Genomic DNA, 82,305 nt, shown 5'->3' on the forward strand with positions numbered 1-82,305 from the left:
ACCTGGACGTGTGAGTGCGGTGCTGTGCATGACCGTGATGTGAATGCGGCACGCAACATTCTGGCCGTCGGGCTGACGGTGTCTGTCTGTGGAGCTGGCGTAAGACCTCAACGGAGCATTCCGGGCGGGCAGTCGGCGATGAAGCAGAAACCCCTACAGCGCGAGCCGTAGGAATCCCCCTCCTTCAGGAAGGGGAGGAAGTCAAGGATGGATGGGCAGCCGTTGACACCGCTGCCCGTGCCGTTGAAACGCAGTCGTCGGGCCATGATCACGTCCTTCCAGTGGGGGACTGATCTCCCAAGCTTCCCGGAGGCCGGCGTCTTCTGGCGGGGGTCCCGTCGACCTGCATCAGCAACATTGCGCAACCTCGCCGGGTAGTCAAGCAACTTCACGCAACTTCCATGGTGGCCATCAACTCCATGCCCCTAGCGTCCTGTTCATGCCTACGACAGAACTGCGGGACGTCGACCCGCACGCGGCGGTGGAGTTTTTGAGGGCGGCGCTCTTTGAGGTCGGGATGGTCTTCCCCTCCCTCGGCGTCGACTTCGCGAACCCCAATCTGAAACTCGTCGAGCTGGGGCGCGTCCGCGCCGACGTAGCCGAACGACTGGCAGAAGCACTTCGGCGAGGGGGCCGTGATTAATGGCAACGAGGGAAGGGGACGGCACCCTGGTCGTCGACACGAAGACGGACAAGATCGGCTACGTGATGGGGCACGCTGGCCCCTACATCCAGCTCCGACCCCCCGGCGGCGGACGCGAGTGGGACGCGGACCCCGACGCCATCCGGCAGGCCACGGACACCGAAGTGCTGCGCGCCCGCGTGACCGAGGTGAACCGGGCGGAGCACCTCGGATGACCGCGCCCGCCACCGAGCTCTTGCCTCCGTCGGCCGAGTGCGCGCTTCCCGCCCAGTCCGACTACACGGAGCCTCACGGCGAGTGCCGCCGGACCGAGGACTTCCGCTGCCCCACGCCCACTCCCACGGCATCTGGCTCGTCCGCCGCTGCGGCTGCCCACGCCTATCACCGCAAGGGGCCCGAGTCCGCCGGTACGACCGGGGCAGCTCCTCCAGGTGCTCGCTGACATGGTGCCTCGACATCAGCCCACCCCCGAGCCCCGTCCCGTCGAAGGACCACAGAGCTCTGGCGGGGCGGGTCTCCAGCCCTCGCCCCAGCTACCTCACCCTGCACAGCTTGAGCGGGGGCGGGTTACCAGCACGGCACGACACCTCCCAGAAGGGGAATGTTCATGACCGTCATGCTCGACAGCCCTTCCAGCACCCGCACCAGGGATCCGAAGGAGCTGCTCAACGGCGTTGAGCCGCACATCAGGCACCTGACCGTCAACATCCTGGACGGCGGCATGAGCCTGTGGGACCGCGAGGTCGCCCTGCTGCTGCGTGACCACACGATGGTCCGCGACATGGCCGAACGCATCCTCGGCAACGCCGTGATGTACACCATCGGCTGCATGGAGCACCCCGAGGTCCACCTGGGCGTCGGCAAACTCGTCGACATCGGCGTTCACCAGCTCATCCTCGACACGCCGGTGTGGTGGGCCCTCTGTGACGTGTACAACGAGGGCCGTTACAAGCACCACGCTCCGTTCATCGAGCGTCGCCGCGACGGCCTGTGCATACGAACGGCGGACTTCCTGAAGTCCATCGGCTTCGGCGTCGACGAGGAGCTGTGGGCGATCGACGGCACGGACTGCTCGCCGTGCGACAACAAGGTCCCCGACAGCCACTGAGCGGTCCTACCCTGGCCGCTGTCCTCGGTCCCTCGAAGGACAGGGGCCAGCCCTTTCGAAGAGGAATCGCCTTGCCCGCACAACACGACATCGCCGCCGAGACCGAGCTGTGGGACACCTTCGCTGTGTCCGCCTTCAAGGACGACGCGGAGCCGACCTTCTGCTGGACCCAGTACGCCGGTCACGGACCCGGCCCAGAACTACTCCGCGACCCTGGCTCCGTCTTGGAGATCGGCTGTGGCACCGGCCGCGCCCTCGCCTACCTCGCTCAGAGCGGCGTCGCCGCTCGGGGCGTTGACCTGTCTTCCGTCATGGTCAGGAGGACCACCGCGAAGTGGGCCGGCACCGGCGTGGAGTTCGTGTGTTCAGAGGTCCTGGAGTATCTGAGCGGGCACGAGGAGGTGTACGACGCGATCTACTCGATCTTCGGAGCCGTCTGGTTCACCGACCCGAGCCGCCTCTTCCCTCTTGTCCGCCAGCGGCTCAAGCCGGGGGGCGTCTTCGTCTTCTCGCAGCCTCCTGCCATCCCCGGCGCTTACGGGCCGCAGGGCATGTACAAAGGCGGCTTTGCGGGCAAAGCCATGTTCACCTACCGCTACAGCTACCGTCCGGCCGTGTGGGAGCGCATGCTCACCCGAGCCGGCTTCGCTACGGCCAACGCGCAGATCCTCGACGCGCCGCAGCCTGGGCATATCGGCACGCTCCTGGTCCAGGCGGTCACCCGATGACGGTGTTTCCCAGCCTCGAAGGGAGGGCCCTACTGTGTGCCGAGGGCGCCCCGACAGCGACGGCGACGGCGTCGACACCGGGCGGGGTTGCCTGCATGCGGGGGTGGGCTCCTCCCACCAGGAGGAGCCCACCCCATGGGATGTGCGATGGGCTATTCCGTGCGCAGGCCCGCTGGGCGCATCATGCGCAGCAGTGGCGGCAGGCTGAGCAGCGTGACCATGGCGACCACGGCGGCGCCCACGCCGGTCATGGTGAGCACGCTTGCCCAGTCCATGGCCACCGGTATCCGGGTCATCTGCAGGAGCACCGTGCCGAGGACGACACCCACCGCCGTGGCCAGTACGAGGCCGAGTCCGACCGGGAGGGCCGTCTGCCACAGCACCGACAGGCTCAGCGTGCGGCGCCGGGTGCCGACGGCGACCAGCGCGGAGAGCAGCTTCCTGCGTTCGCGCAGCTGCTCCAGCTGGGAGACCAGCAGACTCGCCCCGATCAGTGCCAGCACGAAGGCGGAGCCGACGAACAGGCCGGTGCGGATGGAGGTGTACTTGGCGTTCTCCTGGGTCGCCGACCAGCCGAAGACCTGCGCCAGGGGGTCGATACGGGCGGCGACGTTGCGTACGTACTCCCGCGAGTCCGGCACCGAGGGGTCCAGCCGCAGGTAGACACCGTCCAAGGAGACCGCGGGCGCGGCCTTGTGGGGCAGGGCGGCGGGGGTGACCAGCAGACTGGTGTAGTCCTGCAGCGAGTCCTTGCGCGCGTCCACCTGCCGAAGGTTCGCCGGAACGGTCCAGGGCACCTCGAGGCTGCGGTCCTCGCCGTCGTACGACGGGTCGATGTAGAGCTGCCGACCGGGCTTCGCCAGGGCGATCTCGGCTGCGTTGCTGGGGTCCGAGTAGCCGCTCCGCGTTCGCTTGATGAACACGTCACCGTCCTTGCAGGAGGGCAATGTGGCGAGTTCGCGCAGGGCGGCGCAACTGCCCACGGTCAGGCTGCTGTTGCTTTCCGGGTTCCGACGTGAGTCCCCGTACTCGGCGCGGGCCAGGACCACCGCGGCCCGGACACCCTCGGCGTCGGTGAATGCGCGCTCGATGCCGGAAGGCGGCTTGGGGCCGCTGAAGTTGACCTGCATCTGAACCCGGCCGGGGTCCTCGCCGGTGTTCTTGGTGTACTGGCTCTGCGTTCCCGTGAAGAGCATCTGCAGCGCGATGGCCCCGGCCACCGCCACGGCGATGCCGTTGACCATACGGGCCGCGGTGCCGCTGCTCAGCTGCAGCCGTCGTGCGGCCAGCTGCCAGGACAGCGGGCCCTTGCCGAGCCGGACGACGATCGCCTCCACGACCCAGGGCAGCAGGGCGGTGATGCCGATCAGCAGCATCAGGACGCCGCCGATGACGAGGTACTGGTTGAAGTTTCCGTTCTTGCTGCCTTGACCGATCATCGGGTAGAGCATCGCGAGGCCGGCCAGAGGCGGCAGCAGCCGCCACCACAGCCGACGGCGGCGCTGCTTGGCCGCGCGCACGACACCGAGGGGTTCGACGACCACGCCGCGCATCGCGAGCAGCGTGACCAGCACCGCGGCGACCGGCACCGCCATCGCGACCAGCGCGGCGAGCGCGGGAGAGGGGTCGAGATAGCTGGGCCAGACGCTCATGCCCAGCAACTCGCCGGTGCCCAGCTTCTGGCGGCCGAGCAGGAAGAAGACGGTGCCGACGGCCAGGCCGAGCAGGGCTCCGGCCAGCGCCTCGCCCGCCGCGATCCGCCGGGTCATCGCACGGTCGGAGCCGACCAGGCGCAGCGCGGCGAGGCGGCGGTCGCGGCGTTCGCCGCCGAAGCGGACGGCGGCGGCGATGAACACGGCGACCGGTGTCAGCAGCACCACGATCACGACCAGGACCATGAGCAGGAGCACCGGGTCGGTCTTGTCGGTCGGCGTGTTCGGTTTGCCGTACTCGGTCAGCCGTGTCGCCAGGGAGGTCACCGAGAGCTTCAATCCCGAGGCGCCCGCGTAGTAAGCCAGTTCGTGCGAGCCGATCAGCCCGCTCTCGCCGATCGTGCCGGTGATCTTGTACGGCAGGCGCTCCCGCAGCAGTTTCGCGTCGTCCGAGTTCAGCAGGTCCTTGAGCGCGGGGGAGACCACCATCTCGCCCTTGCCCGGGAAGCGGTCGACCCCCGGAGGCAGCGGCGCCCGTCTGCCCTCGGGTTCGACGAACCGGCCGCGGATGTCGTCGTCGTGCCAGGTGGTGTCGGCGTCGGCGATCAGGAGGGTGTTGTCGGCCTTGGGCGGGTCCGTCTGGGCGTACACGTTGGCGTAGCGGGCGTCCTCCACCTTGTTGCGGGAGGCGATCACGTTGGGCATCGCGGTGCACAACAGGAGCAGGGCCACGCCGAGGCCGACGCCGACCGCGGTCAGCGTCATGCGGATCCAGCCCTCGCGTCCGCCGGTGACAGCGAAGCGGGCTCCCATGGCCAGGTCCCTGGACCACTGATGCGGACTCATATGGCGCGCTCCATGTCGCGGGACTTGCCGTCGCGAACGACGATCTCGCGGTCGGAGTAGGCGGCCACGCGTGTCTCGTGGGTGACGAGAACGACGGCGGCGTTGGTGGAGCGGACCGCGCCGGTGAGCAGTTCCATCACGCGTTCGCCGTTGTAGGAGTCGAGCGCGCCGGTCGGTTCGTCGGCGAACAGTACCCGGGGGCTGGTGACCAGCGCGCGGGCCACGGCGACGCGCTGGCCCTGGCCGCCGGAGACCTCGCCGGGCCGCTTGCCCTTCAGGTCGTCGACCTCCAGGCGTTCCATCCAGCCGAGCGCTGCCCGCTCGGCTTCCTTGCGGGAGGTGCCGTTGAGTCTGAGCGGCAGGGCGACGTTCTCCACGCAGGTCAGTTCCGGCACGAGCTGGCCGAACTGGAACACGAAGCCGAACTCGGAGCGGCGCAGTGCGCTGCGCTGGGCGTCGCTCATCGTCGTCACCTCGCGCCCGTTGTAGGTGATCGATCCGGAGTCCGGCGGCAGGATGCCCGCCAGGCAGTGCAGCAGCGTCGACTTGCCGGAGCCGGAGGGGCCCATGATGGCGACGATCTCGCCCGGGTGGATGGAGAACTCGGCACCGTCGAGGGCGTGGGTGTGCCCGTAGGTCTTGCGCAGGTTCTGTGCGGTGAGCAGGGAACCAGAGGGAGAAGGTGTCATCGGGCTACGGCCTCACGGAGTTTGTCGAGTCGGGCGGCGGTCAGCTCCAGCCAGCGCAGGTCCGCCTCCAGGTGGAAGAGGGCGTGGTCGCAGATCAACTGGTCCGTCAGATCGCCCTTGCGCTTACGGTCGGTCAGGATGCGCATGCTGCGCAGGTGCTCGGAGCGCTGGGTGTCCAGGATGTCGGTGGCGTTCCGGTGGGTGAGCAGTGCGAGGACGACTTTGGTGTAGAGGGCCGACTGGAGGTACTCCTCCGGCTTCTGCGGGGTCGCGAGCCACTGCTCTACGTCGGTGATGCCGGCGTCGGTGATCGCGTAGCGCTTGCGTTCCGGGCCGCCGCCGGCCTCGATCCCGTCGACCTCGACGAGACCGTGCTTCAGCAGCCGGGACATCGTCGAGTAGACCTGGCCGTAGTGCAGCGGCCGGTCGTGACCGAACGTCTCGTCGAAGGCCCGCTTGAGGTCGTAACCGTGTCGCGGGCCGGACTCCAGGAGCCCCAAAAGGGTGTGACCAATGGACATGAGCACACTATACACATCGCGTATACGCCGCATGTATACGCCGCATGTATACGCCGCATGTATACGTCGCGTGTATAGCTCGTGGCGGGTCGTGCGGCTGTGCAGGTGAGGGAGGGGGAGCCCCCGCTGCTCACGACTCTGAAACGGGCCGATCCCGAACCGCCCCAGCCGTGACGTGGTGCAGCGGGCGGGGCGGCCACGACCCACCAGGCGGCGCGGCGCCCGGCGACCGCGTGCGGATCGTCCAGGCCGTAGGCGATCAAGGCGGCGTCGCCGGTCCGGTCGTCGCCGTCGCCGGAGTCGTCATGATCGGTTCCCCTTCGGCCTCACAGCCGCCCCCGCGTGTGGGCGGCACGGGTCGCATCTGGGCCCAGGGCCGCTGACTGCGCAGACGGCGCGGCGCCGTCCTCCGTAGCTCGTCCGGCAGCCGGTCCGCGGGGTTCGCCCTGCGTGGGCACCGAGCGGCCCGCCAGGTGCTGCCGGATGGCGCCCGCACCCCGAGGTACCCAAACCGGTACCACTGCAGGTACCTTGGGAACATGCCCGCACTCAACGTGGAATTCAGCCCGGAGGAGATGGCGCGACTGCGCGAGCGGGCCACCCTCGCCGGCAAGAGCCTCAAGCAGCACGTGCACGACGTCACCGTCCAGGAAGCCGACCGGCTCGCCTTCGTCGGAGGCGCCGCCGCCGAAGCCGAACGCATCCTGCCCGGCGTCACCGACCGTTTCCCCGCCGGCCTGCGATGAGCCCCATCATCCGTGTCGACGCCGGCTGGGTCCTGCAGATCCAGTCCGCGCTCGCCCCGCTCAACATCCCCATCGCCGACTGGGGCGCCCTCGGCCTCATGGCCGACCGCCACAAATTCGAACGCGAACGCGGCGTCCTCTACTACGAGCAGGTGTCGGCCCGCGCGGCCACCTTCCTGCACACCGCCCTGCTGCTGCGCCCCTTCGCCGACTACAACCTCGTCATCGGTTGGGGCTGCACCCACCAGTACATGAGCGTCTCCGGCCAGCCGGTCCAGGCCAAGGACGAAGACCTCTTCGAGCTCGCCGGAGCAGTGCGCACCCAGGAAGCAGACCTGCGGGACGTCGCTCAGCACCTCGAATCCTGGACAGCCGCCTGAGCTTGGCCTTCGAGGGTTCGCAGGCCGGGTGACCGGCTGCCGGCCGGTCCGCCCCGTATCGATTCACTGACGGGCTTCCCCCGTGGGTGCGGCTCACCAGTGTCAGGAGCAGGACGCGCCGGGTACCCGTCGGGGCGCGGTGGAGGGTGTGTTGGAGAATCCATCCCGTCTCTGCCAATCCGGCGGGACGGAGATGATGCTGCCGGTGAGGGCGGCTTCGACCCGGGCAGCCTGTTCACGGCAGGTGGTCGCGTCGCGACGTGACACCCGTGCGGGCCGTATGCCCGGCGGCGGGGGACAGACCGGCCCGCGCCGTGCCGAGCGATGCGGACACCTTGGAGACTGGCGGACAGCGGACTCGCCTGTCCCGACAGGAAGAGGACCCCGCCCGGAGCGGTGGAACCCGGCGCCGGTCTCTCGGCCGGCCCGCCCCGGCCACCGACAACGAAGCGGACCCCCGACCCCGTCGGCGGCCCACCACGAAAGACCGAGGCTAGAACCTGGACGAGTTGATCACCGGCGCCGGCCAGGTGCCGCATGCGATCCGCAACGACTCGCCTCTGTCCACCGGTCGGTCGGTGCCCTCAGCAGTAGTCCAGCAGGTCGTAGACATTGTCCCAACCCCATTGGTCGAGGTAGACCTCACTGACGTAGACGTTGCGGTTGCCGCTGTCGTCGTCCGTCAGAAGCCAGTAGCTGCTCCTGCGCCCGTTGCCGGTGTAGGAGACGCCCTCCTGGATGCAGTAGAAGTAGTTCGACCCCGCATAGAGCCATCCTGCGTGAGTGGAGTCGTAGTAGTCGGGGGTCCAGTGGGTCCACTGATTGACGACGGTGTTGAGGTACACCTTGGGGTACGCGGCGGCGTTAACCGACCCTGCGGAAGCCTTCGTCACAGCGGCAGACTTCACGCTGCTGCCCGTGTCCGCCGCTTGCCCTACTCCGGCACTGGCGATGACCAGTCCAGTGGAGAGAAGGGCCGTCAAACAGCGGCCAAGCATACGAGTTCGCATCTGGATTTCTCCCGGCGTCGAGGAGCGATGTCCGATGCCTGGGAAAGTACCGCCGGGAGAGGTCCGCCTTGTCCTGACACCCGTCAGGGTTGCCCGCGGTCCACCCGTGAACGGCGTCGCCCAGTGGTGGGGCCCGTGTGATGTCGTGGCCAACCTGCCGATCCGGCTCCACCTGGCAGGCGAACCCGGCAGGAACACGATCGTGACGCGCAGGCCTCCGACTCGCACAGCCCCGCCCCCTCCGTCGATCCATCCCGTCGACGAGGGCACATCAACCGGACGTCGGCGACCCTCGACGGCCTGCTCCGGTGCTGGGAGCCGGGCGCAGCCTTGGGCAGGGCCGCGCGCAGCGCCGGCGTGAGGACGTGCCGGGTCTCGGACGGGGTGAGGGCGGCGGGCGTGGGAAGGGGGTTGAGGTAGCGGGTGTAGATGACGCCGCCGAGGATCGTCACCACGGCCGTGGCGCGGGCGGTCGCGTCCCGGCCGCCGAGAAATTCAACAAGCCGGGCCAGCAACTCGCGTTCCAGGTACTCGCGGATCACCTCGGCGGCCTCGTCGCCCTGGGCGGTGAGCTGGAGGAAGTCGGCGTCCTCCCACAGCCCCGTCACCGCGTCGATCAGGCGGTCGGGGAGGGTCGCCGGGTCGCCGCCGAGGACCTCGTCCACCGCGAGCGCATTGGCGCACTGGAACTGCATCACGTCCGCGAACAGGCCCTTCTTCGAGCCGAAGTGGTAGGCGATCAGCGCCGGGTCGACCCCGGCCGCCGAGGCCACCGCACGCACCGTGGTGCGCCGGTAACCGTGCTCCAGGAAGAGCGCGCGGGCCGCCGTGACGATCGACTCGCGGGTCGGCGGGTTGCCACGGGGGCGGCCTCGGGTGCGGGCGGGGGCAGGGGCGGCGTTATTCATCAGCGTTGAGCCTGCGTTTCGTGATCGGCACAGTCAAGGGCGTTCCGGAAACCACACGAGGGGATGACCCGACATCATGCGTATCGCAGTCTTCGGCGCCAACGGACCGACCGGCCGCCACCTGACCGACCAGGCACTCGCCGCCGGCCACGAGGTCGTCGCCGTGACGCGCCGCCCCGGCTCCCTCCTCACCGAGCGGCCCGGTCTCGCCGTTGCCGTCGCCGACGCCACCGATCCGACGGCTGTGGACGCCGCGATCGCCGGGACGGACGCCGTCCTGTCCGCGCTGGGCGCACGCTTCAGCAAGGAGACCATCAGTACGTACTCGGCGAGCGCCACGGCCATCACCGCGGCCATGACACGCCACGGCGTCAAGCGGCTGCTCGCCATCAGCTCCAGCATCGCCGACCCGAACTGGCGCCCCACCGGCGCGCACTTCTTCAACCACGTGCTCGACCCCCTGGTGAACCGACGCCTGGGCCGCACCCTTCACGAGGACATGCGCCGCATGGAGGCCGTGATCCGCCAGACGGACCTCGACTGGACCCTCGTCCGGCCTTCGGGCCTCTTCGAACACCCCGCCGTCACGGACTACCACACCGCCGAGACCAGCGCCGACGGCGTCTTCACCGCCCGTGCCGACCTCGCCGCGAGCATGCTGCGCGAGCTGGAGGAACGGCGCTACGTCCGGATGGCCATGGGCGTCATCACCACGGCTGCGAAGCCGAACATCGCCAAGCTGATCTGGCAAGAGGGCGTGAAGAAGAAGTGAGCCGGGCGACCGTCGAACTCCCGTCCGCCACACGGACCTTCCTCACTCGCCCCCTCACGGCCACCTTCACCACCCTCCGCCCCGACGGCACCCCGCACGTCACCCCGGTCCGCTTCACCTTCGACGCGGCCACCGGCCTGGTCCGGGTGACCACCAGGGCGGGAGCCCGCAAGGCCCGGAACGTGGCGGCTGCCGGCCCGGCGGCCCGCATCGCGCTCTGCCAGGCGGACGGCATCCGCTGGGTCACCCTCGAAGGCCGGGCCACCGTCACCGACGATCCCGCACGCCTTGCCGAGGCGGTCCGCCGCTACACCGACCGCTACCGCGCGGCCCCGCCCGCCCCGCTGGACCTGGTCGTCATCGAGATCGCCGTCGACCGCGTCCTGAGCCTGAACCTCTCAATCCCTCTCCTGAAAGCGAAGTGACAACGCGATGCCCACCCTCTCCGTCCTCGACTCCACCCTCCACTACCGCGAGTCCGGCGATCCCGACGGGCTGCCGTTCGTCTTCCTCCACGGCAACCCCACCTCCTCCCACCTGTGGCGGAACGTCCTGCCGGGAGTGGCCGCACCCGGCCGCCGCCTGCTGGCCCCCGACCTCATCGGCATGGGCGACTCCGGCAAACCCGACCTCGCCTACTCCTTCGACGACCACGCCCGCTACCTCGACGCCTGGTTCGACGCCCTGGGCCTTGCCGAAGCCGTCCTCGTCGGCCACGACTGGGGCGGCGCGCTCGCCTTCGACCGAGCCGCACGTCTCCCGGGCCGCGTCCGAGGTCTCGCCTTCACCGAGGCGATCATCAAGCCGCTGGTCGGCGACGAGTTCCCGGCGGCAGGGCGGGAGTTGTTCACCCTCCTGCGCACCCCCGGGGTGGGCGAGGAGTTGATCCTGGAGAAGTCACTGTTCATCGAAGGACTCCCGGACACGCTCGCCACCCCACTCGACCCAGCCGACCTGGAGGCCTACCGCCGCCCCTTCCCGACCCCGCGGAGCCGCCGCCCGGTGCTGGCGTGGACGCGCATGATGCCGCTGGACGACGAACCCGCCGACGTCGTGGCCCGCGTCGAGCACTACGACGCCTGGCTGGCCTCCAGCCCCGAAGTCCCCAAACTGCTCGTCGCGTTCGAGCCGGGACCGGGCGCGATGACCGACCAAGGTGCCGTGACCTGGTGCGAGAACAACATCGCGGGCCTGGAGGTCTCCCACCACGGCCCGGCCGGCCACCACTCCCCGGAGGACCGCCCCGAGGAACTGGCCGCGTCGATCGACGCCTGGGCCGACCGCCACGGGCTGGCACACCGGTAAGCACCCTCGACCACGACGCTGCCGACCCTCGCGAGATCGGAGGGGCTGTCGCCGCCGGGTGTACGCACCGCGATCGAAGGCATAGACCAGCAGGGCGACTTCTTCGCGCGCCCGGGCATCCACTGTCCTCCGGACAGTTCCCGGACCGGCCGGGCTGCAGGAACGCGGGGATGGCCCTGAGGGAGTAGCCGATGGTGGTGCGCCGGCCGGGCGGAGGCCCTCGCGGCGAGCATCCTGGTGCCCGCACATCACGGGGGACTGGGAGGGGCCCACGAGGGCGGGCGCGCGCAGGTGGACCAGTTCGGAAAGTCCCCGACCTTCGCGTCCCTGTTTCTCGGGTGCGAGTGCGGTGCGAGGTCGGTCGAAGGGGCTCTTCGTGCGGTGCAACGCCGGTTTTGTTGACGCTGACTGGTGCAACAGGGCGTGTGGTGGAGCCAGTTGGCCAGTGGGACGGCGCCGACCGAGACGAGGTCGGCCGTGCCTGGTCGATGTCCTTGGCGGGGGTGGGCAGATCGGCTCAGCTGCACAAGATCGGTCGCGGTCTCATCGGTCTCCCCGGGTACGGCGGCCGAAACGGGAGGCACCCCGCCGGAGCGCACCTTCCGCGGCCAACGGCTCCCTCGGTCCCGACCCGGACGTTCGGGCAGCCCCGACACCAGATGCGATCCTGCACGCATGAACCAACTCGGCGACGCACACCTGCGTACCTTGACGCTGCGCTTCACCGCCCTCCTCGCGTCCGACCCCCAGGACCAACTTGCCTGGCTGGGCGAGCGTGAGCTGGAGACGAAGGACGTCATTGAAGAGATGCGGCTCCTCTGCCACATCTGCGAAGGACTCGCCGAGCGCGGAACGTTCGAGCTCACGGATCTGCCCGATATCCGGGCCATCGACAGTCGCCTCGGCGAGATCGATGCCACCAGCCGCGCCGGCCTCTGGAACCACGCCCTGGCCACAGATCGGGCGTGGGACGACATCCGTTCTCTCACCCGGCAGTTCCTCCTCGCGAGGCTGGGCGACTGGCGTCAGCCACTACCACGCCCCGTACGCCCGCACACAGGCGACCACTGAGCACATCCATGCCGCCTGTGCGCCCCTGACGAAGTCGGCGCCGCACACCCGGATCCCCGGGAACGCCGTAGCGACGTTCGGATCAGTGCCGGCAGGTACGCCGTCGCATACCGCCTGCCAGGCCTCCGCAGCCACCCGCGGGGCGACACTCCAGTAGAGCGCGCATTCTCGGACCGGCGTTCACCAAGCAGGGCGTTGTCGGCCAAGTACGGGTGGGCGGGCGGACGGGTGGCGATGGCGCTGGAGCCGGTGTGGCCGGCGCCGCGCAAGCAGACCATCCACAGGAGAAGCCGCCCAAGCTCTGGTCGATGCGTTACAGCCAGGGCGAAACGCCCTACTGTCGTCGACATGACGGAGCCTGTTCCGGAAACGCACACACACGAGAACGCCCCGGGCGCGGCACGCCTGATCGCTCTGTCCGACGGCATATACGCCATCGCGATGACACTGCTCGTCATCAACGTGGCGGTCCCGGCGCATGTGGACGATGACGCATTCCACAAGGCCCTGAGCGATGCGCTGCCCAGCCTCGGCGCCTTCGCACTCAGCTTCACCCTCATCGCCGGATTCTGGCGTGACCACCGCCGCATCCTCACCGCTCTGCCCATCGAGACGGCCGTGGTTACCCGCCTGATCCTCCTCGGTCTCGGCCTGGTCGCGCTGCTGCCCTTCCCCACTGGACTCCTGGCCGAGTACGCCTCTCAGCCCGAAGCCGTCGCCCTCTACGCAGGTGCCATGGCGGCGATCCATGCGGTGCACGCAATCCTGCTGCTGCTCACGCAACACCAAGTGCACCCCTCACCCGCATCATCCGCCGCTGTGGCCCGCCGCCGCTTCACCGCCCAACTCGGTTCCAGCGTTCTGGTCTTTGGCCTCTCCGTTCCCTTGGCTTTCGTCAACACCGAAGCAGCCATGTGGTTCTGGCTCACGCTCATCCCTGCCCACTGCGTCCTTGGCCACCAGCGGCGTCGACTTCCGCACGAGTGAGCCCCCGGTCGGGCTCAATCCGTCGCAGCGGGCCCGCCAGGTGGAGTCATTTCGCACCTATAAAACCGGGTCCCCCAGGCACCGGGTGAAGTCAGAACTGACCTGCAAGTGGCGTCGACCGTCACCTACGAAGCCACGAAGACGCCTGCGGGCGATCGGCGCCGCCCCCTGACTACGCACCCTTCCGGCCCGGCTCCGCTACGAGCCGCCTTCCATCACGAAGCGCAGGTACCGTTCCGCGGAACGTGGGACCGCGGCCGCCCCGTCGGCGCTGACCACACGCCCCCAGAACGCCCCGTAGATGCGCTCGAAGGCGAAAGGTTCGACCAGCGCAAGCGCGCGGCGAATGGTGCTCGGTCGTTCCGGAATGAAGTTGGGGATGCTGTACATGAAGCTGACCCACCGCCGGTCCATCACCACCTTGACTTCCTCCCCCGGCTGAAGCCGGGGGTATCCACGAAGAAACGCCACGATGAACTCACCACTTGACGACGCCGACATCAACAGCCGACCCTGCTGGACCTCTTCCCGAGACCCTCCCCGACGAGACAATCCGCTGAGGCAGTTCACCCACTGATACCGGCGTCGACGCAACGCCAACGCCCGCCCCGCTGGGGGCGAACGCCTCGTCGCGCACCTGCAGCCTGGCCGACCCGGCGAACCTAATCCGTAGTCAGGGGCGTCCTGATGAAGCGCAAGCTTTTGGATGTTCGAGTAGAGGGCCGTGACGCCTCCGGCGAACCGGGTCAGCTGAGACCTCCGCATAGAGCGGCGGGCGGTCCCCCTATTCGTGGTGACCGCTGCGTGGGCGCCGGGCGTATGCCCTTTAGCACGCCGGCCAGACTCAGGCCTAGTCATAGAGCGGCGGCGTCCGGCGTCTCCGTGGCGGTCACCACTGGATTTCACCCAGAGGTGTTGATGCCCGCTGGCGCTGGACGGACGTTTGACGTCCCTCCCGGCACGCGAAGCCTCCCGAAAGATCGGCGCCGTCCAGCGCCGCCGGGCGTCAACACCCACCGGAAGATCACTCGTTGGTGTTGGTGGTGCGAGCCCGCTCCACGGTGACCTCTCGTGAAGCCCGAGCCGTCCGAGCTCCCGCAGAGACCGAGGCCCGTGGGACGAGCTGGTGCCGCGAACAGCTACTGAGGTGGCGGACCAGCCACAGGGCTGAGTCCTGGGATTAGGTCGCTGCGTGGCCCGCATGAGCTCGTGACCAGCAGGAACAACACTGCGGAGGGGAAAGACTTGATCTACTGCGGCATCGACTGGGCGGAACGCACGCACGACGTCGCTCTGGTCGACGACAGCGGCCAATTACTGGCCAAGCGACACATCACCGACGACACGGCCGGCTACAAGATCTTGCTGGACCTGCTCGCCGAATTCGGCGGCACCGAGGAAAACCCGATCCCGGTCGCGATCGAGACCTCCCGCGGCCTGCTCGTCGCCGTGCTGCGGACCGGAAAGCGGCAGGTCTTCGCCATCAACCCGATGGCCGCCGCCCGCTACCGCGACCGGCACAGCGTCTCCCGCAAGAAGTCCGACCCCGGAGACGCCCTGGTCCTGGCCAACATCCTGCGCACCGACATGCACGCCCACCGGCCGCTTCCTCAGGACAGCGACTTGGCCCGCGCCCTCACCGTGCTCGCCAGGACTCAGCAGGACACCACGTGGAACCGGCAGCAGGTCTCCAACCAGCTCCGCTCCCTGCTGCGCGAGTACTACCCGTCCGCGCTGGCCGCCTTCGAGCCCTGGAAGAACGGTCTGTGCCGCCGGGAGGCGCATGAACTCCTCAAGGCGGCTCCGACACCGACGCGTGCCTCGCGGCTGACACGCACGCAGCTGCAGGCCGCACTCAAGCACGCCGGCCGCCAACGCGGCATCGAAGCCGAGGCCGAACGGCTCCGAGAGATCTTCCGTGCCGGCTGGGCCCACCAGCCATCGACGGTGGAGGACGCGCTCGGCAAACAGATGCTCGCGCTCCTGGTCCAACTGGAGGCCGCCTGCACCGCAGCCGACAATCTGGCCGAGGCGGTGGAGGAAGCTTTCCCTCAGCACCCGGACGCTGAGATCATCCTCAGCTTCCCCGGCCTCGGCGTCCAGCTCGGCGCCCGGGTGCTGGCCGAGATCGGAGACGACCGCCAACGCTTCGCGGACGCCCGCGGGTTGAAGACCTACGCGGGCGCCTCACCCATCACCCGGGCCTCCGGCAAGAAGTCGAACGTCACTCGACGGTGGGTGAAGAACGACCGCCTGAACCATGCCGGCTACCTCTGGGCCTTCTCCGCCATCACCGCCTCACCCGGCGCCAAGGCCCACTACCGGCGCCGCCGCGACGACCACGGGGACTGGCACGCGGCCGCCCAGCGCAACCTCTTCAACCGCATGATCGGCCAGCTCTACCACTGCCTCCAGCACGGCCGCCGCTTCGACGAGGCTGTGGCCTTTCCCGCCCCAGCCTCTGCGGTCGCGCAGGTGGCCTGAACGCGGAATCCTCATACGAGTCCGGCGGCCTGCCGAAGCTTCGCCTGACCAGCAACGGTGATCAGGCCCTCCGGCAGCATCGCCACCACACTCGCGTGTTCCGCGAACACAGCCCTGCACTGCTCACGCTCAGGGTGATCGCTGTCGCTGCCGAACCACAGCACCATGGCCTCGTTGCCGGCCTCGATCGGCTCGGAGAACTCAGCGACCGCGATCAGACGATCCAGCAGTCCGGATCGCTCAGGAACCTGCGGGTCGCCTGCGAGACGAAGCAGAAAGGGCAGTACTTCCGGCATGGCCGCGTTCATCTCGGCGATGTTGTTGAACATAGTGTTGGTGAGCACTCGCTGGGCCTCGGACGCGGCGGCCTGATCGACAAGGGCATGCAGCAACACCGGGATCGCGGCGGGACATCCGGGAAACTCGGACCAGCGGACCTCCTCACACCCGTGGAGGGCAGGATGCCTACGGTCGGCATCAGCTGCCTGCGGGTACTCGTGGAGAAACCGAGCGATCGCCGCATCCCTGGCGGCCACATCCATCCCGCACACCTGTCCGTCCCCCGTCCCACCGCCATGAGCCCCGCGTCAACCGTACTCTTGCGCGACCGGAGATCCGCACGCAAGCCAAGAAGCGAGCCATCAGTGTTCGATTCCCCAGGCACCACACCAGCTCGGCTTGACGAGTTAGGCGCCTGAGGTGTCTATGCGGTCACAGCACACTAGCCATCCATGTAGATGCGCCAGGTTCCGTCGTCGAGGTGCACTACGGCCGGGTCCTCGGGCAGGGCGCCCCAGCCGGACCAGTTCCCGGTTCCGACGAACTTGTACGGCCCGCCCACTGTCGTGGCTGTCGCGTGCCCGATGTACTTGGTTGTCCCGTTCTTGGTGAACGCGTGGTACATGCCGCTGTATCGCACGACGAACGTGTCGATGTGGCTCGTGCCGGCGAAGTCGCCGGACAGAGCGGTGGCCCCGCTCCACGAGGTGCGATTTCGGTGCGGGTCAGCAGGGAGCAACGCTCGCAGCAGCGTGGTCGCGTAGAGGGGCGACAGACGCAGCTGGGCGGGGATGCGCCAGTTCTTCAGGTGAGCGAAGGCGTGTTCGCAGGCTGCGCGGACAGACGCGATCAGCTTGTCGATCTGTCTCTCCGCCGGCGTGAGCGGCTCGGTGCGGGTGGCCTTGTAACCGGTGATGGCCACCGGGTTGTCCATATTGTCGTCCGGGCCGGTGAAACCGAGGCCGCCGATGGCAGGGAGCCTGCGGAGGTCGACGGCGACCCGGACGCGGGTGATGCGGCCGTCCTCGATGTGCCGCGGGCCGGCGGTGAGGGGGAGGGCGTGTCGGCCCCGCGGGGGCGTTGTCCTGCCCTCCCAAGCAGGTTCCGTCCTCCACCGGGGCAGTGCGCGCTTGCCCTGACGCCGAGGCCCCGCTCAGCGCCGTTCTCCGACGTACGGGGTGTGCAGGCGGGTTCGGCCACATGCGCCGGCTCGGCTGACCGGGCTTCTTTCGGCAGTCGGGGGCCTTGCGTTGTCTCGTGGCTCGGCTCGCATCGTTGGCCGTGTAATCGACGGGTTGCCCGGCAGTCAGCAGGCCTGGGCGGCCAGGTGCGCCGTCGGCTGTGCACGCGATGCATGTCGCCTGAAGTCGTGGTTTTTCCGGGGGCTGTGCGTGGACCGATGTCGACGTGTGGTGCGCGGGAGCGTCAGCGTCCCTGTGTGTCCCAGTTCGCGAGCACGGCGTCGGCCGCGGCGTGCAGGTGCCGTGCTGATGTGCCGTCACATACCTGCGTCGAAATACCGAGCAGGAAGCCGTGGATCATTGATGTGAGGCCGTCCACGTCGGTGTCTTCGGCGAGTTCTCCTGAGGCGATGCCGCGTGCGACGCACGCCCTGATGCGTGCTCGGTCCGCTGCGCGGCGCGCCGCTACGACCTTTCGCGCTCCGTCCTCGCCTGTTCCCGGTGCCCGGACCGTCCCCGAGAGGGCGACGAGGCATCCGCGAGGGTGGGATGTGTCGGTCTGCATGGTGATCGACCCGTGGAGGAGCCGGGCGATGGCCTCGCGGGGGCTTTCCGCCTCGTCGGCCACGACATCGGTGACGCTGCCCGGTCCGGCGATGTAGTGCTCAACGGCCTTCTCGAACAGTCCCTCCTTCGAGCCGAAGGCGCCGTAGAGGCTCGCGGAGGACAGTCCTGTGGTCTCGCGGAGCTGGGCCAGCGAAGTCGCTTCGTAGCCCTGTTCCCAGAACAGCAGCATCGCGGCCTCCAGGACGGCCTCCATGTCGAAGATGCGGGGACGGCCGACAGGGGACACGGCGAACCTCCTCCATTGCGGACTGACTGATCCAGTTTGACACCTGTAAGCGCGTCTATCAATATCGGATCAGTCAATCCATAACTAGTGGAGGAGTCCGACCGATGACCACAACGTGCCCCACGCCGGTCCGCGAGCGAGCGCACGAGGCGTTTCCCGTTGCGGCACTGGTGGTGATGGCGTGTACCGGATTCATCGTGATCATGACCGAGACGCTGCCGGCGGGGCTGCTCCCGCAGCTCGCGGCGGGACTCGATGTCTCCGAAGGCGGCGCCGGCCAGCTCGTGAGCGCCTACGCGATCGGAACGGTCCTCGCGGCGATACCCGCGATCACGCTGACGCGCGGGACACGGCGCAAGCCGCTCCTCCTTGCGGGCCTGCTCGGGTTCCTTGTCGCGAACGCCGTCACCGCGGTATCGCCTTCGTTCACCCTCGCTCTTGTCGCCCGGTTCGTCGCGGGAGCCTTCTCCGGGCTGCTGTGGGGCATGCTCGCCGGATACGCCCGGCGTATCGTCGCACCTGAGCACGCCGGGCGTGCCCTTGCCATCGCCATGACCGGAACCCCGGTCGCACTCGGCGTCGGAACACCACTTGGCGCCTGGCTGGGCTCGACGGTCGGCTGGCGCTGGTCCTTCGCCGCGATGTCACTGCTCAGCGTCATCGTCATGGTCGTCGCGAAGTTCCTCGTGCCCGACGCCCCGGGACAGTCGGCGCAGACACGCGCTCCGCTCAGCCGAGTGCTGGGCATTCCCGGCGTGGCGACCATCCTCGCCGTCGTATTCGTCTGGATGCTCGCGCACAACCTGCTCTACACCTACATCGCTTCCTATCTGCGGCAGATGCGTCTCACCCTGCGGCCCGACGTCACGCTTCTCGTCTTCGGCATCGCCGCGCTCGGAGGTATCTGGATCACCGGCGTGTTCATCGACCGCGCACTTCGCAGGCTCACCCTGGCGAGTGTGATCCTGTTCATCGTCGCCGGCGGGTTCCTTGCCGCCGCACAGCAGTCCACAGCGCTCGTGCTGTTCGCGATCGTCCTGTGGGGCCTCGCGTTCGGCGGCTCGGCGACGCAGCTGCAGACGGCCCTGGGGGAGGCCGCGGGCGAGAACGCCGATGCGGCGAACGCGATGCTGACGACATCCTTCAACATGGCGATCTTCGCGGGTGGTGCTGCGGGGGCTGTGGTCGTCGATGGCGTGGGCGCACCGGTTCTTCCGGCCGGGATGATCGCTCTCACGCTCATGGCGCTCGTCATGGTCGGATTCGGCCGACGCGCGGCATTCCCCGCAGGGCGTTGATCGAGAACTGCCGCAGAGGTCAGTCGACGGGGTCTTCGGTCCATACGAGCGTCCCGGGAAAATCCGGGTCCCTGTCGGTTACTTCCCACTCCTCATCGCCCGGCAGTATCGCGATCCAAGGAGGCGGCGAGGCCAGCAGGTTCCCGACGATGTCCAGGGCACTGGTGAAGGAGCACCAGCGTGGATCACGTTCCCAGGCGAAGCCCTGCTGGATGTCCCACTCGCCGATACGGCCTGTCCTGATGTCGACCAGGAGCTGGATGACGCTCAACATCGCGAACGGCACGAGGAAGGGCTTGTCTCCTTCTGCCAGGTTTGAGTCATCAGGCGCCGCGTACTTCAACCAGGCCGCACGCTCCCTGAGGATGTCCTCGACGCCCAGGAGCGTGAACCCGGGCGGGAGGATCACGGTCAGGCCTGACCCGTTGTGACGTAGCAGTGAGCGTTCGACATCATCCGGCAGCTGTCCTCCGAGAGACTCGTACAAGGCATCCAGGTCTGCGCGCGTACACGGAGCCGGCAATGGGTCTTCCTCCGGCGCATGCCGGGCTATCCAGCGCTCGATGTTGCCCCACGACTCCTCGACACTCACGTGCCCTCCTCCACCCGGCCGGAGGTCAAGGATCCCAACTCATCAACGGCGGGGACACCCAACGGAGTTGAAAGATGGTGTCCCGTCGAACTGGCCACGAGCGCCTGCCACCGCTGTTGTCCAGAACAGGACCTTGGGGTCGTCGGCTTCGCGCCTCCTGCTTCGACAGGCCCTGCACGTACGCGGAACCGTGTCTTCCACCATGACGGGTGTGGTGTGATCATCCGATGCTCGGTTTCCTCCTCCGTCTTCTGCCGTTCTGGGTGCGCGAGCCCCTGCTGATCGTGATCGGCTCCGTTCTTGGCGTACGCATCATGTATCTCGCCGTCCACGATCGCGATGGGGTCGCGGCCGGTCTCGGCGTGGTGTTCCTCGTGTTCACTGCCGTGCGCGTCTACACGGTGGTCCGGGCTCTGCGCGCACGCCGGAACCCGAGTCCGGCAGCCTCCGCAGACGGGCCGGGGGCCGATGCTGCCGTCCAGCCCCAGCCCCAGCCCCAGCCCCAGGCGCAGGCGCAGGCTCAGGCAGGAACGGGGCCCCGTCCCGGCCCGGCTGCCCCGGAGAAGGAGCCCAACGTATGGGGCCAGGCCGTGGCGGCGCTGGCGGTGTTCGGGGCAATCGCCGTCGCGCTGTGGGCGGCCCCCCGCCTGATGCCGACCGAGAACACCGCCTTGCAGCAGCCCGCCTCGTGTGCGGACGGGTCGCACGAGAAACTGCCGAAGGCCTACAAGCAGACGCCCCATCCGGTGACCGGTGAAGAGCTGTGCAAGGCGCTCAACCGGCCCGACCTGGCCGACCTCCTGGGAACACCTGGAGAGGCGGCGACCACTGCTTCCGGCACCAGCGGCACCGCTCCTCTGACCGATGGGAAGGTCGCCCAGCCGGAGGCGCAGATCGCCTTCGACACGTACACCGTGAATGTCTCGGCCACTTACAACGAGCTGTCGACCGACCAGTACGTCAAGCTGATGGAGTTCGGGAATGAGACGGACATCAAGACGCTCAGGGTTCTCGGCCGGCCCGCGGTCTTCTCCTCGGATCACACCATGAAGATCGAGATCGATTTCGGGAGCGGCGGATCCGGCGGACCAGTGGAGCAAGGCCCTCTGGCCAGGACGTTGACCGTGGCCCTGGACCGTGATGACCGGGGCGGCTACTGCGACATCACCGTGTGGAGCACGTCCGGAGCCCTCCCGGACGACAGCGTTCTGCTCGACGTCGCTGAAAAGGTGCTACCGAGGATCTCCGCACTGCCCGTCTGATGACAGCGGCTGTGGGGCGCGGCCGGCCCGTAGCCGCGTCCATCGGTCGAGAACCGTGCTCGATCACAGCCAGGCGGTGGCCGGCCAGATGGCCACGGCCGTAGTGGCGATGAGCCCGACGTTGAGTGTGATCCGGCGGTCCTCGCCGGTCAGGTGGACGGCGATAGCACCGATCTGCAGGAGCACGAACCCGATGGTCGCGGCCAGTGCCAGCCACGCCGCGATGCCGGTCAGGGGCGGCAGGATCAGCCCGGTCGCGCCGAGTACTTCGACCGTCCCCAGCGCCCTGACGGCGGGCAGGGGTATGCGATCGACCCAGGCCATCATCGGGCGGAGTTGATCTCGGCTACGGAAAATCTTTAGCGCGCCTGCGTAGAGGTAGAAGAGGGCGAGCGGTCCGGCGACGATCCAGTACGCGATGTTCATGAGTCCCGTTCGTGGTCACCGGTCGCAGGTGACCCGTCGATTGCCAGGGCAACCCCTGGAGAAGGCCAGAGTTGTCGTCTGAGCGAGCCGGAGGGTGAGAGGTGGGAGCGACCCGGCTGCGCCGGTCAGGTGGGGGACGGCCGGGCGGGACCATCACGATCGTGCCCGTGGTGGCGTCGTAGCCCTTGTCCCCGACGGTGAAGCGCACCGTGCCGCAGACGATGGAGAAGCCCTCGTCGTGCCGTGCATGGCGGTGCTGCGGTGGGGGGTGCGCGGGGCGAGGACGGGCTCGGTGATGGCGAGGCGGTGCCCTCTATGGCTGCCGTCTTCGAGGGCGCGCCTGCGCGTGGGGCCCAAGAGGATCATCTCGCCGTCGTCGGGACCGATCACCGATATGGCTGGATCACCCTGGGGCGCACTGGTCTTCGCTTCTTCGGCCATGCTCCAAGTCCACCGCCCGAGCGCTGCGGGTGTCCAAGACCCCTTCCGTAACGCCGATACCGCTTGGGTATCGTTGCAGCGTGGAGCTACGTACCTTGCGCTACTTCGTGGCCGTCGCCGAGGAACTCCACTTCGGGAGGGCCGCCACGCGACTGCACATGAGTCAGCCGCCGCTGAGCCGGGCGATCCAACAGCTGGAGACCGAGATCGGTGCCCTGCTGTTCGCCCGCTCGTCCGCCGGTGTCACGCTCACCCCGGTGGGCGTAGTGCTGCTCGATGAGGCGCGGGCCCTGCTCGACCAGGCCGACCGCGTCCGCGCACGCGTGAGCGCGGCGGCCGGCGCCGCGACCATCACCGTCGGCATCCTGGGCGACAGTACTGACCCGGGAGTGACCAGGCTGGCCGCCGCTTATCGTCGAAGCCACCCCGGTGTCGACATCCGCATCCGCGACACCGACCTGACCGATCCGACGTGCGGGCTGCGCGCCGGACTGGTCGACGTCGCCCTGACGCGGGCGCCGTTCGACGAGACCGCCCTGACGGTACGTGAGCTGCGTTCCGATCCGGTGGGCGTGGTCCTGCGCGCCGATGATCCGCTGGCCTGCCGCGACCGGCTGTGCCTGGCCGACCTGGGTGAGCGCCACTGGTTCCAGTTCCCGCAGGGAACCGACCCGGTCTGGCAGTCGTACTGGAACGGCGGCGAGCCGCGCGAGGGCCCCATTGTGCGCGTCGTCCAGGAATGTCTGCAGGCCGTGCTGTGGAACGGCACGGTCGGCCTGGCCCCGCTCGGGCACGATCTGTCCGCAGAGCTGGCCGTGGTGCCGCTGATCGACATGGCGCCCAGCCGTGTGGTGGGGGCGTGGAATGCGGGTGACACCAACCCGTTGATCCGATCGTTCATCGAGCTCGCGACAGCCGCGTACCGCCACTGAGTACCTGGTGAAGGGTGCTGCCGCAGCTTGTGAACAAGGCGAATGCGGCGGCCCTTGGGACCGCCTCCCGAAGTAGTACTTCTGCTGCCCGTTCTCGTGTTCAGAGCCGGCGGCCTGCGCCCCCGATGTCCGTCCTCGTGTCCCGGAGAACAAGTGAAGCTGCCGATCACCATCCACCAAGCACGTCTGGGATCCACGGAGTTCAAAGTGATCCGGCCGGCCCGCCCTCTGGCCCGCGCCGTGCTCGTCGACCACGACCGGCACCTGAACGCCTACCTCGATCAGGACGCGGCTCAGCGCATCGGTGGGCTGTGGGAGCTCGCTGCCTCCTCACGGAACGCTCTGGTCCACCTGCCCATGCGAGGCAACCCGGCCCCTGCCCGCGACCTGCCCGAAGACGGCACTCGTCAGCTTGACCTCGTGTTGCTGCACCACTCGCTGCAGTTCTCGCCGTCGCGCTGGAAGGACGTACGCGGGCGCCTGGGCCCGGGGCGTCCGCAGACCGTGACGCTGCCCGGCGCAGGCCGCACCGACGCAGGCGTCGTGGACCCCGAGGCCCGCCACTACCGCGAGAACCGAGACCTGTTCCACCAGCATCTGCACGCCGAGACCCTGTTCATGACGGGCAGCGCGAAGGTCTTCAGGGAAACCGCCCGGCATTTCTTCGATGTCGCCCGAAACGGTCCTGGCTATGTCCCCGTGCATCCGAGTTACCCGTACTTCTGCACGGAGCTCCACTCCAACGACGGCATTCTCGGCGACGCCCGCGAGGTCCACATCGAGTACTGCGAGCAGTGGACCTCCTGACTCAACAGGCAGGACCTCACTGGCCACGCACGACATGGGGGCCGACATTCCCGGCTCGCAGCGGGCCGCGTGCCATACCACCGCCGTCTACCAGGCCCTCGGTTTGTAACCGACGTTGCGACTGTGCGCGACCAGCAGCGAGGCGATCGTGACGTGCAGATCCCTGAGCCGGGCCTCGCCGCCGGTGAGGGAGGTGACGCCTCCCGTCGGCGCAGCATCCGGTGGAGGTATTCCAGTACGCAGAACACGTACGCCTTCCCGTCCACCGTGTCCGGTTCCCAGTGCGGCGCACTCAGCGCGAGGCGCCGCCACGAGCCCACCGGCAGGGACGTGTCGATCTCGTCGGGCACCACCGCCTCGATGCGCCCCCACATTCGCCTCGATGTCTCCACCTGCGGCGGGGCGATCTCGTCCGTGTCGGAAGGACGGCCCGGGGTGTCTGGGGCCCGGGCCGTCCGTCGGGCTATCGCGCTGCGAGCGGTGTGACGGCGATCCGGTCGATGACCGGTGTGTATGGGGATCGTTGGTCGAACTGGTTGTAGGTGTCGCCGTTGAAGTCGGGCAGCTCCTGGGACGTGAAGGTGAGCCGGTTCTTGCCCTTCTTCAGCGTGACCGGGACGGTCAGCTCCCAGAAGTTGTTGAAGTGGAACGTCGTCGGGAACAGCACCCTGCGCGCCGGCCCGCCGTTGACCGAGAGGTCGGCGTGGCGGGCGATGGGGTCGGGGTTGTAGTGGGTGGCGGGTGCCTGTTCGCCGTTGGAGTAGCGGATGGTCAGTGCGTGCCGGCCGGACCGCCCGGCGACGACGTCGAGGGCGAGTGCGTTGGCCGGGCCGTCGCCGATGTCGGTGACCGACTTTCCGCCGGTGGCGAAGGTGTAGGCGTCGGTCACCTTGGCGGCACCTGTCAGGGTGCCGTCCTCGGCCTGGTAGGTCTTGGTTGTCAGGCTGCCGCTGGAGGGGGCGACTCTCAACCGGTCCAGGACGAGGCCGGGTGAGGCGCCGGTGACGGTGATCTTGTTGATGCCGCCGGAGAGGAAGACACGGACCCGGTCCGTGCCCTTCCTGGCGCCACCGATCCTGGGCACGTCGAGCTGCTCGCCGTTGAGGGACAGGTTCGCCCGGCCGCCGCCGAAGTGGTCGACGGACACGGTCGCCTCACCGTCGGCGGACGCGTGCACCCAGAAGGTGGCGGAGTCCTTCTTACCGAGGGGGACGGTGCCGGGACCGGAGGCACCGGAGCGGGTGTAGCGGGGCTGGGTTCCGGCGAGGGTGGCGTACTCGGCCTCGTAGATCGCGGGCGCGGTCACGTGCTTGTCGCGCAACGACAGGTCGATCTTGTCGATGATGGCGTCGCCCCGGGTGAGACCGAGGTCCGCGTCCTTGGCGGCGAGCGTGATGCGGTGTGTGCCGGCGGTGAGCTTCACCGTGGTGTCGGTGTGGCCCCAGACCACCCATTTGTATCCGAGCGGCAGCCGCAACTCCTGTGGGCGCTTGCCGTCGACGCGCAGGAAGACATTGGTGGGCCCTTGCTCCTTCACCAGGTCATAGAGGTTGTAGGAGTTGGCGAAGACACTCAGGTCGTATGTACCGTCCTGCGGTACGTCCACGTCGAAGGCGAGCACTCCGTCGGAGCCGGTGCGCAGTCCGCCGACGTTGTAGGTGCCCGAGGTCGCGAACTTGCCGACATCGGAGGGCGAGCCCTCAGGGCCGTTCTTGGAGTAACCGCCGCCGGAGTAGGTCGCGTTCTCGGCCTCGTACGTCTGGCGCCAGCCGACCGAGGGCTTGGCCGGTGAGCCGCCGTTGCCGCCGGGGGAGAGGATGACCTGGTAGGCCGACATCTCGTTCATGCCCGTCATCGGCAGGGTGATGGTGCCGTCCGCGCCGACGGCGAGTTCCCGGTCCGCCAGCCGCAGAGGCTGGGCCGAGTCGCCGACCTGTCCGGTCCAGGGGATCTCCTGGACGCTGGCGTGCACGGTCGTGCCGAACAGGTGGCGATCGATGTTCTTGAAGACGACGTCCGCGTCCCCGTTCTTGCCGCCGAACAGTGCTCGGGACTGCTTCTTGCTCTGGTCGAGGGTGGCGACGCCCTGGAGGGTGTACTGCTGGTTGGGGTGCGGAGCGCTCACCTCGACGGTGTGGCCGGACATCTGGCCATAGGCGTTGAACAGCCACCACTGGCCGTTGCCCTTGTTGGCCTCGACCGCAGAGTCGTTGAGGTTGCCGTCGATGTTCCAGTACGCCAGGTCGGCGTCGATCTTGGACTCCTCGATGGCGGAGACCCACTGGACGACCTGACCGGGCACGGAGAGGTGGTAGTTGTGGCCGTACTCGTTGACGTTGATCGGCAGCGGGCTGATGCCGACGTCCTTCTCCATCTGCCGGTACTTGGCCACGTTCGTGCGGACCGCGGCGGGTGAGGACAGTTCGTGCCAGGTCATCACGTCCGGGACGACGTCATTGGCCTTGGCGTACTCCAGGAAGCCCTTGACCTGGTCGTAGAGGACGCTGGTGTTGGGGCCGGCGATACGGGCGTGCGGGTCGAGGCCCTTGATGAGGTGGTAGACCTCTTTCCAGGCCGCGAAGTAGTGCTGCGGATCGTTCAGCCACGAGACCCTGTTGTAGCTCCACTCCCCGGTGCCGAACATGTTCCCTTCGGGCTCGTTGAAGGGCACGTAGACCACGTTGTCCTGGTACGCGTCGTCCATGGTCAGGACCTGCTGGACCTGCTTCTTTATCTTCTTCTCGAAGTCGGCGAGCCGCGCTGGGCCGTCCGCTCCCGGCCACTGGTAGGGGAAGCCGCGGTAGATGTCGGTCATGTAGATGTAGACGTCTTTGCCGCCGGAGTCCACGAACGAGGGCAGGATCTCCAGGGCGTCCGCCCCCGGGTGCTGAGGGCCGTCCTGCGCCTTCGTGGAGACCGTGCGGACGTGCATGCCTTCGAGGATGTTGTGGCTGGGCGCCCCGTCGCCGTACACGCCGTACAGCGAGCCGGAGGCACCGCCGTGGAAGGCACCGGTGTCGGTGGCGAGGTCGATGGTGAGCTGTTCTGGTTCCGCCGCGCGGGCCGTGCCGGCGACGGGCAGGGCGAGCAGGGCAGCGAGCAGGGCCGTCGTGATGGTGCCGGCTGCCGTCCTTCTTCTTCGTCTCACTGGGGTCTCCATGGTGTCCGTGCGGGGTGGCGGAGAGGCAGGGAAATACGTCGAACCGGTTCGATTCGTGCAGGGCTCTGGGTGCCTATGGGCGGTGAAGGGCTCGCGGGGGACGCGTCAGAGTGGCTCGGTGCTCTGTCGAACCGGTTCGGGGAAGCTAGCACCGAGCAAAAGAGGGCGGCAATACCGTGGACCGGTCTTCCGGCTCGGGGGAAAAGTTCGGTTCCAGGCGTTGACACCCGATCGCGAACGCTCCTAACTTCACTTCACGCGAACCGGTTCGACAGCCGGCCCGCCAACGAACCGGTTCGACGAAGGAGCCCCGTGAACATCGGCGAGATCGCACGGCGGGCCGGTGTCTCGCGGAGCACCGTGTCCGTCGCGCTGAGCGGCAAGCGCCCGGTGTCGGACGAGACCCGCCGGAAGATCCAGCAGGTCATCGATGAACTGGGCTACCGGCCCAACGCCAGTGCACGCGCCCTGGCCAACGGCCGGACCAGCACCATCGGCCTGGTCTTCCCGCCCGCCGGCAACCACTACACCGGCATGCAGCTCGACTTCATCGGCAGCGTCACGGAGGCCGCCGCGGCCTACGACTACGACGTCCTGCTCTCACCGAGCGGCGTGGACAGCGACCGTTCCTTCCAGCGACTGCTGGGTGAGCGCCGGGTCGACGGAGCGATCCTCATGGAGATCAGGCTGCAGGACGACCGGGCCGATCACCTTGCCGCACTGGACTTCCCCTCGGTGGCCATCGGCCGCACCGCCCGCCCGGAAGGGACCTGGTGGGTCGGCCTGGACCACACCGCGCTGGCAGCGGCCTGCGTCCACCACCTCGCCGACCTGGGCCACCGCCGGCTGGCCTTCGTCAACCGGCCCGAGCCGCTGATGCGAGCCGGGTACGAATCCGCCCACCGAGGGCTGGACGGATTCACCAAGGCCGCGGCGGAGCGCGGACTCACCGCCAGGACGTACTGCTGCGGCGACGACGCCCCCTCAGGCCAGGCATGTCTTGAGCGGATACTCCACGACGACCCGGGCACCACGGCCCTGGTCACACTGAACGAGGCCGCGCTCGGCGGCCTCTACCGCGGGCTGGCCCAAGCCGGCCGCCATGTGCCGCGCGACTTCTCGGTCACCGGAGTCGTCGCCGGCCGGTGGGCGGAGACAGTCACCCCGCAGCTCACGGCGGCGGACGTACCCGCGGCGGAGATGGGCCGGCTCGCCGTCGACCTGCTCATCGAGCGCCTCGACCACCCCGAGGCCACCCCACGCCATCACCTGCTCGCGCCCCCGATCTCGCTGCGGTCCAGCACCGGACCGGCCGGCCCCCACTCCTAGTCACACCTCTCCCTCTCCACCGGCCCCGCAGGCGGGACCGCCCCTCATACGGCACCCCCTTGCCCGAAAACACAGAGGAACCGCCATGAACAGACCCACCACGCGGCGTCTCACCGCCGCGGCCCTGACCCTCGCCGCCGTCGCCACCGGCACCACCGCATGCTCCTCCGGCTCGGGTGGCACCTCTGCCGAGACGCCGGGCAGCGGTACCTACACCGTCTGGGACCCGTATCCGCAGTTCGCCAAAGGGTCGGCCTGGGCGAAGCTGCTGGACGGGTGCGGCAGCAAGGCGGGTGTGAAGGTCAAGCGGACGGCCTTCGACACCAGCGACCTGACGAACAAGACACTGCTCGCGGCGCAGCAGGACAACTCGCCGGACGTGCTGATCGTCGACAACCCCGTCGTCTCCACCCTGGCCGAGGCGGGCGTCCTCACCACCACCGACGACAACAAACTGGACACCTCCAAGGTGGACCCCAACCTCCTCGCGGCCGGCCAGTCGGACGGAAAGACGTACGGCACACCGATCGGCGCCAACACCCTCGCCCTCTACTACAACAAGGCGGTGCTGAAGGAAGCCGGGGTGGACATCGCCTCCGTCAAGGACTGGCCGACGCTGACGGCAGCGCTGGACAAGACGACGAAGGCCGGCAAGAAGGGCATCACGTTCTCGGCGATCGGCACCGAGGAGGGCAGCTTCCAGTTCCTGCCCTGGTTCTGGGGCTCGGAAGCGAAACTGACCGCGCTCGACTCCTCGCAGGCTGTTGCGGCGCTGTCGCTGTGGAAGGGCTGGCTGGACAAGGGCTACGCCCCCAACTCGGTCATCAACAACACCCAGACCACCAGCTGGCAGGAGTTCGCGAGCGGTGACTACGCCTTCGCCGAGAACGGCACCTGGCAACTGGCCAACGCGCAGAAGGCCGGCTTCGACTACGGAGTCCTGCCCATCCCGGCCTCCGCAGGGGACACGGCGTCGGCGCCGACCGGCGGAGAGTTCGTCACCGTCCCCGTCCAGGGCGACACCGGCCGCTACACCACCTCCCAGAAACTGATCTCCTGCCTGACCAGCGGAAGAAACCTCCTCGCCACCGACACGACGCTCTCCTATGTCGCCCCCACGGGCGAGATCCAGGACGAACAGGTCGCGGCCAACGCCGAGTTGACGCCCTGGGTCCAGGCAGTCAAGGCGGCCAAGGGGCGGACCAGTGACGACCTGGGCACCAAGTACCCGAAGATCTCCGAGCAGTTGTGGAAAGCGGTCCAGTCCGCGCTGAGCGGGGCCCAGTCACCGAAGGACGCGCTCACGGCCGCCCAGTCTGCCGTCAAGTAGCCGGCACGGAAGGCCCGTTGATGAACCGCACCACACACGTGCCCGACCGGCCGCCGGCGCGCGAAGGGAAGGAGGCGGCCTCCACCGCCCCGGCCCCGGACCGCGCCGCGGCACGGCACCACCCCGCCTCACCGCAGTGGGCCGCCTGGGCCTTCCTCACCCCGGTCACCCTCTACCTCGCCCTGTTCTACGCCTATCCGCTCTACCGCAACCTCGATCTGAGCCTGCGCAACTACACCGTCCGCTCCTTCGTCCAGGGCGACGCCCCCTTCACCGGACTCGCCAACTACCGCACCGTCTTCGACGATCCGACCTTCGCACCCGCGCTCCTGCACACCGCGGTGTTCACCGCCGTCTGCCTGGCCTTCCAGTACGCCATCGGACTGGCCCTCGCGGTCTTCTTCAACCAGCACTTCCGGCTCTCCGCCACCTTGCGGGCCCTGTTCCTCATACCGTGGCTGCTGCCGCTCATCGTGTCGGCCTCCACCTGGTCGTGGATGCTCAACAGCGACTCCGGCATCGTGAACACCGCCCTGCGCATCGTCGGCATCGGCCCGGTCAACTGGCTGACCTCACCGGACTGGTCACTGCCGTCCGTGATCATCGCGAACATCTGGATCGGCGTCCCCTTCAACCTGGTCGTGCTCTACAGCGGCCTCCAGTCCATCCCCACCAGCCTCCACGAGGCCGCCGCCCTCGACGGGGCGAACGCCTGGCAGCGCTTTTGGCGGATCACCTTCCCGCTGCTGCGCCCGGTGTCCGCGATCACCCTTCTCCTCGGGCTCGTCTACACGCTCAAGGTGTTCGACATCATCTGGATCATGACCAAGGGCGGTCCGGCGGACTCCTCCACCACCTTCGCCACCTGGTCCTACCAACTCGGCTTCGGCAACCTGCTGCCCGCCTTCGGCCCCGGAGCGGCCGTCGGCAACCTGCTCGTCATCGCGGCCCTGGTCTTCGGCCTGGTCTACCTGCGGGTCGAGCGAAAGCAGAGGACGTCATGAACCGCCTCACGCGTACGGGGTGGAGGACCGGCCTGGGCCTCCTGCTGACCGCGGTCATGCTCTTCCCGGTCTACTGGATGCTCAACGTCTCCTTCACCCGCGACCAGGACATGCGCAAGTCACCCCCCGACCTGTTCCCGGTACACGGCACCCTGGACGGCTACCGCGCCGTGTTCGACCAGCAACTGCCCTACCTCACCACCAGCCTCGTCATCGGCCTGGGCACGGTCGCGCTGACCGTGGCACTGGCCGCGCCCGCCGGCTACGCGCTGGCCAAACTGCGCCCACGCGGCGGCGGCGTGTTCGGGTTCGTGCTGCTGGTCGCCCAGATGATCCCCGGCATCATCATGGCGATGGGCTTCTACGCCATCTACCTCAGCCTCGGCCTGCTCCAGTCCGTCCCCGGTCTGATCGTCGCCGACTCGACACTGGCCGTGCCCTTCGCCGTACTGATCTTCACCGCCTTCATGTCCGGAATCCCCGGCGAACTGCTCCAGGCCGCGAAGACCGACGGCGCCGGGACCCTGCGGACCTTCTGGTCGATCGTGCTGCCGATGAGCCGCAACGCGATCGTCACGGTGTCACTGTTCGCGTTCCTGTGGTCCTGGTCCGACTTCGTCTTCGCCAGCACCCTCGCCGCCGGCGGCACGCACCAGCCGATCACCCTCGGCATCTACCAGTACATCGGCAACAACAACCAGGAGTGGAACGCCATCATGGCCACCGCCGTCGTGGCCTCGCTGCCCGCCGCGGTCATCCTGGTCCTGGCCCAGAGGTACGTCGCCGCCGGTGTGACGGCCGGCGCCGTCAAGGACTGATCCGCCGCCGCCTCCTGACGGACCGTGGACGACCCCCGCTGAAGAAACGAGTAACGCCGCATGACCGCCCCCCGACCCGGCCCCACCTTCTCCCTCCACGACATTCCGTTCAGCACCCGCGGATCCTGGTTCGGAATCTCCCCGGTGCTGGCGGAGAAGACGTACTCCGATGACCTCCACCTGGTCTCGCACCAGAACGGCATGCACGCCACCCTGCGCCTGGTACCCCTCGATCCCGCAACGGGGGAGCGCGCGGCGACCCGGTTCACGGCGACACCGAGCCTCCTCAGCTGGACCCATGAAGGCGGTCGGATCGACCTGGCCTACGAGTCACCGCACACCGTACGCATCCACGGCCAAGGATCAGGCGGCCTGCGCATCCTGGCCGCGGCGCGGACTCTGACGCCGTTCACGGGCACGTACTTCTTTCGCGACCCGGTCGATGGGTCACACGTGTTCACCTCGTACGAGACCGGACGCCGCTACCGGATCACCGTGCTGTCGGGCACCGCGGGTGAGAGCTCCGGCAGCCAGACACTGGGCCGTGCCGACCGCGGTCTCACGATCAGCGCCGGGCCCGGCGGGATCTGGGAGGCCGCCGTCGAGGAACTCGACAGCGCACGCCGCCCCTACACCACCCAGGCGACGTTCGAGGACGTCGTGACCGCCGCGGAGCGTGACTTCGCCGACTTCGTCGATGCGGTGGCCCCTTGGCGCTCCTCCCGCACCCCGGCCGCCGAACTCGCCGCATACGTCCTGTGGTCGGCCACCGTCGCCCCGGCGGGACTGGTCGCCCGGCCCGCGGTGCTGATGTCCAAGCACTGGATGGACAAGGTGTGGAGCTGGGACCACTGCTTCAACGCCCTCGCGCTGGCCCCCGGAGCGCCCGCCCTGGCATGGGACCAGTTCTCGCTGCCGTTCGACCACCAGGACGAGAGCGGTGCACTGCCCGACTCGGTCACCCATTCCGAGGTGCTCTACAACTTCGTCAAGCCCCCCATCCACGGCTGGGCACTCGGCCACCTGCGCAGACGGCTGTCCGAACCCCTCGACCACAACCAACTCACCGAGATCTACCAGAGATTGGAGCGCTGGACGGTCTTCTGGCTCACCGCCCGCCGCGCGTCGGGCACGGTACTGCCCCACTACCAGCACGGCAACGACAGCGGCTGGGACAACGCCACCACCTTCGACCCCGAGCGGGTGGTCGTCACCGCCGACCTGGCCGCGTTCCTCGTCCTGCAACTGCGCGAACTCGCCGCCCTGGCCGAGGAACTCGGACGCACCCAGGACGCCCACGACTGGACGCGCACCGCCAAGGCGATCCAGACGGCGACGCTCGACGACCTGTGGACGGGGGAGCGGTTCGTGGCCCGCGGAGTCGACAGCGGCGACACCTGGAGCAGTTCCAGCCTGCTCGACCTGATGCCGATCGCCCTGGGCGAGCACCTGCCCGAGAGCGTCAGCAAGGTGCTCGCCGAGCGGATCGAGACCCACCTGACCCCCTACGGACTGGCCACCGAGCTTCCCACCTCACCGCACTACCTCGCCGACGGCTACTGGCGCGGCCCGATCTGGGCGCCCGCCACCGTACTGATCGAGGACGGCCTGCGCCGCGCCGGCCACCAGCGCCTGGCGGACGAGATCAGCGCCCGCTTCCGCACCCTGTGTGAGACGCACGGCTTCGCGGAGAACTTCGACGCCCTGACCGGCAGCGGCCTGCGCGACCGCGCCTACACCTGGACCGCCGGCAGCTACCTTCTGCTCGCCGAGGCCCACGCACTGCGGCGCGACGAGTGAAGACCTCCCCCCGGCCCTGGGTACTCCTTGCGCACCGGGGCATTGAGCCGGCCCGGCGGCCGGAGGCGAAGGCCATAGTGAGGACCACCACCAGCGGGACGACCACCGTGATGTCTCCACACACGGTTGGGGGGGGGGCCGCCATGCTCTTACGCCTGGCGTCATCGTTGCACCGACCGGAAGCCGGCACGCAACTGCGGCGCGACCGCGGCATTGTCGTGCCCCGGGGCGAACAACCCGGAGGGCCACCGGTGAGAGCAGGAGCGCCGTCGTGTGCCTGCTCGTTCCGCTCGTGCCCGTCGAGAGTGGACAGAAGCCGGACAGCGCCGGGCCTTTGAGCTGTCCGGTGAGCCATCCGTGTGGTCCCGGCCGGTGTCCCGTAGATTCCCGGCGAGGGGTCTGTCCAGGGTTCTCGAAATGGGGGGCACCAATGACCGTGGAGTCGATACCGGTGAAGACAGCGCCGAACGCGCTGGTATGGCAGGGCGACGAACTGGTCTCCGGATGCGGTCGGCGCTGGGGCCGCGACGGGGTGGAGCGGAAAAGGGACCTCGCGTGGAGCTTTCCCTTCGACGCCGGGATCACCTCGGCCTCAGGGCCGTACTCCGCGGTGTACCAGGAGCGCGGCACCGAGGGGGTGTTGCTCGAACGGGAACGGATCGTGCGAGAGCTGATCCGCAGCGACTACCAGGCGGAGAACTACGACTACCCGCTCGTGCTCGGCGCGTTGAGCGACGGGCGCGAGGTCGTCGTGCACTGCCCCGACGAGTACAACATGCTTGAGATCGAGGACGCGGCGAGCGGCGAGCGGCTGACCGCCGGCGGGCGTGAGCCGCGGGACGTCTTCCACTCCAGGCTCAGCTTGAGCCCAGGCGGCCGGTACCTGCTCTCGGTCGGATGGTTCTGGCATCCCGCCGGGACCGCCATGGTCTACGACACGGCACTCGCCCTGACAGACCCCGGCACCTTGGACGGCGAGGGTCTGCTGCCGGCAGAGGCGGTCATGAACGGCGAGGTGACGGCGGGCTGCTGGCTGGACGGCGATCGGCTGGTGCTGGCGACGGGGGACGAAGGGGGGAGTGGCGGAGCGGAGTTCCCGCTTCCGTCTCGCCACCTCGGTGTGTGGTCGGTGTCCCAGGCACGGTGGCTCCACCGCAGCCCGATCGCCGATGCCGAGCCGGGTGTCCTCCTGCTGCCCCGTGGCGAGCACGTGATCTCTCTGCTGGGCCACCCGCGCCTGCTCGACACGGCTACCGGGCGCCTCGTCGCGGAATGGCCCGAGGTCGGCGTATCGGTCAAGTCCACATGCTTCGGCGTCACCCACGTGCCCTCTCCCGTGGCCGCCCTCCACCCCGACGGCACCCGGCTGGCCCTCGCGCAGGCGGAAAGCATCGCCCTCATCACGCTGCCGTGATCCAGCTCGCCGCACGAAGCGTGATCGTGCGCACCGAATCCCGGAGGCGCCCATTCGCTGCGCGATCTCGACGGAGCCTGCTGTCGCGGCCGACTCCGAGTGAGCTTCTTGGCGCATTGGTAGACGAGGCGGAAGCGGGCGGTGCGGTACTGGATGGCTGCCTTGCCCGTGCGGGTCCGCCACGGGGAGCCCGCGGGGCGGCGCAGATGGACATCGTCATGCGTGCGATTCCGCACGCGTGAAGTCGTCTGTCGCGCCCCGTGGGGCGGGCACGCCACCCCATCAGCGGTCGGGCCTCCCGGCCGACCAGCAGGGGCACGGTCTGACATCAGAAGTCAGTGCTTCCGGCGGCGATAGGGCTCGCCTGCTGGCGGCTACGGAACCGAGCATTCCCCGACTCCGCAGGTCCCATCAGGTGGCGAACACTTGGGAGTCGTCGGCGAACGCCTTGAACTCCAGGGCGTTGCCGGCCGGGTCGAGGAGGAACATCGTCCACTGCTCGCCGGGTTCGCCAGCGAAGCGCACGTAGGGCTCGATGACGAAGGCGGTGTCCGCGGCGCGCAGCCGGTCGGCAAGCCGGTGGAAGGCGTCGATGTTCAGGATCAGCCCGAAGTGCGGTACGGGCACGTCGTGGCCGTCGACCGGGTTGTGTATCTGGTCGGTGCGGGCCGGGGCGAGGTGGGTGACGAACTGGTGGCCGTGCAGATTCCAGTCCACCCAGGTGTCGGCGCTACGGCCCTGCTCCAGGCCGAGCGTCTCGCCGTAGAAGCGTCGGGCGGCGGCCAGGTCGTCGACCGGGACGGCGAGGTGGAAGCGAGGGATGAGGGAGACGGGACCGGTCATGGGACGGGGGTTCCTTCCGTGCGGCGTGGAGTGCCTGGCGCTTACCAGTTCGGGCGGGTGGGGGAAATGACCAGGTCGTTGACGGTGACGTCGGCCGACTGGTCGAGGGCTTCCTGGCCGCGGGCGGCGAGGGCCCTGGCACTGACCGCGCCGATACCGGAGGAGGCGCCGGTGATGACGACGACCTTGTCCTGAAGGTGGTTCATGGGGGCCTCCCGATGAGATGGCTCGGCAGTTGAGGCCCTTGTAGGGGCAGCACGGACGGTAGTGATGAGGCTGCGGGGGTGTCAGCGCTTGCGACGCTTGACGGCGTAGGCGTACTGGTCCGGCCAGGTCGGCTCGGCGCCGAGCGCGAGCGCGGCATGCTGAGGCCAGTAGGGGGTGCGCAGGAGTTCACGGCCGAGGAAGACGGCGTCGGCCTGCCCGCTGGTGAGGATGTCCTCGGCTTGCCGCGGCTCGGTGATGATGCCGACGGCAGCGGTGGGGATGCCGGCCTGGTTGCGGGCCTGGTCCGCGAAGGGCACTTGGTAGTCCGGTCCGGCGACGATCTTCGCGTCGTGGACCATGCCGCCGGTGGACACGTCCAGCAGGTCGACGCCGTGGGCCTGCAACTCCTTGGCGAGGCGGACGGTGTCCTCCCCGGTCCAGCCCTCACGCTCGTCTTCCGCGTTCTCGGTCAGCCAGTCGGTGGCCGAGGTGCGGAAGAACACCGGCAGGTCCTCGGGCCACACCGCGCGGACGGCGTCGACGACCTCCAGGGCGAAGCGGAGGCGGTTCTCGAAGCTGCCGCCGTAGGCGTCGGTGCGGTGGTTGGACGCAGGGGAGAGGAAGGAGTTGATCAGGTAGCCATGGGCGCCGTGTACCTCGACGACCTGGAACCCGGCGGCCAGCGCGCGCCGCGCGGAGTCCGCGAAGTCGCCTACGAGCTGCTGGATCTCCTCCACGGTCAGCTCGTGCGGAACTGCCAGTCCGTCGTACGGGATTGCGCTGGGAGCGACGGGCTGCCAGCCGCCCTCGGTCTCGGGAAGGTACCGGTCGGACAGCCAGGGCTTGTCCACCGACGCCTTGCGACCCGCGTGCGCGAGCTGGATGGCCGGGATGGCGCCGTGCCCCTTGATGGCTGCGGTGATGCGGGTGAACGCCTCCTGCTGGCGGTCGTTCCACAGGCCCAGGTCCCAGGGGCTGATGCGCCCGTCGGGCCGGACGCCGGTGGCCTCGGCCATGACCAGACGGGCGCCGCCGGCGGCGCGGGAGGCCAGGTGGGTGAGGTGGAAGTCGGTCGGTGCACCGATGTCCGGGCCCTCGGGAGCGGCGGAGTACATGCACATCGGGGACATCCACACCCGGTTGGGTATCTCAAGGGAACGCAGGGTGAGGGGGGTGAAAAGGGAAGTCATGCGGAGGGTGCCTCTTTTGTGGTCGGTGATCGATGACACCGGACGGGGCGGCTGCCTCCGGTATCAGGCGACGATGCTGTGGAGGCCTGCGAGGGCGGGGGCGTAGGCCGCTTCGAGGAGCGTGGTGGCGTCCTGGGCGGCGGTGCCCTCGACGGGCTGGACGTGCAGCGTCGAGCGGTAGCCGCGGACCGGCAGCGGTGCCTCGACGATCTCGTAGCTCAGTTTCCGGTCGGCGTCGTCCAGCGCCACGAGCCGTTCCCTGTAGATGCTGCCGTCCACCCCGGTGAGGAGGCGGACCGCACCGGGGTGAGCCCGCCCCCGCCCTTGACGATCTCGCTCGCCCGGATGGCCGGGTGCCAGTCGGGCAGGCCGTTGAATCGCCGGACGGCTGCCCATGTCTCGTCCGCGGAGCTGGTGAAGACCGAACTCCAGTACGCCTGTGCCATCAGGCGGGCAGCCGGGTGTCGATGACGAAGTTGGTCTCGATGAGCTGACCGGGGAAGAACAGCGACGCGACGCCGATGGTGCTGCTGGTGGGGCGGTGGTCGCCGAAGTAGGCCAGATTGGCGGCCGCCATCGCGTTGTTGTACTTCGGCAGGTCGACGATGTACTGGGTCTCGGAGACGACCTGGTTGCGGGTGGCGCCGAAGTGGGCGAGGACCTTCTCGAAGTTGGCGAAGACCTGCTCGCTCTGGGCGCCGAAGTCACCCGGGTACAGGAAGTTGCCCTCGTCGTCGTGGGAGAGCTGGCCCGAGACGTAGATCGTGTGGTCGACCTTGATGGCCTGGGCGAAGCCGAACTCGCGCTCGCCCGAGACGCCGTGACTGTAGGAATCGATCGCAGTCAAGGTGGTGATCCTTCTCTGGTGGGGATGCGGGGGCGGGCAGGAGCTCCGGGCTCAGGTGGTGAGGCGGGCGACCGCGTCTGCGACGGGGGTGTCGCCGGAGGTCAGCTCGACGATGACGCGGCTCAGACGCGGCTCGTGCAGGGCGGCGTCGATGAACGCGGCGACATCGTCGCGGTGTACGTCGCCGTACTCGACGGCGGGCCCGGCGGTGACCTGCCCGGTACCCGGTCCGTCCAGCAGCGTGCCGGGGCGGACGATCAGCCAGTTCAGGCCGGTGCGGGTGAGATGGACGTCGGCACTCTTCTTGACCTTGACGTAGTGCTCAAAGCCCTCACTGTGCTCGCCGCCGCGCAGGGCGTCGGGGAACACGGAGACGAGGACGAAGCGCGCGACTCCGGCGGCCTCGGCCGCAGCGGCTGCCTTCTCCAGGCCTTTGCCGTCGATGAGTGTGGTCTTGTCCATGCCGGTTCCGTGGGCGCCGGCCGAGAACACCACTGCGTCGTGCCCGGCGAGCTTGCCCGCGAGCTCGTCGACAGAGTCGGTGATCAGGTCGCCGGTCACCGGAGTCGCACCGATCGCGCGGATCGTGTCGGCCTGGGCCGGGCTGCGGTGCATGCCGCTCACCTCGTCACCGCGCTCGGACAGCAGGCCGGCGAGCCTCCTGCCGACACCTCCGGCGGCACCGATCTGGAACACCTTCATGGACATCGCCTCTCTCCTGGCCGGACGACCGACCACTCCACTTGTCTCAATGTTGACATTACGACAACGATGGAATGTTAACATCGAGACATGGAGACGAGTCAACCCGCAGGAGACCGCACGGTGGCCCCCGCCCGCCGCCGCGGACTGGCCGACGAGGTCGCCGACCGGATCCGGGAGGCGATCTTCAGCGGTGCATACGCCCCCGGGGCACCCCTGCGAGAGGTCGAACTCTCCGGCGCACTGCAGGTCAGCAGAGGGCCGGTGCGGGAGGCTCTGCGGGTACTGGAGCGCGAGGGGCTCGTGCACTGCGCCTGGCACCGCGGCACCGTGGTCACCACGCTGTCCGCCGAGGATGTCGCCGAGCTCGACAGCCTGCGCGGCGCGCTGGAAGACCTGGCCGTCCAGCAGGTCATCGCGCACGCCTCCGAGGAGGACCTCGCCGCCATCGAGAAGGCGGCCGGCCTGATGGACCGCACGACAGACCCGCACGCCATGGTCCGCCTGGACATCGCCTTCCACGACGCCGTGTTCGCCGCCACCGGCCACCAGCGCCTCGCCGCGGCCTGGGAGACCATCCGCTGCCAGGTCCACCTGTTCCTGCTGACCCGCATCGGCCTCAGCACCCAGGGCTACCTCGGCTGCATCCCCCAGGAACACCACGCACTGGCCGCCGCCCTGCGCGCCCGCGACCCCCAGGCCGCACTCCCCCTCTTCGCCGCCCACCGCCGCCACGCGGTGGACGTCCTCACCAACACGTCCAACCCCGCCTGACGACCGGCCCGCCACCATCCGGTACACCGGCCCGACATGGGTGAAGCCTGCTCTTCATCGCCCTTGGCCGGCGGTCATGGGCAGGGTGGAGTCGGGCATCGGAACTCTCGGAACGGGTGGGCTACCCGTCGAGGAATCGGTGGCGGTCGGCCGGCGAGGTGAAGAGCTGGCCATCACGGACCTGGCGCCATTCGCCCGCTCCATCGACTTCGTGGCCGACGAGGAACAGACCTTGGACGCGGTATCCGTCGTCGGAAGTCGGAATTCGCGCGATCTCCTTGATCCGATCGTTGAACTGCCCCTGTTCAGGCGGAGGGAGCGCCGGTGAGGACCTCGACCTGGCCGGTGTCGAGCGAGTAGTAGGCGCTGACCACGGCCAGGTCGCCCTTCTTCACCATCGGCGCGAGGTCCCTGTTGGACCTCAGGTCGGCAGCGGTCTGCTTGACGTGGACGCGGATCATCGTGTCGACCGGGTCGGCCGCCTTCGCCTTGACGGTCGCTTCGTACGCCGGCTTCAGTGCGTCGGAGATCGCCTGCAGGTTGCCGGGCAGCTTCTTGCCGTCGCGCATGGCTTCGTACGCCGCCTTGATGGCGCCGCAGCGCTGATGTCCCAGGACGACGATCAGCGGGGTCCCCGAGGTCATGGGCCCGTACTCGACGGAGCCGATGACCACCGGTCCGACCACTTGGCCCCCGGTGCGCAGGACGAACAGGTCGCCGAGCCCGGTGTCGAAGAGGAGCTCCGGCGGGACCCGGGAGTCGATGCAGGACAGGATGACCCCGTAAGGATCCTGCTCCTCGGCGACGAACTCGCGGCGCGCGGGGTCCCGGTCGGGGTGCTGCAAGGTGCCCTTAACCCAGCGCTTGTTGCCGTCCAGCAGTCGCGCGAAGGCCGAGTGAGGCGAGTCGGGCCGGGCGGTCGCGGTGGGCGAGGCGCTCCCAGCCGCCGCCGCGGCTGCGGTCGTCTGCTTGCCCGGACTCTCCGACTTCGACGAACAACCGGCGATCAGTGCCACCGTTGCCGCCGCCCCTCCGGTGAGTATGGCTCGGCGATGCTGTTGCCCAGTGCTGCTCAAAGTCATTGCTCTTCCTGTCAGGTGCGGATCTCGGCCCGGCATTTCCTGGGGTGGTGAAACGCGCTCGCCCAGTGGCCGTGGCCTGGCTTGTTCCACCAGGTGAAGCGGGTGATCCCACTGTGGGTGATGGCCGTCAAGCACACGTACAACGCTGATCAAGCGGAGATGAAGTAACAGTGCAAGAACGCGCGGTGGCCTCATGTGGCGCTGAGTCACCGCGTGGTCTCGCGATGCACGAGCCCGCTCCGCGGCCTGCCCTGATCGCGTGGCCACGCGCGCCGGCCGTGTCGGAATGCGGCAGTCGGCAGCGCGCGCCGGCTGGAAGACGCTGCGCGACCGAGGAGACGAGCCGGTGGTTCTTCGTCAGCCGTCCAGCGAACCGCCCGGCTGCGCGGTGCCCCTGTCTCAGCAGTTCGGGACAGTGCTGCACGCCGAGGTGGGCCCTTCGGTCCGGGACCGGGAGGCCGGCGGTGAGGCTCCACCCCGGTGCGGGTGCGGGTGCGGGCCGTGGGCGAGAGCGCGGCGGGTGCGGGACTGCCGTCAACACCTGGGATGGGTGCGTCGGCGGTCGCTGTTCACGGGGGCGGGGTCAGATGCCGGTGTTCGGCTTGAAGGAGGGGATGGGGTTTCCGAGGCTGGAGTTCGCGTTCTTCCACGTCCGGTCCGGGGAGGTCTGGAAGTGTGTGTCCTTGTCCTGGAGGGGGAGGTTGGCGCCGTCCATCAGGCCCGCGGGGATCCAGTTGCTGTCCCACAGCGCGCCGTAGTCCGTGCGGTTGCTCGACTTGAGCTTCTCCGGACCGACGAGGGCAGGCTGGTTCCAGACGCCCTTGACGGCCTCCGCCTGTTCGCCGGTCCTGGCGAAGCGGAAGGCGTGCGTCGCCTGAGCGTCCAGGTGATAGACGATCTTGGCGCGGTTGCCCGAGCGCTCGATCTGGTTGAACGCCTTGCTGCTGTATCCGCGGTGTGCGGAGGCGGATACGTACGGCGGCGCTTCCTGTCCGCGTTTCTGCCAGACCACGACGTTCTCCCAAGGAAGGGCTGGTGGCCGGGGGCAATCGCGTGGCCCGAGTGTTCGGCAGCCGTCCGCAGGCACATGGCCTCGCCCAGGGCGACAAGATCAGCACACTTGCGTTCGGTCCCGACGGCAACGGCCTGGCGGCAGGTGACCAGACGGGCCGGGTGGCCCTGTGGGACGGCGACGTACGCCACCGGGCGAGTGCGACGGCCGTGGGCGGGCATCGGCCTGCGGTGGGAGTCAGCCGGCCTGGAGCAGGGCGTGCAGTTCGGCGGTGTCGATGATGTGGGCCCGTGCGGGGAAGACCTTGTGGAGCAGAACGTCGTGGACTTCGGTGTCCGGGTCGGCGACGCCGTCGGACAGGACGTAGAGCTGGTAGTCGCGGTCGGCCGCGTCGATGACGGTGGACAGGACGACGCCGCTGGTACTGATGCCGCAGACGACCACCGTGGTGATGCCGCGCTGACGCAGCTGCCGGTCGAGGTCGGTGGTGGACATGCCTCCGTAGCGGACCTTGCGCACGGTGATGTCGCCGTCCCGGGGAGCCAGACGCTCGTGGAGGGCGGTGCCAGGGTCCTCGTGGTGCAGGACGCGGTGTCGGGCCAGCGGGGCGAAGGACTTGTTGACGGACGGGATCGCGTCCCAGTCGGCCTCGGTGAAGCCGACGCGTACGTAGGCGATGGTGCCGCCGTGGGCGCGAACGTCGGCGATGGCTCCTTCCACGCGGCTGAGCAGAGCGTCGCGGTCCCCGCCTTCGGGCAGCGAGGCCAGGATCGCGGGCTGGTAGTCCATGACGAGAAGTGCGGTGTGCGTGGGGTCGAGTGCGGGGGCAGTGCTCACAGGAGTGTTCTCCTTGCTGGTGGTATGGGCCTGGCCGACGCGGACACGCACCGCCAGACCGGCTGGAGCGCGCGGCGTGCGGGCTTCGGTGGCGAGGTGCGGTGTCTCATGAGCGGGTGCGGGACAGGTCCGGCTCGTGCTGCGACGTCTGGTCGTGTCGGGGGAGCAGGAGCGGGGTGGTCAGGATGAGCAGTCCCGCGACCGTGAGTGCGGTGCGTGGGCTGGTGACGTCGGCCAGCAGCCCGGCGAGCGCGGTGAGGAGGGCGATGGCCGCCTGCTGGCCGATGGACCAGGCCGACAGGGTTCGGGTGACGAGATGCATGGGGGTGTGTTCGAGCCGGTAGGTGGCGAGCACCGGGGTGTACAGGCTCATGTTGACAATGATCGCCAGCTCGATGGCGATCACGGTGACGAGGCCGACGATGCCGGGACGCACGAAGGCCAGGCCGATCAGCCAGATCGCGCGCAGGGTGCCGACGGTCCGGAAGACCCATTGCCGGCCGTAGCGGGCCACGACGCGGCCGGCCAGCCGGGAGCCGATGAGTCCGCCGAGGCAGGGGGCGGCGAAGGCGAGGCCGTACTGCCAGGGTGGGAAACCGAGTTGGCGAAGGAGGAGCACGGCCAGCAGTGGCTCGGTGGCCATGACCAGACCGGCGACAAGCAGCTGGTTGAGGTAGAGCGCGCGCAAGCCGGGATGGCCCATGATGTGGCGCCAGCCGTCCAGCAGCGCGCCCGCCCGGGCCGGGCTTTTGCCTTCTGTGCGCGGTGCTTCTTCTCGGCCGCGGATGGCGGTGATGCACAGCGCGGAGAGGAGGTAGCTGAGGGCATCGGCCACCACGGTGATGACCGGCCCGAACAGACCGATCGCGGCCCCGCCAAGCGGTGGTCCGACCGCGATGGAGCTCCAGTTCGTTGACTCGAATCGCGCGTTGGCCACGAGCAGGTCCTCCGACCGGACCAGGGCCTTGAGGTAGGCGCCGCTGGCCGCGTTGAACGCGATCTTCGCGGCGGCGACCACGGCCGAGCTCACGAGCAGCTGGACGAAACTGAGCCGCCCGAGGGCGTAGGCGAGTGGGATCGTCGCGATGACCGCGAAGCGGGTCAGGTCCATCGCGATCATGACCGGGCGCTTGCGCCTAAACTCCAGCCAGGGGGCGAGTGGCAGGGCGATCAGCGCACCGACCGCGGGCCCCACCGCGGACAGCGCGGACACCTGGGCGGGACTGGCGTGCAACGCCAGCACGGCGATCAGCGGCAAGGCACCGAACCCCAGCCCGGACCCATAGGCACTCACCGCATAGGCCGTCCACAGCCAGCCGAACCCACGGCCCAACGGTCTCCTGCCCACCATGCGCAGCGCTCCCACCCGAACAAACCGACGTTGACCTGTGAGAGCTAAGCGAGCAGCACAACGGCAGGTCAAACAACCGCCCTCCCCGTTGCCCACAACCATCTGTTGTTCACTAAGGTGGATCGGCGTGGATCTCGAAGCAGTACGTACGTTCGTCGCCGTGGCGGAAGCGGGCCAGTTCCAGAAAGCCGCCGCCGACCTGTCGATCACCCAGCAGGCTGTCTCCAAGCGCATCGCCGCGCTGGAGCGCAGCCTCGGCGTGCGCCTGTTCACTCGCGCCCCCCGCGGTGCGGAACTCACCATCGACGGACAGGCGTTCCTGCTCCACGCGCGTGAACTGCTGCGCGTCGCCGAGCGCGCGGTCGCGTCCGTCCGCCCCGGCCGCCGTCCGCTGCGCGTCGACGTGATCGCTTCACGCGGCGCACAGGCGGGCCTGATGCGCGGCTTCCACCGCGCCTACCCAGAGATCGACCTCGACGTCGTGATGCTCTTCGAGATCGAGACGGCCCTCGCCGCCATCCGCTCCGGCGCGATCGATGCCTCCTTCCGCGCCGTCGCCGCACCCGGCCGGCCCCTTCCCGAGGACATCATGTCCGTCCGGGTGCTCGACGAGCCGCTCCAACTCCTCACCGGCCCCGCCCACGCGCTGGCCGGCGCCCGGTCGGTGACCGTCGCCCAACTCGCCGGACACCGGATCTGGATGCCCGGCATCGTCCCCGGTACCGAGTGGGCCGCCTACTACGACGACCTCGTCGCCGAGTTCGGCCTCACCATCGAGGCGACCGGCCCCAACTTCGGCTCCGACGCACTCCTGGACACCATCGCCGACACCCCGGCCCTGGCCACTTTCATGGGCGGGCAGACACGTCTGATCTGGCCCGCCGGCCACGGCCTGCGCCGCATCCCGGTGACCGATCCGACACCCGTCTACCCGCACTCGCTCCTGTGGCACCGCGACAACCCCCACCCAGCGCTGGCCACCCTCCGCGCCCACCTCGCCGCCACAACGGCCGGCCACGACGCGACCGGAACCTGGTCACCGGGCTGGGTGATTCCACCCCGATGACCGAGCCGGCGTGAGGCCGTCGGGGCCGGCACACGAGGTGTGCCCTTGCAGGCCGGGCGTCTGAGGTAGCGGCAGGGACCCGGGGCCGTGTGCTCAGCCCCGGGTCCCACCCGACCGACCCGCCGTCTCCGCCGGAGAGCGTCAACCGCTGTGGGCGTACGGACTCCTCTCCCCGCCCGCGCACAGGCGGACGTCCCCGGCCGTGAGGTCACATCATCGGTCAGCGCGCACCTGTAGACAGGTGCTCACCGGGTGCTCGCCGGTCGCGCGTCGCAGGTGACGTCCGTGGCCGGCAGACGGCCGGTGGCGAGGTAGGAGTTGACCGTGGCGTCCACGCACGAGGAGCCGTAGACGCCGTACACCGCGTGCTGGTCGGCGCCGCGCAGCGTGACCAGGCGGGAGGAGGGCCACATCCGGCGCACCGCTGTGGCGCCGTCGTAGGTGGTGCGCGGGTCACCTGTGGCGTTGACGAGCAGCGCAGGGAGGTTGTCCCTGATGGTGGTCGGGCGTTCGCGAGGCGCGTCCCAGAAAGCGCACGGGTTGAGGTTGTACGTGACGGGGCCGAACAACCCGTCGCGCACACGTGCCCGCTGGACATCGCGCCAGTAGACCTCCACATCTCCCGGGGCGGCGACGTCGCCGCACAGGATCGCGCTCTGCACGCTGCCGTAGTGGGAGTCGGTGCCGGTCAGCTCGAAGTCAAGGACCTCGGCGAGCCAGGGGGAGGGGGTGACGTGCTGCCCCTGCGCCGCGCGCAGCAGGTCCTGGACCCCCTGCGCGAAGTCCCCGTAGGCGGTGTCGTTGTCCTGTGAGAGGCCGTTGAACACGATGAGGGGAACGATGTGCTCGTCCACCCGGTGCTCTCCCAGCCGCAGGGGTGTACGGGCGGCGTCCTGGACGCGGTCCACGGTCGCCAGCACCGCCCCGCGGGTGCGGCCCAGGCCGTAGGCCGCGTCACGGGCGGCGGCCCACGAGGCCCAGTCCTTCAGCGCGTGACGGTTGGCCTTCTCGCTGCCCCGCAGCAGCCGGGGACCGTACCGGTCCGGGTCGATGACACCGTCCAGGACGACCCGGTCGGTGCGGCCGGGGAACATCGTGGTGTAGACCTCGCCCAGGTAACTGCCGTACGAGTACCCCAGGTAGGAGATCCGCCGCTCACCGAGCGCGGCGCGGATGACGTCCAGGTCGCGCGCGGTGTTCCGGGTGGTGACGTACGGCAGCACGTCACCGGCGTGCTGACGGCAGCGCTGGGCGAGATCCTGGGAGAAGGCAGCCATGCGGTCGAACCCGGCTCGGTCGACGCCCGCGCTCCGAAACGCGGAGCCGGTCGGCCAGTGGCAGTCCAGCGGGGTGCTCCGGCCGACGAAGCGGGGATCCACCCCCACCACGTCGTAGCGTGCGGCGACGTCCTTCATCGACTCACGGACCCACGGCGGGTCACCGAGTGTCTGCCCGCCGGGGCCGCCGCCGTTGAGCAGCAGCGGGCCGACGCGGTGGGCGGTGTCGGTGGCGCGGACCCGGGAGATCGCGACGGTGATCGTACGGCCGTCGGGGTCGCTGTAGTCCAACGGCACGCTCACGTCGGCGCATTGGGCACCCGCCTGCTCAAGCTCCTTGCCGGTCGCGTCGTTCGGGCCGAGCACGCAGCTCTTCCAGTCGAGGCGCTGGTGGTGGTAGGAAGTAAGGGGGTCGGAGGCCGCCTGGGCCGGGAGGGCCGTGGCGGGCAGCGCGGTGAGAGCGAGAGCGGCGGCGGCCAGGCCCAGCACGGCCTTTCTCGCCGTCCTCGAAGCGTCCCGCGGCGAGTGGACGGTGCGGATCACTGATGGTTCCCTTCTGTCGTTTTCATCGCTTTTGAAGGCCGGTCTTCGCAGAAGGCGGTCTGGACGACGTCGAGGAAGTCCTCTTCGGCCTCCAGCGTGGCCGGAACCTCGTTGAGCGCTACGGCGACGCTCCGCCCGCCGGGGCCCACAGCACTCAGCGCCCGATGGCCGCCCGGCACGGTCCCCGCATGACCCCACCACAGGCCGCCGCAGCGCAGCGGGGACGAAATCAGGCCGAGCCCGTAGCGGGCACCGGGCCAGAGCCGGTCGGGGTCGGCGGCCACCGTCCGCCGCATCTCGGCGAGTTGGCCTGAAGGCAGCAGACGGCCGCCGAGCAGCGCGGTGATGAACCGCGTCAGGTCGGCGGGTGTGGAGACCAGCGCGCCGCCGACCCCGCCGAAGGTCGTGTTCCAGGCCGTGCCGTCGGTGAGACGGCCGTCCTCGGCGGTGAAGTAACTGCGCGAGTGCGGTCCGCGGATGCGGATCTCATCCCCGGGCCAGTACGTGTCGCGCAGCCCGAGGGGCCGGATCACACGGCGGGTGATCTCCTCCTCCGGGGAGTGGCCGGTGACCTTGTGGATGAACAGGCCCGCGAGGAGGTAGTTGGTGGTGGCGTAGTGCCAGGAACCACTCGGGCGCGGCAGATCCAGGGCGCGGGCGACGAGCTCGCGCGGCTCGAAGTGGCGGTACCGGACGCGATCGGGGTTCTCCCACTCGGGGGCGTCGAGGTAGTCGGGCAACCCGCTGGTGTGCCGCAGCAGCTGCCCTACGGTGATCCGGCGGCCGTCGTAGCCGTTGTGCCGGATCAGACCGGGAAGGTAGCGGTCGACGGGAGCATCGAGCGCGATCCGGTGCTCGGCGACGAGTTGGAGCACCACGGTCGCGGTGAACGTCTTCGTGATGCTGCCCGCACGCAAGCGGTCGCTCGCGTTCATGGGACGGCCCGTGCTCCGGTCGGCCGTTCCGGCCGCCTCGGCCCAACTCCCGCAGTGCGCGCCTGCGGTGGCGTCGGTGATCAGGACCGCGGCACCGGTGATCCGGTCGCGATCGGTGAGCGTACGCAGTGCCTGACGCAGGTCGCCGTGCGGTCCGCAGCCGGCGTGCTGCCGGGCAGCGGACGGCTGTGCGGCAGCCGGAGCGACGGGCACGAGGAGGGCCGCCAACAGGGCCGCCACGCCAGTGCGTCTGCCCACCGTCGAGGTGATGAAGGAGGGTGACATGGGCCACGACTCTAGGCAGACGCCACCACGAGGTCACTCGGGCTGGCCACCTCTTCGCAGGTGGGGGCAGCCACAGTGCGGAACATGCGGCATCCCCCCGTGGCGATGCCGGTGAGTTCCGAGACCCGGGATCACTCACGCGACCACGGAGTGGGGAACTGCTAGAAACTCGTTGGCGAACAGGCCGGTCAAGCGGGCGGATCGACCATGGAGCAGACATCGCCGGCCTCGTCGACGAACGGGTCGCAGTCGGGTCCGGTCCTGTCCTCTCCTGTCCTCTCCTGTCTTCGTAGTACTCCAGCCGTAGAGCGTGATTTTGCCGTGGGGTCGGCCGACGGAGCCTCGGCATCCTTACTGATCGTTTCAGAATGGGATCTTGGTCTGACGTCTCGACTGAGATGCTGCTCAGCGGGCGATGGAACGGGTTGCCCTGCCCGCGCGTTGGCTCGACAGGACTTTGAGGGGAGAACCTTGTCGAGTTTGAGCTTCCCGTCGGCGCGGGCGGTTGGACGCGGGGCGGCCTGGTACCGCGGGGACTGCCATGTCCACTCCGTCCACTCGGACGGGGAACTCACCCCCGAGGAGTTGGCCGTTCGGGCGCGCACCGCCAGGCTCGACTTCATCGCGACGACGGAGCACAACTCAGCCGCGGCCCCTGGTGCATGGGGACATCTGGCAGCCGATGACTTCTTGATCCTTCTCGGTGAAGAAGTGACCACGAAGACCGGGCACTGGCTCGCGCTGGGCATCAATCCCGGCGAGGTCGTCGACTGGAACTACCAGGCCAGGGACGGACTGGTTGACAAGTTCCTGGACCAGGTCCACCGAGCAGGGGGCCTGTGCGTTGCCGCGCACCCGCATGCGCCCTACCCGTCGGGCGACTTCATGTTCCCCTTCCGGGGCTTCGACGTGGTGGAGGTGTGGAACGGACTGTGGACTTCGGACCGGCCCTGGAACGCTGACAACGAGGCGGCCCTGGCCGAGTGGGGGCGGAGCCTCGCGGCGGACATCCACACGGGCTCGTGGCGGCCGGCGATGGGCAACAGCGACACCCACCTGGAAGGGCAGATCGGCATCCCGCACACCGTGGTCTTCGCCGAGGAACTGGGCACAGAAGCAGTCCTGGCCGGGATCCGTGCCGGCCGCAGCTGGATCGCCGAGTCGGCGGATGTGGATGTGTCGTTCACCGCCAATGCCGGTGGTCGCGTTGCCGGGGTGGGGGAGCGGCTCGCGACTCGTGGTGGGCAGGTGGAAGTACACGTGGCAGTACGCGGCGTGCCGGTGGGGGCCGTCAGCTTTCACACCGATCGCGGGAAGGTTCATCGAGCATCTCTCCCCGGTGGCGGGGCGGGAGTGGTGCAGTGGGACACGACGGCGGGGCAGTCGGCGTTCGTCCGCATCGAGGTCCGTCATCCCAACGGGCACGTCGCCGCACTCACCAATCCGATCATCCTCGACTGACCGCTCGTTTCATCGTGAGGTGCGCAGGCGGCGGAGGCAGATGAGGCTGCAGGCCAGTTCGAGCAGGCCCTGATGGAGGTCGTCGCGTCGTTCGTAGCGGATCCGGAGCCGTTTGAACTGGTGCAGCCAGGCGAAGGCCCGTTCCACCATCCAACGGACCTTGCCGAGCCCTGAGCCGTGGGCCACGCCGCGTCGGGCGATCATCGGCTTGATGCCGCGCTTCCACAGCAGGCGGCGGTACTTGTCGAAGTCGTAGCCCCGGTCGGCATCCAGGTGCCGCGGCTTGCGGAGAGGCCGTCCTCGCAGCCCCCGGATCGGCGGGACCGCGTCGAGCAGCGGCAGCAGCTGCGTGACGTCGTGGCGGTTGCCGCCGGTGAGCGTGACGGCGAGCGGGGTTCCCTGCCGGTCGACTATCAGGTGGTGCTTGGAGCCGGGTCGGGGGCGGTCAACTGGCGATGGGCCGACGTGATCCCCCCCTTTGAGGGCGCGGACATGCGAGCCGTCAACAGCACAGTGTTCAAGATCCAGCAGGTCGGCGCGGCGCAGCTCGGTCAGCAGGGCTGCGTGCAGGCGCGGTCAGATGCCAGCCTCGGTCCAGTCCCGCAGGCGGCGCCAGGCCGTCACCCCGGAGCAGCCGATCGTTTCGGCCGGGACGTCGCGCCAGGCGACGCCGGTCCGCAGCACGAACATGACACCGGCGAGTGCCGCCCGGTCGGGAACGTGCAGTCGTCCGGGGTGGCGACGGCGACGCTCAGGAGCGGGGTGGCAGGAGCGCAGCCACGCGCTCCCACAGGTCGTCCGGAACAAGATCAGCACGCACTCGAACACCTTGCCGACCAAGATCGCTAGGCGCAAGACCCGCGGTTCAACTCATTCTGAAACGATCAGTTAAAGGGGGGTAGCCCCCGGCACCGCCCTGAGGACAGCGCATCGCTACGCCAGGGGGAAAGCCGGATGGGGCGATCCCCCCTGTGCTGGTGGGATGGTTGCCGACCGTCGGCTCCGGGGGCGACACCGTCGCCGGCCACAGCCTGAGCGGTCCGTGAAGACGTGTCACCGGAACAGAGAAGAGGTCGTCATGCAGGGATCAAGAAGGCGTCGGCGAGGCATGCTCGTCCTGACCAGCCTGGCTACCGCCGTGCTCGCCACATCGACCGCGCCCACGGCGGCGGCGAAACCGCGACCGGCCGATCCCCTCCAACGGCAGGTAGAGGCGATCCACGACACGGGGGCCGTCGGTGTGCACGCCGAAGTGACGTCACCGCATGCACGCGACAGCGCGTACGCCGGGACGGCCGCGATGAACACCAGCAGACCGATGCCGCGGGACGGCAGGTTCCGGATCGGCAGTGCCACCAAGACCTTCACCGCCACGGTAGTGCTGCAACTCGTCGGCCAGGGACGCATGTCCCTGGAGGACACCGTCGAGCAGTGGCTGCCCGGAGTGGTCCGGGGCAACGGCAACGACGGCCGCCAGATCACCGTGCGCCAGCTGCTGCAGCACACCAGCGGCATTCCTGATGCCGGGGCGGAGATAGCCGCGTTGAACAGCGCGGACGGCTATCGGGCCGAGCGGTATCGCACCTACACCCCCCAGGAGCTGGTAGGTCTGGCGATGCGGCACCCTCCCAAGTTCTCCCCGGGCGCCGGCTGGTCCTACTCCAACACCAACTACCTTCTCGCCGCGATGATCATCCACAAGGTCACCGGCCGGAGTTGGGCACGAGAGGTGCAGGACCTGATCATCCGCCCCCTGAAGCTGAGGGACACCACTACGCCCGGCGTCTTCCCGTCCATCCTGGGCCCGCACGCCCAGGGCTACGCCACGTTCGGCACCGACACCGACATCGACGTCACGCAGCTCAATTCGAGCATGGCCGTCGGCTCCGGCTCGATCATCAGCACCGCGCACGACCTGAACCGGTTCTACGCCGCGCTGCTCGGCGGCCGCCTGCTGGCTCCGGCACAGCTCGACGAACTGACGACCACCATGCCCGCACCCGAGCTGGGCGTGAGGTACGGACTCGGCCTGGCCGAGATCCCGTTGCCCTGTGGCGGCAGCTACTTCGGGCACCGGGGCGAGCTCCTCGGCTACGTCACCTGGGTCGGCGCCACCCGAGACGGGACCCGGACCGCCGTGGTGTACGTCACCCGTGACGGAGGCCAGGACACCCAGCAGGCCATGACCACGCTCATCGGCCAGGAACTGTGCCGGACGCGTTCCTAGCACTCCAGCCGTAGACATCGATCTTGCCGGTGGACCGACGCCGGGAAGGCCGCGGCCACCGCTGATCATCGGTGTGTGAAGACTGAAGATCATGCGCCGGCCGCAGGTCACAGCGTGGCACCTGCCCGCCGTGCTGAAGCACGGTGGTTGTCCTCAGAGCCTTCACTCTCCACCGCTCGGAGTCGAGGAAGCGCTGTTGCGTCGGGTCTCCGCGAGGTGAAGGTCGATGTACCGCGTGAGGATCAGTGCGTCCTGCGGCTCGTCGGCCTGGAAGGTGACGAGCCGCAGGAGGCGGACTCCGTCGAGCGCGACGCCCTCGCGGGCGAGGACGAAGAGGAGGGTGAGGAAGGCGGACCGGGCGTTGCCGTCATCGAAGGGGTGGAAGAAGCACACGTCGAGATAGGCGCGTGCGGCCCGGGCGGTAAGAGGAAGGGGCCGCTGGATGTGGCGCGCGCTCTCGGCCAGGCAGGCGTCGAGGTGGTCTCGGGTGTCCGGGCTGATGCCGTAGCGTTCCCGGCCCCCTTGGCGAAGGCCGGCAGGTCCCGGAACGGTGGCGGCTGCGGTGCGTCCAGGACGTGCTGTTGCCAGCGCTGGAGCAGTTCGAAGTCGAGCAAGGCGCCGCGCGCCGCGTCGGCCCGCAGCAGTTCCAAGGCGGCGAGCAGGCCCCGTGCACGGGCGGGATCCCAGGCGCCGTCGAAGGCGTGTATGTGCTCCGCCGCGCCGTCGCGCGACGGGGCCACCGGTTCGTCCCCGCCACCGTCCGGGGCCGTGTGCCAGGGCACGGTTGCGCGCACCGCGAGCCAGCGCTTGAGGTGGTCCGGCGCGGGTTCGGCGGATTGTGCGCTGTCATCCGGCCGCAGCGACAGCGCGAGCCGCTCCGCGACATCCTCGACCAGCAGCGGGTCGGGGCCGGTCCAGCTGGCGAACCTTCCGCCGATCGCCTCGTCGACCAGCTCCTGCGCGAGGTCGGGAGGGACGCCCCAGCGGCTGAGGAACCACGTGAGTACTTGGCGGCAGTGTCCGTGCCAGCCGCTGCCGCAGCCGGTGCGGTCGGTCACCTGCAGGATCAGATTTCGGGCAGCGCGCTCCCACAGGATCCGCTGATCCTCGACTTCGGTCAGGTCCAACGGGTACGTGTCGAACCACCTGGCCAGACTTTCCAGCCACTCGCGCCACTCGCACAGCGCCGCGACGACACGGGCGAGCGTCTCCTCAGGGGTGGTCATCGAGTCCCGCGGGCAGCACCAGTTTCCGACGGGTCCTCCACCGAAGTCGCCTTCGTCGTGCGCCCAGCGCCAGCCCACGGTCCATCGGCCGTAGCGCTCGGCGAGGGCCTGCGACATGGCTTCGGCCCAGGTTCGTCCCTCGTCCCAGCTCCAGGCACTCATGGCCGGGTCACCGAAGGGGATGTCGGGGCGGCTGGGCACTCTCCGGGCAGGCCCGAGTGACCGCACCACCTGCGGTGCCGACGCACTGTCGAAGGAATGCTGGGCAGGACTCACCTCGTCCCAGGCCAGGAAACGGGGTGCCAACTCGACGATCACCGCGCAAGCGTGCCCGTCGACCCGACTGTGGTTCAAGTGAATTGCGGCAGGGACCGGAGAAGTGCGTGGGAGAGGCTCTTCGCGACAACCGTGGCGCTCAAAGCGCCAACCGGAGGTAGCCGAACGGGTCTCATACCGCCGCCAGCCCTGCACGGACCCACCCTGCGACCTTGGTGACAACAGGCCTGCCTGTGTGAGAACTGTCGTGCTTCGGCTCAGCAGGCGGTCGGCGACCAGGTGGCGACGGACGCCCCCGCCCGGCGCCGTCCACCGGCCGGCTCCGCTGGATTGCTCCGGCACGTCGACCGACCCGGCCTCCTCGAACTGGCCATGCCCGAGGCAGCGTTGGGACCTGCGGGAGAGGGGGACGGCTGACGGACCGGAACAGTCCGCTGCCGTACCGGGCCACCGATCAGGCCAGGGCGGGCCGGATGCCTTTCGTGTCGGGCGCCCGTGCGGCCGGCACGAGGTTGAGGAGACGCAGAGCCAACAACCTGTGCACTTATTGCTCTCGACACCTCAGGGGCCCGCTCCCGATACTGGCCAAGATTTTTCCGCAGGCCGCACGCCGCATCTCGACTCCCTGACCCAGGAGACACACCCATGACCCTCGTCGTGAAGGCGACGCGAAGAGCCGCCGCCGTGGCGCTCGCGCTCGTTTCCCTCATCTTCCTCTCGCCGACGCCGGCCCAGGCCGCCACGTATGTGGAGTTGCGCAACGACAAGACCCTCAAGTGCCTGGCCATTCCCGGCTCCGACGACAGCAACGGTGTCGCGGCCGTCCAGTGGACGTGCAACGACAACGACGATCAGCGCTGGGAGCTGCGCAACAAGGGGGACGGCAAGGTCTGGCTCGTCAACAAGGCAACCGGTAAATGCCTCGCCGCCGGCCACAATGACGGCGTCACGACCTTCCAGTACTACTGCGAAGGTTTGAACTCCTCCGAATTCCTCTGGATCTACGACAGCATTGGCCGCCTGCGTCACCCGTACGGCGACTGGTGCCTCGCCATTCCCCACTCCGAGACAGCCAGCGGCGTCAAGCCCATCCTGTGGACCTGCACCCTCAACGAGAACCAGCAGTGGAGCTGATCCGGCCTCAGGCGACAGCCGTGGTCTTCCACACCGGCCACGGCTCCATCCGTACCTCCGGGTCGTCCGGGGAGCGGCTCGGGATCTCCTCGACGCAGCCCATGCGGTAGCGCAGGGTCTGGGGACGGACGCCGGGGCCGGGCTGCCGTCGCGTCTCCCTGTCCGTGCAGGGGGAGTCGGACTACGTCGGGGAGGCCTCCCGATCGCCCCGGCCCCTCGCGTCGTGCTCGTGCAGGGCCCGCAGCAGACCCTCCGCGAAGGCCTTCACCGCGGAGTCCGACGCGCATCGCCACCACCCGCCACCGTGACGTCCTGCCCGCCGAACGCAAGGAACGCGTCCCTATCCACGGGGAGAAGGGCATCCGCTGGGGTGGTGCCCTTCTCCCCGTCGCAGCCTGAACGCCCCGAGGAGGCTGTGCGGTCCGCGTGCTAGCAGTAGGCGTACTCGACTGTGCCATCGCCGTCGTCGTCGTAGGCGATGGTGTTGAAGTTGTCCAACGACGTCCAGCCGTAATGCGAGCCCACGTCGGTCCGGACGTATACCCACCAGTGCGAGGTGGCGGTGTTCCACTTTTGGCACCGGACCCAGAGCAGCGCGCCGGCCGAGACGGCGGCGAGGTTGTCGCAGCCGGAGTAGTTGCTGTTCTTGAGGTGGGTGGAGATGGTGATGTGTCCGGCCCCCTCGCCGTTCGCGGCGGGCTTCCAGGTGGTACAGGCCGCCGCGGTGGCCGACGGTGCGACGGTCACCGACATGCCGAACATCATCAGGCCGGTGGTCAGGACGGACACGAGCAGCCGCAGCGGACGGCGGTGTGAAACGTTGCGCGACACGCAGGTCCCCTCTCACTCACGAACAGTCGAACGGTCGTTTGCCGGGCCGACGTTATGGCGGGACGGGACGCAGGGCGTTATCAGACAGCGACGGCTGATTGGCGACGCGTGCCAGGCTGAATTACGCCTCACCTCCCAGTGGGACGGAGGGCCAGGATGTCGGCTCATGGGGGGGGTGCGCTGCCAGTGTTCGAAACGGTGTACGACAGTGACCAGTGGCCGCCGGCGGAGAGGTTCGACCGGTGGCGCGAGATGATCACCCAGTCGTATCTGCCATCGGTGGTCAGCAGCGACGAAGCCGGCGACTTCCACGGCGTGGCCAAGGTGTTGCAGGCCGGCCCGGTGCATGTGGCGACGCTGAGGCTCCCTGCGCTGCAAGTGGTGCGCACGCCGGTGCACGTGCGCAGGTTCGATCCGGATCAGTACCAGCTGGCCGTGACGCTGCGGGGACGGCGGACCATGGCGCAGAACGGAGTCGAGGTCGCACCGAAACCTGGGGACCTGGTGCTGAACGACTCCTCGCATCCCTATGAGTCGTGGATGCTGCCCGATGGGGGCGCGGTCGAGACGATCACCGTGGGCATACCGCGAGCCGCGCTGCCCCTGCCACGGGCGAAGGTCGACCGGCTGCTCGCGGTGCCGATGGCCGGGGGGACGGGGATCGGGGCGCTGCTCACGGAGTTCCTGGCACGTCTGGCCGCCGACTCGGAGTCGTTCCGCCCGCAGGACACCGTACGGCTGGGCACGGTGGTCCTGGACCTTGCCACGGCAGTGCTGGCTCATCGCACGGAGGGAGGCAACGCTGTCCCGCCGGAGAGCCGCCAGCGCGCACTGCTGGTCAGCGTCAACGCCTTCATCGAGCGCCGGCTCGGCACGGTCCAGCTCTCGCCCGCTGTCGTCGCCGCCGCGCACCACATCTCCGTCCGCCAGCTGCACCGGCTCTTCCTGGCCCAGGGCACGACGGTGAGCGAGTGGATCCGGCACCGCCGACTGGAGCGCTGCCGCCACGATCTCCTCGACCCCCGCCTCGCCGAGTTGCCGGTGCACGCGGTGGGAGCACGCTGGGGTTTCAGGGGTGCGGCGGATTTCAGCCGGGCGTTCAAGGCCGCGTACGGGAGTCCACCCGGCGACTACCGGCGGCGAAACCGGCCAGGGCGGACCAGGCGGGGCTGAAGGCGAGGGTGGCGGCGCGGTCCTTGGAGTCGCGCACGCGGGCGGCCGTGCGGCAGGTGACGAGGAAGGCCGGACAGCGCGCGGGAGAACCACAAGGGTGTGCCGCCAAGGGTGGCGAATGCCCTTTGCCCTTTCATGCCGCGTTTGTGGTGTCTTTGGCGGTGGTGCGGCCCGTCGGCCGCGACGCGCTCGGTGGGGACGAGGGAGCCGTCCAGGACCGCGGAGTCGACCTGGCCCCGGCCGGTCAGGGCCTCCCGCAGCCGATGATGCTCTCGGCCGGCGGGAGTACCCCATTTCTGACGCCTGTCAGCCCCGTGACCGCGCGATCACGACGGCATGCGTTCACCGACCGGCTGAACCGGACTGGAGCTGTTTGATCAGCTTCAGCACGAGAGGTCGGGCAACCTCTTGGAGATCCCATTTCCCGTCCTGGACAGCCTGGTTGCTGATCCAGAACACCATCAGGTCACCGTGCACGGCATGCACGGTCACGCCGTAGGACCAGTCGTTGCCGCCGGAGTGGGTCGCGAGCCTCTCCCCGGGCATGATGACCCACCCATAGCCGACCGCGTAGCCCTCATAGCCCGGCAGACCGGTGGGGGCGTGAGCCTTGAACATCATGGCCTGCGCGGCGCGGTCCAAGAGGGTGCCGCCGGCCAAAGCGCGGTGGAAGCGGTACATGTCGCGGGCCGTGGACAGCAAACCGCCGTTGCCGCGCAGGTTCCAGTACGGACCGTCAGTAGCCCACCGGTGATCCAGCGGCCGCCCTTGGGAGACACCCTGTTCGTCGTACTCCACCGCGATCTGCTCGGTGTCCCAGTGCGGCAGGACGTAGCCGGTCTGCTTCATTCCGGCGGGAGCAAAAATCTGCTCCGCCAGGAAGCGCTCGTAGCCCATGCCGGAAGCGTTCTCGATGACGGCGGCCAACAAGCTGTAGCCCAGGTTGGAGTAGGCGAACTTCGTGCCGGGCGGGGCGACCAACTTGGACTTGCCGGCTCCGTCGATCATTTCCTGGCGGGAGATCGGATCGTAGTCGTCTCCCAGGGCCTCCGGCAGCCCGGAGGTGTGGGTGAGCAACTGGTGAATCGTGATGTTGCGCTTGTCCGGGGTCACCGGCCCGACGAACTTGCTGATCGTGTCACTGACCCGCAGCTTGCCCGCCATCTGCAGCTTCATGATCGCCACAGCCGTGAACGACTTGGTCATCGACATGATGTCGTACACCGTGTCGCAGCCCGCGGCGATGCGGTGGGCCCGATCGGCCAGCCCGTAACCGGCGCAGTGTATGACCTCACCGCCGCGGGCGGCGATCATCGTGCCGCTCCCGCCACGGGGCAGGGCCTTGTCGAGAACCGCCTGGATCGAATCATCCGAGAGATCAGACGTGGGTGAAGCAGAACCAGGGCCCGCCGAGCGGGCAGTTTCAGGAGTGCCGCTGCTGTGACCGCAGGCGGCCAGGGCCAGCGCGGAAACCAGAGTGAGCACGACAGGAGCACGGAACGCAGACAGCCGCATGAATAACCCTTGCGTAGCTGCCGACAACGGGCCCGCGAGTTCGCCACGGGACGTCCATGAGGCCGACGCGCCGATCCTACAACGCGACCGGCGGGTTCGAGTCGGCTCGCGCCGCTCCTCGCAGGTCACCGTCGCATGCAAGGCTCGCCCGCCTGACGAACTGACGCACCCTCACCCACTCCGTCCGAACCCGGCACCCGCCACCGCCCTCCCGCAACCCCTGCCGGTACTCACGGCCTGCGAAGCCGCAGGGGTCCTGCCTGCTCCGAACTACTGGGATCGGTGCCGACGTCTCTGGCCCTGCCGCTCGTTGACGGGGGTGGCGGGTCCGTCGAAGCATCGATGCCCGATCATGGAGCGGTGAACAGAAGTAATCCCGGCCTTGATCTCGAAGAGCTCTCGGCCTTGTGGCAACGGCAATGGCCTGTGCCGCAGCAGGACATCCCGATGCGCCGGATCTTTCCCGACCGATGGGTGCGCTTTCACAGCCTCCCCGGATCGAAGCGATACCCGGACGACGAGACCGAGTACGGCATCCTCCTCGAACGCCATCACACGCTGCTGGCCGAGCTGGGGCCGAACGACAACGAGCTGTATGTGGTCACTCGGGAGTGGAACGGAGACCCTGAGCCTGTCACGCGCATGGCGGACCTCCAAAGGGTCGACCCGGATGCCCGGTACTGGGGCAGTGAGGTTCATGACGACGACGTCCCGGATGACATCCTCTACGAGCACGAATACATCAATCGTCGTCCTCGCCACAGGCAAGCTCTTGATCCGCTTCTGCGGCTCGTGGCCGACGAGGTGATCGCAGGAGTCACCCTGGCCCCGCTCGATCTTCGCTGGCTCTATCACCCCTATGACGGTGGCGGGGATGTGTTCGCGCCCAGCGCCGCGGTCAGGGACGCCCTCAAAGCTGCGCACCCCGGCTGGCTATCCACGCATCCCAGCGGCATGTGACGTCACGTCTCCAAAAGTGATCACGGCAGCTCTTCTCCCTGAGGCGTGGCGAGGTGAGGGATCCCGAGATCAACAGGGGTGCTGGTCCGGCTGTGGCGGTCGAGCTGGGCGAGCTTCCCCTCGGCGCCTACGAGGCTGACTTGGAGGCCCTCGACCTCGGCGAGCAATCCCTCGCGTTCAGCGTCTTCGACGCGGACAGGGAGGCATCTTCAGTCTGTCGAGGTCCGCATCGCTTCGTCCCACACGTGGGGGTTGCGGTAGTGATTCGCGTGTCCCGCAGCGACCACGGACCGGAGTTGCGCGAGATGGGGGGTGTTCGCTGGGAGTTCCAGTCGTGCGAGCAGAACCAGCGCGGCTGCCGGTTCCAGGTCGCCGTAGACATCGTGGTAGCTGGCCAGCAGGCCCCTGAACAGAGGTCCATGCAGCGCGGGGAGCTGCACGAATGCGCCGTACGCCTTTTGCTTTACGGGCCACGGCACGGGGCCTGAGCAGGCCAGAACTCGTCCGGCACGGCGAAGCAGGTTGTCCGATGCCTCTGCCACGATGTGGTCGACGTCGTTCCCGAGCACCTCGGCGAAAGCCGTCGCGCTGGTGTCATGATCCTCGAACCAGTCGACCCAGAGCGAGTAGGTGATGGCCTCCGGATCCCGGTCCGCCTCCAGCCGTCGGCGATAGCCGTCCCAGAGAAGGTCGGCGGGCAGAGGTCCCTTCGGACCTCGATCAGCGGTCCGGATCTCGCACGTTACCCAGTAATCGTCGAGAAGATCCAGCATCCCGAAGGCCAGACGCACCTGCTCGACCTTGCTCAGGCCCTCATCGGTGAACACCTCGCCGGCCCAGGAGTGCGCGATCTCCTTGGCGGTGAGCGGATGTTCGGCGTCGATGTCGACCCACCCGTCACCAACCTCGACAACGCCCCGCTCAGCGAGCCAACGCCGCGCTTCCGCCATCGCTTGCATCTCCATGGGGAAAGTATGACGAGTCTGGTGAAGCGGTTTGACCGCCGTTGACGACTCGGGAAGGTACCGGCATCGATCATGGCGACGGCACCCTCGGGAACGTGGCCGCAGCCATACCGAATACCGCCCGGTCACAGCACCACCTCTTCACGAGCCGGACTGTCTGCGGGGAGGGGGCCCACGTCGTGCAGCCAGGTGCCGGCGAGCTGGATCCGGCAGTTGCTGTTCCTAGGGTTCGTGCGGTGCGATAGGAGTAGGTCACCGACGACGATGTCCTCGACACCTCCGCCTTGGGCAGGCGGCGGCGAGAGTGGGTCCGGCCGGTGAGTGAGGGGAAGGCATCCAGAACGGCACCACCCGGGGCGGCCGGGGGAGGAGCCGGTGGCCAGGGCGGAACTCCGGGCAAGGGCGCCGCTGTTCCCCCGACCGGCCCGACCTCTCGTCGCTGTCCCGCACGGAACTCCGCGCGCTGCTAGACGACTTGGAGACGGACTCAGGTGGTGAGCGCTGCCGCGAGGATGCGTACGCCGTGGCTGATCCTGGACTCATTGACGTTGCCGAAGCCGAGTACCAGGGCAGGGCTGAACGCGGTCGGATCGGTCGCGTCGGCGGTGCGGTAGCGATCGAGACCGTAGACCCGGACGCCCTGGGTGGCGATGCGGTCCACCACGTCGTTCTCGGTCAGCTTCGAGGGGAGTCGCAGGAGGGCGTGGCAGCCTGCGTCCAGGCCGTCGAGCCGGATTCCGGGGGCGTGCTCGGCGAGTTCGGTCACCAGGGTGTGGCGGCGGGCGTGGTAGATGTCCCGCATCCTGCGCAGATGGCGGTCGAAGCGTCCGGACTCGATCAGCAGCGCCAGTGCGGTCTGGTCGAGTGCGGGTACTCCGCGGCTGGTCAGGTGCTTCTCCCGCACCAACGGTTCGAAAAGTCGTGGTGGGGCCAGCAGCCAGCCGATCCGGATGCCTGGCGCCAGCGTCTTGCTGACCGAACCGAGTGCGATGACCCGGTCCGGTGCGAGGCCTTGCAGTGAGCCGACCGGCTGACGGTCGTAGCGGAACTCGGCGTCGTAGTCGTCTTCGAGAACGAGTCCGTCGACCTCCTCGGCCCAGGCGATCAGGTCGCGGCGGCGCCGGGCGCTCAGGACGACTCCGGTCGGGCATTGATGAGCCGGTGTGACCAGGACGGCACGGGCTCCCGAGGCGGCCAGCGCCGCCACGTTCACGCCCTCCTCGTCGACGGGTACCGCAATCGGCGACAGGCCGGCCCGGGCAGCGAGTTCGTCGTGCTCGCGGGGTCCGGGGTCCTCCAGGGCGACCGTGTGGTGGCCGGTGTGCGCGAGCGTGCTGAAGACCAAGTTGAGGCCGTGGCGGAAGCCGTTGACGATGATCGCGTCCTCGGCTTCGGCGGTACCGGCCCGCACGCGCCGGTGATAGCCCGCCAGAACTCCGCGGAGCTGTCCGGAGCCCGAGTCCGTTTCATCGGCCATGGCAGCGGATCCCGCCCCTCGTGCGGCCTGGGTGAGCGCCCACAGCCAGTCCTGCATCGGGAACGAGGGGAGGTCCGGGATTCCGTACTCGAAGTCGACCTCGATCGGCGCCGGTCGCGTGCGCTCGTCCCGTTTCGGTCGCCGCGGCGCATCGCGTGCGGCCGTGCTCGGAGCGACCCGCGTACCGGAACCGGTTGCGGTGATCAGATAGCCCTCCGCGGCCAGCTGGTCGTAGGACTCCACCACCAGGCCACGGGAGACCTCAAGTTGTCCGGCCAGAGACCGGCTGGACGGCAAGCGCTCACCTGCGGAAAGCCGGCCGGCGCGGATAGCTCCACGCAGCTCGCGCTGGAGCTGCTGCCCCATCGGTTCGACACTCGACCGGTCCAGGCCGATGAGCAGCTCCGGCCCCACCCCGACCCAGCGCACCGCCATCAACGCCACCCCAAGTGGTCCGCTCCGCAGCCTTCCGATTGGCCCTGTAGGCCAGACCAATCTTCGTCGAGGATCGAGGCAATGACAACAACGGCAGCAGGAGGACCCGATGACCACCTCGACACTCAGCGCCCACACCGGCGGCGAGCTCCGATGACCATCGGGATTCTGCTGGCCTTGCTGGCCGCCATCGGGTACGGCACCTCCGACTTCATCGGAGGCTTCGGCTCCGGACGGGTCTCGGCCTGGGCGGTCGCATTCACCGGGCAACTGGCCGGGGCTGCGGCGATCGTCGGCGTCAGCTTGGCGATGCCCGGTACCCCGTCACTGCGGGACTTCGGCTGGGCGACCCTGGCCGGCCTCGGCGGCGCGATCGGGTCGGCCTTCCTCTATCGCGGTCTCGCCTCCGGCAGCATGGGAACCGCAGCACCGGTCTCCGCCGTCGGCGCCGCGATCCTGCCCATCCTGGTCGGCTCCGCCCTCGGCGAGCGTCCGGCCCCGCTCGTCTGGCTCGGCGTCCTCATCGCGCTGCCCGGCATCTGGCTGGTGGCTCGCGAGAAGGACGGTGACCCGGCGGCCAGTCGCCGGCCGGCGATGATCGACGGCGCAATCGCCGGACTGGGATTCGGCTGCCTCTTCGTCGCCACCGCTCAGATTCCGTCCTCCGCGGGCGTGCTGCCGCTGGCCGCAAGCCAGTTGATCGGTGCCGTCGTGATCGCCGTGATCGCCACCGCACTCGGCCAGCCCTGGCGTTGCGGTGCCAGACACCTCCACTGGGGCCTCGCCGCCGGCACGCTCGGCGCCGTCGGCACCTGCCTCTATCTCGCCGCCACCCAGGCCACCGACCTCGGCGTGGCCGCGGTCCTCACCTCGCTCTTCCCGGCGATCACGGTTGTACTGGCCGTCGTGGTCCTCAAGGAACGTATCCGTCCCACCCAGGGCCTCGGCCTCGCCGCCTGCGGAGCCGCCGTCGTCCTCGTCGCCATCGGATGAAAACCCACCAAGGAGAAACCGAAATGACGTACGCACTGCCCGACACCACACCGCAGACCGCCGCAGGCAAGGTCCTCTGGCACTTCACGATGTCCCTCGACGGCTTCGTCGCCGGCCCGAACCACGCCATGGACTGGATGGGCGGGATCGTCAACCCCCGACCCGACATCACCCAGGAGTACATGGCAACCACCGGCGCCATCCTCGGCGGCCGGGACGGCTTCGACGCCTTCCCCGACGCCGACTCCACCTACGACGGCGCGTGGCAAGCAGCCGTGTTCATCCTCACCCACCACCCCGAGGACGCCCCGCCCACCCCGAACACGACCTTCCTGAACTGCGGCGTGGCCGAAGCGGTCCGGATCGGCCTCGAAGCCGCCGACGGCAAGAACCTGGAGATCCTCTCCGCCTCGGTCGGCAGGCAGGCCCTCGAACTCGGCCTCATCGACGAGATCGAACTGCACATCGCGCCCGTCCTCCTCGGTGACGGAATCCGCCTCTTCGACAACCCCGGCGGCGCCCCCGTCAAACTCCGACTGCTCAACGGCAACCTCCCCACGGCCGAGATCAACGTCAGGTACCGGCCGGTCGCCAACAGCCAGCAGCGCTGAGGGCGGTCCCGCAAGTGATCTTGAAGTGCGGTGAACATGGATCGTGGCCGGCATGAGTACGGCTCCGGAGCCGCTCCGGAGTCCACACACCGGGCTGAGCCCGGGCGCCTTCGGCGACCGGCTCGCCCTGAGCTGAGTGGTCTGGTGCTGCCGATCAGTCAGACAGCGGCCAGCAGTGATCCACAGCGTGCGGTTCATCATCGGCTCCTTCATCGAGGATTGCCCGCACCCCTGTGACGAGACAGCGACCCGCCTGCGTATCTCCGAACACCCCGGCAGCAGGGAGACGTGGGTCACACGTGGCCGTGTCACAGGGCGTGGGGCTACCTCGTCTCAGGGGGTGTAGCCACTGACGACCACGGAGGAGCACACGATGGACGCGCGACTGAACTACTTCGCCGGCCCGAACCCCGACAAGGCCCTCAAGTACCTCATGTCGGCGGGCAGGGCGGTCAAGGAATCCCCGCTGCCGGCCGCCACGCAGGAGTTGGTGGCGCTGCGCGTGAGCCAGATCAACGGCTGCGCCGTCTGCATCGACATGCACACAAAGGAGGCCGCCGCTGCCGGGGAGTCCCAGGTGCGGCTGAACCTGGTGGCGGCGTGGCGGGAGGCCACGGTCTTCACCGAGGCCGAACGCGTCGCGCTGGAGCTGGCGGAGCAGGGGACCCGGGTCGCGGACGCGGCCGGCGGGGTCAGCGACGAGGTCTGGGCGCGTGCCGCCGAGCACTACGACGAGGAGCAGCTCACCGCCCTGGTGATCCTGGTGTCCTTCATGAACACGGTGAACCGGCTGAACATCATCACCCAGCAGCCGGCCGGCGACTACGAGGTCGGGCAGTTCCACTGAACGGTCGTCGGCAACCGGCCGGGGCCGGGCCGCGAGCTCTGGGCTACCGGCCCGCCGGGGCCTTGCTCTGCGCCGCCGGTGGACCGGATGATCACCAGAAGATGCCCGCGCCGACGAGTACGGCCGGGCGGGAGGACTGCAAGGGGGAGCCGGCGTGAGCAAGGTAGAGGAGTTCGAGGAGCTGCGGCCGCTGCTGTTCTCGATCGCCTACCGGATTCTGGGCAGCGTGGGAGAGGCCGAGGACGCGGTACAGGAGACCTGGCTGCGCTTCGACGGCTCGGCGACCCGGCCCACGTCGACCAAGGCCTTCTTGTCCGCCACGGTGACGCGGATCTCGATCGACGTGCTGCGCTCCGCACGGGTGAGACGGGAGGAGTACGTCGGGCCGTGGTTCCCCGAGCCGCTGCTCACCGATCCCTATCAGGATCCGGCACGCTCAGCGGAACTGGCCGACTCTGTGTCGATGGCGGCGCTGCTGCTCCTGGAGCGGCTCAGCCCGCTGGAGCGGTCGGTGTTCGTGCTGCGGGAGGTCTTCGGCTTCGGCTTCGACGAGGTCGCCGCGGCGGTGGAGCGGTCGGAGGCGGCATGCCGGCAGCTGCTGGTACGGGCGCGGCGGCACATGCAGGCCGGACGGCCACGGTTCGAAGCGGACCGTCAGGAGCGGCAGGAACTGGCGACGCGATTCTTCGACGCCCTCCGCGAAGGCGATGTCGTCGGCCTGCGGGATCTGCTCGCCGCCGACGTGTCGATGGCCGGGGACGGCGGCGGCAAGGCCCCGCAGCTTGCCAGGGCCGTCATGGGCGCCGAGAACGTGGCCCGGCTGCTCGCCTCTGTCTTCCCCCGGATGGCCCGGATCGACGTGACCTTCGAGCCGCACGAGGTCAACGGCCAGCCCGGAGCGATCTTCCGCGACCGGGACGGCAAGGTCCTCCACACCTTGGCTCTCGAGGTGCTCGACGGGCAGATCCAGGCCATCCGCTCGGTGATCAACCCCGACAAGCTCGGCCACCTCGGGCCGGTCGCTGACGCCTGGGCTGTCGACCGAGAGGTGAAGCAGGCCCGTCCGCAGACGAAATGACCTCGGGACTGGCGTGGGTCGGCTCGTTCATCAGCCGCTCATGTCAGCGGCCGTCACGTGGCCGGCCGCCCGTGTAGGACACCGCAACTCCCAGCAGAAGAGCTGCACTCGTCGCCGATCAGGCAGAGTTGCTCGACCTTCTTGCCTCATTCGCCGGTGGCGAGGGTGCTGACGGTGGCAAGGGCGATGCCGGGATGGGTGTCGAAGACGAAGGCCCGCAGGTCCACCTTTGTCGCGGAGGACGGAACCCCGCAGGCGCGGGTAGGCAAGGTGGGGGTTCCGGCCGTTCGCATACTGTCGGTCGGGCAGCCGGCGCAGTGCGCGGGGCGCTCAGTGACAACGGGATCTACGAGCGGTGTCCGGGCCGGGACGGGAGGTGGAGGCGGGCCCTACCGGATGTGTTGCGCCGGCTTGGTGGCGGTGGACACCGCCTACTGCCACTCCGCGACAGCGGCCGTATCCACCAGCACCTCCGGGACCGGCAGGCGGGGTGCGTAAGCCCCACGTTCGAGGTCACCAGCTCAGGGCCCGGGGTGCCGGGCGCTCAGCAGTTCCGAGGTGCCCCGGAAGGCCGGATGGCTGCCGGAGCGGACGTCCTCGTCCTCCAGCTCGTGCCATGGGGCCAGACACTCCCGGGGATCCTGGCTCAGTTGTAATGCGGCCTCAGGTGCAGCGAGTTGATGGGACCCAGGTCGCGGTACTCGCCGTGTTCCGCCGCGATCGAGGACGTGCAGTCGTTCGCGTTGTAGCTGAGGCACAGCTCGACGACCGCGCCGTCGTACTGGTTGTTCAGCACCCAGTGGTTGCCGTACTGGTTGCTCAGGTTGTGCGCGCCGTAGGTGTAGTAGATGTGGCTCGGCGACACGGCCGGGTTCTGGTTCTGCGGGTAGATGCAGACCGCTCCGTACGGGCAACCGGCCCAGTCGGAGGCCGGCTTGGCCTGAGCGGTACCCGTGGCGATCACGGCCGCGGTGACGGTCGCGAAGGTCAGTGCGGTGACGCGTCTGAGCATACTGCGCATATGGAGTTTCTCCCTCTCCTGTGGGCGTACGTCCGGTCGCTGGAACCGTACGGAGCGAGTGGGCGGGTCGCATCCTGACAGATGACAGGGACCGGTGCGCAGGCGGAGTCCGTACGTTCGCGAGAGACCACCGAGACCAGGGGGAGCGCAGTGATCGACAGAGTTCGCAGAGGCCGGGGAACCGGAAGACCAGGGCCCGGAAGAACGGGGTGGGGAGAGCGGCCATGGGGGCGCCGGGTCCGCCTCCTCGTGGCCGCACTCGTGACGGTGGTGAGTCTCGGTCTGCCGGTCGTCTCGGCCACTCCGGCCGCCGCGGCGGGGTGCGCACCGCTCCAGTCCGGGGCGAGCGCGGCGGCGGAGGCGGCCGTCGAGGTCGCCTGCCGGTACGTCGGTAAGCAATACGCCTGGGGCGGCGGTCACGCACAGGGCGTGCCCGGTCCGAGTCAGGGCCAGGTCGACCGCACGGACCCCGCGTCGTATGCGGACCCGGAGCTGTGGAGCTTCGACTGCATCGGTCTGGTGCGCTGGGCCTGGTACAAGGCGACCGGCCGGGACCTCATCACCGAACGCACGACACAGGCGACCTTCTCGGCGCCGGGGTACGCGCACACGAAGTTCCTGAAGTCGCAGGGGTCGGGGGTCCTGCTGCCCGGCGACATCATGTACTTCGGCCCTACGGGCTTCGGCCCTACGCACGTCGCGATCTATCTCGGCAACGGCAGGATGGTCGAGGCGCCGCAGTCGGGCGCGCAGATCCAGGTCAACAACATCAGCGCCCGCTGGGAGCGCTACCAGGGCGCGTTCCGCCCGCACGCCGACGTCACGCCGATGGTCTGGTCCTGGGACGGCCGCGGTTCGGACCAAAAGACCTGGGGCCAGTTCAATCTGCGGCAGGACTCGAACACGAGCAGCCGCATCAACTTTGCCAACGGAAACGGTATCTCCGTGCAGGCGCGGGTGCTGTGCCAGCGGGTGGGCGAACGAGCCACCGTCGACGGCATGGTGAACAACGTCTGGTCGTTCCTGCCGGATTACCACAGCTGGATCAGCAACCTCTTCGTGCAGGGCCCGGCCTTGCTCAAGGATGTGCCGTCCTGCGGTAACTACCCGGAGATCGGCGGCACACTGGCCGGAGCCGAGAACAACACGTCCTGCGGCGACGGTACGGAGCCCAATTCCGCGGGCGCCTGGACGGCCAAGTCGACCACCGTGTTCGGCCGCACCGTGGAGCTGCGCTACAGCAGCACCACCCAGTGCGCCTGGGGTCGCATCACCGGCGGTGCGCCCGGCGACGAGATCTGGGTCGACCGCAGCGCCGACGGGGGCGGGACCTGGTCCCCGATGCTCGGCTTCACCACCATCACCTCGGGCAACGACGCGTACACCACCCAGTGGAACGACGCCGGCCTCGTCATGCGGGCCTGCGGCACCAACGGCCCGGGCGGCGCCATCGAATGCACCGGCTGGTTCTGACCAACCGACTACCAGCCGACCGGTTCCGAAGGGTGTGATCTGGGCGCGGTACCTCACTTCACCGCCACCTTCACGGCCGTCGACATCGAGGAGCGCGTCACTCGGTGTCGGCGGCGAACCGGTCGGTGCCCAGCATGGTGAGCAGCGCGAGCTTCTCGTGGCTCTCCGTGCTGGGGTGGTGTTGGAGACGAGCAGCGACTGACCCCGGTCCGGCGCCGGCAGGAGGTGGCAGTAGAGGTCCAGCCGTCCGACCGGGGGATGGACGAATGGCGAGCTCAAGCCGTCGGCGATCAGGAGTCCAGCAGGACCCGATGTATGCCGCCCCCGGGTCATCGCGTCATGGCTGCGGACACTCGGTAAGCGCTGCTGACGAGTTGTGCGCACTTCGGTCGCGGCGGCGCGTGAGAAGCAGGAGGACGAGTGAGGCGGCGACGCCTGCGGCTGCGATCAAAGGCAACTGGGTCAGAGTGTGCGCTGCGACAAGACCACCTCCTCCCGCCCCGATAGCGATGGCGATTTGCATGACCGACTGGTTGAGGCTCAGCAGCACGTCGGACGCTTCGGGGGCGAGAGAGGCTACGCGGATCTGCTGGGCGGAAGTACTCGCCCAAGCGGCGGCGCCCCACAGCAGAATCCCGGCTACCGCGCTGCCCGTTGCAACCCCTACTGCCGGGAGGGCGACAAGCACGAGCACGTGGAGCGCCTTGGTTGTGGTCAGTGTCCGATGAGGTCCGACGCGGTCCGTCAGGAATCCGCCGAGTTGTATGCCGGCGATACTCGCGATGCCGAAGAGGAGCAGGGTGAGGCTCACTGCTTCACCGTCCAGTTCGACGACGCTGAGCAGGTATGGCGCGAGATATGTGTTCAGTACCGCGTAGCCGCCGAGCCAGAGAAATGTGACCGTCAAGCCGAGGATGATGCGCGCGTTGGCGAGCAGGCTGAGTTGACGACGAAGCGGCACAGGGGCATGAGGGGCGGTACGGGGAAGGGCCGTCCATACTATTCCCGCCACGAGTATCGCCAGTGCGGCGTTGAGGGGAAAGATCGTTGTCCAGTCCCAGTGTTCGGCGATGGTGCGCCCGGTCGGCACTGCAAGGACCAGGGATGCCGTAATGCCCATCACGACGGTCGAGACCGCGCGTGCACGGCGCTCGGCAGGCGCGAGGCGTACCGCGAGGCCCAGTGCTGTGACGACGATGAGACCGGTACTCGCTGCCATGACAACCCGGAGGGCCGTAATCGTCAGGAAGGTGGGGCTCTGCCAGGACGCGATGTTCGTGGCCGCGAAGACGAGCAGAGCTGCCGATATGAGGAGGCGCCGTTCGACTCGAGCCGTCATCACGACAAGAACGGGCGTCAGCAGCCCGTACGCGAGAGCGAAGACCGTGACGAGCTGGCCTGTGGTCGCCTCACTGACTCCGAGCCCTTGGGCGACGAGGTCGAGCTGTCCCGTCAGGACGTATTCGGCGACTCCGGCCGTGAACGTTGCACAGGAGAGCACGGCAGTGATCAGCGCGGGACGGTGTCCTCCCGGGTTTCCAGGTTTGCGCATGGTGCTCAATTTCGTTTCGTTGAGGAGTGCTTGGAGAGCGCCCGCCGGGCGCTGGTGGGGTCGAGGGGCCTCGTGGCTGTGCGGAACCAGATCGTTCGTTCCAGGCACGAGGCCCCTCGCCGTGCCGGGCCGCTTCAGATCGCCGACCTCGGCGGCCGGGTGCGGTTATTGGTGCGTGGCCAGGAACGGCAGGAGGACGTCGGCCATCTCGTCGGGTACTTCCTCTGCGAGGTCGTGGCCGGCGTCGAAGGTGTGTCCGGTGACGTCGTGGGCCATGAGTCGCATCTGGGACTCGTTGCGGTCGCCGATGAACGCGGATCCGCCGAGAGCCAGGACCGGGATGTCCAGTTTCTTCTGGGCGGTCTGCCGGTTCTGTTCGGCGTCGACGAGCATCGCCCGGTAGATGGAGAGCATCGCGCGGATCCCGCCCGGCATGGAGTAGCAGCGCACGTATTCGTCGACCGCCTCGGGGGTGGCGCTGTCGGGCAGGCTGCGCTCGTACTTGATCATGTAGGTGATGAGCTCGCGCTCGTGTCCGGCGATCAGCATTTCGGGTATGTCCGGCTGGAAGTAGAAGCCCAGGTGCCACAGGTGCATGCCGCTGGAGACGTTCTCGGGAGTGAGGGCTGTGTGGTCCTCGAAGCCGAATCCGGGGAACAGGGCCTCGGCGAACACGAGAGCGGTGACGTGGTCGCGGTGGCGGGCGGCGAGCTGGTAGCCGATCACCGCTCCCCAGTCCTCGCCCGCCACGGCGTATGTCTCGTGTCCGAGGTGGGTCATCAGCTCGGCGATGTCGTCGCTCATTGTCGCGGAGTCGTAGCCGTCCGACGGGCGGGCGGAGTCGCCGAGACCGCGAAGGTCCGGGACGACGACGGTGTAGTGGGGCGTCAGCTTCGGGACGAGGTGGCGCCAGTGGTAGCTGGTCTTGGGTACGCCGTGCAGGAGCACCACCGCGGGGCCGGACCCGGCTGTGCGGTAGTGCAGACTCGTTCCGTTGACGGTGGCGCGGCCCGTGCGGACGGGCGTTCCGTCATGGTCGAACATCATGTTTTTCAACCTTCCTGGTGTACGTCGCGATGTGGGTGTCAGTGGGCTTGCGGAGGGTCGACGAGGGTCACTAGACGGCTCGGTCCGCTGCCGCTGGGGGGCGTCGGACCGGCGGGACGGCCGGCGGGGCGCAGGGTGACGTTCTCCGGGTAGAGCCGGCCGAGCAGGGCCAGTGCGACGAGGTCGTCCTGACCGGTGGCGTCCAGGGTGACGTCGCCGCTCTGCGTCCACACCAGTCCCGGCGCGCGCAGCGCGGACCAGGCGTCGGCGGTGCCGGATGCGTCGCCTGCGGCGGGGTCCTCACGCTGGGTGAAGCGGTGGCCGCGCAGGGCTTGGCCGAGGTCGACGTGGGCGGTGGTGCCGTCGTGGGTGACCTCGATGCGGGCGGTGCGCGTCTGGTCGGCGACCGGCCCGGTGACGGTACGGGCGGTGAGCGGGCCGGATGTGGCGGTGGCGGGCGGCAGGTCCTCGACGAGGGTGCGGGGGGCGGCGTAGTAGTCCTGTATCTCGGGGACATAAGTGGCGGCTTCACCGACGGCCGGGTCTGAGCGCCAGGTCAGCAGGTACCGGGGTGCGGTCAGGGGCGGCTGGTCGAGGACGGCGGGCAGGGCGATGCCGCCACCCGCCTCGAAGCCGTAGCCGGCCGGTCCGGAGGTGCCGGTGACGACGTTGCGGGCGAAGGCCACGATGCTGGTGTGCCGGATCTGACGGACCAGGAGTTCGGTGAGGAACGTGTCGCGGGCCGGTTCGGTGTGCCGCAGTCCGGTCTGGGTGATCAGGAGCGGGACGTCCTGCCAGTTGGTGAAGGGCAGCAGGGCGTCGCGCAGCAGGACGATCTGGTGGAGCCACTCGTTGTAGAGCTGCATCGTGACCGGTCCACCGCGACGGCCGCGGAGCAGATCGGCTGCGGGAGGGGTGAGCAGGTGGCCGTAGCAGTGGCTGCGCACGACCAGCGGGCCGGCGGGCAGCGGTACCGGATCGGTGAGCAGCCTCTCCAGCGCCGCGGTGGACCAGGAGGCGAGCTCCTGGCCGATCGTCTCGGCCTGCGCGCCCAGTTCGCGCGCTGCCGAGGCACTGTCCGGCCCGATGGACAGCGGGAGTGAGGTCTCCCGGGTGCCGAGGGCAAGTGCCGCGCGGATCTGGTCCTCCAGCACCTCGCTGTCGGCACTGGTGAGGGCGTTGTCGTCGATGATGCCCTGGAGCAGCGGCTCGGTGGCGGTGAAGAAGCCGCGGGCAGTCAGGGTGGTGCCGGCCGCGGGGAAGGTGTTCCAGCGGCTTCCGCCAAGAGCGGGCGTACTCGGGGTGGGTGTGGGGGGCATGGGTCCTCCGAAGTCTTCGATTGAAGCGGGGCGGCGGTCGCCGGATCCCGTGTCCGAGCGGGGCATCGGCGACTTTTCTGGATCGTACGTTACAGATTCCGGGCATGAAAAAGTCAGTCGAGGGCGGCCAGCGCGACCTCCACAAGGGGTTCGAGGGCGCGGACGTCCGGCGTGATCTTCGAGGAGACCAGTAGTCCGTTGAGGAAGGTGACGAGGAAAGCGGCGAGGGTGTACGGGTCGTGCCGCTTCGCGATCTCGCCCCGCTCCGCCGCGACCCGCAGTACTTCGGCGAGCGCGTCCCGGCTGGCGTCCTGCATGTCGCGCACGGTGCGCCGGGTCGCCGCATCCTCCGGCAGGCGCTCGCAGGCGGCATTGACCACGAGGCAGCCCCGGCCGTTGTCCTCCACGGCGATCCGGACCCGCTCGACCAGCATCGTGCGGATCACCGACCGGGCGTCCGCCCCCTCCTCCAGACCGCGCAGGGCGGCCGCCGCGAGCGTGGTGCGGTAGTGCTCCAGCGCCGCCCGGTACAGGCCGTCCTTGTCGCCGAACGCGGCATACAAGGACCCCTGCCCGATCCCCAGGTGCCCGGTCAGGTCGCGCACCGAGGTGGCCTCGTAGCCGCGCGTCCAGAACAGCTCCATCGCGCGGCTCACCGCCGCCTCCGTGTCGAACTCCCGTGTCCTTGCCATGACCCCACCGTAACCTATCTGGATCGAACGATCAAGAAAAGAGCCTGTGACCGCCTGGCCATTGGCTGACCTGCAGGCCGGTCTCACGGCTACTCGTCCTCGGCGGTGTCCGGGTCGCGCAGCGGGCGCAGGCCATGCCCGGGGCCGCTGGATTTGATGTTGAACAGGTAGCGGCCCAGGAAGTTGATATGCCGGTCCTTGAGCGGGGAGAGGCGGGCGACGTTCTCGTCCTTGATGTCGTGGCCCTCCGCGCGGAGCTGGGCGACAGTCGCGTCCAGGTAGCGCGTATTCCACAGCACCACGGCATTGAGGACCAGGCCGAGGGCGGCGAGCTGGTCCTCCTGGCCCTCGCGGTACGCCTGGCGGATCTGGCCCCGGCCACCGTGACAGATCGCGCGGGCGAGGCGGTGGCGGGACTTCCGCACGGTCGGCTGCCGGTTCATCAGGCGGCGGTAGGTGTCGTCCATCGGGTCGACCAGGGCGAGCGGGCGCATGGTCTTGTCGGTCCGCCCATATTCGGCGAACGCGGCACCGAGTGGGGTGGCCCTCGCGGCCGAACATCCGCAACGGGTCATAGGCGTGGACCTGGTTGGTGATGAGCGATCCGGCCATGCGGAGTATGTCCGGGCAGTACGTGGCGATCCGCTTGAGGTTGGCCTTGTTGCAGGCCACGGCCTCCAGCGGCCCGTACCCCGCGGCCGGCTCGTCGCCGCCGGGCAGGTCGGCCCGCCAGAACCGCTGGTCGGCCAGGTCGCGGAAGCGCGGGGCGAAACGGAAGCCGAGCATCTTGTGCAGGCCGAACGCCATGTCGAGTACGAGGCGTTGTCGGTCGCCATCATCTCCGGATTCACCCCACCGTCGGGGTTCAGCAGGGTGTAAAGGCTGTCGCGCGGGGTGCCGCGCACGACCATCGCGCCGATCCCAGCGACCTGGTCGTTGACGGCATTGAGCCAGGGCACGCCGCGTTTGTAGCCGTAGTACTTGGGCGATGGGCCGGTGTTGATGCTCTTGACCGGGACGACGAAACGCAGGCCGTCGACGGAGGTGAGCAGGCCACCGCCCCACATCTGGGCCAGCTCGATGCGGGTGGGCGGCGATCAGCGCGGCGTTCGCCGCGGCGAGGGCGTCGGCGCGCACGTAGTTCTGGTCAACGTGGGACAGGCGCGAGCGGGTCAGTGCCTTGTTCTCCGGGTCGATGACCGGGGTCAAGCCGATGTTGCAGCTCTGCGAGACCAGCAGGGCGACCAGGGAGACGAGCAGGCCCTCCATGCGGGTGCGCCGGCCGGAGACGTGGCCGAAGGAATCGAGGAAGCCGGTCCAGGAGTGGACCTCGAACAGCAGGTCGGGCAGGTCGATCCTGGGGAGCATGGCCTCCGTGGTGGTCTTCAGCCAGGTCAGAGACTCCGGCTCACCCACCGCGCCGAGGTTGCCCACCGACAGGCGGGCCCGGCCGCTGGCGGTGGCGTGCGGGGTGGTACGCACCAGCTCGTTGATGATCTGCTTGGCCAGTTTCGGGGCGTTGGGGTCCTGGCGCGCCCGCACGTCATCACCCAGCGGCTCCCCCGCCCCATCGATGAAGAAGAACCGCTCCAGCCCCGGGCGCGTGGGGACCTCGGTGAACGTCGCGTACGCCTCGGCCTGCTCGTCAGTCAGAAACTCCACCGGCACGAGGCGGACCGCAACCAGCACCGGCGCACGCCTGGCGATCTTTCCGCGAACCACAGCGGAGTCTCCAGCTTGTGTGCCAAACGACATAGATCAATCTCAGCGGCACCTTCTGTACCGCAACTACTCACACCCGGTGAGTCCCATGGGTTCAGCGGAACTGAAGCTTGTTCAGCGGGAACTCGCGGGTCGGTCTGTGTGCATCAGTTGGGTGTATCCGTGGGTTCGGTAGGAGCGCGGGGTCAGGAGGTCCGGGTGTGGTGGTCCAGCAAGCGGGTGAGCGACTGCACGAACTGGTCGCGTTCGGCCGGACTCAGCGGTGCGAGCAGTTCGTCGTGGAGGTCGTCCAGGACCTTGTCGAGGCGACGTAGGTGACGGCGGCCTCGGGCGGAGATCGTGATGATGTTGCGGCGCCGGTCATCGGGATCCGGCGCCCGCTCGGCGAGGTCACGCTCGGCCAGTTCGTTGAGCACGCCGACCATGTCGCTGCGGTAGATGCCGGAGCGTCCGCTCAGCTCCGCCTGGCTGGCCGGCCCGTGCTCCTGCAGTGAGGCGAGTACGGCGTAGTGCCACTTGCGGGCATCGGCCCGGGCCAGCCCCTCGGTGATCAGCCGGTCGGACCGCGTGGTCAGCTGCGACAACAGTCGGCTTGCCCGCCGACTCAGCCTGTCGGGCGTCTTGAGCGCGCCATCGTCGGGCATATCCGCGGCTTCGGCTCTGATCATGGAGCCCATCCTATCCATTGCGTTAGTCAGACTAACGGTGTACGTTCACTCGCGCCGAAAACGTTAGTGCGACGAACGTTTATCGAGTGAACTCCAAAGAAGGAAGATCTTGCCCACCAAAACACTGCGGATCCCCACCACAGACGGTCAGGCCGACGCCTTCGCCGCCTTCCCCGACCACGGCGAGCGGCACCCGGGGGTCCTGATGTACGCGGACGGCTTCGGCATTCGGCCCGTGCTGCGGGAGATGGCCCGCGAACTGGCCGGGCACGGGTACTACGTGCTCGTCCCCAACCTCTTCTACCGACACGGCCCGGCACCGGTGATCGAACTTCCCGAGCACATCGGAGAAGAGGTCCGGCCCGCGCTCATGGCCCAGTTAATGCCCTTGATCGGGGCGCACACCGTCGAACGTGTCCTGAGCGACGCCGACGCCTACCTTGGGTTCCTCACCACTCAGCCCGAGGTCGGCGCCGGACCGGTCGCGGTGACCGGCTACTGCATAGGCGGCCTTCTGGCGATGCGTACCGCCGCTGCCCACCCCGGCCAGGTGGCCGCCCTCGCCGCATTCCACGGCCCCGTGGGCGCGGACGGGCCGAGTGCCTTCGCCGGGATCGCCGCCCAGGCCCACTTCGGCCACGCTGAAAGCGACCTGACGCCCGAAGCCCTCAGCGAGCTCAACCGGGCCCTGGACGCCGCAAACGTCGACTACACCTCCGAGATCTACCCCGGCACCGTCCACGGTTTCACCATGTCCGACACCGACGCCTTCGACCCCGCCGGACGGCAGCGTCATTGGGACCGCCTGCTCCCCCTCCTCGATCTCACCCTGGGCGGACTGAAGCCCGTGCCGCCGCGACTCCCTGAGCTCCCCGAAAACTGACGGCAGAACCCGGACGTCACCGAAGCCGCTGTTCAGCGGCCTGTTCCAGTAGCGCTCGTGCGGAGTCCGAGTAACGCATCGCGGTCTTCTCGTCGCGCCCGAACACCTCCGCGAGGTGGAGCGGATCGGGCCCGTGGGCGAGGGCCTCTTCGAGTTGCCGGTCGACGCGGAGCCGCTCCAGTGTCGCGTCTTGTCCGCGCAACGTGGCGCTGATCCAGTGGTCGCTGGCGCGGCTGGTCTTGGTGGCGGTCTGGTTGTTGATCAGTAGGTGGAGGTTGGGTGTGATCGGCCACCGGCTCCGTCGGTGCTCCAGCCAGTTCAGCAGCAGTCTCAGAGTGAGGTCGTCGAGCGGGCGTACTCGCCCGGCGATGGTCAGCCGGCGGTTGCCGACGTCGAGGTCGTCGAGCATGAGGGTGCCGATCTGGGCGACTCGGGCGGCGTGCACTGCGGCGAGGGCGAGGATGAGACGTGCCGCCGGGGTGGTGGCTGCCGCGACGGACCGGTCGACCTGGGCAGGGACGAGCGGTTGAATCACGCCGTACTCGTACTGACCGACCTTGATCCGGCTGGTGGGGTTGCGGAAGATGAGACCTGCCCGCTTGGCCCAGGTGGACAGTGAGCGCAGGGCGACGAGCTGGTCGCGGCGGTGGTGGCCGTGCAGCTTTTGACGTGGGTGAGGACATCGTCGCGGGTGACTTCCCGCAGGTGGTCGTAGCGGTTCGACCACTCCAGCAGTGCCGGTCGGACATGGTTGAGGTAGAGCCAGACCGTGCCGTGCCGCCGGGGCCGCCGTCGCGCAGGGTCCGGGTCCAGCGCTCGGCCTCCGCGCCGATGCCGGGCGCGAGTCCTTCCAGGCGCTCGGCGAGCCAGCGTTCGAAGGTGGGCTCACTGTCGTCCAGGAAGATTCCCATGTCCTCCAGGACCGTGACGGTATGTCCGACCGGCAGGTCGTGGGCCCGGAGCGGGGTGAAGATCTCGCTGTGGCGGATGACATCGCCCTCGACGTACTCGGTGAGGACCAGGGCCAGGCCGGTCAGGGTCGTCCTCCACCAGCAGGCTCTGCCCATACCCGGCCTCGCTAGGGACCCTGCCCGTCACACCGGCTGTGTGGATCCGTCGGCCATCGCAGCGATCAGTCGCCGGTGCAACTCCCGGATGAGCGCGGTGAGTTCAAGCAGGGCTCCTCCTCGCCGTGATCCCACATCTCAATAGCACCCGCCCAGTTGACACCGGCAGGGGAACCGACGAGAACAGGTGAGCGGTGGTTGCACAGGTCAGACGTGGAATGGCCGCTCGGAGGCTATGAACCTGCCGCCGCATCGGACGGCCCCTGCCGACGGGGTTCAGCGCCCGCTTTCGTGTAGCCGATGCTGATTCTGAGCCGTCGTGTACCTGCACGGGTGGGAATGGCGGTTCGCATGGTGAGTGGTGGGGTGAGGTGCTTAGGCTTCCTCGGCATGAAAGGGCGGCCGTCGGGGTCCGCCTCGGGTTGATGGGTGCGGGGGAGCAGTCGGTGAACCGTAAGGGTGGGTACGGCAAGTTGGTGCGGGACCGGATTCCGCAGATTATTCGCGAGGACGGGGCCGAGCCTTTCACCTACATCGCGGGCCCGGAGGAGTACCGCACCCGTCTGCGGGAGAAGCTCGGCGAGGAGGTCACCGAGTTCCTGGAGGCTGATGATGCCAGGGCACCGGAGGAACTCGCGGACGTGCTGGAGGTGGTGCACGCGCTCGCAGCGGTCCTGGGAGTCGGCGCGGAACAGTTGGAGAGGATCCGCGAGAGCAAGGCGAGTGAGCGCGGCGGCTTCGCGGACCGGATCGTCTGGACCGGCAACCGCTGACCCCAGCCGCTTCGGCGGGCCTTCGACACTCCCGATGACAAGAGCGCGCGTTGACCTTCTTCGCACGCGAGATAGATCTTGGTGGTGAGGCCTCCCCGGGGACTGGCCCAGACCGTGGTCCTCAGGCTCACCGCTGTCCCGCCCGGCGGCTCCTTCTGGGCCCGCCCGTCACGGCGGGCGCCCGCCGCGTGCCCATGGTCACGACAGATGTTCGGGTTGAGGTTCCTTGCCGTGCCTTTCGGGCGCAGCGCCGCACGGGCGATGTCCGGGTGGACGCCCAGAGGCTCCACGTGGATGGGCAGGGCCGCTCATGGAGACGGGGAAGGGGGAGGCGCTGAGAATTGAGACAGGGGTGTGATCTTTCTGGGACAGGGGGTTGGCAAGGGGCAGGCGGTGGTGCCGCAGCGCGCGGGGTGTTGTCACCGAGGGGTGGTATCCATTGCCGCATGAATACTGATCAAGCTGATCCTGCTGAGTTGGCGGAGCTTTGTGCGCCGTTCAGCGTCGATGACGGAGGCGAGTCGGCTCTTGGGTGGGAGGCGGTGTATGCCTTCGAGGCAGAACACGGGATCGTGCTGCCCGAGCTGTATCGGACCTTCGTCGCTGAGATAACGGATGGTTCGTACTCCGGGCCGCCCGAGTACGGGCTGCTGTCGGTGGCGGAGCTGCCAGAGGACTGGGGCGATGACGAGCAGGAGCGCGATCTGAGTAAGCCGTTCCCGTTGGTGAAGGCATGGATGTGGGAGGACGAGTCGGACCCGTCCGAGGATGCTGACGAGCTCCTGGAACAGGTCTGTAACCACGGCTCGATCGTGCTCGGCACCGATGGGTGCGCGATGAACTGGCATCTCATCGTCACGGGGCCTCACCGAGGGCACATCTGGCTGATCAGTGACGTCGGTGCTGTCCCCTTCGGCGAGCAGTTCGGGTTCACCACTGCGGAGCCTGGCTTCGCGGGCTGGGTCCGGCATTGGGCAGCGAACAAGCCTTGGTATGACGCTGTGTGACTCAGGAGTAGGGCGTGTGGCGGTTTCCTCCCGTTCTGATCTGCTTCAGCCGGGGTCTCCACGCCACCAAAGAGAGCCCCGATGAACATCTCGTTGCAGGCCGTCCTCACCATCGCCCGGGGCGTTGATACTGGCCAGGCGATCGACAGGCGGGGGGAAAGCGGTGGACTGGACACTGGCGGGAGGGCTGGCCGCCGGCCTGCTGCTCGCGACCGTGACCGCCCCGGTCGGTGTGTCCGGCGCGGTGTTCCTCCTGCCGGTCCAACTGAGTGTCTTCGGTGTGCCCAACCCCGCGGTCACCCCGACCAACCTGCTGTTCAACGTCGTCGCCGGACCTGGTGCTCTGTGGCGTTACCGCCGCGACGGCGCCCTGCGCGGAGACCTTGCCCGACGACTGGTGCTGGGCACCCTTCCCGGTGTCGTGCTCGGGGCCGCCATCCGCGTCTTCGCCATTCCCGGCCCGAGTGTCTTCCGGCTGTTGATCGCAGCCCTGCTGCTGCCGCTCGGGCTGTGGCTGTGTCTGCGCACCCTGGCCCCGGCACACCAGCGGCCGTCCGCAAGAGAGCTGACCCCTCGCACACTCACCGGACTCGCCGTGGCGGTCGGAGTGGTCGGAGGTATCTACGGCATCGGGGGCGGCTCCCTCCTCGGACCGATCCTCTGCGGACGCGGCCTGCCCGTCGCACGCGTGGCCCCGGCCGCGCTTGCCGCCACGTTCGCCACCTCTCTTGTCGGCGCCGGCGCCTACGCGCTGCTGTCGTTGGTGAGCGCCGGGGACGTCGCCCCGGACTGGGAGCTCGGGCTGGCCTGCGGCGCGGGCGGACTGATCGGCGGCTACCTCGGCGCACGCCTCCAACCCCGCCTGCCCGAACGAGCCCTACGGCTTCTGCTCGGCACTCTCGCCGCAGCCGTCGGCGCCCTGTACACCGCCCAGACCCTGACCTGACCTGAGTCCATGCTGGTGAGGACGTACGAGGGTGACCGCCAACGGGCGTTCGGCAGTGGCCGACAGACAGCCCAGACCCTGTCCACCACCTACGATCGCTTCAGAATGAGGGCGCCGCGTCGTCCGAGCGCGCGGTCCGAGCCGTGCGCTTGCCGCGTCAGCTGCGGAAATCGCTGTCGGTTGCTGGAGCACGGTGATAGACACGCGGAGTGCAAAAGACTCTGGAGTTCCCCGATCTGCTACGGCTCATAGACGAACGGTCGACGGCCTTCCGCGCCGCGGTCGCCTCGGCGCCCAGCCTTGAGGTGCAGGTGCCGACCTGCCCCGAGTGGACACTGTTCGATCTGGTGCAGCATTTGGGCGAGGGGCGCCGCAAGTGGGCCGCCATCGTCGGCGCTGGGCCTGCCGACGCTCCTGCGGCCAGGTCCGCATGGGGTGTTCCGGCTGCGCCTCGGGAGCGCGAGGCACTGCTGGACTGGTGGTCCGCCTCCGCGCAGCAGCTACTGGACGCACTGCGGGAGTCCGGCCCGGATCGCGGCTGCTGGACCTGGTGGGATACGTCGCAGTCGCCGCAGACCGCCGGTGCCGCAGCGCGACATCAGCTCCAGGAGATCGCGCTGCACACCTACGACGCTCAGATCTCTGTCGGCGTCCCGCAGCCGCTGCCGGACGAGGTGACACTCGACGGTGTCGATGAGTTCCTGTCCACCTGCTGCGCGACGACGAGCGCCTGGCCGCACGATCCCGCCGCCGTCGACTACCACGCCACCGAGGGCAGTTCCTGGCGCCTCACACTCTCCGCCGACGGAGCACGGAGCGCCCGCCTCCCCGAACCCGGCACCGGGCCTGCCACCGCTGCCGGCGAGGACTTGGACGCGGCCGACGCCTCCCTCCGGGGCACGGCCGGTGAGCTGGTCCTGGCCTTGTACGGCCGTATTCCGGTGGATTCCCTGAAGGTCGACGGCGACCGGCGTCTCTTCGATCAGCTCCTGGCCTGGGACCCGGACGAGTAGGGCGTGACGCGACGCCGGCTCGCATGCTTCGAGGTGCTGAGTCTCCATACTGGAGCAACGTCGCGCAGGGGCAGCGCTGCCGGCAGCAGGGTGGTGGGCGGGGAGACGTGCGGGGTCCGGCGTGGAGCTGGGTCGGTGAGGCGGGCCGACACGAGCCCGTCCGGAACCGCCCTGGCGGCCGGCGACGGGACCAGCGCGACGCCAGGGCCCGCGGCCACGTAAGCGAACGTTCCCGTCTGCTCCGCGATCCGGATGACCTTTCTGAGGGCGAAGCCCGCCTGGGCGCAGGCGTCGGCGAGCATCGTGGCACGGTCCCGTACGCGTCCTGCAGCCAGGCCTCGTCGCGCAGTTCGAGCAGATCGGTCACGTCGGCTGCGGCCAGGGGATGCCTGTGGGGGAGGGCGAGGGGCGATGTGTCTTCGTAGAGCGGTGTCGTGGCTGCTGCGTGGACAGAGGCCAGCCCGCAGTGGGGGTCGCTGACCACGGCCAGATCCAGCGCCCCGTGCGGTCGCCGCTCCATCCGCGAGCAGGGCCGCGAGCGCGCCGCTGCGGCCTTTGACCGCGATGACCTCGACATACGGTCGGGCTTGCCTGAATGCCCGCGGGGCGGCAGGCGCCAACGCGGTGTTGGCGGTGAGGAGTGCCCCTATGGGCAGTAACCCACCGTGCCTCCTCGTGCAGTACGGCCAACTCCCGCTCTGTATGGGCCAGGTGGTCGAGGACATCCACGGAGTGCCGGTACGCGGGGCGGCCTGGCGGGTTCGCCGTAGGTCCCCTCGGGAGCCTCTCACAGCGTGGTTCGCCAGCTTCCTGCTCCAGCGATGCGATGCGTCGGGAGATCGGCGGCTGTGCGTAGTCGAGGCTGACCGCTGCCTTGGTGAGAGACCTTGTCCCGGCCAGGGGCGCCGGTAGCCGCAGCGTATCGATGTCGAACACGAGCCACCCTTCCGTCCCGCCTACCCATTCCCATGACGCATGGCTGCCAGTTAATTCAGTCGCTGGTGGAATGTTCTGCTTCGCCCTAGCGTCGATGGGGCGGTCGTGCACGGGCCGCTTAGATCACCGTGGGGGCCTGAATTCCCCATGCCGGATGAGGGGAAGTGCCGCGATGCGAAGGACGCAGGAGCTCGGGCGCACGATGAGTACGTGGGGGTGCGAGCGTGGCTGTTCGAGTCCGGCTGCCCACCGCCCCGACCACCAGGACCTGGCGATGAACCGGCCAGGGCGTGTCCGCGCAGCGCTGCTGCTCACGGTCGTCACGGCTGTACTGCTCAGCGCCTGCGGGGGAGCCGGCTCCGACCCGGCCGAGGGCGGCGACACGCGGGCCGCGCAACCGACCCCGGCGGCGACCTTGTCCCCGCCCCCGTCTCCGACCGCGGCGCCCACACCGACTACTGCCGTCGAGATTGCTGAGGCGGTCGACAGTTGGTACGCGTTCGGAGGTGAGACGGCGATGGTCAGCTTGATCACGGAAGCGGTGGAGGCTCAGGAAGGCGGCCGCCCCAGTGCAGACATGGAGCTGGTGACACTGGACTTCGGTGGTCTCATGGAGGCGCTCAGCACGGCCCGGCTGTTCGGTTCCCTCCCCGACCCCAAGGCCCGGACGGCCTGGTCGGCCGCCATCGAGGACCTCGATGAGGGCGCGCGTGAGGTCCTCGATTCGGCGCCCGAGGACACGCTGATCCAGTCGCCTCAGGAGGCTGGACAGGCGCTGCGGGGGTGGCACACGTTCGACGAAGGGATCAAGAGCCTCAAGGCTGTCCAGGCACGACTCGACGGCGCCTTCGGCCTGAAGCCGTCTCCGGACCCATGGGCAGCGAGGTAACCCTGGGTGCTGTCCGGCGGTTCACGACCGGAGACATATGCGGACCGCCGCGCGGTGGCGGAAAGACGTAGGCACTCTTGCCGTTGCGGTGGGCATGAGCCATCTCTGCCGTCCGTCCCACCCGCTCTGATAAGCCGACCCGGGCAATCGACGGAGCGGCTCAAGTGGTCCATTTCTGCTGCGAGATGGCGACTCGGCGGTGCAGGGACTGTGTGAACCCGTTCCCGGTCGCCCCTGGCACGGGATCATGAACCTGGACCGCAGTGCTAGGGCCTGTGTGACGTTGTGATCATCCAGTTGCCTCCAGCAGGTCGTTGATCCAGATCATTGAGGCACGGAGGTGGAGGCCGGCGATGTAGCT

At 68.8% G+C, this 82,305-nt stretch carries 80 protein-coding genes and 4 pseudogenes; 41 read left to right on the forward strand and 43 right to left on the reverse strand.

From position 1 onward, the window contains the following. Positions 1 to 171: zinc ribbon domain-containing protein (locus tag ACZ5VD_RS39930; RefSeq protein WP_468685418.1), on the forward strand; the 171-nt coding region annotated here is incomplete at its 5' end. Here the strand turns inward: ACZ5VD_RS39930 and ACZ5VD_RS39935 are convergent. Continuing rightward, a complete protein-coding gene (locus ACZ5VD_RS39935) occupies positions 108 to 392 on the reverse strand; it encodes a hypothetical protein (protein ID WP_468685422.1) in 285 nt (94 codons plus the stop codon). The genes ACZ5VD_RS39930 and ACZ5VD_RS39935 overlap by 64 nt on opposite strands. 47 nt (positions 393 to 439) lie before the next feature. On the opposite strand from ACZ5VD_RS39935, the gene ACZ5VD_RS39940 reads away from it, so the two are divergent. The 4 genes from ACZ5VD_RS39940 (at position 440) to ACZ5VD_RS39955 (ending at position 2,479) form a co-directional block, all read left to right on the forward strand. After that, positions 440 to 643 carry a hypothetical protein gene (locus ACZ5VD_RS39940; protein WP_468685360.1) on the forward strand — a complete coding sequence of 68 codons (204 nt, stop codon included), beginning with the start codon at positions 440 to 442 and terminating at the stop codon, positions 641 to 643. Then, positions 643 to 858, forward strand: coding sequence for a hypothetical protein (locus ACZ5VD_RS39945; RefSeq protein WP_468685362.1), 216 nt, complete (start codon positions 643 to 645; stop codon positions 856 to 858). The genes ACZ5VD_RS39940 and ACZ5VD_RS39945 overlap by 1 nt, the downstream gene beginning before the upstream one ends. 392 nt (positions 859 to 1,250) lie before the next feature. Continuing rightward, the gene (locus ACZ5VD_RS39950; protein WP_468554363.1) at positions 1,251 to 1,751 is read left to right on the forward strand and encodes a hypothetical protein; all 501 of its coding nucleotides are present in this window, start codon (positions 1,251 to 1,253) and stop codon (positions 1,749 to 1,751) included. A gap of 71 nt (positions 1,752 to 1,822) precedes the next feature. After that, positions 1,823 to 2,479 carry a class I SAM-dependent methyltransferase gene (locus tag ACZ5VD_RS39955; RefSeq protein ID WP_468685364.1) on the forward strand — a complete coding sequence of 219 codons (657 nt, stop codon included), beginning with the start codon at positions 1,823 to 1,825 and terminating at the stop codon, positions 2,477 to 2,479. Positions 2,480 to 2,631: 152 nt separating this feature from the next. Here the strand turns inward: ACZ5VD_RS39955 and ACZ5VD_RS39960 are convergent, their stop codons facing one another. The 3 genes from ACZ5VD_RS39960 to ACZ5VD_RS39970 are packed head-to-tail and all read right to left on the reverse strand — an operon-like array spanning position 2,632 to position 6,187. Then, entirely contained in the window at positions 2,632 to 4,977 is a 2,346-nt protein-coding gene (locus ACZ5VD_RS39960; RefSeq protein ID WP_468685365.1) for an ABC transporter permease, read from the reverse strand. Then, positions 4,974 to 5,666, reverse strand: coding sequence for an ABC transporter ATP-binding protein (locus tag ACZ5VD_RS39965; protein ID WP_468554360.1), 693 nt, complete (start codon positions 5,664 to 5,666; stop codon positions 4,974 to 4,976). The genes ACZ5VD_RS39960 and ACZ5VD_RS39965 overlap by 4 nt, the downstream gene beginning before the upstream one ends. Then, the gene (locus tag ACZ5VD_RS39970) at positions 5,663 to 6,187 is read right to left on the reverse strand and encodes a PadR family transcriptional regulator (protein WP_468554359.1); all 525 of its coding nucleotides are present in this window, start codon (positions 6,185 to 6,187) and stop codon (positions 5,663 to 5,665) included. Before ACZ5VD_RS39970 ends, ACZ5VD_RS39965 begins: the two co-directional genes overlap by 4 nt. Positions 6,188 to 6,726: 539 nt before the next feature. Between ACZ5VD_RS39970 and ACZ5VD_RS39975 the strand changes: the two genes are divergently transcribed. Next, the gene (locus tag ACZ5VD_RS39975; protein WP_468554358.1) at positions 6,727 to 6,933 is read left to right on the forward strand and encodes a hypothetical protein; all 207 of its coding nucleotides are present in this window, start codon (positions 6,727 to 6,729) and stop codon (positions 6,931 to 6,933) included. Beyond that, positions 6,930 to 7,313, forward strand: a complete 384-nt coding sequence (locus ACZ5VD_RS39980) for a hypothetical protein (RefSeq protein ID WP_468685366.1) — start codon at positions 6,930 to 6,932, stop codon at positions 7,311 to 7,313. The genes ACZ5VD_RS39975 and ACZ5VD_RS39980 overlap by 4 nt, the downstream gene beginning before the upstream one ends. Positions 7,314 to 7,897: 584 nt before the next feature. Here ACZ5VD_RS39980 and ACZ5VD_RS39985 read toward each other — a convergent pair. Next, a complete protein-coding gene (locus ACZ5VD_RS39985) occupies positions 7,898 to 8,206 on the reverse strand; it encodes a hypothetical protein (RefSeq protein ID WP_468554356.1) in 309 nt (102 codons plus the stop codon). A 200-nt stretch (positions 8,207 to 8,406) separates the two neighbouring features. Further along, the gene (locus tag ACZ5VD_RS39990) at positions 8,407 to 9,231 is read right to left on the reverse strand and encodes a TetR/AcrR family transcriptional regulator (protein ID WP_468685367.1); all 825 of its coding nucleotides are present in this window, start codon (positions 9,229 to 9,231) and stop codon (positions 8,407 to 8,409) included. 76 nt (positions 9,232 to 9,307) lie between these two features. Here ACZ5VD_RS39990 and ACZ5VD_RS39995 point away from each other — a divergent pair, with 76 nt between their 5' ends. From ACZ5VD_RS39995 to ACZ5VD_RS40015, 5 genes are all read left to right on the forward strand, one after another. After that, positions 9,308 to 10,003, forward strand: coding sequence for an NAD(P)-dependent oxidoreductase (locus ACZ5VD_RS39995; protein WP_468554354.1), 696 nt, complete (start codon positions 9,308 to 9,310; stop codon positions 10,001 to 10,003). Then, positions 10,000 to 10,428, forward strand: a complete 429-nt coding sequence (locus ACZ5VD_RS40000; RefSeq protein ID WP_468554353.1) for a pyridoxamine 5'-phosphate oxidase family protein — start codon at positions 10,000 to 10,002, stop codon at positions 10,426 to 10,428. Before ACZ5VD_RS39995 ends, ACZ5VD_RS40000 begins: the two co-directional genes overlap by 4 nt. Positions 10,429 to 10,435: 7 nt before the next feature. Continuing rightward, positions 10,436 to 11,308, forward strand: a complete 873-nt coding sequence (locus ACZ5VD_RS40005) for a haloalkane dehalogenase (RefSeq protein WP_468554352.1) — start codon at positions 10,436 to 10,438, stop codon at positions 11,306 to 11,308. A gap of 675 nt (positions 11,309 to 11,983) precedes the next feature. Further along, positions 11,984 to 12,379 (forward strand): hypothetical protein, encoded by a 396-nt coding sequence (locus ACZ5VD_RS40010; protein ID WP_468554351.1) that lies wholly within the window; start codon positions 11,984 to 11,986, stop codon positions 12,377 to 12,379. Positions 12,380 to 12,727: 348 nt separating this feature from the next. Next, positions 12,728 to 13,366, forward strand: a complete 639-nt coding sequence (locus ACZ5VD_RS40015) for a TMEM175 family protein (protein ID WP_468554350.1) — start codon at positions 12,728 to 12,730, stop codon at positions 13,364 to 13,366. A 198-nt stretch (positions 13,367 to 13,564) separates the two neighbouring features. On the opposite strand, the gene ACZ5VD_RS40020 is transcribed toward ACZ5VD_RS40015, so the two are convergent. Further along, complete coding sequence (locus ACZ5VD_RS40020) at positions 13,565 to 13,786, reverse strand: hypothetical protein (protein WP_468554349.1); 222 nt, start codon at positions 13,784 to 13,786, stop codon at positions 13,565 to 13,567. Between the two features lie 825 nt (positions 13,787 to 14,611). On the opposite strand from ACZ5VD_RS40020, the gene ACZ5VD_RS40025 reads away from it, so the two are divergent. Then, positions 14,612 to 15,850, forward strand: a complete 1,239-nt coding sequence (locus tag ACZ5VD_RS40025) for an IS110 family RNA-guided transposase (RefSeq protein ID WP_468554348.1) — start codon at positions 14,612 to 14,614, stop codon at positions 15,848 to 15,850. 11 nt (positions 15,851 to 15,861) lie between these two features. On the opposite strand, the gene ACZ5VD_RS40030 is transcribed toward ACZ5VD_RS40025, so the two are convergent. The 3 genes from ACZ5VD_RS40030 to ACZ5VD_RS40040 form a co-directional block, all read right to left on the reverse strand. Beyond that, positions 15,862 to 16,392, reverse strand: coding sequence for a hypothetical protein (locus ACZ5VD_RS40030; RefSeq protein ID WP_468554347.1), 531 nt, complete (start codon positions 16,390 to 16,392; stop codon positions 15,862 to 15,864). A 179-nt stretch (positions 16,393 to 16,571) separates the two neighbouring features. Further along, on the reverse strand, positions 16,572 to 17,063 hold the full coding sequence (locus ACZ5VD_RS40035) for a hypothetical protein (RefSeq protein ID WP_468685369.1): 492 nt from the start codon (positions 17,061 to 17,063) through the stop codon (positions 16,572 to 16,574). Between the two features lie 491 nt (positions 17,064 to 17,554). Continuing rightward, the gene (locus ACZ5VD_RS40040) at positions 17,555 to 18,163 is read right to left on the reverse strand and encodes a TetR/AcrR family transcriptional regulator (protein WP_468554345.1); all 609 of its coding nucleotides are present in this window, start codon (positions 18,161 to 18,163) and stop codon (positions 17,555 to 17,557) included. A gap of 104 nt (positions 18,164 to 18,267) precedes the next feature. Between ACZ5VD_RS40040 and ACZ5VD_RS40045 the strand changes: the two genes are divergently transcribed. Continuing rightward, positions 18,268 to 19,461, forward strand: a complete 1,194-nt coding sequence (locus tag ACZ5VD_RS40045; RefSeq protein WP_468685370.1) for an MFS transporter — start codon at positions 18,268 to 18,270, stop codon at positions 19,459 to 19,461. A gap of 19 nt (positions 19,462 to 19,480) precedes the next feature. Here the strand turns inward: ACZ5VD_RS40045 and ACZ5VD_RS40050 are convergent, their stop codons facing one another. Next, positions 19,481 to 20,053: an SMI1/KNR4 family protein gene (locus ACZ5VD_RS40050; protein ID WP_468685372.1), complete on the reverse strand. Its 573-nt coding sequence runs from the start codon at positions 20,051 to 20,053 to the stop codon at positions 19,481 to 19,483. A gap of 227 nt (positions 20,054 to 20,280) precedes the next feature. Between ACZ5VD_RS40050 and ACZ5VD_RS40055 the strand changes: the two genes are divergently transcribed. Further along, positions 20,281 to 21,315, forward strand: a complete 1,035-nt coding sequence (locus ACZ5VD_RS40055; RefSeq protein ID WP_468685373.1) for a DUF6215 domain-containing protein — start codon at positions 20,281 to 20,283, stop codon at positions 21,313 to 21,315. Positions 21,316 to 21,378: 63 nt separating this feature from the next. Here the strand turns inward: ACZ5VD_RS40055 and ACZ5VD_RS40060 are convergent, their stop codons facing one another. Further along, a complete protein-coding gene (locus ACZ5VD_RS40060; RefSeq protein ID WP_468685375.1) occupies positions 21,379 to 21,741 on the reverse strand; it encodes a DoxX family protein in 363 nt (120 codons plus the stop codon). Positions 21,742 to 21,874: 133 nt separating this feature from the next. Beyond that, positions 21,875 to 22,182: pseudogene (locus ACZ5VD_RS40065) on the reverse strand (cupin domain-containing protein); the annotation flags it as partial. Positions 22,183 to 22,262: 80 nt separating this feature from the next. Here ACZ5VD_RS40065 and ACZ5VD_RS40070 point away from each other — a divergent pair. Continuing rightward, entirely contained in the window at positions 22,263 to 23,114 is an 852-nt protein-coding gene (locus ACZ5VD_RS40070; RefSeq protein ID WP_468685376.1) for a LysR family transcriptional regulator, read from the forward strand. Positions 23,115 to 23,267: 153 nt separating this feature from the next. Further along, positions 23,268 to 23,921, forward strand: a complete 654-nt coding sequence (locus ACZ5VD_RS40075) for a hypothetical protein (RefSeq protein WP_468685377.1) — start codon at positions 23,268 to 23,270, stop codon at positions 23,919 to 23,921. A 463-nt stretch (positions 23,922 to 24,384) separates the two neighbouring features. Here ACZ5VD_RS40075 and ACZ5VD_RS40080 read toward each other — a convergent pair whose 3' ends face one another. After that, the gene (locus ACZ5VD_RS40080) at positions 24,385 to 27,069 is read right to left on the reverse strand and encodes a cellulosome protein (protein ID WP_468685378.1); all 2,685 of its coding nucleotides are present in this window, start codon (positions 27,067 to 27,069) and stop codon (positions 24,385 to 24,387) included. A 324-nt stretch (positions 27,070 to 27,393) separates the two neighbouring features. On the opposite strand from ACZ5VD_RS40080, the gene ACZ5VD_RS40085 reads away from it, so the two are divergent. From ACZ5VD_RS40085 to ACZ5VD_RS40110, 6 genes are all read left to right on the forward strand, one after another. Further along, positions 27,394 to 28,410 (forward strand): LacI family DNA-binding transcriptional regulator, encoded by a 1,017-nt coding sequence (locus tag ACZ5VD_RS40085; protein ID WP_468554337.1) that lies wholly within the window; start codon positions 27,394 to 27,396, stop codon positions 28,408 to 28,410. A gap of 85 nt (positions 28,411 to 28,495) precedes the next feature. Beyond that, positions 28,496 to 29,740 carry a sugar ABC transporter substrate-binding protein gene (locus ACZ5VD_RS40090; protein WP_468554336.1) on the forward strand — a complete coding sequence of 415 codons (1,245 nt, stop codon included), beginning with the start codon at positions 28,496 to 28,498 and terminating at the stop codon, positions 29,738 to 29,740. Between the two features lie 20 nt (positions 29,741 to 29,760). Next, positions 29,761 to 30,744 (forward strand): carbohydrate ABC transporter permease, encoded by a 984-nt coding sequence (locus ACZ5VD_RS40095; protein ID WP_468685380.1) that lies wholly within the window; start codon positions 29,761 to 29,763, stop codon positions 30,742 to 30,744. Beyond that, positions 30,741 to 31,562 (forward strand): carbohydrate ABC transporter permease, encoded by an 822-nt coding sequence (locus tag ACZ5VD_RS40100; RefSeq protein WP_468554334.1) that lies wholly within the window; start codon positions 30,741 to 30,743, stop codon positions 31,560 to 31,562. The genes ACZ5VD_RS40095 and ACZ5VD_RS40100 overlap by 4 nt, the downstream gene beginning before the upstream one ends. Positions 31,563 to 31,622: 60 nt before the next feature. Further along, positions 31,623 to 33,362 (forward strand): amylo-alpha-1,6-glucosidase, encoded by a 1,740-nt coding sequence (locus tag ACZ5VD_RS40105; protein WP_468685381.1) that lies wholly within the window; start codon positions 31,623 to 31,625, stop codon positions 33,360 to 33,362. 451 nt (positions 33,363 to 33,813) lie between these two features. Next, positions 33,814 to 34,776: a hypothetical protein gene (locus tag ACZ5VD_RS40110; RefSeq protein WP_468554332.1), complete on the forward strand. Its 963-nt coding sequence runs from the start codon at positions 33,814 to 33,816 to the stop codon at positions 34,774 to 34,776. A 411-nt stretch (positions 34,777 to 35,187) separates the two neighbouring features. Here ACZ5VD_RS40110 and ACZ5VD_RS40115 read toward each other — a convergent pair whose 3' ends face one another. The 6 genes from ACZ5VD_RS40115 to ACZ5VD_RS40140 all read right to left on the reverse strand — a co-directional run bounded on the left by ACZ5VD_RS40115 (position 35,188) and on the right by ACZ5VD_RS40140 (position 38,571). Then, the gene (locus ACZ5VD_RS40115; protein ID WP_468554331.1) at positions 35,188 to 35,619 is read right to left on the reverse strand and encodes a VOC family protein; all 432 of its coding nucleotides are present in this window, start codon (positions 35,617 to 35,619) and stop codon (positions 35,188 to 35,190) included. A gap of 41 nt (positions 35,620 to 35,660) precedes the next feature. Beyond that, on the reverse strand, positions 35,661 to 35,825 hold the full coding sequence (locus ACZ5VD_RS40120) for a hypothetical protein (RefSeq protein ID WP_468554330.1): 165 nt from the start codon (positions 35,823 to 35,825) through the stop codon (positions 35,661 to 35,663). Positions 35,826 to 35,906: 81 nt separating this feature from the next. Next, on the reverse strand, positions 35,907 to 37,016 hold the full coding sequence (locus ACZ5VD_RS40125; RefSeq protein ID WP_468554329.1) for an NADH:flavin oxidoreductase/NADH oxidase: 1,110 nt from the start codon (positions 37,014 to 37,016) through the stop codon (positions 35,907 to 35,909). Between the two features lie 63 nt (positions 37,017 to 37,079). Beyond that, positions 37,080 to 37,295 (reverse strand): SRPBCC family protein, encoded by a 216-nt coding sequence (locus ACZ5VD_RS40130; protein ID WP_468554328.1) that lies wholly within the window; start codon positions 37,293 to 37,295, stop codon positions 37,080 to 37,082. Between the two features lie 166 nt (positions 37,296 to 37,461). Further along, entirely contained in the window at positions 37,462 to 37,863 is a 402-nt protein-coding gene (locus ACZ5VD_RS40135; protein ID WP_468554327.1) for a RidA family protein, read from the reverse strand. A gap of 51 nt (positions 37,864 to 37,914) precedes the next feature. After that, a complete protein-coding gene (locus ACZ5VD_RS40140) occupies positions 37,915 to 38,571 on the reverse strand; it encodes an NAD(P)H-binding protein (RefSeq protein ID WP_468554326.1) in 657 nt (218 codons plus the stop codon). An 84-nt stretch (positions 38,572 to 38,655) separates the two neighbouring features. Here ACZ5VD_RS40140 and ACZ5VD_RS40145 point away from each other — a divergent pair, with 84 nt between their 5' ends. Then, positions 38,656 to 39,339 (forward strand): GntR family transcriptional regulator, encoded by a 684-nt coding sequence (locus ACZ5VD_RS40145; protein ID WP_468554325.1) that lies wholly within the window; start codon positions 38,656 to 38,658, stop codon positions 39,337 to 39,339. Positions 39,340 to 39,644: 305 nt separating this feature from the next. On the opposite strand, the gene ACZ5VD_RS40150 is transcribed toward ACZ5VD_RS40145, so the two are convergent. The 4 genes from ACZ5VD_RS40150 to ACZ5VD_RS40165 all read right to left on the reverse strand — a co-directional run bounded on the left by ACZ5VD_RS40150 (position 39,645) and on the right by ACZ5VD_RS40165 (position 43,621). Beyond that, complete coding sequence (locus ACZ5VD_RS40150; RefSeq protein ID WP_468554324.1) at positions 39,645 to 40,355, reverse strand: carbonic anhydrase; 711 nt, start codon at positions 40,353 to 40,355, stop codon at positions 39,645 to 39,647. A 649-nt stretch (positions 40,356 to 41,004) separates the two neighbouring features. Continuing rightward, a complete protein-coding gene (locus ACZ5VD_RS40155) occupies positions 41,005 to 41,433 on the reverse strand; it encodes an NPP1 family protein (RefSeq protein ID WP_468554323.1) in 429 nt (142 codons plus the stop codon). 237 nt (positions 41,434 to 41,670) lie between these two features. Beyond that, entirely contained in the window at positions 41,671 to 42,270 is a 600-nt protein-coding gene (locus tag ACZ5VD_RS40160) for a cysteine hydrolase family protein (RefSeq protein ID WP_468554322.1), read from the reverse strand. Between the two features lie 106 nt (positions 42,271 to 42,376). Then, positions 42,377 to 43,621 carry an MFS transporter gene (locus ACZ5VD_RS40165; protein ID WP_468685384.1) on the reverse strand — a complete coding sequence of 415 codons (1,245 nt, stop codon included), beginning with the start codon at positions 43,619 to 43,621 and terminating at the stop codon, positions 42,377 to 42,379. Positions 43,622 to 43,748: 127 nt separating this feature from the next. Here ACZ5VD_RS40165 and ACZ5VD_RS40170 point away from each other — a divergent pair, with 127 nt between their 5' ends. After that, positions 43,749 to 44,687, forward strand: a complete 939-nt coding sequence (locus ACZ5VD_RS40170) for a LysR family transcriptional regulator (protein ID WP_468685385.1) — start codon at positions 43,749 to 43,751, stop codon at positions 44,685 to 44,687. Positions 44,688 to 44,932: 245 nt separating this feature from the next. Here the strand turns inward: ACZ5VD_RS40170 and ACZ5VD_RS40175 are convergent, their stop codons facing one another. Continuing rightward, the gene (locus ACZ5VD_RS40175) at positions 44,933 to 46,507 is read right to left on the reverse strand and encodes an alpha/beta hydrolase (protein ID WP_468685387.1); all 1,575 of its coding nucleotides are present in this window, start codon (positions 46,505 to 46,507) and stop codon (positions 44,933 to 44,935) included. Continuing rightward, a complete protein-coding gene (locus ACZ5VD_RS40180) occupies positions 46,504 to 47,727 on the reverse strand; it encodes a serine hydrolase domain-containing protein (protein WP_468685389.1) in 1,224 nt (407 codons plus the stop codon). The genes ACZ5VD_RS40175 and ACZ5VD_RS40180 overlap by 4 nt, the downstream gene beginning before the upstream one ends. A 480-nt stretch (positions 47,728 to 48,207) precedes the next feature. Between ACZ5VD_RS40180 and ACZ5VD_RS40185 the strand changes: the two genes are divergently transcribed. Beyond that, positions 48,208 to 49,188: a CehA/McbA family metallohydrolase gene (locus tag ACZ5VD_RS40185; protein WP_468685390.1), complete on the forward strand. Its 981-nt coding sequence runs from the start codon at positions 48,208 to 48,210 to the stop codon at positions 49,186 to 49,188. A gap of 9 nt (positions 49,189 to 49,197) precedes the next feature. On the opposite strand, the pseudogene ACZ5VD_RS40190 reads toward ACZ5VD_RS40185, so the two are convergent. Next, positions 49,198 to 50,008: pseudogene (locus ACZ5VD_RS40190) on the reverse strand (IS5 family transposase). 288 nt (positions 50,009 to 50,296) lie between these two features. Between ACZ5VD_RS40190 and ACZ5VD_RS40195 the strand changes: the two are divergent. After that, entirely contained in the window at positions 50,297 to 51,415 is a 1,119-nt protein-coding gene (locus ACZ5VD_RS40195; RefSeq protein ID WP_468554315.1) for a serine hydrolase domain-containing protein, read from the forward strand. Positions 51,416 to 51,577: 162 nt separating this feature from the next. Here the strand turns inward: ACZ5VD_RS40195 and ACZ5VD_RS40200 are convergent, their stop codons facing one another. Next, positions 51,578 to 52,252, reverse strand: coding sequence for a Fic family protein (locus ACZ5VD_RS40200; protein ID WP_468685419.1), 675 nt, complete (start codon positions 52,250 to 52,252; stop codon positions 51,578 to 51,580). Between the two features lie 1,310 nt (positions 52,253 to 53,562). On the opposite strand from ACZ5VD_RS40200, the gene ACZ5VD_RS40205 reads away from it, so the two are divergent. Further along, positions 53,563 to 54,051 (forward strand): RICIN domain-containing protein, encoded by a 489-nt coding sequence (locus tag ACZ5VD_RS40205; protein WP_468554313.1) that lies wholly within the window; start codon positions 53,563 to 53,565, stop codon positions 54,049 to 54,051. A gap of 7 nt (positions 54,052 to 54,058) precedes the next feature. Here ACZ5VD_RS40205 and ACZ5VD_RS40210 read toward each other — a convergent pair. Further along, positions 54,059 to 54,331, reverse strand: a pseudogene (locus tag ACZ5VD_RS40210) (PucR family transcriptional regulator); the annotation flags it as partial. A gap of 149 nt (positions 54,332 to 54,480) precedes the next feature. Further along, positions 54,481 to 54,882 carry a hypothetical protein gene (locus ACZ5VD_RS40215; RefSeq protein WP_468554312.1) on the reverse strand — a complete coding sequence of 134 codons (402 nt, stop codon included), beginning with the start codon at positions 54,880 to 54,882 and terminating at the stop codon, positions 54,481 to 54,483. A 186-nt stretch (positions 54,883 to 55,068) separates the two neighbouring features. Between ACZ5VD_RS40215 and ACZ5VD_RS40220 the strand changes: the two genes are divergently transcribed. Beyond that, positions 55,069 to 56,055, forward strand: a complete 987-nt coding sequence (locus ACZ5VD_RS40220) for an AraC-like ligand-binding domain-containing protein (protein WP_468685392.1) — start codon at positions 55,069 to 55,071, stop codon at positions 56,053 to 56,055. Between the two features lie 342 nt (positions 56,056 to 56,397). On the opposite strand, the gene ACZ5VD_RS40225 is transcribed toward ACZ5VD_RS40220, so the two are convergent. Further along, positions 56,398 to 57,570: a serine hydrolase domain-containing protein gene (locus tag ACZ5VD_RS40225; RefSeq protein WP_468685393.1), complete on the reverse strand. Its 1,173-nt coding sequence runs from the start codon at positions 57,568 to 57,570 to the stop codon at positions 56,398 to 56,400. A 360-nt stretch (positions 57,571 to 57,930) separates the two neighbouring features. Here ACZ5VD_RS40225 and ACZ5VD_RS40230 point away from each other — a divergent pair, with 360 nt between their 5' ends. Beyond that, the gene (locus ACZ5VD_RS40230) at positions 57,931 to 58,530 is read left to right on the forward strand and encodes a DUF3885 domain-containing protein (protein WP_468685394.1); all 600 of its coding nucleotides are present in this window, start codon (positions 57,931 to 57,933) and stop codon (positions 58,528 to 58,530) included. Between the two features lie 209 nt (positions 58,531 to 58,739). Here ACZ5VD_RS40230 and ACZ5VD_RS40235 read toward each other — a convergent pair whose 3' ends face one another. Together ACZ5VD_RS40235 and pdxR are read right to left on the reverse strand one after the other, a co-directional pair. Beyond that, on the reverse strand, positions 58,740 to 59,495 hold the full coding sequence (locus tag ACZ5VD_RS40235; RefSeq protein WP_468685397.1) for a hypothetical protein: 756 nt from the start codon (positions 59,493 to 59,495) through the stop codon (positions 58,740 to 58,742). A 487-nt stretch (positions 59,496 to 59,982) separates the two neighbouring features. Then, positions 59,983 to 61,407, reverse strand: coding sequence for a MocR-like pyridoxine biosynthesis transcription factor PdxR (gene pdxR, locus ACZ5VD_RS40240; RefSeq protein ID WP_468685398.1), 1,425 nt, complete (start codon positions 61,405 to 61,407; stop codon positions 59,983 to 59,985). 153 nt (positions 61,408 to 61,560) lie between these two features. On the opposite strand from pdxR, the gene ACZ5VD_RS40245 reads away from it, so the two are divergent. The 4 genes from ACZ5VD_RS40245 to ACZ5VD_RS40260 all read left to right on the forward strand — a co-directional run bounded on the left by ACZ5VD_RS40245 (position 61,561) and on the right by ACZ5VD_RS40260 (position 64,936). Further along, on the forward strand, positions 61,561 to 62,400 hold the full coding sequence (locus ACZ5VD_RS40245; protein WP_468685399.1) for a DMT family transporter: 840 nt from the start codon (positions 61,561 to 61,563) through the stop codon (positions 62,398 to 62,400). 23 nt (positions 62,401 to 62,423) lie between these two features. Beyond that, complete coding sequence (locus ACZ5VD_RS40250) at positions 62,424 to 63,011, forward strand: dihydrofolate reductase family protein (protein ID WP_468685401.1); 588 nt, start codon at positions 62,424 to 62,426, stop codon at positions 63,009 to 63,011. A gap of 373 nt (positions 63,012 to 63,384) precedes the next feature. Beyond that, positions 63,385 to 63,858, forward strand: a complete 474-nt coding sequence (locus ACZ5VD_RS40255) for a carboxymuconolactone decarboxylase family protein (RefSeq protein ID WP_468554304.1) — start codon at positions 63,385 to 63,387, stop codon at positions 63,856 to 63,858. 154 nt (positions 63,859 to 64,012) lie between these two features. Next, the gene (locus ACZ5VD_RS40260; protein ID WP_468554303.1) at positions 64,013 to 64,936 is read left to right on the forward strand and encodes an RNA polymerase sigma-70 factor; all 924 of its coding nucleotides are present in this window, start codon (positions 64,013 to 64,015) and stop codon (positions 64,934 to 64,936) included. Between the two features lie 146 nt (positions 64,937 to 65,082). Here the strand turns inward: ACZ5VD_RS40260 and ACZ5VD_RS40265 are convergent, their stop codons facing one another. Continuing rightward, positions 65,083 to 65,205 (reverse strand): hypothetical protein, encoded by a 123-nt coding sequence (locus ACZ5VD_RS40265; protein ID WP_468554302.1) that lies wholly within the window; start codon positions 65,203 to 65,205, stop codon positions 65,083 to 65,085. Between the two features lie 377 nt (positions 65,206 to 65,582). Next, a complete protein-coding gene (locus ACZ5VD_RS40270) occupies positions 65,583 to 65,957 on the reverse strand; it encodes a hypothetical protein (RefSeq protein WP_468554301.1) in 375 nt (124 codons plus the stop codon). Between the two features lie 249 nt (positions 65,958 to 66,206). Here ACZ5VD_RS40270 and ACZ5VD_RS40275 point away from each other — a divergent pair, with 249 nt between their 5' ends. Continuing rightward, the gene (locus ACZ5VD_RS40275) at positions 66,207 to 67,430 is read left to right on the forward strand and encodes an NlpC/P60 family protein (protein ID WP_468685402.1); all 1,224 of its coding nucleotides are present in this window, start codon (positions 66,207 to 66,209) and stop codon (positions 67,428 to 67,430) included. A gap of 337 nt (positions 67,431 to 67,767) precedes the next feature. On the opposite strand, the gene ACZ5VD_RS40280 is transcribed toward ACZ5VD_RS40275, so the two are convergent. The 6 genes and pseudogenes from ACZ5VD_RS40280 to ACZ5VD_RS40305 all read right to left on the reverse strand — a co-directional run bounded on the left by ACZ5VD_RS40280 (position 67,768) and on the right by ACZ5VD_RS40305 (position 74,430). Then, a complete protein-coding gene (locus tag ACZ5VD_RS40280; RefSeq protein WP_468685421.1) occupies positions 67,768 to 68,982 on the reverse strand; it encodes an MFS transporter in 1,215 nt (404 codons plus the stop codon). A 165-nt stretch (positions 68,983 to 69,147) separates the two neighbouring features. After that, positions 69,148 to 70,029, reverse strand: coding sequence for an alpha/beta fold hydrolase (locus ACZ5VD_RS40285; RefSeq protein WP_468685404.1), 882 nt, complete (start codon positions 70,027 to 70,029; stop codon positions 69,148 to 69,150). A gap of 38 nt (positions 70,030 to 70,067) precedes the next feature. Beyond that, positions 70,068 to 71,348, reverse strand: a complete 1,281-nt coding sequence (locus tag ACZ5VD_RS40290) for a hypothetical protein (RefSeq protein WP_468554297.1) — start codon at positions 71,346 to 71,348, stop codon at positions 70,068 to 70,070. 113 nt (positions 71,349 to 71,461) lie between these two features. Then, positions 71,462 to 72,040, reverse strand: coding sequence for a TetR/AcrR family transcriptional regulator (locus ACZ5VD_RS40295; protein WP_468554296.1), 579 nt, complete (start codon positions 72,038 to 72,040; stop codon positions 71,462 to 71,464). An 89-nt stretch (positions 72,041 to 72,129) separates the two neighbouring features. After that, positions 72,130 to 73,492 (reverse strand): annotated as a pseudogene (locus tag ACZ5VD_RS40300) (transposase); the annotation flags it as partial. Positions 73,493 to 73,947: 455 nt separating this feature from the next. Continuing rightward, entirely contained in the window at positions 73,948 to 74,430 is a 483-nt protein-coding gene (locus ACZ5VD_RS40305; RefSeq protein ID WP_468685406.1) for a MarR family winged helix-turn-helix transcriptional regulator, read from the reverse strand. 109 nt (positions 74,431 to 74,539) lie between these two features. Here ACZ5VD_RS40305 and ACZ5VD_RS40310 point away from each other — a divergent pair, with 109 nt between their 5' ends. Further along, positions 74,540 to 75,313 carry a dienelactone hydrolase family protein gene (locus tag ACZ5VD_RS40310; protein WP_468685407.1) on the forward strand — a complete coding sequence of 258 codons (774 nt, stop codon included), beginning with the start codon at positions 74,540 to 74,542 and terminating at the stop codon, positions 75,311 to 75,313. Between the two features lie 16 nt (positions 75,314 to 75,329). Here the strand turns inward: ACZ5VD_RS40310 and ACZ5VD_RS40315 are convergent, their stop codons facing one another. Next, the gene (locus ACZ5VD_RS40315; RefSeq protein ID WP_468685408.1) at positions 75,330 to 75,848 is read right to left on the reverse strand and encodes a hypothetical protein; all 519 of its coding nucleotides are present in this window, start codon (positions 75,846 to 75,848) and stop codon (positions 75,330 to 75,332) included. Between the two features lie 978 nt (positions 75,849 to 76,826). Between ACZ5VD_RS40315 and ACZ5VD_RS40320 the strand changes: the two genes are divergently transcribed. The 4 genes from ACZ5VD_RS40320 (at position 76,827) to ACZ5VD_RS40335 (ending at position 80,119) form a co-directional block, all read left to right on the forward strand. Then, positions 76,827 to 77,153 (forward strand): pyrophosphohydrolase domain-containing protein, encoded by a 327-nt coding sequence (locus ACZ5VD_RS40320; protein ID WP_468555099.1) that lies wholly within the window; start codon positions 76,827 to 76,829, stop codon positions 77,151 to 77,153. Positions 77,154 to 77,599: 446 nt separating this feature from the next. After that, complete coding sequence (locus tag ACZ5VD_RS40325; protein WP_468685409.1) at positions 77,600 to 78,160, forward strand: SMI1/KNR4 family protein; 561 nt, start codon at positions 77,600 to 77,602, stop codon at positions 78,158 to 78,160. A 163-nt stretch (positions 78,161 to 78,323) separates the two neighbouring features. Then, positions 78,324 to 79,106, forward strand: a complete 783-nt coding sequence (locus ACZ5VD_RS40330; protein ID WP_468685411.1) for a sulfite exporter TauE/SafE family protein — start codon at positions 78,324 to 78,326, stop codon at positions 79,104 to 79,106. Positions 79,107 to 79,315: 209 nt separating this feature from the next. Further along, complete coding sequence (locus ACZ5VD_RS40335) at positions 79,316 to 80,119, forward strand: maleylpyruvate isomerase family mycothiol-dependent enzyme (RefSeq protein WP_468685413.1); 804 nt, start codon at positions 79,316 to 79,318, stop codon at positions 80,117 to 80,119. A gap of 363 nt (positions 80,120 to 80,482) precedes the next feature. Here ACZ5VD_RS40335 and ACZ5VD_RS40340 read toward each other — a convergent pair whose 3' ends face one another. After that, positions 80,483 to 81,166, reverse strand: coding sequence for a LysR family transcriptional regulator (locus ACZ5VD_RS40340; RefSeq protein WP_468685415.1), 684 nt, complete (start codon positions 81,164 to 81,166; stop codon positions 80,483 to 80,485). 163 nt (positions 81,167 to 81,329) lie between these two features. Here ACZ5VD_RS40340 and ACZ5VD_RS40345 point away from each other — a divergent pair, with 163 nt between their 5' ends. After that, the gene (locus ACZ5VD_RS40345; protein ID WP_468685416.1) at positions 81,330 to 81,944 is read left to right on the forward strand and encodes a hypothetical protein; all 615 of its coding nucleotides are present in this window, start codon (positions 81,330 to 81,332) and stop codon (positions 81,942 to 81,944) included. Positions 81,945 to 82,305 lie beyond the last annotated feature (361 nt).

Source organism: Streptomyces sp. NPDC032822, from assembly GCF_055578825.1.

Excerpts from the sequence above, each read along its gene's own strand:
- ACZ5VD_RS40120 (WP_468554330.1), bottom strand. The coding sequence starts at position 35,825 with ATGAACCACCTTCAGGACAAGGTCGTCGTCATCACCGGCGCCTCCTCC.
- ACZ5VD_RS40250 (WP_468685401.1), top strand. The coding sequence starts at position 62,424 with ATGACGTACGCACTGCCCGACACCACACCGCAGACCGCCGCAGGCAAG.
- ACZ5VD_RS40325 (WP_468685409.1), top strand. The coding sequence starts at position 77,600 with ATGAATACTGATCAAGCTGATCCTGCTGAGTTGGCGGAGCTTTGTGCG.
- ACZ5VD_RS40035 (WP_468685369.1), bottom strand. The coding sequence starts at position 17,063 with ATGGACAACCCGGTGGCCATCACCGGTTACAAGGCCACCCGCACCGAG.
- ACZ5VD_RS39980 (WP_468685366.1), top strand. The coding sequence starts at position 6,930 with ATGAGCCCCATCATCCGTGTCGACGCCGGCTGGGTCCTGCAGATCCAG.
- ACZ5VD_RS40100 (WP_468554334.1), top strand. The coding sequence starts at position 30,741 with ATGAACCGCCTCACGCGTACGGGGTGGAGGACCGGCCTGGGCCTCCTG.
- ACZ5VD_RS40030 (WP_468554347.1), bottom strand. The coding sequence starts at position 16,392 with ATGGATGTGGCCGCCAGGGATGCGGCGATCGCTCGGTTTCTCCACGAG.
- ACZ5VD_RS40125 (WP_468554329.1), bottom strand. The coding sequence starts at position 37,016 with ATGACTTCCCTTTTCACCCCCCTCACCCTGCGTTCCCTTGAGATACCC.
- ACZ5VD_RS40280 (WP_468685421.1), bottom strand. The coding sequence starts at position 68,982 with ATGCGCAAACCTGGAAACCCGGGAGGACACCGTCCCGCGCTGATCACT.
- ACZ5VD_RS39970 (WP_468554359.1), bottom strand. The coding sequence starts at position 6,187 with ATGTCCATTGGTCACACCCTTTTGGGGCTCCTGGAGTCCGGCCCGCGA.
- ACZ5VD_RS40105 (WP_468685381.1), top strand. The coding sequence starts at position 31,623 with ATGACCGCCCCCCGACCCGGCCCCACCTTCTCCCTCCACGACATTCCG.
- ACZ5VD_RS39975 (WP_468554358.1), top strand. The coding sequence starts at position 6,727 with ATGCCCGCACTCAACGTGGAATTCAGCCCGGAGGAGATGGCGCGACTG.
- ACZ5VD_RS39995 (WP_468554354.1), top strand. The coding sequence starts at position 9,308 with ATGCGTATCGCAGTCTTCGGCGCCAACGGACCGACCGGCCGCCACCTG.
- ACZ5VD_RS39950 (WP_468554363.1), top strand. The coding sequence starts at position 1,251 with ATGACCGTCATGCTCGACAGCCCTTCCAGCACCCGCACCAGGGATCCG.
- ACZ5VD_RS40090 (WP_468554336.1), top strand. The coding sequence starts at position 28,496 with ATGAACAGACCCACCACGCGGCGTCTCACCGCCGCGGCCCTGACCCTC.
- ACZ5VD_RS40255 (WP_468554304.1), top strand. The coding sequence starts at position 63,385 with ATGGACGCGCGACTGAACTACTTCGCCGGCCCGAACCCCGACAAGGCC.
- ACZ5VD_RS40205 (WP_468554313.1), top strand. The coding sequence starts at position 53,563 with ATGACCCTCGTCGTGAAGGCGACGCGAAGAGCCGCCGCCGTGGCGCTC.
- ACZ5VD_RS40285 (WP_468685404.1), bottom strand. The coding sequence starts at position 70,029 with ATGATGTTCGACCATGACGGAACGCCCGTCCGCACGGGCCGCGCCACC.
- ACZ5VD_RS39965 (WP_468554360.1), bottom strand. The coding sequence starts at position 5,666 with ATGACACCTTCTCCCTCTGGTTCCCTGCTCACCGCACAGAACCTGCGC.
- ACZ5VD_RS40140 (WP_468554326.1), bottom strand. The coding sequence starts at position 38,571 with ATGTCCATGAAGGTGTTCCAGATCGGTGCCGCCGGAGGTGTCGGCAGG.
- ACZ5VD_RS40115 (WP_468554331.1), bottom strand. The coding sequence starts at position 35,619 with ATGACCGGTCCCGTCTCCCTCATCCCTCGCTTCCACCTCGCCGTCCCG.
- ACZ5VD_RS40305 (WP_468685406.1), bottom strand. The coding sequence starts at position 74,430 with ATGATCAGAGCCGAAGCCGCGGATATGCCCGACGATGGCGCGCTCAAG.
- ACZ5VD_RS40045 (WP_468685370.1), top strand. The coding sequence starts at position 18,268 with ATGACCACAACGTGCCCCACGCCGGTCCGCGAGCGAGCGCACGAGGCG.
- ACZ5VD_RS40095 (WP_468685380.1), top strand. The coding sequence starts at position 29,761 with ATGAACCGCACCACACACGTGCCCGACCGGCCGCCGGCGCGCGAAGGG.
- pdxR (WP_468685398.1), bottom strand. The coding sequence starts at position 61,407 with ATGGCGGTGCGCTGGGTCGGGGTGGGGCCGGAGCTGCTCATCGGCCTG.
- ACZ5VD_RS40225 (WP_468685393.1), bottom strand. The coding sequence starts at position 57,570 with ATGCGGCTGTCTGCGTTCCGTGCTCCTGTCGTGCTCACTCTGGTTTCC.
- ACZ5VD_RS40345 (WP_468685416.1), top strand. The coding sequence starts at position 81,330 with ATGAACCGGCCAGGGCGTGTCCGCGCAGCGCTGCTGCTCACGGTCGTC.
- ACZ5VD_RS40295 (WP_468554296.1), bottom strand. The coding sequence starts at position 72,040 with ATGGCAAGGACACGGGAGTTCGACACGGAGGCGGCGGTGAGCCGCGCG.
- ACZ5VD_RS40055 (WP_468685373.1), top strand. The coding sequence starts at position 20,281 with ATGCTCGGTTTCCTCCTCCGTCTTCTGCCGTTCTGGGTGCGCGAGCCC.
- ACZ5VD_RS40180 (WP_468685389.1), bottom strand. The coding sequence starts at position 47,727 with ATGTCACCCTCCTTCATCACCTCGACGGTGGGCAGACGCACTGGCGTG.
- ACZ5VD_RS39960 (WP_468685365.1), bottom strand. The coding sequence starts at position 4,977 with ATGAGTCCGCATCAGTGGTCCAGGGACCTGGCCATGGGAGCCCGCTTC.
- ACZ5VD_RS40060 (WP_468685375.1), bottom strand. The coding sequence starts at position 21,741 with ATGAACATCGCGTACTGGATCGTCGCCGGACCGCTCGCCCTCTTCTAC.
- ACZ5VD_RS39990 (WP_468685367.1), bottom strand. The coding sequence starts at position 9,231 with ATGAATAACGCCGCCCCTGCCCCCGCCCGCACCCGAGGCCGCCCCCGT.
- ACZ5VD_RS40195 (WP_468554315.1), top strand. The coding sequence starts at position 50,297 with ATGCTCGTCCTGACCAGCCTGGCTACCGCCGTGCTCGCCACATCGACC.
- ACZ5VD_RS40005 (WP_468554352.1), top strand. The coding sequence starts at position 10,436 with ATGCCCACCCTCTCCGTCCTCGACTCCACCCTCCACTACCGCGAGTCC.
- ACZ5VD_RS39940 (WP_468685360.1), top strand. The coding sequence starts at position 440 with ATGCCTACGACAGAACTGCGGGACGTCGACCCGCACGCGGCGGTGGAG.
- ACZ5VD_RS40165 (WP_468685384.1), bottom strand. The coding sequence starts at position 43,621 with ATGGTGGGCAGGAGACCGTTGGGCCGTGGGTTCGGCTGGCTGTGGACG.
- ACZ5VD_RS40015 (WP_468554350.1), top strand. The coding sequence starts at position 12,728 with ATGACGGAGCCTGTTCCGGAAACGCACACACACGAGAACGCCCCGGGC.
- ACZ5VD_RS40290 (WP_468554297.1), bottom strand. The coding sequence starts at position 71,348 with ATGCCCCCCACACCCACCCCGAGTACGCCCGCTCTTGGCGGAAGCCGC.
- ACZ5VD_RS39945 (WP_468685362.1), top strand. The coding sequence starts at position 643 with ATGGCAACGAGGGAAGGGGACGGCACCCTGGTCGTCGACACGAAGACG.
- ACZ5VD_RS40145 (WP_468554325.1), top strand. The coding sequence starts at position 38,656 with ATGGAGACGAGTCAACCCGCAGGAGACCGCACGGTGGCCCCCGCCCGC.
- ACZ5VD_RS40245 (WP_468685399.1), top strand. The coding sequence starts at position 61,561 with ATGACCATCGGGATTCTGCTGGCCTTGCTGGCCGCCATCGGGTACGGC.
- ACZ5VD_RS40010 (WP_468554351.1), top strand. The coding sequence starts at position 11,984 with ATGAACCAACTCGGCGACGCACACCTGCGTACCTTGACGCTGCGCTTC.
- ACZ5VD_RS40235 (WP_468685397.1), bottom strand. The coding sequence starts at position 59,495 with ATGGAGATGCAAGCGATGGCGGAAGCGCGGCGTTGGCTCGCTGAGCGG.
- ACZ5VD_RS40270 (WP_468554301.1), bottom strand. The coding sequence starts at position 65,957 with ATGCGCAGTATGCTCAGACGCGTCACCGCACTGACCTTCGCGACCGTC.